Origin of the sequence: Planomicrobium sp. YIM 101495 (genome assembly GCF_009707665.1) — a bacterium.
Classification (GTDB): Bacteria; Bacillota; Bacilli; order Bacillales_A; family Planococcaceae; genus Planococcus.
The window spans coordinates 1-111,056 of record NZ_WLZW01000002.1; the positions used below are offsets into that span (position 1 = coordinate 1).

General features: G+C 50.5%; 128 protein-coding genes, 7 tRNA genes, 1 rRNA gene, 4 pseudogenes and 1 other annotated feature (1 of these 141 running past the window's edge). Of the genes and pseudogenes, 99 read left to right on the forward strand and 41 right to left on the reverse strand.

Annotation, left to right across the window (positions count from 1 at the left end):
- From rrf to GIW82_RS09220, 8 genes are all read left to right on the forward strand, one after another.
- Window positions 1-102 (forward strand): 5S ribosomal RNA (gene rrf / locus GIW82_RS09185); the annotation flags it as partial.
- 40 nt (window positions 103-142) lie between these two features.
- A tRNA-Thr gene (locus tag GIW82_RS09190) sits at window positions 143-215 on the forward strand.
- 43 nt (window positions 216-258) lie between these two features.
- Window positions 259-330 (forward strand) — tRNA-Glu (locus tag GIW82_RS09195).
- A 7-nt stretch (window positions 331-337) separates the two neighbouring features.
- A tRNA-Val gene (locus GIW82_RS09200) sits at window positions 338-413 on the forward strand.
- 20 nt (window positions 414-433) lie between these two features.
- Window positions 434-517, forward strand: a tRNA-Tyr gene (locus GIW82_RS09205).
- Between the two features lie 10 nt (window positions 518-527).
- A tRNA-Gln gene (locus GIW82_RS09210) sits at window positions 528-602 on the forward strand.
- 12 nt (window positions 603-614) lie between these two features.
- A tRNA-Lys gene (locus tag GIW82_RS09215) sits at window positions 615-687 on the forward strand.
- 31 nt (window positions 688-718) lie between these two features.
- Window positions 719-791: transfer RNA gene (locus GIW82_RS09220), tRNA-Ala, on the forward strand.
- Here GIW82_RS09220 and GIW82_RS09225 read toward each other — a convergent pair.
- Window positions 782-1,138, reverse strand: a complete 357-nt coding sequence (locus tag GIW82_RS09225) for a citrate/2-methylcitrate synthase (RefSeq protein ID WP_154749678.1) — start codon at window positions 1,136-1,138, stop codon at window positions 782-784. The genes GIW82_RS09220 and GIW82_RS09225 overlap by 10 nt on opposite strands.
- A 286-nt stretch (window positions 1,139-1,424) precedes the next feature.
- On the opposite strand from GIW82_RS09225, the gene rocF reads away from it, so the two are divergent.
- From rocF to GIW82_RS09265, 8 genes are all read left to right on the forward strand, one after another.
- Window positions 1,425-2,333 (forward strand): arginase, encoded by a 909-nt coding sequence (gene rocF, locus GIW82_RS09230; RefSeq protein ID WP_154749679.1) that lies wholly within the window; start codon window positions 1,425-1,427, stop codon window positions 2,331-2,333.
- Window positions 2,334-2,547: 214 nt separating this feature from the next.
- A complete protein-coding gene (gene sigW / locus GIW82_RS09235; RefSeq protein WP_154749680.1) occupies window positions 2,548-3,111 on the forward strand; it encodes an RNA polymerase sigma factor SigW in 564 nt (187 codons plus the stop codon).
- 12 nt (window positions 3,112-3,123) lie between these two features.
- Entirely contained in the window at window positions 3,124-3,765 is a 642-nt protein-coding gene (locus GIW82_RS09240; RefSeq protein WP_154749681.1) for a zf-HC2 domain-containing protein, read from the forward strand.
- Window positions 3,766-3,910: 145 nt separating this feature from the next.
- Window positions 3,911-4,747: a diadenylate cyclase CdaA gene (cdaA, locus tag GIW82_RS09245; protein ID WP_154749682.1), complete on the forward strand. Its 837-nt coding sequence runs from the start codon at window positions 3,911-3,913 to the stop codon at window positions 4,745-4,747.
- The gene (locus GIW82_RS09250) at window positions 4,740-5,744 is read left to right on the forward strand and encodes a CdaR family protein (RefSeq protein WP_154749683.1); all 1,005 of its coding nucleotides are present in this window, start codon (window positions 4,740-4,742) and stop codon (window positions 5,742-5,744) included. The genes cdaA and GIW82_RS09250 overlap by 8 nt, the downstream gene beginning before the upstream one ends.
- Before the next feature lie 31 nt (window positions 5,745-5,775).
- On the forward strand, window positions 5,776-7,128 hold the full coding sequence (glmM, locus tag GIW82_RS09255) for a phosphoglucosamine mutase (protein ID WP_154749684.1): 1,353 nt from the start codon (window positions 5,776-5,778) through the stop codon (window positions 7,126-7,128).
- A gap of 434 nt (window positions 7,129-7,562) precedes the next feature.
- Window positions 7,563-9,365: a glutamine--fructose-6-phosphate transaminase (isomerizing) gene (gene glmS / locus GIW82_RS09260; protein ID WP_154749685.1), complete on the forward strand. Its 1,803-nt coding sequence runs from the start codon at window positions 7,563-7,565 to the stop codon at window positions 9,363-9,365.
- 182 nt (window positions 9,366-9,547) lie between these two features.
- A complete protein-coding gene (locus GIW82_RS09265) occupies window positions 9,548-9,922 on the forward strand; it encodes a hypothetical protein (RefSeq protein ID WP_154749686.1) in 375 nt (124 codons plus the stop codon).
- Between the two features lie 71 nt (window positions 9,923-9,993).
- On the opposite strand, the gene GIW82_RS09270 is transcribed toward GIW82_RS09265, so the two are convergent.
- Window positions 9,994-10,644, reverse strand: a complete 651-nt coding sequence (locus GIW82_RS09270) for a flavodoxin family protein (RefSeq protein WP_304608894.1) — start codon at window positions 10,642-10,644, stop codon at window positions 9,994-9,996.
- Window positions 10,645-10,734: 90 nt separating this feature from the next.
- On the opposite strand from GIW82_RS09270, the gene GIW82_RS09275 reads away from it, so the two are divergent.
- On the forward strand, window positions 10,735-11,328 hold the full coding sequence (locus GIW82_RS09275; RefSeq protein ID WP_154749688.1) for a tetratricopeptide repeat protein: 594 nt from the start codon (window positions 10,735-10,737) through the stop codon (window positions 11,326-11,328).
- Window positions 11,329-11,387: 59 nt separating this feature from the next.
- Here GIW82_RS09275 and GIW82_RS09280 read toward each other — a convergent pair whose 3' ends face one another.
- A complete protein-coding gene (locus tag GIW82_RS09280) occupies window positions 11,388-12,260 on the reverse strand; it encodes a YitT family protein (protein WP_154749689.1) in 873 nt (290 codons plus the stop codon).
- A 204-nt stretch (window positions 12,261-12,464) separates the two neighbouring features.
- Here GIW82_RS09280 and GIW82_RS09285 point away from each other — a divergent pair, with 204 nt between their 5' ends.
- Window positions 12,465-13,010 carry an NADPH-dependent FMN reductase gene (locus GIW82_RS09285; protein ID WP_154749690.1) on the forward strand — a complete coding sequence of 182 codons (546 nt, stop codon included), beginning with the start codon at window positions 12,465-12,467 and terminating at the stop codon, window positions 13,008-13,010.
- Between the two features lie 57 nt (window positions 13,011-13,067).
- On the opposite strand, the pseudogene GIW82_RS09290 reads toward GIW82_RS09285, so the two are convergent.
- A pseudogene (locus GIW82_RS09290) lies at window positions 13,068-13,826 on the reverse strand (DsbA family oxidoreductase); the annotation flags it as partial.
- Window positions 13,827-13,922: 96 nt separating this feature from the next.
- Here GIW82_RS09290 and GIW82_RS14895 point away from each other — a divergent pair.
- The 7 genes from GIW82_RS14895 (at window position 13,923) to GIW82_RS09325 (ending at window position 16,496) form a co-directional block, all read left to right on the forward strand.
- Entirely contained in the window at window positions 13,923-14,096 is a 174-nt protein-coding gene (locus tag GIW82_RS14895; protein ID WP_154749691.1) for a hypothetical protein, read from the forward strand.
- A 35-nt stretch (window positions 14,097-14,131) separates the two neighbouring features.
- Window positions 14,132-14,350 (forward strand): hypothetical protein, encoded by a 219-nt coding sequence (locus GIW82_RS09300; protein WP_154749692.1) that lies wholly within the window; start codon window positions 14,132-14,134, stop codon window positions 14,348-14,350.
- A gap of 18 nt (window positions 14,351-14,368) precedes the next feature.
- The gene (locus GIW82_RS09305) at window positions 14,369-14,755 is read left to right on the forward strand and encodes a phosphotransferase family protein (protein WP_195914014.1); all 387 of its coding nucleotides are present in this window, start codon (window positions 14,369-14,371) and stop codon (window positions 14,753-14,755) included.
- Window positions 14,752-14,934, forward strand: coding sequence for a hypothetical protein (locus GIW82_RS09310; protein WP_154749694.1), 183 nt, complete (start codon window positions 14,752-14,754; stop codon window positions 14,932-14,934). The genes GIW82_RS09305 and GIW82_RS09310 overlap by 4 nt, the downstream gene beginning before the upstream one ends.
- 25 nt (window positions 14,935-14,959) lie before the next feature.
- Window positions 14,960-15,223, forward strand: a complete 264-nt coding sequence (locus GIW82_RS09315; protein WP_154749695.1) for a hypothetical protein — start codon at window positions 14,960-14,962, stop codon at window positions 15,221-15,223.
- 158 nt (window positions 15,224-15,381) lie between these two features.
- Window positions 15,382-15,924: a GNAT family N-acetyltransferase gene (locus tag GIW82_RS09320; protein WP_154749696.1), complete on the forward strand. Its 543-nt coding sequence runs from the start codon at window positions 15,382-15,384 to the stop codon at window positions 15,922-15,924.
- 62 nt (window positions 15,925-15,986) lie between these two features.
- Entirely contained in the window at window positions 15,987-16,496 is a 510-nt protein-coding gene (locus tag GIW82_RS09325) for a YfiT family bacillithiol transferase (protein WP_154749697.1), read from the forward strand.
- Between the two features lie 793 nt (window positions 16,497-17,289).
- Here GIW82_RS09325 and GIW82_RS09330 read toward each other — a convergent pair.
- Window positions 17,290-17,877 (reverse strand): TetR/AcrR family transcriptional regulator, encoded by a 588-nt coding sequence (locus tag GIW82_RS09330; protein WP_154749698.1) that lies wholly within the window; start codon window positions 17,875-17,877, stop codon window positions 17,290-17,292.
- Between the two features lie 142 nt (window positions 17,878-18,019).
- Between GIW82_RS09330 and GIW82_RS09335 the strand changes: the two genes are divergently transcribed.
- From GIW82_RS09335 to GIW82_RS09375, 9 genes are all read left to right on the forward strand, one after another.
- The gene (locus GIW82_RS09335) at window positions 18,020-18,934 is read left to right on the forward strand and encodes an ABC transporter ATP-binding protein (protein ID WP_154749699.1); all 915 of its coding nucleotides are present in this window, start codon (window positions 18,020-18,022) and stop codon (window positions 18,932-18,934) included.
- Window positions 18,934-20,544, forward strand: a complete 1,611-nt coding sequence (locus GIW82_RS09340; protein WP_154749700.1) for an ABC transporter permease — start codon at window positions 18,934-18,936, stop codon at window positions 20,542-20,544. Before GIW82_RS09335 ends, GIW82_RS09340 begins: the two co-directional genes overlap by 1 nt.
- A 166-nt stretch (window positions 20,545-20,710) precedes the next feature.
- Window positions 20,711-21,613, forward strand: a complete 903-nt coding sequence (locus tag GIW82_RS09345; RefSeq protein ID WP_154749701.1) for an S-layer homology domain-containing protein — start codon at window positions 20,711-20,713, stop codon at window positions 21,611-21,613.
- Window positions 21,614-21,966: 353 nt separating this feature from the next.
- Complete coding sequence (gene rsgA, locus GIW82_RS09350; RefSeq protein WP_230309351.1) at window positions 21,967-23,007, forward strand: ribosome small subunit-dependent GTPase A; 1,041 nt, start codon at window positions 21,967-21,969, stop codon at window positions 23,005-23,007.
- 24 nt (window positions 23,008-23,031) lie between these two features.
- Window positions 23,032-23,898, forward strand: coding sequence for a phosphotransferase family protein (locus tag GIW82_RS09355; RefSeq protein ID WP_370456183.1), 867 nt, complete (start codon window positions 23,032-23,034; stop codon window positions 23,896-23,898).
- Window positions 23,899-23,900: 2 nt separating this feature from the next.
- Window positions 23,901-24,716 (forward strand): SMI1/KNR4 family protein, encoded by an 816-nt coding sequence (locus tag GIW82_RS09360; protein WP_154749704.1) that lies wholly within the window; start codon window positions 23,901-23,903, stop codon window positions 24,714-24,716.
- 18 nt (window positions 24,717-24,734) lie between these two features.
- Window positions 24,735-25,982, forward strand: a complete 1,248-nt coding sequence (locus tag GIW82_RS09365) for a GNAT family N-acetyltransferase (protein ID WP_195914015.1) — start codon at window positions 24,735-24,737, stop codon at window positions 25,980-25,982.
- Window positions 25,983-26,011: 29 nt separating this feature from the next.
- Window positions 26,012-26,779, forward strand: coding sequence for a class I SAM-dependent methyltransferase (locus tag GIW82_RS09370; RefSeq protein WP_154749705.1), 768 nt, complete (start codon window positions 26,012-26,014; stop codon window positions 26,777-26,779).
- A 16-nt stretch (window positions 26,780-26,795) separates the two neighbouring features.
- Window positions 26,796-27,203 (forward strand): DUF4275 family protein, encoded by a 408-nt coding sequence (locus tag GIW82_RS09375; RefSeq protein WP_154749706.1) that lies wholly within the window; start codon window positions 26,796-26,798, stop codon window positions 27,201-27,203.
- A gap of 52 nt (window positions 27,204-27,255) precedes the next feature.
- Here GIW82_RS09375 and GIW82_RS09380 read toward each other — a convergent pair whose 3' ends face one another.
- Both GIW82_RS09380 and GIW82_RS09385 read right to left on the reverse strand, forming a co-directional pair.
- Entirely contained in the window at window positions 27,256-27,528 is a 273-nt protein-coding gene (locus GIW82_RS09380) for a hypothetical protein (protein WP_154749707.1), read from the reverse strand.
- 39 nt (window positions 27,529-27,567) lie between these two features.
- Window positions 27,568-28,731 carry a PstS family phosphate ABC transporter substrate-binding protein gene (locus GIW82_RS09385; RefSeq protein WP_154749708.1) on the reverse strand — a complete coding sequence of 388 codons (1,164 nt, stop codon included), beginning with the start codon at window positions 28,729-28,731 and terminating at the stop codon, window positions 27,568-27,570.
- Window positions 28,732-28,893: 162 nt separating this feature from the next.
- Here GIW82_RS09385 and GIW82_RS09390 point away from each other — a divergent pair, with 162 nt between their 5' ends.
- The 4 genes from GIW82_RS09390 (at window position 28,894) to GIW82_RS09405 (ending at window position 32,880) form a co-directional block, all read left to right on the forward strand.
- Complete coding sequence (locus tag GIW82_RS09390; RefSeq protein ID WP_154749709.1) at window positions 28,894-29,784, forward strand: DMT family transporter; 891 nt, start codon at window positions 28,894-28,896, stop codon at window positions 29,782-29,784.
- 133 nt (window positions 29,785-29,917) lie between these two features.
- Window positions 29,918-31,066, forward strand: coding sequence for a thiolase family protein (locus GIW82_RS09395; RefSeq protein WP_154749710.1), 1,149 nt, complete (start codon window positions 29,918-29,920; stop codon window positions 31,064-31,066).
- Between the two features lie 16 nt (window positions 31,067-31,082).
- Complete coding sequence (locus tag GIW82_RS09400) at window positions 31,083-31,853, forward strand: 3-hydroxyacyl-CoA dehydrogenase (RefSeq protein ID WP_154749711.1); 771 nt, start codon at window positions 31,083-31,085, stop codon at window positions 31,851-31,853.
- Window positions 31,854-31,881: 28 nt separating this feature from the next.
- The gene (locus GIW82_RS09405) at window positions 31,882-32,880 is read left to right on the forward strand and encodes a CaiB/BaiF CoA transferase family protein (protein WP_230309352.1); all 999 of its coding nucleotides are present in this window, start codon (window positions 31,882-31,884) and stop codon (window positions 32,878-32,880) included.
- A gap of 73 nt (window positions 32,881-32,953) precedes the next feature.
- Here GIW82_RS09405 and GIW82_RS09410 read toward each other — a convergent pair whose 3' ends face one another.
- On the reverse strand, window positions 32,954-33,655 hold the full coding sequence (locus tag GIW82_RS09410) for a hypothetical protein (protein WP_154749712.1): 702 nt from the start codon (window positions 33,653-33,655) through the stop codon (window positions 32,954-32,956).
- 14 nt (window positions 33,656-33,669) lie between these two features.
- Window positions 33,670-34,164, reverse strand: coding sequence for a hypothetical protein (locus GIW82_RS09415; protein WP_154749713.1), 495 nt, complete (start codon window positions 34,162-34,164; stop codon window positions 33,670-33,672).
- A 151-nt stretch (window positions 34,165-34,315) separates the two neighbouring features.
- Between GIW82_RS09415 and GIW82_RS09420 the strand changes: the two genes are divergently transcribed.
- The 4 genes from GIW82_RS09420 (at window position 34,316) to GIW82_RS09435 (ending at window position 37,888) form a co-directional block, all read left to right on the forward strand.
- Window positions 34,316-35,176, forward strand: a complete 861-nt coding sequence (locus GIW82_RS09420) for an SDR family NAD(P)-dependent oxidoreductase (RefSeq protein ID WP_154749714.1) — start codon at window positions 34,316-34,318, stop codon at window positions 35,174-35,176.
- Window positions 35,169-36,671, forward strand: coding sequence for an AMP-binding protein (locus GIW82_RS09425; RefSeq protein ID WP_154749715.1), 1,503 nt, complete (start codon window positions 35,169-35,171; stop codon window positions 36,669-36,671). The genes GIW82_RS09420 and GIW82_RS09425 overlap by 8 nt, the downstream gene beginning before the upstream one ends.
- An 11-nt stretch (window positions 36,672-36,682) precedes the next feature.
- Window positions 36,683-36,868, forward strand: a complete 186-nt coding sequence (locus GIW82_RS09430) for a Fe3+ hydroxamate ABC transporter substrate-binding protein (RefSeq protein WP_154749716.1) — start codon at window positions 36,683-36,685, stop codon at window positions 36,866-36,868.
- Window positions 36,869-36,985: 117 nt separating this feature from the next.
- Window positions 36,986-37,888 (forward strand): DMT family transporter, encoded by a 903-nt coding sequence (locus GIW82_RS09435; RefSeq protein WP_154749717.1) that lies wholly within the window; start codon window positions 36,986-36,988, stop codon window positions 37,886-37,888.
- A 267-nt stretch (window positions 37,889-38,155) separates the two neighbouring features.
- Here GIW82_RS09435 and GIW82_RS09440 read toward each other — a convergent pair whose 3' ends face one another.
- The 3 genes from GIW82_RS09440 to mug all read right to left on the reverse strand — a co-directional run bounded on the left by GIW82_RS09440 (window position 38,156) and on the right by mug (window position 39,854).
- A complete protein-coding gene (locus GIW82_RS09440) occupies window positions 38,156-38,689 on the reverse strand; it encodes an ECF transporter S component (protein ID WP_154749718.1) in 534 nt (177 codons plus the stop codon).
- Between the two features lie 164 nt (window positions 38,690-38,853).
- Window positions 38,854-39,300 carry a DUF4385 domain-containing protein gene (locus GIW82_RS09445; RefSeq protein WP_154750006.1) on the reverse strand — a complete coding sequence of 149 codons (447 nt, stop codon included), beginning with the start codon at window positions 39,298-39,300 and terminating at the stop codon, window positions 38,854-38,856.
- A 44-nt stretch (window positions 39,301-39,344) separates the two neighbouring features.
- Complete coding sequence (gene mug / locus GIW82_RS09450; protein WP_154750007.1) at window positions 39,345-39,854, reverse strand: G/U mismatch-specific DNA glycosylase; 510 nt, start codon at window positions 39,852-39,854, stop codon at window positions 39,345-39,347.
- Window positions 39,855-40,066: 212 nt separating this feature from the next.
- On the opposite strand from mug, the gene GIW82_RS09455 reads away from it, so the two are divergent.
- The 12 genes from GIW82_RS09455 to GIW82_RS09505 all read left to right on the forward strand — a co-directional run bounded on the left by GIW82_RS09455 (window position 40,067) and on the right by GIW82_RS09505 (window position 52,325).
- Complete coding sequence (locus GIW82_RS09455; RefSeq protein WP_370456184.1) at window positions 40,067-40,471, forward strand: DUF485 domain-containing protein; 405 nt, start codon at window positions 40,067-40,069, stop codon at window positions 40,469-40,471.
- Window positions 40,468-42,003: a solute symporter family protein gene (locus tag GIW82_RS09460; protein WP_154749719.1), complete on the forward strand. Its 1,536-nt coding sequence runs from the start codon at window positions 40,468-40,470 to the stop codon at window positions 42,001-42,003. The genes GIW82_RS09455 and GIW82_RS09460 overlap by 4 nt, the downstream gene beginning before the upstream one ends.
- A gap of 48 nt (window positions 42,004-42,051) precedes the next feature.
- Window positions 42,052-42,219: an N-acetyltransferase gene (locus GIW82_RS14730; protein WP_195914016.1), complete on the forward strand. Its 168-nt coding sequence runs from the start codon at window positions 42,052-42,054 to the stop codon at window positions 42,217-42,219.
- A 28-nt stretch (window positions 42,220-42,247) separates the two neighbouring features.
- Window positions 42,248-42,949 carry a DUF4085 family protein gene (locus GIW82_RS09465; protein ID WP_154749720.1) on the forward strand — a complete coding sequence of 234 codons (702 nt, stop codon included), beginning with the start codon at window positions 42,248-42,250 and terminating at the stop codon, window positions 42,947-42,949.
- A gap of 249 nt (window positions 42,950-43,198) precedes the next feature.
- Entirely contained in the window at window positions 43,199-44,827 is a 1,629-nt protein-coding gene (abc-f, locus tag GIW82_RS09470) for a ribosomal protection-like ABC-F family protein (RefSeq protein ID WP_154749721.1), read from the forward strand.
- A 92-nt stretch (window positions 44,828-44,919) separates the two neighbouring features.
- Complete coding sequence (locus GIW82_RS09475; protein ID WP_154749722.1) at window positions 44,920-45,978, forward strand: LLM class flavin-dependent oxidoreductase; 1,059 nt, start codon at window positions 44,920-44,922, stop codon at window positions 45,976-45,978.
- Between the two features lie 12 nt (window positions 45,979-45,990).
- A complete protein-coding gene (locus GIW82_RS09480; protein WP_154749723.1) occupies window positions 45,991-46,557 on the forward strand; it encodes an NADPH-dependent FMN reductase in 567 nt (188 codons plus the stop codon).
- Window positions 46,558-46,827: 270 nt separating this feature from the next.
- A complete protein-coding gene (locus GIW82_RS09485) occupies window positions 46,828-48,258 on the forward strand; it encodes a sodium:solute symporter family protein (RefSeq protein WP_154749724.1) in 1,431 nt (476 codons plus the stop codon).
- A gap of 35 nt (window positions 48,259-48,293) precedes the next feature.
- Window positions 48,294-49,220, forward strand: coding sequence for a ketopantoate reductase family protein (locus tag GIW82_RS09490; RefSeq protein WP_154749725.1), 927 nt, complete (start codon window positions 48,294-48,296; stop codon window positions 49,218-49,220).
- A 102-nt stretch (window positions 49,221-49,322) separates the two neighbouring features.
- Window positions 49,323-51,059: a carbon starvation CstA family protein gene (locus tag GIW82_RS09495; protein WP_370456185.1), complete on the forward strand. Its 1,737-nt coding sequence runs from the start codon at window positions 49,323-49,325 to the stop codon at window positions 51,057-51,059.
- Window positions 51,060-51,116: 57 nt separating this feature from the next.
- Window positions 51,117-51,374, forward strand: a complete 258-nt coding sequence (locus tag GIW82_RS09500) for a cory-CC-star protein (protein WP_154749726.1) — start codon at window positions 51,117-51,119, stop codon at window positions 51,372-51,374.
- Window positions 51,375-51,398: 24 nt separating this feature from the next.
- Complete coding sequence (locus GIW82_RS09505) at window positions 51,399-52,325, forward strand: ArsA family ATPase (RefSeq protein WP_154749727.1); 927 nt, start codon at window positions 51,399-51,401, stop codon at window positions 52,323-52,325.
- Window positions 52,326-52,381: 56 nt separating this feature from the next.
- On the opposite strand, the gene GIW82_RS09510 is transcribed toward GIW82_RS09505, so the two are convergent.
- Window positions 52,382-52,825 carry a BsuPI-related putative proteinase inhibitor gene (locus GIW82_RS09510; RefSeq protein ID WP_154749728.1) on the reverse strand — a complete coding sequence of 148 codons (444 nt, stop codon included), beginning with the start codon at window positions 52,823-52,825 and terminating at the stop codon, window positions 52,382-52,384.
- Between the two features lie 136 nt (window positions 52,826-52,961).
- Here GIW82_RS09510 and GIW82_RS09515 point away from each other — a divergent pair, with 136 nt between their 5' ends.
- The 6 genes from GIW82_RS09515 to GIW82_RS09540 all read left to right on the forward strand — a co-directional run bounded on the left by GIW82_RS09515 (window position 52,962) and on the right by GIW82_RS09540 (window position 59,286).
- Entirely contained in the window at window positions 52,962-53,711 is a 750-nt protein-coding gene (locus tag GIW82_RS09515) for an SDR family NAD(P)-dependent oxidoreductase (RefSeq protein ID WP_154749729.1), read from the forward strand.
- 381 nt (window positions 53,712-54,092) lie between these two features.
- Window positions 54,093-55,283 carry a sensor histidine kinase gene (locus GIW82_RS09520; RefSeq protein ID WP_154749730.1) on the forward strand — a complete coding sequence of 397 codons (1,191 nt, stop codon included), beginning with the start codon at window positions 54,093-54,095 and terminating at the stop codon, window positions 55,281-55,283.
- Window positions 55,219-55,851 carry a response regulator transcription factor gene (locus GIW82_RS09525; protein WP_154749731.1) on the forward strand — a complete coding sequence of 211 codons (633 nt, stop codon included), beginning with the start codon at window positions 55,219-55,221 and terminating at the stop codon, window positions 55,849-55,851. Before GIW82_RS09520 ends, GIW82_RS09525 begins: the two co-directional genes overlap by 65 nt.
- A gap of 115 nt (window positions 55,852-55,966) precedes the next feature.
- On the forward strand, window positions 55,967-56,899 hold the full coding sequence (locus GIW82_RS09530; protein ID WP_154749732.1) for an ABC transporter ATP-binding protein: 933 nt from the start codon (window positions 55,967-55,969) through the stop codon (window positions 56,897-56,899).
- Window positions 56,900-56,911: 12 nt separating this feature from the next.
- Window positions 56,912-58,189 (forward strand): ABC transporter permease, encoded by a 1,278-nt coding sequence (locus GIW82_RS09535; RefSeq protein ID WP_154749733.1) that lies wholly within the window; start codon window positions 56,912-56,914, stop codon window positions 58,187-58,189.
- Window positions 58,186-59,286, forward strand: coding sequence for an ABC transporter permease (locus GIW82_RS09540; protein WP_154749734.1), 1,101 nt, complete (start codon window positions 58,186-58,188; stop codon window positions 59,284-59,286). Before GIW82_RS09535 ends, GIW82_RS09540 begins: the two co-directional genes overlap by 4 nt.
- Window positions 59,287-59,530: 244 nt before the next feature.
- Here GIW82_RS09540 and GIW82_RS09545 read toward each other — a convergent pair whose 3' ends face one another.
- From GIW82_RS09545 to GIW82_RS09565, 5 genes are all read right to left on the reverse strand, one after another.
- Window positions 59,531-60,124 carry an anthranilate synthase component II gene (locus GIW82_RS09545; protein ID WP_154749735.1) on the reverse strand — a complete coding sequence of 198 codons (594 nt, stop codon included), beginning with the start codon at window positions 60,122-60,124 and terminating at the stop codon, window positions 59,531-59,533.
- Window positions 60,121-61,473: an anthranilate synthase component I gene (gene trpE / locus GIW82_RS09550; RefSeq protein ID WP_154749736.1), complete on the reverse strand. Its 1,353-nt coding sequence runs from the start codon at window positions 61,471-61,473 to the stop codon at window positions 60,121-60,123. Before trpE ends, GIW82_RS09545 begins: the two co-directional genes overlap by 4 nt.
- Window positions 61,474-61,552: 79 nt before the next feature.
- Window positions 61,553-61,767 (reverse strand) — a binding site (T-box leader).
- A gap of 209 nt (window positions 61,768-61,976) precedes the next feature.
- The gene (locus tag GIW82_RS09555; RefSeq protein WP_154749737.1) at window positions 61,977-62,831 is read right to left on the reverse strand and encodes a transporter substrate-binding domain-containing protein; all 855 of its coding nucleotides are present in this window, start codon (window positions 62,829-62,831) and stop codon (window positions 61,977-61,979) included.
- Between the two features lie 105 nt (window positions 62,832-62,936).
- Window positions 62,937-63,632: an LrgB family protein gene (locus GIW82_RS09560; protein WP_154749738.1), complete on the reverse strand. Its 696-nt coding sequence runs from the start codon at window positions 63,630-63,632 to the stop codon at window positions 62,937-62,939.
- A complete protein-coding gene (locus tag GIW82_RS09565) occupies window positions 63,629-64,003 on the reverse strand; it encodes a CidA/LrgA family protein (RefSeq protein ID WP_370456186.1) in 375 nt (124 codons plus the stop codon). The genes GIW82_RS09560 and GIW82_RS09565 overlap by 4 nt, the downstream gene beginning before the upstream one ends.
- A gap of 132 nt (window positions 64,004-64,135) precedes the next feature.
- On the opposite strand from GIW82_RS09565, the gene GIW82_RS09570 reads away from it, so the two are divergent.
- Both GIW82_RS09570 and brnQ read left to right on the forward strand, forming a co-directional pair.
- Window positions 64,136-64,834: an AIM24 family protein gene (locus tag GIW82_RS09570; protein ID WP_370456187.1), complete on the forward strand. Its 699-nt coding sequence runs from the start codon at window positions 64,136-64,138 to the stop codon at window positions 64,832-64,834.
- A 308-nt stretch (window positions 64,835-65,142) separates the two neighbouring features.
- On the forward strand, window positions 65,143-66,510 hold the full coding sequence (brnQ, locus tag GIW82_RS09575) for a branched-chain amino acid transport system II carrier protein (protein ID WP_154749740.1): 1,368 nt from the start codon (window positions 65,143-65,145) through the stop codon (window positions 66,508-66,510).
- A 78-nt stretch (window positions 66,511-66,588) separates the two neighbouring features.
- On the opposite strand, the gene GIW82_RS09580 is transcribed toward brnQ, so the two are convergent.
- On the reverse strand, window positions 66,589-67,254 hold the full coding sequence (locus tag GIW82_RS09580; protein WP_154749741.1) for a GntR family transcriptional regulator: 666 nt from the start codon (window positions 67,252-67,254) through the stop codon (window positions 66,589-66,591).
- A 219-nt stretch (window positions 67,255-67,473) separates the two neighbouring features.
- Between GIW82_RS09580 and GIW82_RS09585 the strand changes: the two genes are divergently transcribed.
- From GIW82_RS09585 to GIW82_RS09610, 6 genes are all read left to right on the forward strand, one after another.
- Complete coding sequence (locus GIW82_RS09585; RefSeq protein ID WP_154749742.1) at window positions 67,474-68,667, forward strand: class I SAM-dependent rRNA methyltransferase; 1,194 nt, start codon at window positions 67,474-67,476, stop codon at window positions 68,665-68,667.
- Window positions 68,668-68,780: 113 nt separating this feature from the next.
- Window positions 68,781-69,086, forward strand: a complete 306-nt coding sequence (locus GIW82_RS09590) for a DUF3817 domain-containing protein (RefSeq protein WP_154749743.1) — start codon at window positions 68,781-68,783, stop codon at window positions 69,084-69,086.
- A 127-nt stretch (window positions 69,087-69,213) separates the two neighbouring features.
- Window positions 69,214-70,425 (forward strand): MFS transporter, encoded by a 1,212-nt coding sequence (locus tag GIW82_RS09595; protein WP_154750009.1) that lies wholly within the window; start codon window positions 69,214-69,216, stop codon window positions 70,423-70,425.
- A 17-nt stretch (window positions 70,426-70,442) separates the two neighbouring features.
- On the forward strand, window positions 70,443-72,176 hold the full coding sequence (locus GIW82_RS09600; protein ID WP_370456188.1) for an ABC transporter ATP-binding protein: 1,734 nt from the start codon (window positions 70,443-70,445) through the stop codon (window positions 72,174-72,176).
- 113 nt (window positions 72,177-72,289) lie between these two features.
- A complete protein-coding gene (locus tag GIW82_RS09605) occupies window positions 72,290-73,042 on the forward strand; it encodes an endonuclease/exonuclease/phosphatase family protein (protein WP_154749745.1) in 753 nt (250 codons plus the stop codon).
- Window positions 73,043-73,131: 89 nt separating this feature from the next.
- Window positions 73,132-73,962: an endonuclease/exonuclease/phosphatase family protein gene (locus tag GIW82_RS09610; protein ID WP_154749746.1), complete on the forward strand. Its 831-nt coding sequence runs from the start codon at window positions 73,132-73,134 to the stop codon at window positions 73,960-73,962.
- A gap of 92 nt (window positions 73,963-74,054) precedes the next feature.
- Here GIW82_RS09610 and GIW82_RS09615 read toward each other — a convergent pair whose 3' ends face one another.
- The 3 genes from GIW82_RS09615 to GIW82_RS09625 form a co-directional block, all read right to left on the reverse strand.
- Window positions 74,055-74,702: a queuosine precursor transporter gene (locus tag GIW82_RS09615; RefSeq protein ID WP_154749747.1), complete on the reverse strand. Its 648-nt coding sequence runs from the start codon at window positions 74,700-74,702 to the stop codon at window positions 74,055-74,057.
- Between the two features lie 12 nt (window positions 74,703-74,714).
- A complete protein-coding gene (gene queF / locus GIW82_RS09620; RefSeq protein ID WP_154749748.1) occupies window positions 74,715-75,209 on the reverse strand; it encodes a preQ(1) synthase in 495 nt (164 codons plus the stop codon).
- A gap of 204 nt (window positions 75,210-75,413) precedes the next feature.
- On the reverse strand, window positions 75,414-76,727 hold the full coding sequence (locus GIW82_RS09625; RefSeq protein WP_154749749.1) for a cytochrome P450: 1,314 nt from the start codon (window positions 76,725-76,727) through the stop codon (window positions 75,414-75,416).
- A gap of 157 nt (window positions 76,728-76,884) precedes the next feature.
- On the opposite strand from GIW82_RS09625, the gene GIW82_RS09630 reads away from it, so the two are divergent.
- Window positions 76,885-77,427: a TraR/DksA C4-type zinc finger protein gene (locus GIW82_RS09630; RefSeq protein WP_154749750.1), complete on the forward strand. Its 543-nt coding sequence runs from the start codon at window positions 76,885-76,887 to the stop codon at window positions 77,425-77,427.
- Window positions 77,428-77,481: 54 nt separating this feature from the next.
- Entirely contained in the window at window positions 77,482-77,880 is a 399-nt protein-coding gene (locus tag GIW82_RS09635; protein WP_154749751.1) for a thiol-disulfide oxidoreductase DCC family protein, read from the forward strand.
- 45 nt (window positions 77,881-77,925) lie between these two features.
- Here the strand turns inward: GIW82_RS09635 and GIW82_RS09640 are convergent, their stop codons facing one another.
- Window positions 77,926-79,134, reverse strand: coding sequence for a hypothetical protein (locus GIW82_RS09640; RefSeq protein ID WP_154749752.1), 1,209 nt, complete (start codon window positions 79,132-79,134; stop codon window positions 77,926-77,928).
- 158 nt (window positions 79,135-79,292) lie between these two features.
- On the opposite strand from GIW82_RS09640, the gene GIW82_RS09645 reads away from it, so the two are divergent.
- Window positions 79,293-79,664 (forward strand): hypothetical protein, encoded by a 372-nt coding sequence (locus GIW82_RS09645; RefSeq protein ID WP_154749753.1) that lies wholly within the window; start codon window positions 79,293-79,295, stop codon window positions 79,662-79,664.
- 45 nt (window positions 79,665-79,709) lie between these two features.
- Here the strand turns inward: GIW82_RS09645 and GIW82_RS09650 are convergent, their stop codons facing one another.
- A complete protein-coding gene (locus GIW82_RS09650; RefSeq protein ID WP_154749754.1) occupies window positions 79,710-80,210 on the reverse strand; it encodes a metallophosphoesterase family protein in 501 nt (166 codons plus the stop codon).
- Between the two features lie 129 nt (window positions 80,211-80,339).
- Between GIW82_RS09650 and GIW82_RS09655 the strand changes: the two genes are divergently transcribed.
- The 5 genes from GIW82_RS09655 to GIW82_RS09675 all read left to right on the forward strand — a co-directional run bounded on the left by GIW82_RS09655 (window position 80,340) and on the right by GIW82_RS09675 (window position 83,033).
- Window positions 80,340-80,624 (forward strand): hypothetical protein, encoded by a 285-nt coding sequence (locus GIW82_RS09655; RefSeq protein ID WP_154749755.1) that lies wholly within the window; start codon window positions 80,340-80,342, stop codon window positions 80,622-80,624.
- A gap of 33 nt (window positions 80,625-80,657) precedes the next feature.
- Window positions 80,658-81,113 carry an NUDIX domain-containing protein gene (locus GIW82_RS09660; RefSeq protein ID WP_154749756.1) on the forward strand — a complete coding sequence of 152 codons (456 nt, stop codon included), beginning with the start codon at window positions 80,658-80,660 and terminating at the stop codon, window positions 81,111-81,113.
- A 118-nt stretch (window positions 81,114-81,231) separates the two neighbouring features.
- Entirely contained in the window at window positions 81,232-81,852 is a 621-nt protein-coding gene (locus tag GIW82_RS09665) for a cell wall hydrolase (RefSeq protein ID WP_230309353.1), read from the forward strand.
- A gap of 122 nt (window positions 81,853-81,974) precedes the next feature.
- Window positions 81,975-82,406 (forward strand): DUF2269 family protein, encoded by a 432-nt coding sequence (locus tag GIW82_RS09670; RefSeq protein ID WP_154749757.1) that lies wholly within the window; start codon window positions 81,975-81,977, stop codon window positions 82,404-82,406.
- Between the two features lie 60 nt (window positions 82,407-82,466).
- Window positions 82,467-83,033, forward strand: a complete 567-nt coding sequence (locus tag GIW82_RS09675; RefSeq protein WP_195914017.1) for a GNAT family N-acetyltransferase — start codon at window positions 82,467-82,469, stop codon at window positions 83,031-83,033.
- Between the two features lie 51 nt (window positions 83,034-83,084).
- On the opposite strand, the gene GIW82_RS09680 is transcribed toward GIW82_RS09675, so the two are convergent.
- From GIW82_RS09680 to GIW82_RS09710, 7 genes are all read right to left on the reverse strand, one after another.
- Complete coding sequence (locus tag GIW82_RS09680; RefSeq protein WP_370456189.1) at window positions 83,085-83,891, reverse strand: carbohydrate ABC transporter permease; 807 nt, start codon at window positions 83,889-83,891, stop codon at window positions 83,085-83,087.
- 15 nt (window positions 83,892-83,906) lie between these two features.
- A complete protein-coding gene (locus GIW82_RS09685) occupies window positions 83,907-84,782 on the reverse strand; it encodes a carbohydrate ABC transporter permease (RefSeq protein ID WP_154749758.1) in 876 nt (291 codons plus the stop codon).
- A 4-nt stretch (window positions 84,783-84,786) separates the two neighbouring features.
- On the reverse strand, window positions 84,787-86,037 hold the full coding sequence (locus GIW82_RS09690; protein WP_154750013.1) for an ABC transporter substrate-binding protein: 1,251 nt from the start codon (window positions 86,035-86,037) through the stop codon (window positions 84,787-84,789).
- 138 nt (window positions 86,038-86,175) lie between these two features.
- Window positions 86,176-87,030, reverse strand: coding sequence for a dimethylarginine dimethylaminohydrolase family protein (locus GIW82_RS09695; RefSeq protein WP_154749759.1), 855 nt, complete (start codon window positions 87,028-87,030; stop codon window positions 86,176-86,178).
- A gap of 68 nt (window positions 87,031-87,098) precedes the next feature.
- Window positions 87,099-88,289: a cation:proton antiporter gene (locus GIW82_RS09700; RefSeq protein WP_370456190.1), complete on the reverse strand. Its 1,191-nt coding sequence runs from the start codon at window positions 88,287-88,289 to the stop codon at window positions 87,099-87,101.
- Between the two features lie 151 nt (window positions 88,290-88,440).
- Window positions 88,441-89,205, reverse strand: coding sequence for a MerR family transcriptional regulator (locus GIW82_RS09705; RefSeq protein ID WP_154749760.1), 765 nt, complete (start codon window positions 89,203-89,205; stop codon window positions 88,441-88,443).
- A gap of 123 nt (window positions 89,206-89,328) precedes the next feature.
- Window positions 89,329-89,709 (reverse strand): nucleotide excision repair endonuclease, encoded by a 381-nt coding sequence (locus GIW82_RS09710; RefSeq protein ID WP_154749761.1) that lies wholly within the window; start codon window positions 89,707-89,709, stop codon window positions 89,329-89,331.
- Window positions 89,710-89,827: 118 nt separating this feature from the next.
- Here GIW82_RS09710 and GIW82_RS09715 point away from each other — a divergent pair, with 118 nt between their 5' ends.
- A complete protein-coding gene (locus GIW82_RS09715; protein WP_154749762.1) occupies window positions 89,828-90,112 on the forward strand; it encodes a DUF6509 family protein in 285 nt (94 codons plus the stop codon).
- Window positions 90,113-90,148: 36 nt separating this feature from the next.
- Here GIW82_RS09715 and GIW82_RS09720 read toward each other — a convergent pair whose 3' ends face one another.
- Entirely contained in the window at window positions 90,149-90,868 is a 720-nt protein-coding gene (locus GIW82_RS09720) for a SurA N-terminal domain-containing protein (protein WP_154749763.1), read from the reverse strand.
- Between the two features lie 174 nt (window positions 90,869-91,042).
- On the opposite strand from GIW82_RS09720, the gene hisC reads away from it, so the two are divergent.
- On the forward strand, window positions 91,043-92,152 hold the full coding sequence (hisC, locus tag GIW82_RS09725) for a histidinol-phosphate transaminase (RefSeq protein ID WP_154749764.1): 1,110 nt from the start codon (window positions 91,043-91,045) through the stop codon (window positions 92,150-92,152).
- A 57-nt stretch (window positions 92,153-92,209) separates the two neighbouring features.
- Here the strand turns inward: hisC and GIW82_RS09730 are convergent, their stop codons facing one another.
- Window positions 92,210-92,632, reverse strand: a complete 423-nt coding sequence (locus tag GIW82_RS09730) for a YhfM domain-containing protein (protein WP_154749765.1) — start codon at window positions 92,630-92,632, stop codon at window positions 92,210-92,212.
- A gap of 105 nt (window positions 92,633-92,737) precedes the next feature.
- Here GIW82_RS09730 and GIW82_RS09735 point away from each other — a divergent pair, with 105 nt between their 5' ends.
- On the forward strand, window positions 92,738-93,655 hold the full coding sequence (locus GIW82_RS09735; RefSeq protein WP_370456191.1) for an NAD(P)/FAD-dependent oxidoreductase: 918 nt from the start codon (window positions 92,738-92,740) through the stop codon (window positions 93,653-93,655).
- Here GIW82_RS09735 and GIW82_RS09740 read toward each other — a convergent pair.
- Entirely contained in the window at window positions 93,615-94,355 is a 741-nt protein-coding gene (locus tag GIW82_RS09740; RefSeq protein ID WP_154749767.1) for a YwaF family protein, read from the reverse strand. The two genes, GIW82_RS09735 and GIW82_RS09740, sit on opposite strands and share 41 nt — an antisense overlap.
- 108 nt (window positions 94,356-94,463) lie before the next feature.
- Here GIW82_RS09740 and GIW82_RS09745 point away from each other — a divergent pair, with 108 nt between their 5' ends.
- Window positions 94,464-95,630: a DUF3221 domain-containing protein gene (locus GIW82_RS09745; protein WP_154749768.1), complete on the forward strand. Its 1,167-nt coding sequence runs from the start codon at window positions 94,464-94,466 to the stop codon at window positions 95,628-95,630.
- Between the two features lie 71 nt (window positions 95,631-95,701).
- Window positions 95,702-96,001 carry a hypothetical protein gene (locus GIW82_RS09750; RefSeq protein WP_370456192.1) on the forward strand — a complete coding sequence of 100 codons (300 nt, stop codon included), beginning with the start codon at window positions 95,702-95,704 and terminating at the stop codon, window positions 95,999-96,001.
- A 45-nt stretch (window positions 96,002-96,046) separates the two neighbouring features.
- Here GIW82_RS09750 and GIW82_RS09755 read toward each other — a convergent pair whose 3' ends face one another.
- Window positions 96,047-97,249 carry an MFS transporter gene (locus tag GIW82_RS09755; RefSeq protein WP_154749769.1) on the reverse strand — a complete coding sequence of 401 codons (1,203 nt, stop codon included), beginning with the start codon at window positions 97,247-97,249 and terminating at the stop codon, window positions 96,047-96,049.
- 200 nt (window positions 97,250-97,449) lie between these two features.
- Between GIW82_RS09755 and GIW82_RS09760 the strand changes: the two are divergent.
- From GIW82_RS09760 to GIW82_RS09805, 10 genes and pseudogenes are all read left to right on the forward strand, one after another.
- A pseudogene (locus tag GIW82_RS09760) lies at window positions 97,450-97,749 on the forward strand (low specificity L-threonine aldolase); the annotation flags it as partial.
- Between the two features lie 125 nt (window positions 97,750-97,874).
- Window positions 97,875-98,087: pseudogene (locus tag GIW82_RS09765) on the forward strand (MBL fold metallo-hydrolase); the annotation flags it as partial.
- A gap of 169 nt (window positions 98,088-98,256) precedes the next feature.
- Window positions 98,257-98,517, forward strand: coding sequence for a metal-sensitive transcriptional regulator (locus tag GIW82_RS09770; RefSeq protein WP_154749770.1), 261 nt, complete (start codon window positions 98,257-98,259; stop codon window positions 98,515-98,517).
- A gap of 151 nt (window positions 98,518-98,668) precedes the next feature.
- Window positions 98,669-99,148, forward strand: a complete 480-nt coding sequence (locus GIW82_RS09775) for a DsrE/DsrF/DrsH-like family protein (RefSeq protein ID WP_154749771.1) — start codon at window positions 98,669-98,671, stop codon at window positions 99,146-99,148.
- Between the two features lie 21 nt (window positions 99,149-99,169).
- Window positions 99,170-99,535 carry a rhodanese-like domain-containing protein gene (locus GIW82_RS09780; protein WP_154749772.1) on the forward strand — a complete coding sequence of 122 codons (366 nt, stop codon included), beginning with the start codon at window positions 99,170-99,172 and terminating at the stop codon, window positions 99,533-99,535.
- 19 nt (window positions 99,536-99,554) lie between these two features.
- Window positions 99,555-99,851, forward strand: coding sequence for a rhodanese-like domain-containing protein (locus GIW82_RS09785; protein WP_154749773.1), 297 nt, complete (start codon window positions 99,555-99,557; stop codon window positions 99,849-99,851).
- A 53-nt stretch (window positions 99,852-99,904) separates the two neighbouring features.
- A complete protein-coding gene (locus tag GIW82_RS09790; RefSeq protein ID WP_154749774.1) occupies window positions 99,905-100,477 on the forward strand; it encodes a sulfurtransferase TusA family protein in 573 nt (190 codons plus the stop codon).
- Window position 100,478: 1 nt separating this feature from the next.
- Window positions 100,479-101,606: an MBL fold metallo-hydrolase gene (locus GIW82_RS09795; protein WP_154749775.1), complete on the forward strand. Its 1,128-nt coding sequence runs from the start codon at window positions 100,479-100,481 to the stop codon at window positions 101,604-101,606.
- A gap of 41 nt (window positions 101,607-101,647) precedes the next feature.
- The gene (locus GIW82_RS09800) at window positions 101,648-101,875 is read left to right on the forward strand and encodes a sulfurtransferase TusA family protein (protein ID WP_154749776.1); all 228 of its coding nucleotides are present in this window, start codon (window positions 101,648-101,650) and stop codon (window positions 101,873-101,875) included.
- A 58-nt stretch (window positions 101,876-101,933) separates the two neighbouring features.
- Window positions 101,934-102,710, forward strand: coding sequence for a sulfite exporter TauE/SafE family protein (locus GIW82_RS09805; RefSeq protein WP_154749777.1), 777 nt, complete (start codon window positions 101,934-101,936; stop codon window positions 102,708-102,710).
- 50 nt (window positions 102,711-102,760) lie between these two features.
- On the opposite strand, the gene GIW82_RS09810 is transcribed toward GIW82_RS09805, so the two are convergent.
- Both GIW82_RS09810 and GIW82_RS09815 read right to left on the reverse strand, forming a co-directional pair.
- Window positions 102,761-104,629, reverse strand: coding sequence for a heavy metal translocating P-type ATPase (locus GIW82_RS09810; RefSeq protein WP_154749778.1), 1,869 nt, complete (start codon window positions 104,627-104,629; stop codon window positions 102,761-102,763).
- Between the two features lie 218 nt (window positions 104,630-104,847).
- Window positions 104,848-105,072, reverse strand: a complete 225-nt coding sequence (locus GIW82_RS09815) for a hypothetical protein (RefSeq protein ID WP_154749779.1) — start codon at window positions 105,070-105,072, stop codon at window positions 104,848-104,850.
- Window positions 105,073-105,352: 280 nt separating this feature from the next.
- Between GIW82_RS09815 and GIW82_RS09820 the strand changes: the two genes are divergently transcribed.
- The 6 genes from GIW82_RS09820 to GIW82_RS14740 all read left to right on the forward strand — a co-directional run bounded on the left by GIW82_RS09820 (window position 105,353) and on the right by GIW82_RS14740 (window position 108,016).
- Entirely contained in the window at window positions 105,353-105,634 is a 282-nt protein-coding gene (locus GIW82_RS09820) for a hypothetical protein (RefSeq protein WP_154749780.1), read from the forward strand.
- A gap of 81 nt (window positions 105,635-105,715) precedes the next feature.
- Window positions 105,716-106,249 carry a GNAT family N-acetyltransferase gene (locus tag GIW82_RS09825; protein WP_154749781.1) on the forward strand — a complete coding sequence of 178 codons (534 nt, stop codon included), beginning with the start codon at window positions 105,716-105,718 and terminating at the stop codon, window positions 106,247-106,249.
- Window positions 106,250-106,257: 8 nt separating this feature from the next.
- The gene (locus GIW82_RS09830) at window positions 106,258-106,686 is read left to right on the forward strand and encodes a GNAT family N-acetyltransferase (protein ID WP_370456193.1); all 429 of its coding nucleotides are present in this window, start codon (window positions 106,258-106,260) and stop codon (window positions 106,684-106,686) included.
- 112 nt (window positions 106,687-106,798) lie between these two features.
- Entirely contained in the window at window positions 106,799-107,284 is a 486-nt protein-coding gene (locus GIW82_RS09835; RefSeq protein WP_154749782.1) for a hypothetical protein, read from the forward strand.
- A gap of 340 nt (window positions 107,285-107,624) precedes the next feature.
- Entirely contained in the window at window positions 107,625-107,789 is a 165-nt protein-coding gene (locus GIW82_RS14735; RefSeq protein WP_195914019.1) for a hypothetical protein, read from the forward strand.
- Complete coding sequence (locus GIW82_RS14740; protein ID WP_195914020.1) at window positions 107,786-108,016, forward strand: hypothetical protein; 231 nt, start codon at window positions 107,786-107,788, stop codon at window positions 108,014-108,016. Before GIW82_RS14735 ends, GIW82_RS14740 begins: the two co-directional genes overlap by 4 nt.
- A 76-nt stretch (window positions 108,017-108,092) precedes the next feature.
- Here GIW82_RS14740 and pdxT read toward each other — a convergent pair whose 3' ends face one another.
- Both pdxT and pdxS read right to left on the reverse strand, forming a co-directional pair.
- A complete protein-coding gene (gene pdxT / locus GIW82_RS09840) occupies window positions 108,093-108,695 on the reverse strand; it encodes a pyridoxal 5'-phosphate synthase glutaminase subunit PdxT (protein WP_370456194.1) in 603 nt (200 codons plus the stop codon).
- Window position 108,696: 1 nt separating this feature from the next.
- Window positions 108,697-109,581 carry a pyridoxal 5'-phosphate synthase lyase subunit PdxS gene (gene pdxS, locus GIW82_RS09845; RefSeq protein ID WP_154749783.1) on the reverse strand — a complete coding sequence of 295 codons (885 nt, stop codon included), beginning with the start codon at window positions 109,579-109,581 and terminating at the stop codon, window positions 108,697-108,699.
- A 168-nt stretch (window positions 109,582-109,749) separates the two neighbouring features.
- Between pdxS and GIW82_RS09850 the strand changes: the two genes are divergently transcribed.
- Complete coding sequence (locus tag GIW82_RS09850) at window positions 109,750-109,926, forward strand: 7-cyano-7-deazaguanine synthase (protein WP_154749784.1); 177 nt, start codon at window positions 109,750-109,752, stop codon at window positions 109,924-109,926.
- A 79-nt stretch (window positions 109,927-110,005) separates the two neighbouring features.
- Window positions 110,006-110,112, forward strand: a pseudogene (locus GIW82_RS14900) (peptide-methionine (S)-S-oxide reductase); the annotation flags it as partial.
- A 161-nt stretch (window positions 110,113-110,273) separates the two neighbouring features.
- Here GIW82_RS14900 and GIW82_RS09860 read toward each other — a convergent pair.
- Together GIW82_RS09860 and bioB are read right to left on the reverse strand one after the other, a co-directional pair.
- Window positions 110,274-110,858, reverse strand: coding sequence for a biotin transporter BioY (locus GIW82_RS09860; protein WP_154749785.1), 585 nt, complete (start codon window positions 110,856-110,858; stop codon window positions 110,274-110,276).
- A gap of 140 nt (window positions 110,859-110,998) precedes the next feature.
- Window positions 110,999-111,056, reverse strand: partial view of a biotin synthase BioB gene (bioB, locus tag GIW82_RS09865; protein ID WP_154749786.1) — the 3' portion only. 941 nt of this gene lie beyond the right edge of the window; 58 of the gene's 999 nt are visible here — the last part of the coding sequence; its start codon lies off the right edge, out of view; the stop codon is at window positions 110,999-111,001.

Here is a 111,056-nt window from a genome sequence, read left to right on the forward strand (position 1 = left end):
CAAAGAGGCCACACCCGTTCCCATCTCGAACACGGAAGTTAAGCTCTTTTGCGCCGATGGTAGTTGGGGGTTTCCCCCTGTGAGAGTAGGACGTCGCTAGGCAATTTTTTTATTTCTTCTAAAATGGTTGAACTTTTATCTTGCTTCCATAGCTCAGTAGGTAGAGTGCTTCCATGGTAAGGAAGAGGTCACCGGTTCGAGCCCGGTTGGAAGCTTAGCTTTCTAAGTTTTCATTCAGTGCACGAATCATTATAACAAGGCCCCTTGGTCAAGCGGTTAAGACACCGCCCTTTCACGGCGGTAACACGGGTTCGAATCCCGTAGGGGTCACTTTTATGGAGGATTAGCTCAGCTGGGAGAGCATCTGCCTTACAAGCAGAGGGTCGGCGGTTCGATCCCGTCATCCTCCACCAGAAGGACTTTTTTTAATATCGGTGGGGTAGCGAAGTGGCTAAACGCGGCGGACTGTAAATCCGCTCCTTCGGGTTCGGCAGTTCGAATCTGCCCCCCACCACCAGTTATTTTATTGGGGTATAGCCAAGCGGTAAGGCAACGGGTTTTGATCCCGTCATGCCCTGGTTCGAATCCAGGTACCCCAGCCATTTTTTTAAGTTGAGCCATTAGCTCAGTTGGTAGAGCATCTGACTTTTAATCAGAGGGTCGCAGGTTCGAATCCTGCATGGCTCATCAACTTTTACTTCACGCATATTTTCAATAAGGGGCCTTAGCTCAGCTGGGAGAGCGCGTCGCTGGCAGTGACGAGGTCAGGGGTTCGAGCCCCCTAGGCTCCATAACGTTTATATGTCTGTACGAAAACTGCATCCGGAAAAGGATGCGGTTTTTTCGTTCTTCCGTTCTTTCCGCTGTCTTCCTGCTGTTCGATGAGGCGCGCAGTCCAGCCGCCGATATGGGCTGTACTAAATTTAGGCGTGAACAAGGCGACAGGCATTGCGATGGCGCGCATGATGACTGCCGCATGAAATTCTACGTTTACATACAGTGCTCTCCCGGACTTATGGGCATTGAGAAGATGCTTGTTCCGGAACAAATCCTCATATTTTCTGTCCTTTTGAGGTTGCGGCGGGAAGTGGCGGGAATCCGGACGATGAAAGTGACGTAGGCGCATTTCGCGAAACATTTCATCGAAGAAGGGCTTGGTGCATCTTTCCTGACTAAATAGATCGTGCGCCGGAAGCTGTTGAAAGGACGGCTAATGGACGTACCATTCGACCTACTGCCACTGCCTTCAGTATCGACATACTTTCTGGTTTATGAAATGGGCGGGATCAAACGTGAATTTCTTCAGCGGCTCCAATGTGTGTGCTTCAAATAATAAGTGAATAAATATTCAGTTTTTTGTTCGGTTGAGCCATAAACTTCCTAGCAGTTACAATGGGAGTAGCTTGAAAAGGGGGTATGAGATTATGAATAAATTAAACGTTTCTTTGATCGGGGTGCCGATGGATCATGGGCAGAACCGACGAGGTGTAGATATGGGACCGAGTGCGATCCGTTATGCGGGTGTGAAGGAGCGCATCGAGAGTCTTGGTCACAGTGTCGTTGATGAAGGGGATGTCCACGTAGGGAAAGCAGATGGCGAGCGTGATGAGGATTCGAACTTGCGTAACTTGGAAGTAATTACTGACGCGATGGAAGAGCTAGGGGCGCGCGTGCAGCAAGTGGCTGAAGCAGGGAAATTCCCGCTTGTCCTCGGGGGCGACCATAGTATCGCAATCGGAACGCTCGCAGGGATTTCACCGCAATATGAAAACTTGGGCGTCATTTGGTACGACGCCCATGCGGATATGAACACAAGCGAGACTTCACCATCGGGCAATATCCACGGGATGCCGCTTGCTGCAAGTTTCGGGCACGGACACGAGAAATTGACGCACATCCGTGGGTTCTCACCGAAAGTGAAGCCGGAGAATATCGTCATCATCGGCGCACGTTCAGTCGATCCAGGGGAACGCGAGCTGATCCGTGAGCGCGGAATCCGCGTCTACAGCATGCACGAAATCGACAAGCTCGGCATGAATGCAGTCATCGAGGACGCACTTCGTTATTTGAAGGAAGAGCGCGGTACGGACGGTATCCACCTGTCACTTGATCTGGACGGCATCGACCCGATGTACACGCCAGGTGTCGGCACGCCGGTTCCTGGGGGCATCTCGTATCGCGAGAGCCACTTGGCGATGGAGATGCTGTATGACGCTGGTGTCATTACATCAGCTGAGTTCGTGGAAGTTAATCCGATCTTGGATGAGAAAAACAAGACGGCGGACGTAGCGGTCGCTTTGATCGGTTCGCTTCTTGGCGAGAAATTATTGTGAATCGAGTTTCGATAAAAAGTAGAAATCATAGGAACGGGGCATTCCGCCCCGCTCCTATGATTTTTTTATGATAAAAATTTACAATGATTAGGGAGAAAATAAGCTCCCACCCAATTCTTTTCTTTGATACGATAAAGAAGTAGAAATAAATGAAACCTTTTACTTTGAAGTCCGTATATAAAGTACAGCCGCATGGGCGGAGGGAAATGAGATTATGCAGGCGTTAATTAATAAGAGAATCGGGAAAGTGCTTAAGGGAGATAAAGAGAGCTATGCAGAAATCGTAGAGCTGTATCAGCATCAGCTGTATCAGATCTGCTACCGAATGCTTGGCAACAAGCACGAGGCGGAAGACATCGCGCAAGAAGCGTTTACGCGTGCATATGTCAATTTGCATACATTCGACCAAAATCGGAAGTTTTCGACGTGGCTGTTCCGGATCGCAACGAATTTATGCATCGACAGGATACGTAAGAAGAAACCGTCACACTACCTCGACCAGGAAGTACGGGGAACGGAAAGCTTGGACATGTATTCGCAGATTGCGAACGATAATCCGTTGCCGGAAGAGGAATTGATGCAGATGGAAGTGCAGGAGCGGGTGCAGTATGAGATCAGCCGCTTGCCGGACAAGTACCGAGCCGCCATCGTGCTGAAGTATATCGAGGAATTGCCACTGGCAGAGATCAGTGAAATTCTCGATTTGCCGCTCGGCACCGTCAAGACGCGCATTCATCGGGGAAGAGAAGCATTGCGGAAGCAATTGAGCAATTTGTAGGAGGAGAGCGCCATGACAGCCTGTCCAGAGAATATTATCGAGCTCATGAACGACCATCTGGATGGCATGAGTACACCAGCCAGTGAGCAGGTGTTGAAAGAGCATCTGCATTCATGCGGAGATTGCCGGAAAGAGTATCAGGAGTTAAATAAAACGATCGCATTCATTCAAAGTGCATCCCATATACAAGCGCCACCCGATTTCGTCTCGAAGACGATGGCGGCGCTGCCGAAAGAACACCAGCGAGGCAATGTCCAGCGTTGGTTCAGGCGCCACCCTATGCTAGCCGCTGCAGCGGTATTCTGCATGCTTATGAGTGCAGCGCTGTTTTCGAATTTCAATGACGACCAGCAATTTGCCTTCACGAAACAGGAGAACCTTGTTGTAGAGGGGCAGACGGTCATTGTGCCTGAAGGTGAGAAAGTGGTCGGCAACATCACAGTGAAAAACGGTGATTTGCGTGTTGAAGGTGAACTCGAAGGAAACGTGACGATCGTCAACGGGCAGTATATGGCTTCGAGTGGCGTCATCACTGGAGAGATTGAGGAGATTGACCGGATGTTCGAGTGGCTTTGGTATAAGATCAAGAACGGTGTAAAAGATGCTGCTTCCGTATTTAGCGGCGGCGGGGATGAATCGGATACGGATGAATAAGTGAGCAACCGTCACAAAGAAGCCAGCTGGCCCTCAGCCGGCTTTTTTGCGTTGTGTGGGCGTGGGCGCCTGCTGTGAGAAGGCAAGACACCATGCAATATGATATACTTAGGCATATGCAGATGGAGAAAAGTGAGGGTTGCAGATGCCGTTTTTGGAGAGTATGACAGAATTGACACCATGGGAATTATTAATGAACGTCGTCGATATTTTATTAGTCTGGTTTGTTCTATATAAAGTGATCACCATCATCAAAGGGACGAAGGCGGTCCAATTGTTAAAAGGGATCATCTTCATCGTAATCGCACAATTGATTACACAGGCTCTGCAATTGGAGACGCTTGGATGGATCATGCAGCAAGTATTGAATTGGGGTTTCTTGGCGATCATCATCATCTTCCAGCCTGAGCTGAGACGCGCGCTCGAACAGCTCGGACGCGGGAAGCTGTTCTCAAGCTCGACGTTGAACGAAGAGTCAGAGCGGAATCGCCTGATTGAAGCACTGACCAAATCAGTCAGCTATATGGCCAAACGGCGGATCGGAGCGCTCATGTCCATCGAGCGGGAGACCGGGATGAGTGAATACATCGAGACGGGGATCCCGATGAACTCAGACATCACTTCCGAGCTGATCATCAATATGTTCATCCCGAATACGCCATTACATGACGGGGCGGTCATCATCCAAAAGAACAAGATCGCAGCTGCCGCCTGTTATTTGCCGCTATCGGAAAGTCCGTTCATCTCGAAGGAACTCGGGACGCGCCACCGTGCTGCTCTCGGAATCAGCGAAGTGACCGACGCCATTACGATTGTGGTATCGGAAGAGACGGGAGCGATCAGCCTGACAGCGAACGGGGACTTGCATCGCAATTTATCTTTGGAAGAATTCGAGGCGAAACTGCGCCGTATCTGGTTCGGTGAACAGCCAACAGAAAACACGTCTTCCTGGTGGAACCTGAGGGGGAAAAAGAATGGATAAAATGATGGACCACCGGTGGTCGCTGCGGATCATTGCCTTGCTTTTGGCCATCTTTCTTTTTTACACGGTCCAGCTAGAGAAAGAGAATGCGCAGACCGACGATAACGGGACCATGACGGAAACGCTCGAAAGCATACCACTGGAAGTGTATTACGATAATGAGAATTTGACAGTTACCGGTTTACCGGAGACGGTGGACCTTTATATCACAGGTCCGGCAAGCATTGTGCAACCGACACGCCAGATCAAGGATTTCACTTTATTCGTGGATTTGCGCAACTTGCCGATGGGCCAGCACCAAGTGCGTATCCAGACAGAGAACTTGTCTGAACGACTCGGTGTACGTATCGAACCTTCGATGCTCACGGTGTCGATCGAAGAGAAAGTAACAAAAGAATTCCGCATCGATCCGGAGTTGAATGAACAGCTTCTTGCTGAAGGGTACGTGCTGGAAGAGATTTCAGTCGATCCTGGGCAGGTAAAAGTGACTGGACCACGGAGCGTCATCGATTCGATCAGCTTCGTGAAGGCGACGGTGACTGGAGAAGCGGGAATCAATGAGTCCTTCACGGCCGAATCGACGGTCCGCGTTCTCGCGAATGATTTGACGAAGCTTGAGAACGTGACGATCGAGCCTGAGACGGTCCGTGTCGATGTAGGAATCGAAGCTTACAGCAAAGAGCTGCCGGTGACGATTGAGCAGACAGGGACGCTGGCAGATGGTATCACGGTGAACAGCCTGACGCCGTCGTTCGAGACTGTCACAGTCTATGGTCCACGCAGTGTGGTCGATCCGCTGACTGAATACGTACTGGAAGTGAATGTCGGCAGTATATCAGCTGCAGACACGGAGATTCAGATGGATGCGGTACTGCCTGAAGGGGTAGTTCGTATCGATCCGGAACAAATTGACGTGGAAGCGGAGATCGAAATTGACGAGGCAGTACTTCCTGAGGAGCCGAACAATCCCGAAGTGGAAGAAGATCTGGAAACTTAAACAAGCTTCAGAGATAGAAGGAGAGAACAGAATGGGAAAATATTTTGGAACAGATGGTGTGCGCGGTGTCGCCAATAGTGAATTGACACCCGAATTAGCATTTAAATTAGGTCGCTTCGGCGGATACATCCTGACGAAAAGCTCAAAAGATAAACCGAAAGTACTCATTGGCCGGGACACGCGCATTTCAGGGGAAATGCTGGAAGGCGCACTTGTAGCCGGCTTGCTTTCAGTCGGAGCGGAAGTGATGCGTCTCGGCGTCATCTCTACACCCGGCGTTTCTTACTTAACACGCGTCATGAGCGCGGAGGCAGGCGTCATGATCTCCGCTTCACATAACCCAGTGGCGGACAATGGCATCAAATTCTTCGGTTCGGACGGCTTCAAGTTGTCCGATGAGCAGGAGGCGGAGATCGAAGCGCTGCTTGACGAGGAAGAAGATCGTTTGCCAAGACCGACCGGCGGAGACATCGGCAGCATGACCGATTACTTCGAAGGCGGACAGAAATACTTGCAGTACTTGAAGCAGACTGTGGATGAAGACTTCACAGGGCTTCACGTAGCACTTGACTGTGCACACGGCGCGACGTCGACACTTGCGATGCATGTGTTCGCGGACTTGGATGCAGATCTGACGTCGATGGGTGCATCTCCGAACGGCTTGAACATCAACGACCATGTCGGTTCGACACATCCGGAAAAGCTTGCGGAGCTGGTGGTAGAGAAGCATGCGGACATTGGACTTGCGTTTGATGGCGATGGTGACCGTCTGATCGCAGTCGATGAGAATGGTACGATCGTCGATGGCGACAAGATCATGTATATTTGCGGAAAACACCTTCACAGTGAAGGCCGCTTGAAAAAAGGAACTGTCGTTTCTACAGTGATGAGTAACCTCGGTTTCTATAAAGCAATCGAAGAAAACGGCATGACGAGTGTCAAGACGGCAGTGGGTGACCGCTACGTCGTAGAGGAAATGAGAAAGAACGAATACAACCTAGGCGGAGAGCAGTCTGGCCATATCGTCTTCCTTGATTACAACACGACGGGTGACGGCTTGCTGACAGGTCTTCAGCTTGTCAATATCATGAAAGTGACGGGCAAGAAGTTATCTGAGCTCGCTGCTGAGATGACGATCTTCCCTCAAAAACTCGTCAACGTACGTGTGACGGACAAACATGCAGTAACGGACAACGCGAAAGTAGCGGAAGAAATCGCAGCGGTCGAGCAGGAAATGGCTGGCGAAGGACGCGTACTTGTACGTCCATCCGGAACGGAGCCGCTTGTTCGTGTGATGGTCGAAGCATCGACTGTTGAAGATTGCACGCGCTATGTCGACCGGATTGTTGAAGTCGTACAAGCTGAAATGGGCTTGGCGGAATAAGAGTCTTCCATTTTAATAAGAAGGGCGAGAGGGAATCTTGATTTCCTTTCGCTTTTTCTTTTTCCATATATTTGAAATTAATGGAATAAAACCTTTTAAATGGGCTTTCTCGCTTGCGTCTGCAAGCATGACAAGGTATGATAGTGTTGCCTGTTTAGGGCCACTGAAAAGGAGGATCGAAGTCGAAGTGTTAAGGAAGCCAATCATGAAGCGCCAGCGCTGGGAAAATCGGATGGACCAATCATTTTCCAGCAGACGAGGTGGAGGAGTATCGAACAGTCGGCGGATGCCTCCCGGCCGTGAAGCCCGGTCGTAACGTTCATCTGGAAATCAGCTGAGTGATCAGCTGGACAAAGGGATGGATGGGCTCACAAGTTTTTGCAGATTTCAGCAAAGGCTTATTTCTCATTTTCAAAAATTGGAGGATACATGATATGTGTGGAATTGTAGGATATATAGGGGAACAAGACGCGAAGGAAGTATTGTTGAAAGGGCTGGAGCGACTTGAGTACCGCGGCTATGACTCAGCCGGCATTGCAGTGCGGAATGATGAAGGGGTCACGGTCTTCAAGGAGAAGGGCCGGATTGCTGATTTGCGCGGTGCCGTAGATTACGCGGTGGAGGCGAGCACAGGCATCGGCCATACGCGCTGGGCAACGCACGGCAAACCGAACAAGGTGAATGCGCACCCGCATCAAAGCACAGCGGAACGCTTCACGCTTGTCCATAACGGCGTGATCGAAAACTATCATCATATCCAGCGCGATTACTTGGCGGATGTAGAGATGCAGTCGGATACGGACACGGAAATCATCGTGCAGCTGATCGCGAAATTTGCAGGCGAGGGCATGACGACGAAAGAAGCGTTCTGCAAATCGTTGACGCTCCTGGAAGGGTCGTATGCGATCGCACTTCTCGATGCAGAAGAAGCAGAGACGATCTATGTCGCGAAAAATAAGAGTCCATTGCTCGTCGGCTTAGGAGAGCGCTTCAATGTCATCGCTTCGGATGCGATGGCGATGCTGCAGCTGACGGATCAGTTCGTGGAATTGATGGACAAGGAAATCGTCATCGTCCGCAAAGACGGCGTGGAAATCGAGACGCTGGCAGGTGAAGGGATGCGCCGCGAGCCATTTACTGCCGAAATCGACATGAGCGATATCGAAAAAGGCACTTACCCGCATTACATGCTGAAAGAAATCGATGAGCAGCCGGCAGTCGTGCGCAAAATCGTCCAGGCTTATCAGGACGACAACGACCAACTGACCATCGATCCTGCTATTCTGGATGCATTGAACAGCGCAGACCGTCTGCACATCATCGCTGCAGGTACGAGCTACCATGCTGGCTTGATCGGCAAGGAATACCTCGAGAAAATGACAGGGATCCCGGTCGAAGTCCACATCTCGAGTGAATTCGGCTACAATATGCCGCTGCTGTCCGAAAAGCCGTTGTTCATTTTCATTTCCCAATCAGGGGAGACGGCGGACAGCCGGCAAGTATTGGTGAAGATCAAAGAACTCGGCCATGCCTCGCTGACCATCACGAACGTCGGCGGTTCAACGCTGTCACGCGAAGCTGACCATACGTTATTGTTGCATGCAGGACCGGAGATTGCGGTCGCATCGACGAAAGCTTACACGGCGCAATTGGCAGTACTCGCCATCCTTGCAGGTGTCGCAGCGAAAGCACGCGGCAAAGACATCGGCTTCGACCTTGTCCAGGAACTGGGCATCGTCGCCAATGCAATCCAGTCACAAGTGGATGCAAAAGAAGAGATGGAAGCGATAGCACATCAGTATTTGGCGACAACACGCAATTGCTTCTTCATCGGCCGTGTCTTCGATTACTTCGTTGGTCTGGAAGGCGCCTTGAAACTGAAGGAAATCTCGTACATCCAGGCGGAAGGCTTTGCCGGCGGTGAACTCAAGCACGGCACGATCGCCTTGATCGAAGAAGGCACACCGGTCATCGCGCTTGCGACACAGGAAGCCGTCAACCTGAACATCCGCGGCAACGTCAAAGAAGTCGCAGCCCGCGGCGCCAACCCATGTATCATCTCCATGGAAGGTCTGCAGGAACAAGGCGACGCGCACGTCCTGCCGAAAGTGAACGAAATGCTGTCGCCGCTCGTCTCGGTCATCCCGATGCAGCTGATCAGCTACTACGCTGCCCTGCACCGCGACTGTGACGTCGACAAGCCGCGCAACTTGGCGAAGTCGGTGACGGTGGAGTAGGAGTATTTGGAATTTCAAAGAGAAGTTAAGAGAACGTCCGCAGCGTGCTTTGGTACGGTTGCGGACGTTCTTTTTGTTTGGCAACATTAACGATGGAAGGCTATTTCTCCGGAAACAATGATGTTATAGTGGGAAGATAAATCTGTTTACATCATCCAAGGATCTCCGAGGAGGTAAATGAAATGGAGATGATCGTTCCAAAAGGATGCGACAATGCACCAAGGAAACAAATCGTCATTGATTTTGCGGCGGCTCTGTTGCAGAAGCGGGAAGATGTCATCGAGGAATATGCGGACGCATCGATCGTCTGGCATCGTTTGAAAGAAAACGAGACGGTGAATGGGCTGGACTTGTTATTTGCCGCTTCGCAGGCGGAAAAGGAACTGGGAGTTGCGTGCCTGGAAGTCGAAAGAGTGATCACTCACGGGAAATTCGCTTCGATAAATGGCGTACTCACATTAGCAGACGGCTCGGAAGTCGATTTCTGCGACGTTTACACATTCAGCAGCGCGGCAAAGTCTGGGAAGGTCAAGCGAGTGAAGTCTTATCGGCTGTAAAACACGAAGCGAATCCAAACAAAAGAGCCTTCATCAAAAGGCTCTTTTTACGTACTCGAAAATCATTCCCGTCATTCAGGCTTCTCGAGCCGCGTCCCTTTTTCCGGAATCGGATTCGTCTTAAGCATTCGTGCAAAATGCACCAGGTTATAAGCCATGATTTTTGCGTGCTGCATCGTGAAGTCGTTCTGCGTTCCGTCCGCGTCAATGAATGACGGTCCCGGCCCGGCCGTCCCCACCCAATACGTGTCGGCATTCGGCGGCACGGTGAATCCCATATGCGACAAGCTGTACAGAATCGACCGCGCACTGTTTTTGGCACCGTCTTCATTTCCTGTAACAACGACTCCGCCGACTCGGTTATAGTAAATATACTGGCCCTTTTCATTCGTCTCGCTGCTTCCGGCGTAGATCCGCTCGATTGCTTTGACTGCATAGCTGCTTTTTTCACCCATCCAGACAGGGGTTCCGATAATCAGAATATCCGAAGCCAGGATTTTTTCAGCGATTTGGGGCCATTCATCCCCGTCGCCCGCATCCATTTCCATCGCATGGGCGATATTGAAATCCGCCAACCGGAGCCGTTCTGTCGAGACGCCTTCCTGGTCGAAAAACTTCACCACTTCATCGAGGAGTGCGTCCGTGTTTGAGGTCTCAGGACTTTTCTTCAAGGAACAGTTCAAAATCAACGCTTTCAAAGATTCAGCTGCCATGTTCTTCATCCTTTCGTTTCCTGTTAGTTCCACATTTCCCTGATTGAAGTGGAAACAATCCTTTCTTAATAAATATCATCAATAAGGAGTGTTGATTTTATGACTGATGAATCTACGCGCATATGGATTGAAGTGAATGGGACGATTTATTTTGATGAGAACAATTATTTGCGGGAGACCGCATCGGACTTGCCGATGCTTGCGGAAAGCATCGAAGCGCTTGAGCGTTTGCTGTCAAAAGCAGAAGGTTCGGAGCGATATGCCATTTCCGGGGCGCTTGGGAATTTGTACCGGATTTACGGGAATGATGATGCCACGCAGCTTGCAAAAGCAAAGCAGTATTTGAATGAATGCCTAGCTTATGCAACTCATCAGGAAGATGCGATCAAGGAAATGGTAACGCTCATCCGGTCGGGGGAAGTGCTGAAGTATGGCGGGGAACATGGGGAAGCCCTCACGTTATTCGACAAAGCGCTAAGTCTCTGCAGGAGCGGCAATTTCCTTGTCTATCAAGATTTCGCCCTTCAGCATATCGGCAAATGCTATCTGGAAATGCATGAATTCGAATGTGCAGAAAAGAACTTGCAGGAAGCGTTAGCCTTGCGCCGGCAAAAAGGTGATGAAGTGCTGATTTCTTCGACAGAAAAAGCGTTGGAACTGGTCTCAAAATTAAAAAATAGAAGAAATCATTAAAAAGTGGTGGGAGGAAAATTCGATGAATTTTCCTCCCACCATTTTGGTTGTAATTTGGATCAGTGAATATCCCGCTTCTTAAAGTTGCCGCCTCTGACTTCGGCGACGTCGTATACTGCGACGAATGCGTTATTGTCGATTTCGTAGATGATTTCTTTCATCTTGCTGTCTTCCAGGCGGTTGATGATGCAAGTGATTTCCTTGTACTGCTCGTTTGAATACGCGCCTTGGACAAGATTGTATGTCGCGTTGCGGCCGAGGCGGTCATAGATGGTCTGGACGAGCAGGTCAGGCTGGCTCGTGATGATTTTATACGTTTTGGAGCCGCTCAATCCTTCTTCGACCATCTGGATCACTTTGGATGCGATGAAATAAGCGATCCCGGAAAGGAAAGCGCCTTTCAGTCCGAAAACAAATGAGACGATGATGAAGACGAACAAGTTGAGGAAGAGAATCAAGTCACTCGTGCCGAACGGCAATTTGCGCGCGAGTAGGACAGCCAGCATGTCGATGCCATCCAGTGCGCCACCATTCCGCAGCGCAAGTCCCATCCCGAAGCCGATGATGATTCCGCCAATGACGGTGATCAGCAGCGTATCTCCTTCGATGATCGTCGGAATATGGTGCATGAGCGTCGTTGCATAGGCGAGGGAAGCGATGCCGATCACGGAGTAGATGGCGAAACTTTTCCCGATCTGCTTATAGCCTAAATAGACGAACGGAATATTCAGGACAGCAATCAGTGCGCCGAGCGGCATGCCGGTCAATTGGGAGCTGACGATGCTGAGCCCGGTGACGCCGCCATCCGACACGTTGTTGGGGATGAGAACGGCTTCGAGGCCATAAGCGGTGATGAATGCGCCGATGATGATCGGAAGTGCGCGGGCGATCTGTTTGAATCTGTTTTTGCGTGCAGGGGATAGGGTACTCATATGCTTGCCTTCTTTCACATGAATTCGTGGAATTATTATATTCCATTTATTTACGATACCCTTTCGCCAGCGATTTGAATAGCGAAAAGATATCCTTTTATCAATTGTTTTTCTCTATGTGTCAAAAGTGCCAAAAGGGGTAAGTAGATAGAGAACCCGCTGCTTGGTCTTGGGAAAAATACGAACAGAAAAGGATGATTTAGTATGGCAAAAGTCGGTATTGTCGTTGGAAGCTTGAGAAAAGAAGCATTCTCGAAAAAGATTGCCGAAAACATTGCAGAGTTATTCCCGGATGGATATGAGACGGAATTTGTTGAGATCGGCAATTTGCCTTTGTATAATCAAGATTACGATGAAGACAGCCCGCAGGAGTACGTCACATTCCGTGACAAAGTCCGGGGGATGGATGCCATTCTCTTTGTGACACCGGAATACAACCGCAGTGTGCCAGGCGTACTGAAAAATGCGATCGACATCGGTTCGAGACCTTACGGCGAGAGCGTATGGGATTCGAAGCCGGCAGCCGTCGTCAGCCAGTCGATCAGTAATCTGAGTGGATTCGGGGCGAACCATCATTTGCGCCAATCACTCACGTTCCTGAACATGCCGGTCGTGCAGCAGCCGGAAGTGTATTTGGCGAATTCGCAGGATCTATTGGATGAAAGCGGCAAGTTCAATAACGAAGGAACGGTGGAGTTCCTGAAATCGTTCATCGATACATTCGTGGAACTGATCAAGAAATATCAATAACGCAAAAAAATGACGCTTCCATTATTGGAGGCGTCATTTACATCTTTGAGCAAGAATTCACTTCGTCGAGACGAGATAGGTCTCTCCGAGCAATTCTTTCGCTTCATATTCTTCGGATGTAAGCTGTTCTTCGACGAACGACTGGAAAGCCGCTTGATTCATATCGTACATCACTTCGATTTCCTTCGAAAACAGCATCTTCTCCTGTTGGAGCAATGCCGCAAGACTTGGCTGTTCAACGGACTGGAGCGTTTCCTCGTCCAGCACTTGCTTCAGCCCTTCGACGTAATATTCCATCGGACGGCTGCCGACGATTTTCACGCCTTTGTTTTCTTTATTGATCATGATGATCGTCGGGAATCCGCGTGCGCCGAGTTTCGCAGCCATGGCGATGTCTTCCTGCAATAATGCGTGGCCAGTCGGCGCGTCTGCTTGCTTGACGATTGCTTCGCCGTCGAGACCCATCGCGTTGATGATCTCCGTCAGAACATCCACTTCGCCGATGTTCCGGTTGAAGGCGAACAAATCTTCACGGGCACGGCGCAAATATTCATTCGCCTGTTCGTCACCGTGGAGCTGCTGGATGACCTTATAGACGCGCGATGGCGGGAACGACGACTGGACCGGATCATCGATCATGACACTGCCGTCGATTGGCATTCTTGTATATTCGCCGACTTCGCGCCAATGACCGGCTACATCGGCTGGTCCGTTGATGCCGTTTGCCGGGTCGATCGGACCGCCGTGTCATTTTTCCAAAAGTCCGCCCATGATGGTGTGGAAGTTGAAGTAGTGGCGGTACTGCTCCTGGAAGCGGGACGGGCAAGTATCGCCGGCGACATTTATCAGACCGGCGATTCCTTATATGCTGCGGGGGATTGGAAACGGTCAATAACTCAGGGGGGATTCGCAATGGACAACACCAATTGGTACATCGTGATTTTGACGGTCGTGACGATGACAGTCGTAGGATTCAGCACTTTTGACAGTACAACTTCCGCTTTGATTTTCGGAGTCGGGACGGGCGGGATATTCGGATGGGTCATCTCGTCCATCGTTTCTAAGAAATCGTCTGAAGAGGAATAGAAACAATTTAGATAAAGTGACAAGGAGATTCCAATATGAAAACGCACTTTGCAGAACACATCGAGTCGGCCTGTCCCGGCTTGGTTGTGGAAAAGATGGACGTAAATGAAATCGTTCAATTGAAAAGGGAAACGGAGATTTTGCAGTTTCTTAAGGACAGACTGCCCCTTCCGATTCCGGAGCCGGTGTATTGCTCACTTGAAAGGGTGGAGCCGGGAACAGTGTTTGCTGGATACCGGAGGATTGAAGGCTAACCTTTGTGGAGAGGAGGTTTGGCGCAAGTCCAAGATAAGGAAACAGTGGAGAGATTGGCAAAACGGCTCGGTACTTTTCTCGCGGAACTCCATGGATCCACTGAAGCAGAAGTGAAAGAAGCGTTGCAGTTGAAGGTTCGTAATCCATACGAGGACATACGGAAACTGTATGAAGGAGTCCGCACAAAACACTATCCGCATACCCGGACGAGCGCCCAGCAGGAAATCAGCCGGTCGTTCGAAAACTTTCTGGAAGGAGAGTCTGCTTCGCACACAAGAGCGGTTCTCATACATGGAGATTTTGGGGCTTCCAATATTCTATGGAATCCCAGAGTGGGTGAAATTTCTGGTATCATCGATTTTGGTGGTTCCGAGATGGGGATCCGGCTTATGATTTTGCAGTGATCCTTTCCAGTTACGGCGAAGCGTTTTTCGATTTGTGCCTGAATTTTTATCCGCACAAAGAGGGGACTGCAGGGCGTGTAGCATTTTACCGGAGCACATTCGCTTTGCAGGAAGCGCTCCACGGGATCGAGCATGGGGGTGAAGAAGCATTCGAGAGCGGGATTAGTGCGTATCGGTGAATGTTCGAATGGAAGGGGGGGTTAAATGAATGCCATGATGAAGCAATTTCTCGAATCAGAAATGATGGACGAAGAGACTTATCAAACCATCTACGATTTCGTGGCCTTGGACAATTTTCGGCACGGGGAGTATGAAGGGAATGAATACATAATCCGCAAGATCAACCGAGATCATATCCAAATCGAAAATGAGGTGGGGACGGAAAATACAGGAGTGCCTTATGTGGAGTCGTACCGGTGTGGGAAGTTTTTGCATTTGCTGGAGCAGTATAAAGAATCGAAGTTTTAAGGACGTAGCCTTAAAAGAGTGGTAATATTGAATCAATTCAAGAAAGGCGGCGATGAAAATGGAAAACACTTCTATCAAACAGGTGATTGAGAAGTAAAAGCGAATCGCTTCTTTTTTCAATCAGGCATCCGATTAATTTTTGAAAAGAGGATAACTGAATGTACAAAGACAAACAATTGGCGATCCGCCCGGTCGAGGAGCGGGATTTGCCAAGGTTATGGGAATTGATCTACAAGGATGAAGCGCCGGAGTGGAAGAAATGGGACGCGCCGTATTTTCCGCACAAGGCCATTCCGTACGAAACGTTTATGGAAACGCGGACAGACTGGATCGGCTGTGATGATTTCTGGGTGATTACGGTCGAAGACAAGGTGTGCGGCATCCTGTCGTATTATTACGAAGACGCCCAGCAGAAATGGCTTGAAGTGGGCATAGTGCTGCACGAAGCGGGCAATTGGAGCAAAGGACTCGGGACACGTGCATTGACGCTCTGGATCGAGCACCTTTTCCAAACGCTTCCGACTGTGCGCATCGGCCTGACAACTTGGTCCGGCAACGCACGGATGATCCGTGTCGCCGAGAAGCTCGGCATGCAGATGGAAGGACGCATGCGCAAAGTGCGCTTCCACGAAGGCGAGTATTACGATTCGATCCGGATGGGCATCCTGCGGGAAGAATGGGCAGCATTGCTGTCCGTTTAGAAAGTTGCTATATTGAGCGGGAAGGCAATCTAACTACGGGTCAGGGAAAGGATGTTGGAATAATGGATGTAAGATTTCCGATCGGAGAACTGGAAGTACCTGAAGACGCAACAACGGAGCATGTCCAGGAATGGCTGGGCAAAATCGAGACGTATACGGACCGCCTGCGGGAAACCGTCGATTCCTTGAGTGATGCGCAATTGGAAAAGAAATACCGGGAAGGCAGCTGGACCGTCCGGCAGCTCGTGCACCATATCGCCGATTCCCAGCTGAACATGTATCAGCGGCTGCGGCTGGCATTGACGGACGAAAACCCGACCGTTCCGGGATTCGACCAGGAGGGATGGGCGGCGCTGCCGGATAATGAGCTGCCGGTGGTAAGTTCGATCAAGATGCTGGAAGGGCTGAACGAACGCATCGTCGCACTCGGGAAGCATGTGACCGACGACCAATTGAAACGCGTCTTCACGCACGAGACGAACGGCGAAATCACCGTCGCAACAAAGCTGAAAAAATTGTCGTGGCACGAAGAGCATCATTTGGCGCATATCAAAATTGCGTTGGAAAATTGAGGTTCCCTGTGTCTGAAAGCAGCGGAATGACAAGATTGGAACAAACATTATTGGCGCTGGAACTGCGCCTCATGCATTACTGGAAGGCGGACTTCGAGAAGATTCTCGCAGAGGACTTCACGGATTTCGGCACATCCGGAACCGTCTACAGCAAAGCGTCCATGCTGGCTGGCTTAGTCAATGACGCGGGCGTGCCGGAGCCCCCCCGTCCATGTCACCAATTTCCGTGTGCGGGAACTCGCACCAGGCATCGCGCATGGCACCTACGTAACGGAAGGCCGTTCCGACGGTGCCAAATCGTTGCGGAGCTCGCTCTGGCGGCATGGAGAATCCGGGTGGCAGGTGTATTTCCACCAAGGCACGCGGACAAAATGAACATGCAAAAGAGGCTGGACCCGAAAGTCACTGACTTTCGGGCCCAGCCTCTTTCTGATCAGCGATCCGCTATTTTTGATACTCCCATTCATTGGAGATGAATAGCGGTAGAAATTCCCCTTATCGCAAAAATAAAAGGCGATTTCACTGAAATAGCGGTAGAAATTCCCTCTATTTCTCTTGAATGAAGATAAATGAGGGCGCAATCAAACAATAAAGGTAAAATTTACCCTTATTCGACCGCAGAAAGCGCAATATCCAAAAATAACAGGATATTTTACCCTTATTTCATGACACTTTTCACTTTCAGCGCCAAAGGCATAGCGAAGCGCGGCCCTAAACACCACCTAATACAGCGCACGCCAAAAATCCACTCACTCCTGCTTCACCTCAACTCCGGCACGGGAGCGACAAACGGTTACTCCCCGCTTTTCCCCGCAATCCCGTAAAAGAACAGCTTCGTCAGATCTTCCGCTATCGGCAGCACCGCCTGGGCGACGCCTTCACGCTGCAGATACTCCTGGAACATCTGCAGATAAAACAAGATGGCCTCATCCGATACCGCTGGATCAACATCCCCCTGCGTTCTTCCTTCTTCAAAAAGCTGCAGGATAAGCGGCAGTGCTTCTTTCATGTATAGTTCTTCTACATAACTTTGTCCACTCGCATAATCCTTCATAAAGTCTTGAAAAAACTTTTCGCTAATTTGATCCGCTTGAAAGCCTTTTCCAAAAGTGATTTTCTCTAATTTTTCATTGAATGGCAGATCGCTTTCCAAAAGATGCTTTTGTTCCTGCCATATTCGATCAACGTAAAATTTAAAAACAACACGCACGAGCTTGTCTTTGCTTTCAAAATAATTATAAATCGTCACTTGGGAGACTTTTGCTTTCCCGGCAATTTCCGAGATGGACACTTTTTGTATGCCGGACTTGATAAATAAGGCCAGTGCAGCGTCCATGATATCTTTTTTCTTTTGCTCCCTGCGTTTTTCGAAACCATCCATTGCATACACCTCTCCCTCAGTTTAATGAAATTTATGAAATAAAACAATGTAAGTAGTTCATAAAATATTGCGGATACTACTCATTTCCTATATTATGAACTTAAATAGTTAAAATATTTCATAACTAAAAGGAGGGGATAAGATGAGCATTTTAAAAATAGAAAATTTAACAAAGAAGTTCGGATCATTCACTGCACTGGACGGCGTGGATATGGAAGTGAACGAAGGGGAAGTGTACGGCTTTATCGGTCCGAACGGGGCAGGGAAATCGACGACCATCCGCATCCTGCTCGGCATGCTGAAAGCGACGCAAGGGGAAGCGGAGATTTTCGGGAAAGACGCCTGGTCCCATGCAGTGGATATCCACAAACGCGTTGCCTATGTGCCTGGGGATGTGAACCTGTGGCCGAACCTGACCGGCGGGGAAGTGATCGACCTTTTCATGAAGATGAATGGAAACGCCAACCACGAGAAGAGAGAACAGCTGATCAAGAAATTTGATTTCGATCCGACGAAGAAGAGCCGGACGTATTCGAAAGGGAACCGGCAGAAAGTTGCACTGATCGCTGCATTTGCGTCGGATGCCGATCTGTATATCCTGGACGAGCCGACGTCCGGACTTGATCCGCTGATGGAAAAAGTGTTCCAGGAATGCGTGCTCGATGCGAAGGCAGCGGGCAAAAGCGTCTTGCTGTCAAGCCATATTTTGTCGGAAGTAGAGAAGTTATGCGACCGGGTGGGGATTATCCGCCAGGGAAAAATGGTTGAAACAGGAACATTGGAAGAGCTGAGACATTTGACGCGCACTCATTTGACGGTTCAAACAAAGCAACCATTAACCGCTTTGAACGAGCTGAAAGGCATTCACAACTTGGAAGAGAAAGGTTCGGAATTCACGTTCCAAGTGGATACTGAAGAAATGGATGCCGTGATCCGTTACATTAGTAGGTTCGGTATTTTGAAGCTGGAAAGTGCTCCGCCGACACTGGAAGATTTGTTCATGCGCCATTACCAAAGCGAAGAGCGTGCCGGGACCGGAGCGGAGGGGATCCGGTGATGAGAGCGGGGAATTTCAAGGGTACAGGGGCATTAGCCAGGTTCGTCTTCAGGCAGCAGCGCTTTAAAATCCTTGTTTGGCTAGCTGGGCTGATCGGGATTACGTTATTGGTCGCTGCTGCTTATCCAAGTATTTACAAAGATGAGCATTCGAAACAGGCCGCTTTTTTCACGATGGAAAATCCGGCGATGGTGGCGATGCTTGGACCGGGTTATGAGATGGAGGATTATGTGCAGTCAGTTGGTGCCATGTTCGCCAATGAAATGCTGCTGTTTACGGTGATGGCAGTGGCGGCGATGAATATTCTGCTTGTCGGACGGGCTACCCGGGGCGATGAAGAAGACGGTCGCATCGAAATGATCCGTGCGCTGTCTGTCGGACGACTCTCTCATGCGAGTGCTGTGCTGATCGTGATGGTTTCTGCGAATCTGGTGCTGGCGATTCTGACAGCTGCAGGATTGGCTGTTCTCGGAATCGAAGGAATCGGTTTGGAAGGAGCCGCATTATACGGTGCTCTTCTGGGTGCATCCGGCCTTTTATTTGCGGCTGTCACGGCCTTATTCGCCCAGCTTGCAGAAACTTCGAGAGGAACAGCCATGTTTTCTTTTCTGTTTTTGATCATCGCCTATCTTGTGCGGGCGATCGGTGATGTAAGCAGTGATTCGCTGTCCTGGATATCGCCACTCGGCTGGGTGGTGCGGACAGAAGTGTTTGCGGCGAACAATTGGTGGCCGGTGTTGCTGTTGGCTGCAGCTGCTGTTCTTTCTGGACTGGCTGCGTTTTATCTGCATGCAGCCCGTGATCTGGGGTCCGGATTCATAGCGCCAAGAAGAGGGAAAATGCATGCATCGCCCTTTTTGCAGACGCCATTCGGGCTTGCTTTTCGGCTGCAGCGGACGAATACTGTCGTCTGGACAATCATTTTGTTTGCATTGAGCAGTTCTTTTGGCGCGATTTTGGGAGATCTCGAAAGCTATTTTGCTGACAATGAATTGATGCAGGCGTTCGTTGAGGCGGATTCTGCGTATACGCTGACGGAGCAGTTTATTACCTTATTGATGGCGATCATGTCGGTCATCAGTCTGATTCCTACCGTAATGGTCGTGTTGAAGCTGAAATCGGAAGAAACGAAGAACCTCACAGAAAACTTCTATAGCCGCGCGGTGTCGAGAAATTATGTACTGGGAAGTTATTGTCTGCTTTCAGTGCTGGTAAGTTTGACGATGCAGACAGCTGTTGCTTTCGGGCTGTGGTCAGTCGGCGGGGCAGTGATGGACGAAGGGCTATCCTTTACTACGACGTTCTCATCGGCTTATGTGTATTTGCCGGCGATGTGGGTGGTGATCGGTCTTGCCGCTGCCTTGCTCGGGGCAGCACCAAAACTGACGAGTCTCGTCTGGCTTTACATCATTTACTGCTTTGTCGTTGTTTACCTCAAGGATCTGCTCCGCTTTCCGGAGTGGATGAATCAATTGTCCGCCTTTGAACACGTTCCGCAAATCCCGGTGGATGAAATGAATTTCGTGATGTTGGCCGTGTTGACGGGAGGTGCGATTTTATTCCTGGTGGTTGGCTTCATTGGCTATAATAAGCGGGATCTGGCAGGCTGAAGCCTGGTAAGAAAAGGCGGATTTTTGGGAAGGGTTTTCTCACTTTTTCGGACATTTCCTGCTGCAAAAAAAATATATTTTCACTGCTCTGAAACCCTATATACACAACATAAGTCTGGTGATACAATCAATTTATTCCAATTCAGACAGGAGAAAAAGATCAACGATGAATAAACAGAAATTTTTCATGTCCGCTTCTGTAGCAGCGCTTGCAGCTGTCACTGTAGCAGCACCAATCCAGGCATCAAGCGTCCACTCTTTCACGGATGTCAGTGACCGTCACGATGAAGCAGTCAGCTTCTTGTACGAAATCGGGGTCATCAATGGATTTTCCGATACACGTTTCGGAACGAACCGGAGCCTGACGAGAGGCGATGCTGCGGTGATCTTGGCGAATATGCTCGGACTTGACGTCGACACGCGCTACTCAGCAGGTTTCACGGATGTCAACGAGCGTGTAGCTGGAGCTGTCAATGCACTCGCTGAAATGGACATCGTGGCAGGCGTCACGAAGACCCAGTTCAAGCCGAACGATCCATTAAGCCGCGGCGCGATGGCCAAAATGCTCGTCCTTGCATACGGGCTGGAAGGCTATGAAGAAGAAACGCCGTTCACGGATGCAGGAGGCGTCTTCCTTCCATATATCGAAGCGTTGTACGGCACAGGCATCACGAACGGAACTTCAGACACTTCTTACGGGACACATGCGAATATCACACGCGGTGATTTCTCGAACTTGCTTTATAATACATTCATGTTCATCATCGATCAGGAGTATATGTACGGACTTGAAAGTGCAGAAGTCCTTTCTCCGACTTCCCTCCAATTGACATTGACTGAAGCAGTGCCGGAAGAATACTCCGCCCTTGAAACAGCGGACTTCTTCTTTTACTCACTGATCTTCGAAGACGGCACGGAAGCTTGGCTGAGACTTGTCACTGCCAAATTGTCCGAAGACCGGATGACGCTCACGCTCACGTTTGAAAACACAGACCTGACAGATAAAAGCGGCATCATCCGTGTGACAGACTACGAGACGATCGTCGAAGCACCGTTTGATTTTCAGTAATCTTCATACAAAACACCCGAATCTTTGATGATCGGGTGTTTTTTTGTGTACAAGTAGCTTTCAAGGTCGTTGCCTATGAAGGAATCCAATGAGACTATTTACTTTTTTCAGAAAATGGTATTCCATCTCGCGACGAATCATGCTAAACTGAAGAAACTAAAAAGAAAGTGGGTGAGCACGATGAAAAGACTTCCAATTCAACCGAAGCTTCATAACCAGTCAATTTCATCTTGCCCGCCGTGCGCCCTTTCTATTTGAGCGTATGTTTTTTCCATTGTGCAAAATGAAACCTTATGGCTGCTTATGAAGCGGGCCATAAGGTTTTTATTATGCAAAAAAATGGAGGAATTGAATTGAATCAATGGAATGAGAAACTAAGCGCACCAGCAGCGTCTTTGGCAGAGAGACAGGCAGTCGGCCGTATCGCACTGGAGCATAAGCACACGTATCGCATTTTGACGGAGGGCGGCGAACTGCTGGGGAGAGTGTCCGGCAAATTCGCATTCGAGGCATTGGCGACAAGCGATTACCCGGCCGTCGGCGATTGGGTAATCGCCGACGTGCTCGAAGCGGAAGGAAAGGCCGTGATCCAGCGGGTGCTGCCGCGCACGTCGTCGTTTTCACGGAAAGCAGCGGGCTTCACTTCCGACGAACAGCTCATTGCGGCGAATGCCGATTATGTATTCGTCGTCTCGAGCCTCAACCGCGATTTCAATGTGAGGCGGATCGAGCGTTATTTGGTGGCGGTCGCCGACTCGGGCGCGGAACCGGTCATCGTGCTGACGAAGGCGGATGCCTGTTTGAATCCGGAACATTACATGGAACAGCTGAAAAGCCTCGGAGACTTGCCGGTCTTTGTCGTGAGCGCACTGGACGGGACGGGAATCGAAGAACTGCTCGCTTTGCTTGGGCCAGGAAAGACAGGAGTGTTCACAGGTTCATCCGGCGTCGGCAAATCCACACTCGTCAACCGGCTCATCGGAGACGCGCGCATGGACACGGGCGGCATCCGGGAGTCCGATGAGCGCGGCAAGCACACGACGACCCACCGGGAACTGATTCTTCTGCCGAATGGCGGAGCAATTATCGATACCCCGGGCATGCGGGAGCTTCAGCTTGCGGAAACGGAAGATCTGGATGCAAGTTTCCCCGACATCGAACGGCTTTCAGAAAGCTGCCGCTTCCGGGATTGCCGCCACCAGGCAGAAGCCGGCTGCGCGGCCCGGCAGGCTGTCGCAGAAGGTGAACTGGAAGAGGGGCGTCTGCGCAATTACATGAAAATGCAGCGGGAACTCGCCCACGTGGAACAGCGTGCCAAACAGCAGGAGAAGCTGCAGGAAAAACGCATGGAGAAAAGAACCCGGAAACGGCGTAAAGGCGAAAGGTACGACTAATCCGGATGAAAGGGGATGTATGCAGTGTCAGTGAATACAGAGAAGGCGATTGCCGCAATGGGACTCGACGTCCGGACAATCGAAGGCGTGCCCGAGTCGTTCAGCTCGGAAGTGTCCCGGCTGACACTTGCAGGCGGAGAACAGGTTTATCTGAAAATCCCTTATTCGAAAGTGAAATGGGAGCGGGAGGCGGAAGCGCTCCGGGTGCTGCAGGATCAAGTGCCTGTCCCGCAGCTGCTCGATGTGTGGCAAGGAGACACGGAAGTGACGGGCGCGCTTCTGCTGTCGGCGATCGAGGGAGAAGCGCTGAGCGGCGAAGTGACTGCGGAGACGGCGGCGGATATCGGCCGCTGCCACGCAGAACTGCACACTGTCGGGTCTGAGCGTGCCAGCAAGGCTCTGCCGGATCTGTACGACAACTGGGAGGAGTTTCGGGACAGGCAGTTCTACGGGTTCGCGGAGGATGTAAAAGGGGTGATTCCGGACGAATTGTTCGACTGGTCGCTGAAGCATTATGAAAGATTGAAACGGCAATTGCCGCCGGCGGATGGTCCGGCGTTCATCCATATGGACCTCCGTCCGGCCAATATCATCGTCAAGGACGGCCGCGTGAACGGTCTGATCGATTTTGAGAGTTCCCGTTTCGGTTCGACGGAAATGGACTTTACGAAGCTCGACCGGGACATCTTCTCCAAACACTTCGGGACGCGTGCTGCTTTCGAGGCGGGATACCGTTCTGTTCGCCCGCTCCCGGATCTTGATGCGATTCTTCCGTTCTACCGGTTTACGGATGCGTTCAACTCCATCGGTTGGTGCAAACGACGTGGAATCCAGAAGAATCAGCGATTTTTTGATGAGAGCCTGGAAATGTTGGCGAAGATTTTTGAGTAGAGATGGAGGAAATTCATGTGATCTGGGATGTTGAGACGGATGAATACAAATTACCGGAGTTGACTGATAGGATGCTGGCTGCAGCGGAGACGCGGTTGGGTGTGAAATTACCAGAGAGCTACGTCGAGTTGATGCGAGTACAGAATGGCGGTGTACCGGTCGATCAGGCTTTTTCTTGCGATATAAAGCCAGACTGGGCGGACGATCATGTACCGGTTCAGCAGATTTACGGTGTTGGAGAAGAGGGGATTTTGCAGAGTCCATATTTGATCAAGGAGTGGGGATTGCCGAAAGAAATCGTTGTGTTTTCAGGAGACGGCCATATGTGGCTCGCCATGGATTACCGCACAGTAAAAAGTGAACCGCCGATCATATTTGTCGATGCAGACAATGAGCGGATCGTGCCGGTTGCTTCTTCTTTTGCCGACTTTTTGACAGGCTTGTATACGGCCGAATTGTCAGAGGATGAGGAAGGAGACATCTATCCTGGTTTGTCCGCCGAACAAGCGTTAGAAGCGCTTGCGGGAGAAGACGAAGCGAATTGGATTTTGTCCTTCAATTACTTTTATGAAAATGCAGCGGGACAAGAGCGCTTAATTGAGCAGAAAATGCTGGAGCTTTTAGGGACTTCATCAAAGCAACTAAAAAATCTGGCTGCCCACTATATCATGATTTATCACGAAAAGTTTTCGTTCGGTGAACAAGTGATGCAGGAGATTTACAGCAAAATGGAGCAGGATGAGGTGCTGAAAGAAGCGGTCCCGGAATTGCGGGAGTATATACAGATCGTGCAGGACGCTTCTTACGGGGACAAGTAAGACTGCAGGGGGGCGAACATGGTGGAACTAAGAGTATTACAAAATGAAGATTTGCAAGAGGTTTCCAGATTCATTTCCCAATTAAACAATCATGAGGAAACACATATTGGATATTGCGGAGAAGACGAGAAAGAAATCGCGAAGAGTATGGAAGCTGATATCACAGATGTTAAATATGCCGAAAGTTTTGTGGGCGCGTACGAGCGGAATCAATTAATCGGCGTCTTAGGGTTTGACGCGGACTTGGAAGATGGAAGTGCTGAAATTTGGGGGCCTTTCCTCCTCGATTGGAAGCGGGATCTCGCTTTTGCGATGTGGGAGAAGACGATGGACTTACTGCCGGGAGAAATAAAGTCTTTGGAAATGTTTCCGAACCGGAGAAATGTTCAGGTTTGCCAACTGGCGAAGGATCTTTCTTTTGAAAAATATAGTGATGAAACAATCTTGCTCTTCACACGTGACAATAGCATGGAATTGGAGAGCGCTATTTTGGAAGAACTGACACCAACCTTTGAACTTGCTATGAAACGGGTGCACGACCAAGCATTTCACGGTGCTTATTATAACGCCCAGCAAATACTGGCTCGCTTGAATGAACATAGGAAAGTGTTCATCATGACCAGAGGAGATGTTTTTTGCGGCTATATTTATGTGGAGGCAGAACCAGAGTTTGGCGAAGCAAGCATTGAATTCTTTGCGGTCGAAGAATCTGAAAGAGGAAATGGCGTCGGCGCAACTCTACTTACGGGAGCCTTGCAGTGGCTATTTACATTCGAAAACATGGACTCCATCACTTTATGCGTCAACTCGAAGAATCGCAGTGCCATCAATCTGTATAAAAAAGTGGGCTTCCAACATTTGTATGATCTATGTGCATACACGAAAGACATAAGACAAGGGAGTATGGATGAAAAAGAGCGTGAAGCGGTATTGAAAAAAGAAGTCTTGGAACTGGAACAGCGCTTGATGCATTACCGGAAGGCGGACTTCGAAGCGCTTTTATCAGAGACATTCGTGGAATTCGGGTCGTCAGGGGCAGTCTATGACAAAGAAATGGCCATCGAACTATTAGGGATGCAAGCGCTCGAGGAAATTCCATTCATCCTAGCTGACTTTGAGCTGGTCGAACTGGCTCCGGGGCTTGTCCAGGCGCGCTACCGGACAACACACAATGTGACAGGAAGCCAATCGCTCAGAAGCTCCTTATGGAAGATGGAAGATAGCGTCTGGCGAATGGCGTTTCATCAAGGGACGATAACAGGGTGACGAGACCATTCAAGAAAGGGGAAATTGGCATGGGGAATACAGTAGAGGACAATCTGACTGCTTATGACCATCCGGATAAGTATGATGAGTTATACAGCGGCTACACGGAAGACTTACGTTATATCATGGAAGCGGCAAAGGGAGTGACTGCACCAATCGTCGAGCTCGCGTGCGGTACCGGCCGGCTGACGGTTCCGATGGCAATGCGCGGATGGCAGATGATCGGCGTCGATATCCATGCGGGCATGCTGGAGCTGGCGAAACGGAAGGCGGAGAAAGAAGTGCTGACGATCCGTTTCGAGCAGCAGGACTGCACCGAACTGAATCTCGGGCTTGTCACACCGCTCATTTTCATGACCGGCAACTCGTTCCAGCATTTCCTGACGAACGACAGTCAGGACCGCCTGTTCCAATCGGTGAAAGCGCATCTGGAGCCAGGCGGGGAGTTCGTTTTTGATACGCGAAATCCGTTGCTTGCTGAACTTGCTTCAGGCGAGAAGGCGGAAGAACGGAAAACGGATGCGCAAGGGAATACGATAGTAGAGCGGAATACGGAAGTGTATGATCATCTGGCACAGATCCTTCATTGCCAGATGGAGCAGGAGACGTGGAAAAGTGGGGAATGTATGTCGGAAGAAACCGAAGCCATCTCGCTCCGGTATACGTTCCCGATGGAGCTCGAGCGGCTTTTGCACACCCACGGCTTTGAAATGATTCATCTTTACGGTTCGTGGCGGAAGGACCTCTTTACAAAGGATAGCGTCTCGATAGTTGTGCATTGCCGGTCAATGGAATAAAGGGAAGTGACACGTCATGAAATTGGAAAAAAGACCGGGTGCCGGCAAAGCGCTTCGAAAACGATGGGAGAAGGCATTCGCCGGACATTTGACGCGCAGAGAGAAAAAGGGCATTCATTTGGATAGCTATCTCTGGCATTTGTGCAGCTGGGAAGCGACCGAGTTTGCAGAAGGGGAGGAAGCAGTCCGGCTTTTCGAACGGCGGAAAAAGCGGGGCTGCTTCATTTTCTTCGAAGGAGTTGCAGATGCATTTTGGCTGGCGGATGCCAAGGACTTGCGCGTTTCGGACTTGCCGCATGACCGAAAAGATCTGGATTCGAGTGACCTGTATGCAATGGACGAAACGGAGCGCTGGACGTTCATGATGACGCATGAGCGGGAGCATGGCCCTTATTGGATCGAAAATTCGGCTCCTGAAGAGTGATATTAAAAAGCTTTCATTCTCCTGAGAGAGTGAAAGCTTTTTGGTGTACTGGTCAGAAAACTTCCGAGAGATAACCCTGTACTTTTTTATTGAACGGAAGAACAGACAGCAGTAAGACAACAGCGCTTGCCGCGAAGAATATCCCCGCATAAAAAGGAATGTCTTGTGCTGCTGCACGGTCATTGATTTCAAAAAACAGGAAATAGACGCCGATTCCCGCCCCGTCCACGTAACTGCCCATCTGCCATAATCGGAATCCTTCTGCGCCCAGTAACACAGCACAAAGCAATGCCGAAAAGAAGAAGAGCCATTTGAATGTTTTCATTACGAACCTCCCGTTTCAACAAAGTTAGTTAGAGAGCATCTATTGAACCGAAACAAAACCGGTTTCTTCCACCAATCGCTGGCCTTCCTCGGACAGGATCCACTCGAGAAATGGCTCGATGTTCGGGTTGTCGGAGCCGGCAGTGATGGCATAGAATTCGGAAGCCATCGGATATTCGCCGGAGCGGATCGTGTCAATCGTTGGTTCGACGCCGTCGACGGCGATCAGCTTAATTTTGTCGTTCTGGACCATTTCATTGGCGTAGAAACGGAACGTGTAGCCGATCGCATTTTTGTGGTTGCGGTAGCTCGCCACTTCTTCGATGATGCCGCCCATGCCGGAAGCGACTTCTTCGATTTCGGGCTCCATGATCGGCACATCATTCATGAATTTGATGAATGTCGTCTGGCTGCCGCTGTCTTCCGGACGCTGGAACACGCGGATATCGTCATCCCTCCCGCCGACTTCCGACCAGTTCACGGTCTCGCCGGAATAGATGCTCCGGATTTCTTCGCTCGACAAATCTTCCACCGGGTTTTTAGTATTGACGAAAAAGACGAACGCTTCCCGGCCGATCGGCGTCAGCTGAAGTTCCACCCCGGCTTCTTCAGCCGCTTTCAGCTGGCCTTCGGACGGTCCGGCAGCGAAAATGATGTCGGCTGTGCCGTCGATGAGGTAGTCGTACGCGACCGGAGTAGTGGATGAAATGACTTTGCTGTATTCAGGGGAATGCGGTTCGTACACATCTTCCGGATAAACGGCTTCGGTGAAGGCGGCATAGAGTGGGTAAAGCGCTGTCGCACCGTCCAGTGACGGCAGCGGCTCCTCCATTTGGAAGCTTGCATCCCCGTCGAGGCGTGCCAGTTTTTCGCTGTCCGTGAACGGCTGGTACTTGTAATACAAATCTGTATCATCGGCGACTGTAGCGAAGCTCTCCTTATAAAAATGCGGGACGGCGAAAGAGAAACCGATGAGCAGGCAGAAGATGATCGCCGCACCGGCGATCATCCTGCTTTTCGGCCGGGCAAACATATTTGTGACGGAAAAGATGTACAGCAGCAGGAGCGAAACGGCGACAGCGATGATCGGGCCGTTCCAGTGGACAGAGCCGTTCAGGTTTACGATCAGGAGAACGGGGAGGGTCAATACGGCAATAAATGCGCCAATCAATAAGGTGATGAAAATGCGGCCAGCTAACTTCATGGGAAGCACTCCTTTTTTAGCGTCGAAATATGAAACGCTATGTACAGAAAAATCGAACTTGTCTATAGTTGAAGAAAGAAGATTCTTACAGAAGAGACGTTCAGGCAGACAGGGAAGTTTCAGAAAATTCCTGAGACCTGTAAATTAATCGGGGTGCGGTATATGAACAAATGGGCTTATGTGTCGGTCCTTCTGGCAGCGGTACTCTGGGGAACGACTGGCACGGCACAAAATTTCATCGAAGGGGAGGCGCACGCCCTGACAATCGGTGCGATCCGGCTTGCCATCGGCGGCTTTTCGCTGTTCGCGATTGCGCTGCTCATGAAGAAATTCGTCTGGCGGACGGTTCCATGGGAAGCGGTCGTTTTGTCTGCCATCAGCATGGCATTATTCCAGCCGCTCTTTTTCTCATCCGTCCAATTGACGGGCATCGCCGTCGGCACGGTCGTGGCGATCGGCAGTGCGCCGGTGCTCGCCGGAATGATCGAGTGGCTTGTGCTGAGAAAAACGCCGGGGCGGGTATGGGCGGCGGCAACAGCGATGGCAATCATCGGCTGTCTCCTGCTGTTTGCGAACAGCGAAGCGGGGGCAGTCCATGCGGGTGGCATCGCGATGGCGCTTGGAGCCGGGCTGGCGTTTGCGGTATATGCCATCGTCAGCAAACGCGTCCTGGAGGAAATGGAAAGTGTTCCGGCGGTCGCGCTCATCTTTTCGATGAGTGCTCTTTGCCTGCAGCCGTTCCTGTTCCTTTTTGATCTGAGTTATATAGGCGAATCGCGAAATCTGGCGCTTCTCGTCTATCTCGGCATCGGCGCAACGAGTTTGTCGTATTTACTGTTCTCAGGCGGTTTGCGTGCGATTCCGTCATCTTCAGCAGTGACGCTGTCGCTCGCTGAACCGCTGACGGCCGCGCTGCTTGGTGTCTTCGTTGTCGGCGAGCGGCTCGGCTGGATTTCGTGGGTCGGAGTGAGTTTGCTGCTTGGGGGCATTCTCGTGCTGACGCTCGGCAAGGGAAGCAAAAAGGGAGCAAGGGATGCACCCTTAACAGAATAAAAGGATTCAGAAGCGGAAGGCGTCCCAGCCTTCCGCTTTTCTCGTATAGAGTTTTCGGATAATTATCAGTATAATGGGAGTAGTGAGTGAATGTTCATTCAATTCAGCCGATAAATTACAAGGGGTGGGAGAAATGAGAGAAGTGGTCATCGTTGAAGGGGTACGGACGGCAGTCGGCAGAAGAAAAGGGATGTATGCCAACACGAGGCCGGACGAGTTGGCAGCGCTCCTATTGGCAGCGCTCGTCGCGCGCGCAGGAGTGGATAAAAGGGCAGTGGAAGACATCATTTTAGGCTGTGTTTCGCAGGTGGGTGAACAGGGAGGCAACGTGGCGCGAACTGCCGCCTTGATCGCCGGCTTCCCGGTCGAGGTGCCGGGTGTGACAATCGACCGCCAGTGCGGCTCGAGCCAGCAGGCCGTGCATTTCGGCGCACAGGCGATCCTGGCAGGGGACATGGACATCGTCATCGCGGGAGGCGTGGAAAGCATGACGCGCGTGCCGATGTTCTCGAACATGCAAGGCGCCAAACCGAGCCCGAAATTGACGGCGCAGTACGAGATCATCAACCAGGGCTTGTCGGCAGAGAGCATCGCGGAGAAATGGGGACTGTCGCGTGAACAGCTGGACGCGTTCTCGGTGCAGAGCCACGAGCGCGCACAGGAAGCGATCCGGAACGGCCGTTATAAAGACGAAATCGTGCCGGTCGAAGTGGAAGACGAAAACGGTGAGAAACGGACGGTGGATCAGGACGAAGGGCCGCGTCCGGGTACGACGATGGAAGTGCTCGGCGGCTTGAAAACGGTCTTCGACGAGAACGGCGTCATCACGGCCGGCAACGCCAGCCAGATGAGCGACGGCGCATCGGCTGTCCTGTTGATGTCGCGGGAAAAAGCGGAAGAGCTCGGGTTGAAGCCGCGGGCGCGGATTGTCGCACGGACCGTCGTCGGATCGGATCCGACCTTGATGCTGACGGGACCGATTGCCGCTACAAAAAAAGTGCTGAAAAAAGCAGGGCTCTCGATTTCGGACATGGACCGCTACGAAGTGAACGAAGCATTTGCGCCGGTGCCGCTCGCCTGGCTCGCGGAGACCGGAGCGGACCCTGAAAAATTGAACGTGAATGGCGGTGCCATTGCGCTCGGCCATCCGCTCGGTGCGACCGGCACGAAATTGATGGTGTCGCTTCTGCATGAGCTGGAACGCAGCGGCGGACGTTACGGTCTGCTCGCCATCTGCGAAGGCATGGGCATGGCGAATGCAACAATTATCGAGAGAATTTGAGTAAGGGGGAACCGGAATGAAATTGACGGAAGTGAAAGCGATTGTGACAGGCGGCGCGTCGGGGCTTGGTGAGGCGGCTGTCCGGCATATCGTCAGCAACGGGGGAAAAGCGTCGATTTTTGATTTGAACGAAGAACGCGGGCAAGAGCTGATTGAAGAACTCGGTGCGGAGTCGGTCTTTTTCCTGAAGACTGACGTTACGGACGGGATGCAGGTGGAACAGAATGTGGCTGCAGTTGTGGAGCGGTTCGGCGGAGTGAACATGCTCGTCAATTGCGCAGGCATCGCGACACCGGGCAAAGCGGTTTCCAAAGGGAAGCCGCTGCCGCTCGAACGCTTTGAAAAGGTCATCCAGATCAACTTGATCGGCACGTTCAATATGATCCGGGTCGCAGCGGCAGCGATGCAGCAGAACGAACCGAATGAAGACGGCGAGCGCGGCGTCATCGTCTCGACCGCTTCCGTGGCGGCATTCGAAGGGCAGGTCGGGCAGGCAGCCTACAGCGCTTCCAAAGGCGGAGTCGTCGCCATGACCTTGCCGCTCGCCCGGGAATTTGCTCGTGACGGCATCCGGGTCATGGCGATTGCGCCGGGGCTCATGGAGACGCCGATGTTCGATGGTCTGCCGGATGCGTCGGTCGCTTCCTTGTCGGCATCGGTCCCGTTCCCGGCGCGTCTCGGGAAACCGGCGGAATACGCACAGCTCGTCGCAAGCATCGCGGAAAACCCGATGCTCAACGGCGAAACGATCCGGCTGGACGGTGCGATCCGCATGCAGCCGAAATGATAGCGGTGGAAAGGAAGTGACGCCTGACATGATGAAAGATGCTTTGAACGGAATTCGTGTGTTGGACATCACATATTATCTCCCGGGTCCATACGCCGGGATGCGTCTTGCTGACATGGGAGCGGAAATCATCAAAGTGGAACCGCCGCAGGGTGACCCGGCGCGTTACATGAGTGGCGGCGTTGTCCATGAAGCGAACAACCGGGGCAAAACGATCGTTCATCTTGACTTGAAATCACCTGAAGGTCTCGCGGAAATGCTGGAATTGGTGAAAACAGCCGACGCGCTCATCGAAACATTCCGTCCCGGTGTCATGAAAAAGCTCGGTCTCGATTACGACAGCCTGAAAACGATCAAGCCCGATCTCGTTTACTGCTCGCTGTCAGGATATGGACAGAACGGGGATATGGCCGCGCTCGGCAGCCACGACCTGAATTACATGGCGCTGTCCGGGGCGCTGGATGTGCTCAAGGATGATTCCGGAAGGCCGGTCCATCCGACCAACACATTCGCCGATTTCACGGGCGGCTTACTGGCGGCGGAGCAGATCACTGCAGCTTTATTGAAGAAATTCCGGACCGGCGAAGGGCGATACCTGGACATCCCGTTGGTGGAAGTAATGGCGGAATTCCTGACGAATCATGACCTCTATCACGAAAGAGGGATTTCCGATCACGGTATTCCGGAAATCGCGGGCAGCCGCATCAGCTATGCCATTTATGGAACGGAAGATGGCCGCTACATGGCGCTCGGGGCGCTCGAAGACAAGTTCTGGCGGAATTTCTGTGCGTTTATCGGGAAGCCGGAGTGGCTCGAGTGGGGAGCGAAGGAAACAGGCAGCCCGAAACATCAGGAGGTTGCAAGCTTTTTCAAATCGAAGAGCTGGCGCGAATGGTACGGATTGTCCCTGCAGGTCGACGCCTGCCTGACGCCGGTACTGAAAGCACACGAACGGCATGAACATCCGTATTTTCTTCAGAAGAAAAGACTGGAACAACAGGTTGCCGGGAGAACTCCCCGGGATTGAAAGGTCTGTATGATTAATGAAAAAGAAGCTTCCGGCAGCAGGAGAAATCCTTTGCTGGAAGCTTTATACTCTCTTACTGCATATCCGCTTTGTAGTCAATGCGCGTTTCAGCTTCGGCTTCGATACACTCCAAATAAGAATGCGCGAGCAATGTCTTTACCAGTTCGTGGCTGCCACCGAACAGTGAGAAATTCAGATCATAGTCCGTATAGATACACCAGCTCCGGTCATCAGGCCACCAATAGCTGGGCGAACCGTATAGACCTTCCTGCAGCGTGAGAGTTCTGGCATCCTGCAGATTTCCGTGGAACAAGGTATGGACGTAATCCGAAGTTTTCAGCAAATCATAGTAAAAATAGCAGTTTTGATTTGCTGTATAAGGCTGCAGAACATCTACTAATGCATTCACTTCTTCTATCTCCATCTCTCCTTCAGCGCCGCCGATTAAATAGCGGGGGATCCCGCCAAGTTTATGGGAAATGGACGACAGAGAGAGCTCTTTTGTTAGTGGCAGGTCATATTTCTCAGCCAAATCTTTCAGGCGAATGCGTTCGCCAAGGACAAGTTCATAGTTTACAGGATCAATCTCGTGCCACATTATCTGTTCATCTTCTACCGTCGGATCAATCCGGATCGGGTGAATGATTTTGCAGAAGTGGCGAAAGCGGTCCGGGATGAGATTCAAGATGCGACTGCCTGTCCAATGATCGAAATCGATCGGCACTGTTTCATCCTTGATCCATTGGAATTTCTGCAGATCTGCCAGTCTCTCCATAAGAATGCCTCCCTCTATAAATCCTTCAAATCCGGATGGTTCTCAATTTCTTTCTGGGAAAGGATCTCCGGCTTGAAGCCGTTCATGTCGACGATGTCCCGTTTGCCGAACCGGTGGACAAAGATGTAGCCTTCATAAGGAGTGGCTTCCATTTCTTCCACGACAAGTCCTTTCTTAAGGTAGAAATTCTCCACTTTCTTACGGAGCTCCCCGTGGATTTCTTGCTCATCGGTTTCCTGCAATACCCGGTAGCCTCCTGCCATGACCGTCTTAACCGCTTCCGGCGGCAGTTCCGGCTCGCGCTGGTTGAACATCCCCTGCAGCAGCCGGAGCAACTCACCGAAGCCGATGAACAGCACACCGACAATCACGCCTTGCAGGAATACTTCAAAAGCTGCCTGCCCGCCGACCCAGTCAATCAGACTGAATGCGCGGAACAGATTGATGATAATGATCAAAACACCGACTCCGTACAAACTGTATGCGACTACGTTTCTTGTTTCTGTCATTCTCAAATCCCCCATTTTTTTCTGTCTGGTTGATTAACTTCCATTCAGCGGGGGTGTTCTCCTTCCAATTTTAAAAATATATGTACTATTCCATGGCCAATTGGAGTGGTAACATCGAATAAACAAAGTGTTGGGGAAGAGGAATGGTAAAATGCAACGGTATCGTTTGTTGGAAAGTATCCTGTTTGTGCCGGCGCCTTTCAGTGCTGCCAAACTGGCACAGGAATTACGCGGGAAAACCATCCTCATCACAGGTGCAAGCTCGGGGATCGGAAAGGAATTGGCGTATTTATTGAAAGACGCAGAAGTGCATTTAATTCTTGTAGCCAGACGAGCGGGATTGCTGGAAGAAATCAAGGTGAATCTTGAACTGGGGAGCGCGTCTGTCAGCATCATTCCGGCAGACTTACGGAATGAAGAGGAGCGGGCTGGGCTGTTCGAATTTCTGCATGCGCTGCCGGATGGATTGGACATCCTCATCAACAATGCCGGCCTGTCGATCAACCGGCCGGTCATGCAGTCGCTCGACCGGTTCCACGACGTCACCCGCACAGCTGCAATCAATTATTTCGCGCCTGTCGACCTCGTGCTGTCGCTCGCACCGCTTCTTGAACAAAAGGGCGGTCACATTGTCAATGTCTCGACGGTCAACGCAGTGCTCGTACCCGTGCCGCACTGGGCGGCTTACGAGGCATCCAAAGGAGCATTCGACACGTGGTTGCGCGCTGCTCTGCCGGAACTGCATGCACGCGGAATCGCGGTCAGTACGCTTTATTTGCCGCTTGTGCGGACACCGATGATCGAGCCGACCGCTGCGTACCGGGAAGTGCCTGCGATGTCGCCGGTGCATGTGGCCGAACTCATCGGCAAACTGTTCGTTACGCGAAAGAAAACGTACAAGCCATGGTGGCTATTCCCAGGGGAAGTGGGGTCTGTCCTGTTCCGCGGGCCGATTGAAACGGTTCTGACAAGACGATTGATGAAACAGGAAAGGCGGCGGAAGGATGGCTGATCTATGGCTGATTCTCAAGCAAATGCAATTGCTGTCACCGGGAAAGAGCTTCCGTCTGCTCCGTGGAATCGCGGGCGGTGGCATGAATCTGACTCTGCTGTTCGAGTTGGCAGGGAAAGACGCGAAGAGGAAAACAGCGTTAGTGGATGACTACGGGACCTATACATATGAAGAACTCCAAGAGAGTTGTGAGAACCTTGCTTATCACTTCCGTGAAGAGATTGGATTGAAGCGGGGACAGAAAGTGGCGTTCATCTGCCGGAACCATGCGGCTTTTGTGCAGTCGATTTTCGCGGTCTCCCGTCTCGGAGCGGATGTGTATTTACTCAATTGTGCGATGAGCCAGCCGCAATTCGATCGGCTGATCGGAAAGCAATCGTTTGATTTCATTGTCCATGACCACGAATTCGCGGAGCTGCTCGAAGCTTCTCCTTACAATGGCGCTTGCATGTGTACGGAAGAAATCCGGTCGAACCTGATTGGAAAAGTAAACAAACTGAAAGCTGCTTCCGGCGGCAGATTGGTGCTGTTGACGGGAGGGACGACCGGGGAGGCGAAGCAGATCGCTCATCGTCCGTCCCTGTTCAATTTCCTGGCTCCTTTCGCGGCGCTTCTTGACCGGCTCGAATTGCCGCGTTACAGGACCGCTTATATCGCCACGCCGATTTACCACGGATACGGCATCGCCGTCTTATTGGCATTTTTCGCCCTCGGAAAGAAGGTCGTTCTCCAAGATCGGTTTCATCCGGAACGTGCTTGCGCATTGATTCGCCGACACGAAGTGGAAGTCGTCACGGTCGTTCCGCTCATGGTCCACAAAATGCTCCGGACAGATACTGACGCACTCGGCACACTTACCTGCATCGCTTCAGGAGGAGCCAAATTGGATCCCTCTCTTGTGAAAGAGGTGGAGGAGCAGCTGGGCCCGGTGCTGTACAACCTGTATGGCACATCGGAGGCCGGCCTCAATATGATTGCGAGGCCGGAAGATCTCGCATACGATCCGACCACAATCGGTCGTCCGATTGGAAGAGGGAAGCTGAAAGTGATGAAGAATGGGAGAGAAGTGGAGACGCAGGCAATCGGCCAGTTTTGTTTTCACAATAGCTGGTCGATGACAAATAAAGAGGCCCCCTGGATTGAATCCGGCGACCTCGGCTACCGGGACGCGAACGGCTATTATTTTCTGAGCGGCCGGAAAGATGATCTCATCGTTTCCGCCGGCAATAATATTTATCCTGCAGAAGTTGAAGCAGCTGTCATGTGTCACGCGGCTGTAGCAGATGCAGCAGTCATCGGCGTGGAGGATGAAGTGCGTGGGCAAGTGCTGAAGGCGTTCGTCCAGTTGCGTTCCGGCGCAGTACTGGCGGAGGAAGGGCTGGGCACTTGGCTGTACGGACAATTGGCAGAATTCCAAGTGCCGCGCGAGTTTGTGTTTGTGGAGGAATTGCCGTATACCGCGGTCGGGAAATTAGACCGGAAACAACTGAAATGAGGAGGGAAAACATGTCACTTATCACACCAACGTGCATGTATTGCAGAAAAGAAATTGGAAAAGACGAAGAGGCATTGGTAGTAGTGCCGTATCCGAAGCGGAAAGGCTTCACGGAAATCAAAGCGTATTTGGATCTTGAAGGGAAATTTATTTGTATGGATTGTACGAAGAGAGAAGACTTGGCGGGCTTCCAGTGAACGGAGCATCAGCAATAGACGTTTTTCTGAAATTTTGAAAAGACTTTCCCCCCTCCAGTGAATATAATAGGAGAGGACTGTTTTTTTAGAGTTCCCGTTCGTTTGGAGGAGAAAAGATTGAATTCAAAAGCTTTTTTACTGGCCTTATTTTCTGTTGTGATTTGGGGATCGTCGTTCGCGGCGATCCGGGCGAGTCTGCAGGGAGGGTACGAAGCGGGGGAGAATGTGCTAGCGCGCTTTCTTGTCGCGTCGCTGTTGTTTCTCGGTTATGCCCTGTGGCCAGGGACGAAATTCCGGCTGCCTGAAAAAGGGGATATTGTGCGTATTGCAGTGCTCGGGTGGCTCGGTATTTCACTTTATCATCTGTTTGTGACGTTTGGAATGGAGACGATCTCGGCTGGAACTGCCGGGATGCTTGTCGGCTCCGGTCCGATTTTCACCGCACTCATTGCCTTTTTCGTATTGAGGGAACGGCTCACGAAGCTCGGGTGGTTCGGACTGGTAATCGGCTTTATCGGGATCACGTTGATTGCGTTCGGTTCAGGCGGGGAGACGCTGACCTTGACGCCGGGCGCGTTGCTCGTCATCATCGCGGCATTTGCATCTGCGGTCTTCTTCGTTTATCAGAAGCCGCTCCTCACGCGTTACAGCGCAGTGGAGCTGACAGCTTATTTTACGTGGTTCGGCACACTGCCGTTCTTGTATTTCGCACCGAATCTGTTGGAGACTGTTCAACTGGCGACGTTGGAAGCGAACCTCGCCGTCATTTATGTCGGAATTTTCCCGGCCGCTATCGCCTACGTCACCTGGGCGACGGCGCTTTCGCTCGCGCAGGCGAGTTCCGTCTCGAGTCTCATCTATTTGGAGCCGGCAGTCGCCATCGCCGTTGCGTGGATCTGGATCCAGGAATTGCCGACGGGACTGGCCCTCACCGGCGGGATCATTGCCATCGGTGGTGTTCTGATCGTTAACATGCTTGGCCGCCAGCGGAATATGGTGAAACAGAGGGAAGCGTTGTAGAATGAGCAAGCCGTCTCGATTAACCGTCTGCCAGCGGCTCCGTCAAAGCGACTTTTTCTGTATTCTGCAACCAAACCATGGAATACTGCAACCAAATTTATTAATCTGCAACCAAACAGTATAATACTGCAACCAAATCGGATATACTGCAATCAACTGCTCAACTGCTGATAAAATTAAGAAGCAGATGATTTCCGCAAAAAAGAAATTGACCTGAATTACGCGAATAGAGAAAAAGGAGCCGCAAACAGCGGCTCCTTTTCTCCATTATTTGAACAATGGTGTTTTCTTCAAAGCGACTGCGACCGGGATGGCGACGATGAGTCCGACGACATTCTGGACGAGATTGCCCGGGATGGAAGCTGCAGGGATGATCCAGCTGCTGAAGAGAATCGCTTCACAAATATAATAGCCGCCGAGCATGAATGGAATCGACAATGCCGCTCCCATGATGTTGAAGACGATGCTATCGCCGTTGCGGCCGTTCGCCCAGGCGACTTTCCCGACAATGTATCCTTGCACACTGCGTGTAATCAAGGTAAACGGCGCCCATAGCGTCCAGCCGGAAATCAAGTCGAACAAGCCCATCCCTACACCGCCGGCAATTGCGCCTTTTTTCGGGCCGAACAGGATTGCGATGATGAAGAGCATAGCAGTGCCGAGGTGGACAAGGCCACCGTTCGCTGCGATTGGCAGCCGGATATTCAAGAGAAGAGTTGCGACGAAGACGAGGGCAATGGCCATTGAAGTCCAAATAAGGTCCAGTGTACGTGCTTGCGGATAATGTGTCGTTTTTTGCATGATTAGATTCCTTCCTTCTGTTTCTTCAGGGGAGACAGCTGCGCAGCATTTATCTCCTGTGACTGAATGATAGCAAAGGAATGAACCGCTTGAAAGTGTCAATATCGTGTAAAGTTTAGAGGTCAGTTTAGAAGGAGAGAAAAAAGAGTTTGGCGGGATTTCCTTCAGCCATACTCTTTCTGATGTGCTTTTTTTCTTTTCAAATAATCTTCGTCTTCACGGATTTCATCCCATTTCTTTTTGAAAATCGCAGCGGATTCCGCCTTCACTGGGTCGATCTGCCGCTCCTTGATGGAGCCGTCCTCGTTGTATTTCCGGCCGCCTTTGTAATTCGTGTAGCGCCGCGCACGCGTGTAACCCATCTGGATGAACTTGCGCGCCATATCCATCCCGACAAAATCATCCTCTTTGCGGTATTCCTCGAACATCACGGAAATCTTGTCGCATGATTCCTGTGCAATCTCCGGCGTTTTAAACCGCCAGTGCGGCAGAATTTCACCTTTGTAGGGCTCCACCAGCAATACGCCTTGTTCGCCCTTGCCGACACGGTAAAGTTCTGGGTTCTTGCGGAAGTCGATCGTATCGAAGTCGAGGTCGTAATTAAACGCCATCATGCATCACTCCTTTTCCCGTCTTTACCCATTGCCGACTGGAATTATGCTTTCAGGAGTAGTTCGTGCAGCTCGCGGTAAATCACGGCGATGTCTTCCATTTTGATTCGCACAAGTCCGCTTGAAGAAGGAGCGACAAAGTCGATCGTTCCCGCAACGATCGGGTCCTCCTGCAGACCCCACGGAGCTGCACGTTTACCGCTGTATTGGAGGTAAACGCCTTTTCCGACAAAGCAGGCGATTTTCGGCTTGTACTTCTCTATTTTCTCCTTCAGCATTTTTGCCCCCATGTAATACTCCTCTTTCGTAATCGCCGCCGCGTCTTTCGTCGGGCGCGGGACGATATTTGTCAGGCCATAGCCGAGACCGAGAAGAGTGGCATTTTCCTCCGCCTTGAATTTCCGCGGCGTCAGTCCGGCTTCGTGGAGAATCTTCCAGAACCGGTTGGTCGGATTGGCGTAATGAAAGCCGGTTTCGGAGGAGCGGATGCTCGGGTTGAAGCCGACGAATAAAATATCGAGATTTTTCTTTAGATAATCGGGAATTGGTTCCAGTATCATGTATCTTCATTCCTTTCGTAAGAATCTCTTTATTTATCTTAACAAAGAGTGATTCTTCAGAGCATAAGAACTGCTTCTATGATACAGAACTAGTACAGGATAATCATCTTTGTTTATTTTATTGCATTTATTTACAATAGCCTATAATATTATTTTAATTATTTTTATATTTGCAATGTTAAGTATTTATAGGGGGAGGGAAAGATGTGGCGAAGAGTATTACGGGAGAAGTAATCAAAGGGGCAGCGGGAAGCGAAAGGGCGACGGTGAACAATCCCGCCCGCACAACAAGTGGAGAGATCGATTTTGAACGGATCGAGCAATCCTCCAGTTTCAAAAACCTGATGGATGCGAAAAAGAAATTCCTCATTCCGGTTACGATTCTGTTTTTGGGTCTGTACGTATTATTCAACATCATCATTTCGTATACGACGTGGCTGGAAGGTTCGTTTATGGGGGATATTTCCTGGGTGTGGGTATTTGCATTCGGCCTGTTCGTCATGACGTGGACACTTGTAACCGTGTACATGAAACGTGCGGCGAAATTCGATGAATTGGCGAATAAGACATTGGTTGAATTCGGTTACGAAGACAAGGAGGAGACGCGATGAACGCTACGGTCATTATCATTTTTGTGACGATCGTCGCCATGACGCTGGTCATTACATACTTCGCAGCAAAACGCACAAAGTCGGCAAGTGATTTCTATACGGCAGGCGGTGGCCTGACCGGCTGGCAGAACGGAATGGCGATTGCAGGGGATTATTTATCAGCGGCTTCTTTTCTCGGCATCGCCGGAGCTATCGCCTTGTTCGGCTTTGATGGCTTCCTCTTTTCGATCGGTTACCTTGTGGCGTATCTCGTCGTCTTGTTCATCGTAGCGGAACCACTCCGGAACCTCGGGAAATACACGCTGGCAGACATGATCAACGCCCGGTTCGATGCGAAGAAAGTACGCGGGGCAGCAGCTCTCAGTTCAATCACCATCGTCATCTTCTATATGATTGCCCAGCTCGTCGGTGCGGGAGCACTTATTCAACTGCTGTTCGGCATCGATTATTTGTGGGCAGTTATTCTTGTAGGCGTCATGATGACCATCTATGTGCTGTTCGGAGGAATGACCGCGACCAGCTGGGTCCAGATCATCAAAGCAATTCTCTTGATGCTTGGGACGGTCATTTTGTCATTCCTCGTCCTGAAGAATTTCAACTTCAACATCCTTGAGATGTTCGCGCAGATGAAAACAGCGACGCCTCACGGAGAAGCGTACTTGAATCCAGGCGTCCGTTACACGATTCCGCTGGATACGATTTCCCTGATGCTCGCACTTGTTCTCGGGACGGCCGGTTTGCCGCACATTCTGATGCGCTTCTTCACAGTGCGTGATGCAAAAACGGCACGAAGCTCCGTCATGTGGGCAACTTGGATTGTCGGCCTGTTCTATGTCATGACCATCTTCCTTGGGTTCGGCGCAGCAGCATTCGTCGGGTCGACAGATATCATCGCGACAAATGCCGCAGGAAATATGGCGGCACCGCTTCTTGCGCAGGCGCTTGGCGGAGACATTCTCATGTCATTCATCTCGGCTGTCGCATTTGCGACAATTCTCGCTGTTGTAGCGGGACTTGTCCTGAGCGGTGCTTCTGCATTCGCGCATGATATTTACGGCCAGATCATCAAAAAAGGGAACGTATCCGAACGCGAGCAAATGCTGGCAGCGCGTTATGCGTCACTTGGGGTAGCGATTTTCTCGATCCTTTTGGCAGTTTTCGCCCAAAGTCTGAACGTAGCGTTTCTTGTATCTCTCGCATTTTGTATCGCGGCAAGCGCGAACTTGCCGGTCATCATCTACACGATTTTCTGGAAACGGTTCAACACGAGCGGGGCGGTTACAGCCATTTTGACAGGTCTGATCTCAGCACTCGTCCTCGTCACCCTGAGCCCGAGTGTCATGAGTCCGGAAGTGGGAGCGGCGATTCTTGTCGGCGATCCGATCTTCCCGCTCACGAACCCGGCCATCGTCTCGATTCCACTCGGATTCCTTGGTGGTGTGGCCGGTACATTGCTGTCGAAGGAGAGCGACGCCAAAAAGTACGCGGAAGTCAAAGTACGCGCTAATACAGGCGGTTTCCGCCAGCTTTAATTCTGATAAAATGGAAGGAGCCATCCTGGGTGGCTTCTTTTCTATGTATTGGATGAACCAGGATTTCTGGCGCTGGCGGAAGTAGAGCGGATTGCTGCGGAGCAGTCGTGCAGCCAGATAGAATTGGATTATTGGTGCGAAAACGAAGACGCCGCGATTTTTTACAAAAAGCTCGGCTTTGCCGTTGCGAGGGAAGTTACGTGGAAGCCGCTTTGAAGAGGCAATCAGGCAGGAGGAACGATTGATGAAGTATTTCACGAAGGACTGGTATGACGAAATGCAGGTTTCGGGTTTTCTTGTATTGCCTGACTCCGAAGAAGAATGGGAAGAGGAAATGGAGCATTACCGCAAGGAAGGAAAGGATTTGCGCGAATTGAACTTGCGCAACTTGAATGATATGCGCGAGAGTTTGCTGCATTATTTGCCGGAACCTTTTCATCCGTATATCCAAGACGGCACACTGGTGACGGAATATCCGATGCCCGAGCTGCGCATGCTCGTCAATCGGTGGGGGCGGGATTACAAAGAGCGGATGGAAGAGCTGGATCAACGGTACATGCAGCATTTCGAATCGATCAAAGGAAAACTTCCGCCGAACGCAGTCGAGCTGGTGGAGAACGGGCTGCACGATGCGGTCGTCCGTTCTGTGGAGCGGCCATCCGAAGATCGGCTCGTCCTGACGCTCGACTGCAGCGGCGGGTTCAGCTACTTCACCGACGTCCGTTTTACATTCGAAGGCGTTACGTATTCGGATATCCCGACGGATTTCAAAGGAGCTTGGTGGCTGTACGATGAGATTTATGGAACGGAAGATGGTTTCGAATTGCATACCTTATTCGATTCGCCGATGGTCGAGACCGTCATCCGGGCACGTGACGTGAAAATCGAACCGCTGAAACTGCCCTTGTTTCGCCGGCTGAAGAAATGGTATAGTGGGGCTAACTGATACAGAAGGGAATGTGTGTGGCCAATGAAAAACTGATCTTATTTTTTCGCTTATCGATAAACAGGACGGCAGGCGTATTTGCGCTGCTGTTGGATCGATCAACGGACAATAGGATCAGTCTGCACACTTTTCAATATTGAACGAGCCGGCCGTTAACGGGACCGGTTTGTTTTCGCAACGGTTTTGCAGCTGATCCTGCCATTAATTTGGGAGGTTTTTTTTGCGTTCTCCCGGAAACGAGGGATATATATGCGGGAATATTTAGTGATGCACGAAGTGGAGAAAAAGATAGAGGAAGAGCTGCTTTTTGGGACCGGTCATCTGCAGGTCAAGGAAGGGGAAGTCATCGGGATCATCGGCAAGAACGGCGCGGGCAAATCATTGCTACTTCAAATGATCGGGGGGCGGATCGCACCGGACGCTGGAGAGTTGGACTGGAAGCAGGAGATGAAGTTGGAATTCGTGGAGCAGGAGCGGGAACATTACGAAAGCACGGAGACGACGGACAAGGAACGGGAATTGCTGGCGAAATTTGGTGTACCGATGAAGAAGTACCGGCAGCTGAGCGGCGGCGAGAAATTGAAGATGCGGCTTGCGAGAGGATTTGCCTCGCGCGCACCGCTGCTCCTTTTGGATGAACCGTCCAATCACCTGGATGACCGTTCGCTGGACTTATTGATTGAATTGCTGCGGGGGTACGAGGGCAGTATCCTTCTCGTTTCGCACGACCGCTCTTTGCTGGACCGGGCCGCCACAAAAATCTGGGCGTTCGAAGACGGGGCAGTTTCCCAATTGGAGGGTAATTATTCCGCTTACATCGCCCACCGGGAAGCCGAGCGGAAAGCACAACAGCATGCTTACGAGCAGCAGCAGAAAAAGATCAAACGCGTGGAAGGACAGCTGGCGAATTTGACGGCGTGGTCGGAGAAAGGCCATCGTGATTCGACGAAGCAGGAAGGCGCGAAGGAATACCACCGGAAAAAGTTGAAGCGGCTCGACAAGCAAGTGAAGTCGAAGCGGAAAAAGCTGGAACAGGAGTTGGAAGCGGCGCGCGTCGATGCAGTGAAGCCGGAATACGAAGTCGAATTCTCCCTGCCGGAGAGCGGTAAGCGCGGGAAACGGCTACTGGAAGTGAAAGGCGTAAAAAAATCGTTCGCTAGCGAAACGCTGTTCGAAGGAGTCAATGTGACGATGCAAACAGGCGAGAAAGTGGCGCTTCTTGGACCGAATGGCAGCGGAAAGACAACATTTTTGAAGATGCTGCTTGGATTGGAAGCTCCTGAAGCAGGCGAGATCTGGATTTCCCCGTCTGCAAGCATCGGCTATTTGACGCAGGAAGTGTTCGATTTGCCGCTCGATCAGACGCTGGCGCAGTTTTTCTACCGCGAAACGTACGAACAACGGGCGGAAGTGCAGAACTTGATGCACCACCTCGGATTTCATGCGGGCCAATGGGAAGAAGCACTGATGCACTTAAGCATGGGAGAGCGCGTGAAGTGCAAGCTCATGCAGTATATTTTGGAAGCAAAAGATTTGCTGATTCTGGATGAGCCGACCAATCACCTTGATCTGCCGTCGCGCGAACAACTGGAAGAAACGCTCGCGCAGTACAGCGGAGCGGTGCTTGTGGTGTCGCATGACCGTTATTTCGTTGACAAGACGACGGAGAAAGTATGGATGATTGAAAACCGGGAGATCCGGGAACCGTTTAAGGAAAGTGCTGTCGATGAAAGTGGAATGAGGCGGATGCAGCTCGAACGGGAACAGCAGGAAGTGCTTGGAAAACTGAGCCTGCTGAAGCCGGGGGACGCGGCCTATGCAGAGCTGGATCAGCGTTTTTTGGAGATTCTGGCAGAGCTCCGTCATTCAAAAGGCTGAAATCCGCTTCACCTGAGCCGTTCGTTTATGTTCCATTCGAGATAAACAGTATAATGGCAACAAGAATCAGCGTGAAGAAAGGTGGAGCAGGAATGGAGAAGTACGGAATTGATGAAAGTAAAGGACTGGAGTTCGGGATCTATACATTGGGAGATCATTTGCCGAACCCGCTGACAGGTGAGAGAGTGTCGGCGCAAGAACGCGTTAAGGAAATCATTGAATATGCGAAAATTGCGGAGCAGGCGGGAATCGACTTTTTCTCAGTAGGGGAAAGCCATCAGGAATACTTTGCGACACAGGCGCATACGGTCGTGCTTGCAGCGATCGCACAGGCGACGGAAAAGATCAAAATCGCTTCCTCATCCACGATCATCAGTACGTCCGATCCGGTAAGGGTCTATGAAGATTTCTCGACGATCGACTTGATTTCAGGAGGACGTGCAGAGATTGTCGCCGGTCGTGCATCGCGCGTCGGCCTGTTTGACTTGCTCGGCTATAATATCCGTGATTACGAAGAGTTGTTCGAAGAGAAATTCGAGCTGCTGCTGAAGCTGAATCAGGAAGAGGAAGTGAATTGGAGCGGGGAATTCCGTGCGCCGCTCAGAAATGCGAAACTATTCCCGCGTCCATTGAACGGTTCCTTGCCGATCTGGCGGGCAGTTGGCGGAACTCCTGCGAGTGCGATGAAAGCGGGCTATGCAGGTGTCCCGATGTTCATGGCGCATCTCGGAGGTTCGACTGCTGCCTTTACACGGACGGTCGGGGCTTACCGGGAAGCGGCGAGCGCAGCAGGGCACAACCCGGCGGAATTACCGATTGCGACGGCTGGGTTCTTTTATGCGGCAGAAACATCCCAGCAGGCATTGCGTGAACTGTATCCGCATATTAACGAAGGCATGAAACTGACGAACGGCCGTGGATTCCCGAAGCAATTGTTCGCACAAGGCGTCGATCCGCATAACATCATGAACATCGGCAGCCCGCAGCAGATCATCGAGAAAATCCTGCATCAGCACGAAGTGTTCGGACACCAGCGCTACATCGCGCAAATCGATTTCGGCGGGATGCCGTTTGAAAACATCCGGAAGAACGTCGAGCTGATCGGTACGGAAATCCTGCCGGCGATCAAAAAATACACAGCGAAGAAATAAGGAGTGTTTTCAATGAAAGTCATCGGATTATCAGGTTCACGTGTCGGTTCCAAAACAAGGGTTGCGATGGACGCTGCGATTTCCTTGTTTGCGGAGAAGTATCCGGATGTGGAAACTGAGCTCATCGACCTTGCAGAATATAACGTCGAATTCAGCGATGGGCGCAATTATTTGGATTATACAGGCGACACAGGGTATGTGACGCAGGCGATTATGGAAGCGGACGCCCTCGTCATTGGCACGCCGATTTTTCAGGCATCCATCCCGGCGACACTGAAGAATATTTTCGATCTGCTGCCGGTCGATGCGTTACGCGACAAGGTGGTGAGCATCATCGTTACGGCGGGATCCGCCAAGCATTACTTGATTCCTGAAGTTCAGCTGAAGCCGATTCTCGCTTATATGAAAGCGCAGATCGTGCAGACATACGTATTCATCGAAGAACAGGATTTCCGCCGCAAGGAAATCACGAATCATGATGTCCACTTGCGCCTTGAGCGGCTCGTGGAAGATACGGTCGTCTTGACCGATACATTCACGCAGACCCGCGAAGCGAAAGAGGCCGAATATGATTTCTGACCGGTCATCCGGAAAGTCCCGAAGTTTTGTTTCGGGGCTTTTTTGTATTCCGATTTCTGGGGAGAAGTCGCGACTCAGCACCTCGATATCGCGTCTCAGGTGTTCCATATCGCACTTCATCGCTTCGATATCGCATCTCACGCGTTTGAAGTCGCATTTCGGCTTTTGAAGATCCGTTTCCCTTTTCCGCAGGACAGAAAGAAGGGATTCCTGCCGCTTTTCACGAAAAGGGAAGGATGCACGAACGGGTAGACAAAAAGGAGGGGTCGGATGGGATTAACATTTTGGACATGGACTGTGATGATTGTTGCGTGTCTTTTTTTCATCGCCATGTCGATGATGTTCAGGAAAAAAGCCAGCATCAGTTTCACACACTATGCCATTGCTGGAGGGACATTGCCGTTCTTTTTGATTTTGTTCACGGATATCGCAACGATCATGGGGGTCGGCAATTTTATCGGCCACTCTGCTGAAGGGTACAAGATCGGTTTTGCCAATATCCCATTTGTGATCGGCGAGCAAGGTGCCAAAGTGTTGTTTGCACTTGTGTTCGCAGGATTTGCGGCACGTTTTACATACCACACACTCGCGGAATTGATGCACGATCTTATTTTGCGGGACCGGGTCTCACGGATCTTCATCGCCATTCTGACGTCCTCGATCATGCTTGCATGGGTGAGTGGTCAGGCGATGGGGCTGGGGGCGCTGTTTGCCACGTTCACAGGCGCTGATCCGCTGTTCATGATCATCTTTTTTTCCGTCGTATTTATCATCTACACAACCGTCGGTGGCATCTATTCGGTCGTCTGGACAGACCTTATCCAAGGGGCGCTTCTTGTCGGGCTGGCGATTTGGTTTTATCTGCAAGTATTCAGCGAAATCGATTTCAGCTTCGCGGTTTTGCAGACGGGTCTGGCTGATGTCGGAGCGGCAGGTCTGATGGAATTCAATTTGTCCGTCATGGAAGTGCTGACGCTTTTCGTGACGGGGACGTTCGGTGTGCTGGCCGCCCAAATGTACTGGCAGCGCTGTTTTGCGGCGAAAAGTCCGAAAACAGCGAGTCGGGCCATGCTATATAGCGGGATTATCGCCATCGTCTTCACGATTTTGGCAACGATCGGTGGCATGGTCGTCAAAATGAAAAACCCGGACCTTGATCCGAACAATGCAGTTTCCTGGTTGATCCTCGAAGAAATGACCATGATGGCAGCGCTGGCATTTTTTACGCTTATTTTCATGGCGGCGATTTCCAGTGCTTCCTCACTCCTTCACTCGGCTTCGGTCGTCATCGTCAACGACTTGATAATTCCGAATATGGAGAAGAAGCCGGATGCCTATTACGTCAAATTAACACGTTATTGTGTCGCGCTCGTCGGTATTTTTTCCATCGGTGCAGCGCTGCTGTCAGATTCGATCATCGGGCTGTTTTCTCTAGCGTATTCGATGACTGGGGGAGGGGTCATCCCGGTATTGATCGTCGGTCTCCTTTGGAAGGAAAAGCGCAGTGCGCGGTTTGAAATGGGGACGAGGAACAGCCGTGTCTCCGTCTGGGGTGGCCGTATCGGCATCTTGGCAGGAGCGGTTGTGTCCCTTGTCTTCGGTATCCTATGGGGCGTGCTCGTGTCCGTCGTCCTGACCATCGCGGTCTCACTTGTGCTGCCGAAGGACCCACGAAGCACATTGGCAGTTGAAACGAATTGAATGAAGTTAATCGAAACAAGAGAGGGGAGAAGAACATGCGTATTTTAGTTGTAGGAGCCGGCGCCATCGGAGGGTATTTCGGAGGCAGGCTGCAGGAAAAAGGGGAAGACGTCACGTTCCTGGTGAGGGCAAGACGGAAAGCGCAGCTGGAAGCGACTGGGTTGAACATCAAAAGCGAACACGGCGATATCGAGCTGAAGCCGAAGTTGATCACAGCGGAAGAGTCTGCAGAGGCGTACGATGTGATTTTGCTGTCGACGAAATCGTACCATTTGGAAGGTGCAATCCGGGATCTTCGCAGCTTCACCGGAGAAGGTACGATGATTGTTCCGCTGCTGAACGGAGTGGCGCACATTGAAACGTTGACCGAGGCGTTCGGGGAAGATGCGGTGCTCGGAGGCTTATGCTTTGTCGAGACGACGCTCGATGGGGCAGGCACGATCATCCAAACGAGCCCTGCCCATCAGTTGGTGTACGGCGAACGGGACGGCACCATGAGTGAGCGGATGACTGTGCTGCAGAAGATATTCGGCGGGACAAAAGCTGACTTCAAAGCAAGTGGTCAAATTTCCCGGGAAATGTGGCACAAATACATGTTCATCACCGCAATGTCGGGCATTACGACGGCAATGGAATCGCCGATCGGACCGGTCATGGAGACGAAGTCGGGCCGGAATACGGTTGAAGCGTTGCTGAAGGAAATTGGCGCGGTCATGAACGCGATGAAAGCACAGATTTCAGCGGACGCTTCTGGTGAACAGTTTGCGCGGATCAGTGGGCTGAAGCCTGAGATGAAATCCTCGATGCAGCGGGACGCTGAGAAAGCAATGCCGCTGGAGTCGGGGCACTTGCAAGGATACTTGCTTGAAAAAGCGTATGCGTATCAAATTACGGTTCCTGTCCTCGAAACGATCTATACGAGACTCGTGCTGGCTGAACTGCGAATGAATAATAGAATTTAAATTTAATTGAATATTTACATTATTCTAACACTCCTCTATCATTGAATTACAAGTGTTTCTATTAAAAAGAATCATTTGAAAAAAATAGAAGGAGTTGGTTAAGTGGAAGCAATCGCGCTCGCTGCTGCTGGAATTTTCATATTCATCTTAGGTTACCGCTTTTATTCCAAATTTGTAGCAGAAAAAATCTTCAGGCTTGATCCGAATTACGTCACACCGGCCCATCGTTTTAAAGATGGGGTGGATTTTGTTCCAACGAATAAGTTTGTCCTATGGGGGCATCATTTTACGTCAGTTGCAGGAGCCGCCCCGATCCTCGGACCAGCCATTGCGGTTTATTGGGGCTGGCTGCCGGCCGTTCTATGGGTCGTGCTCGGAACGGTGTTCGCGGCCGGTGTCCATGACTTCGGCACATTGGTGCTGTCTGTCCGCAATAAAGGGCAATCAATCGGGACATTGGCGCACCGCTTGATCGGACAGCGCGGAAAAGTGCTGTTCCTGTTCATCATCTTGATCCTCGTACTTATGGTCAACGCTGTGTTTGCCTGGGTCATCGCGAACTTGTTCATCTCTTATCCTGCGAGTGTCCTGCCGGTATTCATCCAAATTCCGCTGGCGATCTGGATCGGCTACGCTGTTTATAAGAGAAACAAGAAAATGCTTGTACCTTCTTTGGTGGCGCTTGCTGTCATGTACATCACAGCAGTCGTCGCCAGCCAAGTGGACTTTCTGCAAATTGACCTTGTCCGGTATATGGGAGGCGCGGAAGGAGCGGGGTTATTCGGTCTCGGATCCATTTCGACAGCGTTCTTCATCTGGATTATTGTTCTGATGGTCTATGTATATATCGCCTCCACGTTGCCGGTCTGGAAATTATTGCAGCCACGCGATTTCATTAACTCACACCAGCTAATTGTAGGGCTGGGCATCCTTTATCTGGGATTATTGTTCACACAGCCGGAGATTACCGCGCCGATGACCAATCCTGATGCGGATATTTCCTGGTTCCCGCTCTTATTCATTACAATCGCTTGTGGAGCCATTTCAGGTTTCCATGGTCTCGTTTCTTCGGGAACTTCATCCAAACAGCTTGATAAAGAGACAGATGCACGCTTTGTCGGCTATCTAGGAGCTGTTGGGGAAGGGATTTTGGCTCTTGTTTCAATTATTGCGGTCATCACTTTGTTCCCGAATAGAGATGCGTTTTTCGCAACATATAGCAGTTTCACTGCTGCAAATGGCGCAGGACTCGGATCCTTCATCGAAGGCGCGACCGTGCTTGCATCAGGCTTGATGATTCCGACGGGTGTCGCATCGACAATCGTTTCCATCATCGTAGTTTCATTTGCTGCAACAACGCTTGATACATCTGTCAGATTGATGCGCTACATTATCTCTGAACTTGGTGTGGAATACAAAATGCCGGCACTTGAGAAAAAGCACGTCGCAACAACTTTGGCAGTCGTTTCGAGTGCAGCATTGGTTCTTTTGCCTGAAGGGCCGAATGGCTTCGGTTCCGGCGGTTACTTATTGTGGCCGCTGTTCGGGACATCCAATCAGCTTTTAGCAGGAATCAGCTTACTGCTCATTTCCATTTGGCTGAGAAAGCTCGGTCGGAATTATGCCATAACGATTATTCCGATGTTCTTCCTCATGATCATGACGCTGTGGGCCATGTTCCAGCAAGTGTTCCTTCAATGGGCATGGTATGCAGATCAATCGAATACGCTATTGTTTGTTTTCGGTTCAATCATTTTCGTTTTCGCATTATGGATTTCGTTAACGGCGTTCCAAGTGCTGTTCGGCAAAAATCAAATGAATCTGCCGGATCAAGATTGAGCGGATGCAGAGAGGGAGGGCCATCCCTCCCTCATACATATGTAAGGAGGTGCTGCCATGCTTGAAAAACTGAAGAAGCTGATCGCTTTTTACGAAGAAGTATTGGAATTGCCGCACAGGACTGAAATTGCGAGGGAATTGCGTGATGAGGATGACTTGTTTTTGCTCATGCTTTATTCGGAAATGATCGGCATTCCGAATCCCGTTTACTATTACACATTAGAATTATATCCATACATGATTGAGGAGTTCCACGACTGGCATTTGCGCATGGGGATGGAGAAATCACCATTGACGGGTATTCGATGCTGTTGAGGTCTGGAGAAGAGAGGGAATGGAATGGATGTTTTGAAGAAGAGCATTATTTTTGTCGGTGGAAAAGGAGGCGTCGGGAAATCAACATCTGCAGCAGCAATCGCATGGAAGGCGGCAGCTGCCGGTTTTAAGACGCTACTTATCTCGACGGATCCAGCTCATAATGTAGGGGATATTTTCAGCCGGAAAATCGGTGGTGAAATAAAGGAAATCGCTAAAAACTTGCATGCCCTGGAAATCGATCCGGCGGTTGAAACAGACAAATACATCAGAAGTGTCAAAGCCAATATTAAAGGAGCGGTTCATTCGCATATGATGGAAGAAGTGCACCGTCAATTGGACACGGCAAAAGCATCGCCTGGAGCGGACGAGGCCGCGCTATTCGATAAATTGATCCACATCATTCTGGAAGAACGGCAGCACTTCGACAAATTGGTTTTCGATACGGCTCCGACCGGTCACACGATCCGCCTTTTGACGCTACCTGAACTGATGGGCGTCTGGATCGAAGGGCTGCTTGAGAAGCGCCGGAAAACGAATGCCAATTACACGCAACTCCTGAATGACGGAGAACCGCGCGAAGATCCGATTTACGATGTGCTCCGGGAGCGGCAGGAGCGTTTTTCGAAAGCGCGTGAAGTGCTGCTGGATGACGAGTTGACGGGCTTTATTTTCGTCTTGAATCCGGAGCGGCTGCCGATTTTGGAAACGCAGAAAGCGCTTGAGCTGCTGCATAAATACCAATTGCATGTAAATACGCTGATCGTCAATAAAGTCTTGCCTGAAGAAGCGGATGGAGCGTTTTTGAAGGAGCGGAAAAAGCACGAAAAGCAGTACGTCAAACAGATCGAGGAAACGTTCCCGAAGCAACAGCTGATCTACGTTCCATTATTCTCGCGGGACATTGTCGATAAGCAGCACTTAACATTATACAGTGAATTTTTGCAGTGAAGCAGACGCTTCCGATCCGAATTGCTCGGGTTGGAAGCGTCTGTTTTTTAAAATGGTTATTCGATTTCATACGTCGTCTCGGCTTCGAATGACGGCCCTTCTTCAGGCGTCAGCCAAGCGGTAAGCATGTAAGTGCCCGGTTCCAGTTCAAGCGGTGGGACCTCGAAGTCATAAGTGAGCACTTCCCCAGCTCCAACGGTCTGTTCGCTGAGCGCTTGAGTGAACATCGCGGTCGAGGAGAAGAGATACACTTCTTCACCGGCTTCATTCGTCAAGGAATAATCGAACAGCTGACCGCTCGTAAACTGGAACGTCAATGTTTCGGCTGTCCCGTTTTCCACGGTGTATCGGTACAAGCTTCCTTCAATTTGCTCTACGGTCGCATTCATCTCACCATCTCCTCCGCTTACGGCATCATCCGTCTCTGTATTGTCTGTTCCGCAGGCGGCGAGGACGAGACACCCCGCCACAATCAAGAGAATGAACAGGATTTTTTTCATGTTCCAGACCTCCTTTTTTCCATTGTACTTTAGTAGACCGAGGAAGGCGCGGAAAAGTTACAAGGGCGAGGAGATCATTTTGGTCACAGGTGTTCAGGGAAAACAGGGAGTGAAGAAGAGAAATGGAGGAGTTCAAATGAGTAAAACAGCAATCATCACAGGCGGCGGGAGTGGTCTTGGCCAATCGACCGCGGTACGTATGGCACAGGATGGCATCAATATCGCAGTAGTGGATGTCAGTGAAAAAGGCGGCAACGAAACCGTCGAGCTTGTGAAAGCAGCCGGTGCAGACGCGATTTTCATCGAAGCGGATGTATCGAAGGCGGAAGAAGTGAAGAACTACGTCGACAAGACGGTCGAACATTTCGGCTCAATCGATTATTTCTTCAATAACGCAGGCATTTCCGGCAGCGGCAAATACTTCCTCGAGACAGAAATCAAAGAAATCGAACAGATCGTCGGGATCAACTTGCTCGGTGCACTGTATGGCCTCCGTTATGTAGCGGAAGTGATGCTGAAAAACGGCGGCGGCTCGATCGTCAATACAGCATCCAGCGCCGGTGTCATCGGACAGGATGCCGTGGTCACATATTCAGCGACAAAACACGGTATCGTCGGCATGACGAAAAGTCTGGTCGCGGAATATGCGAAAGACGGCCTGCGTGTGAACGCGGTCGCACCAGGACCGACAGAAACGCCGATGGTCAAGAAATTCTTCGCGGACAATCCGGAGATGAAAGAAAACGCAACGGGCGGCATCCCGCAAAAACGTCTCGGAACACCAGAGGAAGTGGCGGAGCTCGTGACATTCCTCTTGACGTCGAAAGCCCAGTACATCAACGGCGAAGTAATCCGGATCGACGGCGGCTTTACGAGTACGAAGTAAGGGGGCATTTTGTTATTCGTCTACGAGATTTAACGGTAAAAATTCCTGTTATTCGAGGCGGAGGGGCGAAATTAGCTCCAATAAGGGTAAAATCTACCCTTATCGGCCTCAGAAGTGGGAAAATGATCGACTTTTCATGAAATAGCGGTAAAAATTCCTGCTATTTCAGTCTGAAATAGCGCACATTGCAAAATAAGGGTAAAATCTACCCCTATTTCACAACACACAGAACAAAAAGTAGCCGCTCGATTATTGAGGGGCTGCTTTTCTAATGGCTTTCATAAAAAGTGCGCGCGGAATAAATCGTTTCATAGGCGGCTTGTCATTCTTCCAGTTTCCTTTAGAATTAATAGAAAAGTGTGAACGGGGAGGAAACGGAAGATGCACACATACTGGAAGTGGCTTTTGCTTTTGGCTGTCTCCTGGGTCATGGCATCGGTACATGACGATTTCGGTGCACTTGAGCTGGCCGGCTCTGCTTTGTTTTTCGGCTTGTTCTTCCTGATGCCGCTTCTTGCGAAGAAGCCATTACAGGCAGTACTCACCCTTTCTTTTGCGTCGGTCATCGCACTCGCCGTTTTTTGGCCGGAAGCAGGAGCGGAACCGAATCCATATCCGCTTCTCATCTTTTCCATTTTGGCAGGGAAAGCGGTGTACCGGCTTCCTCCGAAGTATGCCATCACAATCGGTGCTTTATTGTTCATCGGCACAGGGGTTCCGGCGGTGCAGGGGGATTCTGTGTTCCCACCGATTTTCCTTGCCCTGTATGCAAGTCTGCTTGCGGCTGTTTTCACACTTTATAAGCGCCAGCAAATGAAGACAGAGGCAGACGAGCAGCGGACAGAAGCGCTGCTTGTCGAATACCGGAAGATGAAGCGGCGTATCCGGACAGACGAGCAAGCGGCGAGGCAGCAAGAGCGTACGCAGATCGCCCGCGATATCCATGATTCGGTGGGCCATAAGCTGACGGCCCTCCTGATGCAGCTCGAGATGTTCCGGATGCAGGCGGAAGGTGAGACGGCTGAACAGCTGAAGCAGCTGAAAGCATTGACGAAAGAAAGCCTTGAAGAGACGCGGAGTGCCGTGAAGACGCTGAAGCAGGATGAAGAAGGCGGTGTGGCAGCGATCATCAGCCTGATCCGCCAACTGGAGGCGGAAAGCTTCCTGCGCATCCAATTTTCCGTGAAGTCCGGCGCACTGTCTGCGCAACTCGGGAATCAGGAATTGATCATCGTCTACCGGATGGTCCAGGAAGCGCTGACGAACGTCATGCGTCACAGCAAAGTCAAAGAAGCGGAAATCATTTTCGAATCGCCGGGCGGCACTGTATTCCGGTTCACCGTGCGCAACCCGTTGAGAGAGCCGATCGAGTTCTGTGAAGGGTTCGGCTTGGGGGCGATGCGTGAGCGGATCGAGCAGGCGGGCGGACGGTTCGAGGCAGGGCCACGCGGCAAAGAGTTTGTGGTTGAAGGCACACTGCCGTTACTCGTGAAGAGGGGGGAACAGGATGATTCGGATTTTACTGGCGGAAGATCAGGCGATGGTCCGGCAAGGATTGAAGATGATGATTGAAGCGGAAGCGGATATGCAAGTGACCGGCGAAGCGGCGAACGGACTGCAAGCGATCACCTTGTGTGAAAGGCAGAAGTTCGATGTCGTGCTGATGGACATCCGGATGCCGGTCATGGACGGGTTGCAAGCAGCAAGAATCGCTCTGTCACGCTGGCCGGCACTGAAAGTGCTCATTTTGACGACGTTCAATGACGACGAATATGCACTGGCTGCACTGCAGGGAGGCGCAAGCGGCTATTTGCTGAAAGATGCGGATGCCGAAGAGCTGACGCGCGCCATCCGCAGCTGCCTGGCTGGCGGACTTGTGCTCGAGGACCATGTCGCTGCGAATATTTTGCCGAAGCTGATCCGGGGAAAGACGGAGCAGGCGGTGGATGAAAATTTGACCGGGCGGGAACTTGATATCATCAGGCGGATCGGCGAAGGGCGGAGCAACCGGGAGATAGCGGCAGAGCTTGCCTTGTCGGTCGGCACGGTGAAGAATCACATCAGTGTCATTTTGGATAAACTGGAGCTGCGTGACCGGACGCAAGTCGCCATTTATGCGATCCGGAGCGGCATCGTCTGAAGGCATGTGACGGAAGTCATGCCAATTCGATAAAGTGATGACTGAAGGCAGTGTGCACCCTGCCTTCTTTTTTATACATTGGAATCACAAAGCAGGACGGAAGGAATGAGCGAGCATGCTGGAAACAGAAGAAATCGGCAAAGTGTTCAAAGGAAAGGCAGCGGTGGAAGGGGTCAATCTGTATATGGAGGCGGGGGAAGCAGTGGGGCTGCTTGGGCCGAACGGAGCCGGCAAGTCGACCACGATCTCGATGATTTCGACGCTCTTGAAACCGACTTCAGGTGATGTGCGGCTGAACGGCAAAAGTGTCACCAAAGATCCGGGAAGCATCAGACGGGTACTCGGCATGGTGCCGCAGGAAATCGCCTTGTACGAAGAATTATCCGCTTATGAGAATCTGAAATTTTTCGGGCGCATCTACGGGTTGTCCGGAAGAGCGCTCGAACAGTCGATCGGACAGGTGCTGGAGATGGTGGGGCTCACGGACCGGCAGAAAGAAGTGGTCAAAACCTATTCCGGCGGGATGAAGCGGCGCGTCAATATTGCGGCTGCCATGCTGCACGAGCCGGAAATCCTCATCATGGATGAACCGACCGTCGGCATCGATCCGCAATCAAGGAGCCATATCCTCGAGATGGTGCGCAAGCTGAACAAGGAAAAAGGGGTGGCCGTCCTCTACACGAGCCACTACATGGAAGAAGTGGAGCGGTTATGCGACCGTGTCTACATCATGGACCATGGCAAAGTGATTGCAGCCGGTACTGCGGAAGAGCTGAAAAGCATTCTTTCGAGCGAAGAGACGATTCTGATCGAATTGGACCGGGCATACCCGGACTTTACAAAAGAACTGCAGGCAATGGAAGCGATCAAACAAGCCACCGAAACCGAAAATGGTATAAAGCTGATTGTTCCAAAAGGCAGCCGGGTGCTTGGAAGCATCTTTCAGATATCTGAGCGGCATCAGGCGCAGGTGCTGAATGTAGCTGTGCAGACACCTTCTCTTGAAGATGTCTTCCTGCATTTAACTGGCCGAAAACTAAGGGATTGAGGAGGAACGGGCATGGGCGCTTTTTTGAAAAAAGATATTATTGTCCTGCTCCGCGACCGGACGGAACTGCTGGTCCTGCTTGTGATGCCCTTCATCCTGACGGTCATCCTGGGATTTGCCTTGAGCGGACTGCTCGGCGGGAATGCAGCAGTGCTGGAAATGGAAGTGGCAATCGTCGATGAAGACGACCGCGAAGCAGGAGCGGCACAAATAGAGGCTGCGATTGCAGACCGGGAAATACCGGAGCAGGCGAAGCGGGAACTGCTTGCGGCAGTGCAGGCAATGATGCCGTCTGTGCTGCTTGACGGTTTACTCGAAAGCGGAGAAGTGGCAGCACTTGTAACGACTGTGGAGATGGAGGCGGAAGATGCACAGCAAGCGCTTCGGGATGAACAAATTGCAGCCGTTCTGACCATTCCGCAACACTTCACGGAAGAGTTTCTTCGAAAGGCTTTATTGGACGAAGGAAGCGGAAGCGAATTGCAAGTAACGATTTCCGACTTTGCTTCCACACAGGCTGACGTATTCTATACCATCCTGGATGAATTCGCTTGGACATTAAATTACGAAACGGCTCTGGCACAGGCTGCAGCAGAATCCGGGCTTGCTCCAGGAGCACCGATGGAACGGGTGGGCGGCACTGAATCGATCACAGCGGCCAAGCCACTCTCAGCCCTTCAATATTATTCGATCGGCATGGCCGCCATGTTTTCGCTGTTTGTCGCCTCCACGATTGCCTCCAAAGCATATGTGGAAAGCTATCAGCATGTGTTTGACCGGATCCTTCTGTCGAACCGGCATCCGTTTCTTTATTTGGGCGGCAAAGCGGTATCCGCAGCGATCATCACATTTGGCCAATTGTTTCTTCTATTCGGGCTCGGTGCTTTGCTGTTCGGGACGATCGACTTCTTGGATATTCGCATGTGGATAGGGATAGCACTTGTTTCTGCAATGCTCTCCATCTGTATCGGTGCGATTGCAACCGTTCTGACTTCATTGACGCTCCGCTATAATAATGAAACCATCACAACCATCTTTGCCGGAGGGCTTGTCTCAGTTTTCGCCTTTTTGGGCGGCAGCTTCATCCCGGTTGACGGCATGCCTGAAATCATCCCGCTGCTGGGCGGATGGACACCGAATGGGGCGGCATTGACTGCATACTTGTCATGGATGCAGCATTTGGAATTTGGTTTATTGGTGGAGCCGCTTGTACGAATCGGAATCATCGCTGTCCTAGCGGCAGCAGCAGGTTTCCTTTTATTTCCGCGGAAGAGGGGGAGTCTGTCATGAAATCAGTGTTTGCACTGCAATGGGTGAGGTTCCGCCGTTCACCTTTCACAGTCATCTCTTTCTTGGTCCTGACAATTGTTTTTGTCTCTTTGATGGCCGGAAACAATCCGGGTTCAATCGGGACAATCCAGGCTTTTACGGATCCATCGATGACTGATGAAGAAGCGGCAAATTGGATTGCACTTCTTAATGAATCGGGTGAAGTAGCGTTCGAACTTGCGGATGAAGAGGAAATAAGAAAGGAGGTATCAGAGGGGGATGTCCCACTCGCGGTCCGGCTGTTGAAAGATGATTACCGCATCGTCATCGCAGCAGATGATGCAAGCCGTTTTGCCGTCGATTCCTATATGAGCCGAATATACCAGGAGGAGCTCGGGATACGTGCTTTGGAAGAGGGGCGGGCCGAAGAATTGCGTGAAAAGGTCCAGGAAGGGATGGAAGAACCTGCTCTCGGGCTGAAACGCTCTGTCTTGGGTGAAGAGAAAGATTTCCAGTACGACAACCAATTGCAGCTATTATTCGGTATGAGCCTGTTTTTCTCGGTTTATACAATCATGTTCAGCATCATGAAATTGGTCGAAGAGAAAAGGAATGGGACATGGGATCGCCTTATCCTGTCGCCGCTGCGCAAATGGCAGATCTACCTTGGCCATATGGCATACAGTTTCCTGATCGGCTATGTCCAGATCGTCCTTGTCTTCCTGCTGTTCAAATTCGTCTTCAATTTTGAGGTGGGTGACCGTTTCGGAGTATTGCTGATCATCACTGCATGTTATACGCTCGCAATCGTTGCCATGTCGATGCTTGTCATGGGTCTTGTGACAAGGCCGCAGCAATTGCAGGCGGTCGTACCGATCATCGCGACAGGCATGGCGATGATCGGTGGAGCCTTCTGGCCGATCGAACTCGTCGAAAATGATTTTCTGATTGCGATCTCCAAATTCTTGCCGATCACTTATGGGTTGGAAGCACTGAAAGGCGTAGCCATCTATAATCATAGCTGGTCTGAACTGCTGGAGCCGCTGGCGTTCCTCCTGTTGATTGCAGTCGTCTGTATGGGCATCGGCATCAACTTGATGGAGCGGCGGAAAGCGTGAGATGAAGGTTGTTCGTTTCGGTTTTCGGCTCCGGGATTTAACGGTAAAAATTCCTGCTATTTCAGTCTGAAATAGCGCACATTGCAAAATAAGGGTAAAATCTACCCCTATTTTCTACAGCGCCCAAAATGAAAAGCAGCCGCTCCATCATCAAACGACTGCTTTTCTAATAGTTTCAAAAAATACCAAATGAAAAAAGTCGGCCAGAGCGCTCCCCGGCGTCTTCTGGTCGACTTTTTGGATTTTACACGTTTGCCGCATGAGTCCGGATCACCGTCGACACGAAACGGGCGAGCAGCCCGTCTCCGTCCGGCGTACCAATAGATTCCGGATGGAACTGCAAGCCGAAAACAGGGAAGTCCCGGTGCCGGATTGCCATGAGCGCGCCGTCATCGAGCGCTTCCGCCTGGATTTCCAGACAGTCGGGCAGCGACGCTTTATCGACCGTCAGAGAATGGTAGCGCATGACAGGGAGCGGATCAGTTATCCCTTCGAACAAGTCCGTCCCGCGATGCGAAATACCGGAAACTTTGCCGTGGCGGATTGCAGGCGCTTCGATGACGTGCCCGCCGAAGGCTTGAGCGAGCAGCTGCTGGCCGAGACAGATGCCGAGTAGTGGGAGCTCCCCGTGGAATTCCCGGATCAGCTCGAGCGATTCCGGATAAGCGGAAGGGCGACCGGGACCGGGTGACAGGATGATCGCTTGCGGGTCTTTCCGCCGGATGTCGTCCAGTGTCAAATCACCGTAGCGGCACACTTCGACTCGTTCACCGAGCGAAGCGACAGACTGATAAATGTTATATGTGAATGAATCGTAATGGTCGATGATGAGAATCATCCGAACACCTCCGTCAATGAGCGGGCTTTGTGGAGCGTTTCGGCAAACTCCATTGCCGGCTCCGAATCATGGACGATGCCGGCGCCTGCTTGCACATGGACGCGGCTGTCTTTGACGACAAACGTCCGGATCGCCAGTGCCATATCGAGATTGCCGTTGAAACCGAGGTAGCCGATTGCGCCGCCGTAAACGCCGCGCCGTTCTTCTTCGAATTGCTGGATCAGCTGCATGGCCCGGACTTTCGGGGCACCGGAGACCGTTCCAGCGGGTAGGCAAGACGCGAGTGCATCCAGCACATGGAGGTCCGCATTCAGCTCTCCAGTCACTTCGGAAACGAGGTGCATGACGTGCTGATATTTTTCCAGCGCCATATATTTCGGCACTTCGACAGAGCCGATCTGGGCGACACGTCCGACGTCGTTTCGGCTCAGGTCGACGAGCATCTGGTGTTCCGCGCGTTCTTTTTCGTCTTGCATCAATTCGATGCCGAGCGCATCATCTTCTTCAGCCGTCTTGCCGCGTCTCCGGGTTCCGGCGATCGGATTGCTGAGGATAGTGCGTTCCCGGATGGTCAGCAGACTCTCCGGAGAAGCGCCGACGACCGCATAGTCACCGAAATCGATGAAGAATTGATACGGAGACGGGTTTTGTTTCCGCAGTTTCCGGTATAACGTGAAGGCATCGCCCGCATAGTCCGCTGATAAGCGCTGGGACAGGACGAGCTGGAACACTTCGCCTTTCCGGATTTCTTCCTTCGCCTGCTCGACGTGTGCGCAAAAAGATGCTTCCGTCGTCTCCGAAGAAAAACGGAGCGCTGCAGCTTCGTCTTCCACGAACTGGACAGCAGGATTCCGAATTTGTGCAACGACTTCATCCGCACGGTCTTCGAAAGATATGACCGTCACTTCATGGATGACGTGATCGAAAACGACAATCGTTTCGTACAATTGCAGATGGATGTCAGGCATGCGGAGAGTATCTTTCCGCGCTGCGGGCACCGGTTCGTATAACCGGATGGCGTCGTAGCCGATGTAGCCGACAGCTCCGCCCGTGAAGGGGAGATGGTCCATCGCGGCATAAGGCTTCGGCATCAATTCCTTCAACAAGTCGAATGGCCGTCCTGTGGCGGTCCGTCGTTCGCCGGTGCGGCAATCAAGAATCGTCAGTTCTTCATCTTGCCCGACATAGCTTGTGGACGGATCCGCGCCAATGAAGGAATAGCGTCCACTCGTGCTCGTCTTGAGCGAACTTTCCAAAAGGCATTTATAGCTGCCTTCCAAGCCATTGAAGATAGCGATGGGGGTCAACGTATCTCCTTCGATTTTTCTGATCTGCATTTCTCTGCTCATCTCTGCTCCACTCCTCTAATTTGGACACTCGCGCTCGACCACGCAAAAAAATCCTCTGCAAGGAACAGGAAAGTCCCTTGCAGAGGACGGATCGCCCGCGGTGCCACCTCTACTTGAAGCCCGTAAGCTTCCACTTGCACCCCGGTAACGGAAGGCGGCCGTATTCCCCTACTTTTGGTTCAAGGAATCTCTCGTAAGTCCATTCACACGCATTGCTCCGCCGGTCTTTCAGCTAACGACCGGCTCTCTGGGGAAGCATCTTGCCCGCTACTCTTCTCACGTCTTCGATTTGCTCATCTATTCTCATCTCAGCTCTTCCCGTCAGGTCTGAAGCGGCATCGCTCCCGGCACCGCTTTTTGATTCCCGTCCATTCGAAAGCTTGTGAACATCGTATGTAATTCACGTTGAAAAGTCAAGTGTTTTCTGACTATTCTGTAGCACCGACTCGAAACAAACGAAAAAGCTGCCGGGAATCCCAGCAGCTTCGTTTCACGCGTCTTGCTTATTCTTCGATTTCGACTTCTTCCGTTACGTCTGCACCGTTGAAGAATTCACCGGAAATTTCTGCAATCGTGCCGTCTTCAAGCATTTCACTAAGCACACGGTTGACGTTGTCAGCGAGTTCCGTGTTGTCCTGGTTCATCACGACGCCAACTTTTGACGGACTGTACTTCAATGTCGGATGAACAACGATGTCAAGGTCCGGGAATGCCGCAATCGCAAGCGTTTGCAAGTAGTAATCATTCAATACGACATCCGTCCGGCCGATGGATACGTCACGCAAGTATGTTTCGTTCGTTGCGTTATCGTAAACGACTTCTTCCGCGCCGTATTCACGGGCGATGTCCATGTAGATGGAAGTGGAAGCGCCTGCAGCTTTTTTGCCTGCAAGGTCTTCGAGTGTTTCAATGCCGGAATGGTCGCCTGAACGGACGATCGCAGTCCCGTGCGAGAATTTGAATGGTTCCGAGAACAGGAAATGATCTTCCCGGTCTGGAGAGATTTCGATATCGTTGGAAGCCATGTCGACTTGTCCTGTCTGGACGGATGTCAGCATTTCATCAAAGCCGAGCTCTGTGAATTCGACTTCCAGCTCCAGGCGTTCTGCCATTTCACGGACGACTTCGACTTCGAAGCCTGTCAGTTCGTCTGTTCCTTCTGCCCGGAAGGAAGTTGGGTAAAGTGTTCCGGAAGTTGCAACGGTCAGCGTGCCTTCTTCGACAATCGCATCCCATGCAGTTGCTTCATCTTCTGTTTTCTCTGTTGCTTCTTCCTCGCCACCACATGCTGCTAAGAACAATGCAGTCAGGATCGTGAGCAGGAAGAAAGAATTCTTCTTGTTCCAAAGCTGTTTCAATTTTTTTGCCTCCTTAAGATCTTGTAAGTCCTTTAACAAGATAGCATGCAAATCGAGAGCTAGCAAAGTTTTCTGCTTAATTTTCAGATGCTGGACACCCGGCTCTTATAAACCGAACCATAAGGCGACGACCGGGGCGAGAAAAGCGCCTGCGACGGCGCTTAGCGTCATCGCGACAGAGGCCATGGAACCTGCCTCCGGACCGTCTTCGAACGCTTTCGAAGTGCCTATCCCGTGGGCGGCCGTCCCGAATGCGATGCCTTTGCCGATCGGGGAATCGATTCGGAGCCATTTCATCATGAGCGGTCCGGCGAGTGCAGCGGAAAATCCTGCGAGCATGACGAAGACGGCAGCGAGCGGAGCGGAGCCGCCAAGACTCTCGGAAATCTGCATCGCGACCGGTGAGGTGATGGACTTCGGAAGCAGGGCAGAGATGATTTCCGTCGGGAAGTCGAGCAGGGCGGCAAGTAAGACGCCGCTGACCATCCCGACCGAAGCCCCGACCAAAATCCCGAGCGTAATCGCGAGAAAATGGCGCTTCAGCAACTCACGCTGTTTGTAGAGCGGGATGGCGAGTGCGACGACAGCTGGGCCGAGTGGGAACATGACGACGCTACCGCCGTACATATATGTATCGTACGTAAAGTCGAATAATAGAAGGAACAGGACGAGCAGCGTGGTGGTCGTCAGTACCGGATTCAGTGCATTCCAGCGGTATTTGAGGTAAATCACGTTCATCGCGAAATACAAACCGACTGTGAGTGCCATGAAGAACAGGGCCGATAAGAGAATCTGGATCATTTCGCCTGCCTCCTTTTATCGACGGTGCCAGCAACCGACTGGCTGACCAAACCGGAGACGATGATGGTCAGGAACGTGCTGACGACGATGATGACGATGAGCCAAACGCCGCTGCCTGCGAACAAATCGAAATAGCTCATGATGCCGACGGTTGCGGGAACAAAGAAGAGTGGCAGAAATGCGAGTATGCCTTGTGCGCCGGCTTCGATGGCCCGGAGCGGCACAAGCTTGAGGCAAAGTGCTGCAAACAGCAGCAAAAAGCCGATAATGCTGCCGGGAAACGGGATATTGAACAAATTGACAAGCCATTCCCCGGCAAGGTAGAACCCATAGACGAGTAAAAATTGAAGGGTAAGCCATAGGAATTTCACCGGACCGCCTCCTTTCTGTTTTTCGTGAAACGGTTGATCGTGCAGCTAACGGTAATTCTATCCTATCATGAATGTTTCTGAAACTTATCCCGCTGGCTTTCGTAAAAGTAAATATAGAAAGGGGATGGGAACGTGAGCAGCTACAGCATTTCAGAATTCATCCAGAAAACACAGCAGGACGAACGGGAGAATGACTACTTCGAGCTTGAGACGGAACGGATCCTCGAAGTGAACTTGAACGGTCTTGTCTGGGCGAAAGTCGGTTCGATGATTTCTTATACGGGAAGCATCAAATTCGAACGGGAGCGCGTCCTGGAACATGGTCTTGGCAAGATGTTCAAGAAAGCACTGACTGGGGAAGGCACGGCATTGATGAAGGCGCAAGGGGAAGGACGGCTTTATCTTGCGGACCAAGGAAAGAAAATCACGATCTTCGAGTTGGACAATGACACCATTACAGTCAATGGCAACGATCTATTGGCATTCGAGCCTGGCATCGAATGGGAAATCAATTTGATGCGCAAGATGGCAGGCATGATGGCTGGAGGACTGTTTAACGTTACTTTATCCGGTAAAGGGCGTGTGGCGATCACTTCCCACTACGAACCGTTGACGTTGCTCGTCCGTCCTGGCGAGTCGGTCATCACGGATCCGAATGCGACGGTCGCTTGGTCCGGGAACTTGACGCCGGAATTCCGGACGGACGTCTCATTCCGTACGTTCATCGGACGGGGGAGCGGCGAATCGATCCAGATGGAATTCAAGGGCGAAGGCTTCGTTATCGTCCAGCCATTCGAGGAAGTATATGCAGCAACGACTCCAACCTCGTAAAGCGAGAGGTTAAACAAAAAATCGTATAAATGAACTTCATCTGACGGGGAGTGGAAGGGAAAGGCCTTTTCACTGCTCGTTTTTTGCGTTTTTCTGTCAGTTATTGTAGGAAAACGTTTTAAAATTTAATACAATAGCAAAAATAGACAGACTTTTTGAAAAAGTGCACAAAATGACTTGTTTTTTCCGTAGAATAAGGTATTATTTCTTTATGCAATATATTGCGTTTCTTTGTTAGAAAAACAATATATTATCTTACTATTACTATTCACTCGCTTTATGGTAAGCAATTCAAGGAGGAATTTCAATTGGATAAAAAATTATCGTTTCAATCCCACGTCGTCATCGGGCTTATGCTATTCGCTTTGTTCTTCGGTGCAGGGAACCTGATCTTCCCGGCGCAGCTTGGACAACAAGCCGGATCGACTGTCTGGATCGCAACGCTTGGTTTCTTAATGACAGGTGTCGGCTTGCCGCTGCTTGGAATCTTGGCAATCGGTTATTCGAAGAGCCGCGACTTGCAGGACTTGTCCAGCCGTGTCCATCCGATTTACGGCATCATCTTCACATCATTGCTGTACTTGACGATCGGGCCGTTCTTCGCGCTTCCGCGTACTGGAGCTGTCTCGTTCGAAGTCGGGATCGCGCCTTTCGTAAATGAAGGCTCCATCGGTACCGCACTTCTTGTTTTCTCGATTATCTTCTTCGCCATCGCGCTTGTGCTGTCACTGAATCCGAGCAGAATGGTTAATAGTATCGGGAAGTTTTTGTCTCCAGCAATTGTCGTAACGATTGGTGTTTTATTGGTAGCTGCTTTGTTCGCTCCGATGGGCGGCTTTGGAGAACCACAAGGGAATTACGTTGAGTCTTCATTCCTGACAGGATTCCTTGAAGGGTATAACACGATGGATGCACTTGCTTCCCTCGTCTTCGGGATCATCGTCATCTCAGCTGTACGGAGCATGGGCGTCACTTCACCTAAAGGCGTCTTGCGAGCGACACTTAAGAGTGGTCTTGTCGCTGCATTCCTGCTGGCTGTCGTCTATGCAGGCATCGCTTATCTCGGTGCGACAAGCACGGGCGTTCTTGGATTCATGGATAACGGTGGCCCGGTATTGAGTGGAGCTTCTGCTCATTACTTCGGAACATTCGGCTCGTTGTTGCTTGCCGTGATCATCACGCTTGCATGTTTGACGACAGCGGTCGGCCTGATCGTAGCTAATGCTGAATTCTTCCATAAGCTAATTCCATCAATCGGATACAAAACGTTCGTTGCAATCTTCGCGATCTTCTCGCTTGTCGTAACGAATGCCGGCCTATCGAACATCATCACATATTCGATTCCGGTCTTGATGTTCTTGTATCCACTTGCGATCGTCATGATCATCCTTGCATTCGCTTCACCGTTGTTCAAGCATGCTCGCTTCGTCTACGTTTCCGTGACGGTTGTGACATTCTTAATCGCGATCATCGATGGCCTGAAGACGTTGACAGGTTCACTTGAAGTCGCAAATCCTGCGCCGCTTCAAGGAATCATCGACTTCTACACAGCGTATCTTCCATTGTATGAAGCGGGGCTTGGCTGGTTATTGCCGGCATTGATCGTCCTTATCATCACTGGTGTGATTGCACAAACGAAAAAGACTGCACATGTACCAGCTGTGTCGAAGTCATAATTTGAATGAAAAGAACCGGAAGATCCATCAGGCAGATAATCTGCTTCATAGGATCTTCCGGTTTTTGGATGCAGGAATTTAGTTGTTCTGTCCGATCAAGGTGAGGTCGTCGATCGTCCGAACCCAGTTGGTCCGCATCATTTCTGCTGCGCGTTCTGGATTTTTCTGCTTGAATGCCTTGATGATTTCCTCGTGCTCTTCGCTGGAGCGTTCGCCGAGGATGATGGCGTTGTGGAAAAACAGCCGGCGGACGTGCGCTTGCAGGCGGTCGAGCATCGTATGAATATAAGGGTTGTCTGCTGCGTCGACGATGATCTGATGAAATTCTTCATCGATCTTCAATGCGTTGAAATCATCTTTTTCCTCGATTGCTTGGATGAAGCGTCCATTCGTTTCGCTGAGAGAAGCCAGATCTTCGGCAGTGAATTTTGGAGTGGCGAGCTGTGCTGCGAGCGATTGCAGTGCTGCGAGAGGCGGCAGCAAATTCTCGACATCGTCTTTCACGACCTTCGTCACACGCGTCGCCTTCCCTGGGAACATCTCGACGAACCCTTGTACTTCCAAAAGCTGCAACGCTTCCCGAATCGGCGTTCGGCTTAAGTTCAAAGCTTGTGCGAGATCGGTATCGACTAACTTTTCTTCCGGCTGGAGTGTGCCATCGATGATCCATTGCTGTAATTGCTGAAAAGCACTTTCTTTTGCAGTCAACCGGACCGGTTTTGCGTGATTCGTTGGAATTGGCAAGTGTGACATCCCCTTTATTCATAAAGTTCTTTCTATTATACAAGACATTGCATGAATAAACTATATCGAATATGCAATATATTGGAATACTTTATTCCCTTTCCCTTTGAAAAAGGGGATTCGGTGGTTGGGCAGGCATCGGATCGTTGGCGGTATCTTCGCATGCCCTGCTGAAGCGTGGTATGATTACGGCATACTGCAACAGTGAGGATGAGGAAGATGCAAAAAGAGATAATGGTCCAAGTGAAAGAGCCATTTGCCGGGGAGTTCCGGAAAGGCTATCCGCTCGTAGCGAAAGAAGCGGTCGCAGATCAGGAATTACTGAAGATAGAAGGACAAGTGATGAAGCTCACGGACGTTCACGGACGGTTTATCGCAAAAGCTTACTACGGTGAGCAAAACAAAGGGCTGGGCTGGGTACTGACACGCGATGAAGAAGAAATCATCGATCAGGCATTCTTCGAACGGAAGCTGGCGACATCTTTCGAGCGGCGCGCAGACTTCTTCGAAGACACAGAGACGACAGCATTCCGCGTCTTCCACGGTGAAGGAGACGGCATCGGTGGTTTGACGATCGATTACTACGACGGCTTTTATTTGCTGAGCTGGTACAGTGCGGGAATTTACGCATTCAAGAAAATGATCGTCGCAGCACTTAAGAATACAGCGGAATTCAAAGGCGTCTATGAGAAGAAACGCTTTGATACGAAAGGGCAATACATGGAGGACGATGACTTCGTCACGGGCGAGCGCGGGGAGTTCCCGATCATCGTGAAAGAAAACAGCATGAATTTTGCGGTGTATTTGAATGACGGCGCAATGACAGGGATTTTCCTGGATCAGCGTGAAGTGCGTCGACAAATCCGTGATCACTACGCCTATGAGAAGACGGTTTTGAACACCTTCTCTTATACCGGTGCGTTCTCGGTAGCGGCAGCTCTAGGCGGCGCGATGAAGACGACGAGTGTGGACTTGGCGAAACGCAGCTCTGCGAAGACGATTGAACAGTTCAGCGTCAACGCGTTGGACTACGAAAACCAAGAGATCCGCGTCATGGACGTCTTCAATTACTTTGATTATGCGAAGAAAAATGAATTGAAATTCGATATGGTCATTCTTGACCCGCCGAGCTTTGCGCGTTCGAAGAAATACACGTTCAGTGCGGCGAAGGATTATACGAAGCTTATGAAAGACGCGATTGCGATCACTTCGAACAAAGGGATGATCGTCGCTTCGACGAATAACGGTTCATTCGGGATGAAGAAATTCAAGGAAATGATCGACAAAGCATTCCAAGAACACGGGAAGCGTTACATGATCGTGGAAGAATACCGCTTGCCGCGCGATTTCCATATCAACCGGATGTTCAAGGAAGGCGATTATTTGAAAGTTTTGTTCATCCGATTGAAATGATGGCTATGGCGAATGTGTGAAAATGTGCCGAACAACCTGCTTTTTTGCGAGTGTCGGACTTGTCCCGAAGCGGTTCCGCTTCTATAATGGAAGAGGAATGTGAGGGGAAACGAATGTTTAAGCATGCATTGAAACAGTTTCGGTTTATGGGCATCCTGGAAGGAAGTTCGCTTTTGCTTCTTCTTTTTGTCGCGATGCCGTTGAAATACTTTTTTGATATGCCGGAAGTGGTCAGTGTTGTCGGCGCGATCCACGGCGGTTTGTTTACAGTTTATGTATTGATGATTATCTATGCGATGATCGCAGTCAGATGGCCATTCCGTTTTACGGTCGGTGCGCTGGCGGTCGCGTTCATCCCGTTCGGCAACTTTGTTTTGGATAAACGACTTAACCGCTGGGAACAATTGAAGACAGCTTAAGACATTCGCGGGAGGAAATCCGCGGATGTCTTTTTTTAGATGGACAGGGAAGGGATGATGGGAGCTAACTGTGGACAATTTCGTTTATAATGGGAAAGACAATAAAGAAGAAACGGAAGTGAAGGGAATGGCGGCAAAAGGGGGTTCGGTATTCGGTTCGCATCCGGTATACCCGGTGATGTTTGCAATTGGCGCATGCCATTTGCTGAATGACACGCTACAGGCGGTGATCCCGGCGATGTTCCCGATTCTCGAGACGGAGCTCGGCTTGACGTTCACGCAATTGGGCTTGATCGCCTTCGTCTTGAATATGGTGGCTTCGGTTCTGCAGCCGGTGGTCGGATTCATCAGTGACAAGAAGCCGATGCCTTTTGCATTGCCGCTCGGGATGGCAAGTTCGATGGTCGGCCTCGGCCTATTGGCATTCGCACCGAACTATTGGACAATTTTACTCGCGGTTGCACTGCTCGGACTCGGCTCGGCAGTGTTCCACCCGGAAGGTTCGCGCGTATCGTATATGGCGGCAGGGCCGAGACGCGGACTGTCGCAATCGATTTATCAGGTCGGAGGGAACTCAGGGCAGGCGCTTGCACCATTGATTAGTGCCTTTATCCTTGTGCCACTCGGCCAGCGAGGCGCTGCGCTGTTCATGCTCGTGGCGGCGCTCGGTATTTTCATTCTGGCGAAAATTTCGGTTTGGTATAAAAAGCAATTGGAAGAGGAGAAGTTGCAGAAGGTGAAGCGGGCAGTATTGACATCACTGCCAGGCTTGACGAGGAAGCAAGTAGGGGCAGCGCTGACGATGCTGCTAGTCATCATTTTCGCGCGCTCGTTCTACATGACATCGATTACGAGTTTCTTCATCTTCCATTTGATGAATGCATATGAGCTGACAATCCAGCAGGGGCAGGTCTATATTTTCGTGTTTCTGGCAGTCGGCGCAGTCGGTACGTTTTTCGGCGGACCGCTTGCGGATAAAATTGGAAGGAAGCGCGTCATCATGCTGTCTTTGTCAGTTCCGATTCCGCTTGCACTGGTCTTGCCGCACGTACCACTTGCTGTCGCAGCGGTACTGCTTGCCATCATCGGCTTTGTCTTGATGCTGAGCTTCTCGGTGATGGTCGTCTATGCGCAGGAACTCGTGCCGAGTAAGATCGGGACGATGGCTGGGCTGACAGTCGGCCTTGCCTTCGGGATGGGCGCGGTCGGCAGTGTGCTGATCGGGATGCTGATGGACTCGATCGGCATCGCCGAAACGATGATTGTCGTATCGTTCCTTCCGATTTTAGGACTTGTCGGCATTTGGTTGCCCCGTGACCGGAAAGTGGTGAGGTTATGAGGAAAGGGGAAAAGGACATGGCACAACAACCGATGGGAATGAAACCTTTTTTATCGCTGATTACATCATTGAAAATACCGAAGGCGGCACTCGTCTTCGGTTTGTCGGCGAGTCTTGTGACAACGCTTGTCGCGCTCGTCGTCCCACTTTTGACGAGAAGCCTCGTGGACGGTTTTTCGGTCGAGTCCCTCAGTTGGGTGCTCATTGCGGGAATCGCCGTAGCGTTTATTTTGCAAGCGGTCATTAACGGAATTTCGATTTATCTACTGAGCATGGTCGGCCAGCGCATCGTTGCCGAACTGCGTGAGAAGATGTGGAAGCGGCTGATCCGTTTGCGCGTCAGTTATTTTGACCAGCATCCGAGCGGGGAAACGGTGAGCCGCGTCGTCAACGACACAGGAATCGTCCGGAACTTGATCACGGATCACTTCCCGAATTTCGTCACGGGCATCATTTCGATCATCGGGGCCGTCATCATCCTTCTGCTGCTCGACTGGAAGATGACATTGATCATGCTGTTGGCTGTGCCGGTGACGATTGCGATCATGATTCCACTCGGCCGGCAAATGGCGAAGATTTCGCGGAATCTGCAAGATGAGACAGCGAACTTTACCGGGAATGTCCAACAGACGTTGAGCGAAATCCGCTTGATGAAAGCATCGACTGCAGAAGACGCGGAAGAAGCGAGAGGTATCGGTGGCATCAATCGCCTGTTCGGAATCGGGATGAAAGAAGCGCGAATCTACGCGCTAATTGCACCGCTCATGTACGTCGTCGTGATGGCCGTCATTGTTGCGATCATCGGCTACGGCGGTATTCGTGTAGCTGAAGGAACGATGTCGACGGGTTCGCTTGTCGCGTTTCTTCTGTATCTGTTCCAGATCATCATGCCGATTACGACGTTTGCGATGTTCTTTACAGAGCTGCAAAAAGCGAAAGGAGCTACCGAGCGGATCATCGGTATTTTGGAATTGCCGCTTGAAGAGGTGGAGCAAGGAATACACGTGGACATTGCAGGGAAAGCACTACATGTGGACGGAGTCACCTTTTCTTATGAAAAAGGAGAGCCGGTGCTGGCAGACGTCTCCTTCACGGCACAGCCAGGCGAGATGATTGCCTTCGCAGGACCGAGCGGCGGCGGGAAGACGACGGTCTTCGGGCTGATCGAACGGTATTACGAAGCGCAGTCTGGCCGCATCACCATCGGCGGTCAGCCAATCAATGAAATCTCGATCAAGTCTTGGCGCGATCAAATCGGATACGTGCCACAGGAAAGTGCCATGATGGGAGGCACGATCCGTGCGAACTTGACGTATGGATTGACGGACGCCGAGACCATTCCGGATGAGCGATTATGGGACGTGGCACAGATGGCGTATGCCGAGGCATTCATCCGGGAGCTGCCGGATGGACTGGACACGGAAGTCGGGGAACGCGGTGTCAAATTGTCGGGCGGCCAGCGTCAGCGCATCGCGATTGCGCGTGCCTTCCTGCGTGACCCGAAACTTCTGATGATGGACGAAGCGACAGCGAGTCTCGATAGCCAGTCAGAGGGCATCGTGCAGCAGGCATTGAGCCGGCTTATGAGAGGGCGCACCACGTTCGTCATCGCGCACAGGCTGTCGACAATCGTCGATGCGGACCAGATCATCTTTATCGAGAAAGGGCGCGTCACAGGCAGAGGAACGCATGAGGAACTTGTCGGTACCCATGCGCTATACCGTGAATTCGCTGAACAGCAATTAACATGAGTCACGTCGGAGCATGGCGAGGAGAAGTGCAACTGTTTCTCCCCGCCATTTTTCTATCCACTGTTTCACGAATGGAGGATAGGGAAAATCTTTAGCAAGAAGGGGCTGTTCATATGGAGGAATCCGGAAGAATTTTGAAGATCATGACGTTCAATATCGGCAGTGGCCGTGATATTGACGAGCATATCGATTTGACGGAAACGCTGGAACTGCTCCGATACGGTGAAGCGGATGTCATCGGTCTGCAGGAAGTGGACCGCCATTTTTCAAAACGCAGCTTGTTCCAGGATCAGGCCATCCTTCTTTCAGAAAGCCTGGGGATGTATCTCGCGTACGGACCGGCAATTGATGACCCGGCAACAGAAGAAGGGCATCCGAACAGGCAGTATGGCAATGCCGTGTTCAGCAAATTCCCGATTCTGTCAGTCACAAACCACCGGCTGCGCAGTGCTGATTCTCAGGAAGAGCCACGTTGTCTACTTGAAGTGAAGATCGATCTGGACGGCATCCCTGTCGTTGTTTTAAATACTCACCTGGCACTAATGAAAGGAGCGCAGCAGCTGGGGGTGGAGGATATTCTAAAACGGACCGCCGAATTGGAGGAACCGCACATCGTTGTAGGAGATTTCAATATGACGCCGGATGATGACACGATGCAGCCGTTGTTCGACCGTTTCGAGCCGGCCATCGACCAGGAGCTGCATTATCCGACCACTTATAGTCGGGACAAGATAGCTGGCAACCGTCTTGATTATATTCTCGTGGACCATCATTGGAAGATCATCCGGGCGTTCATCATCCCGACTGCCGTTTCGGATCATTTTCCTGTGGCAGCCAGACTGGAATTCTTTACAAAAACAACATAAAGCTTTACAGAAATGAAACAGCTTCTCTTCTCTGGATTTGTTAGCATGTGAATAAACGCATAAGTTCAACAATCAAAGGAGAGGTCGAAATGCTTGAGCAACTCCCGTCTGAACTCCCGGTGAAGGTAATGTCATTCAATATCGCACATGGAAGAGGAATGAACGGACGAACGGATTTGGAAGCGACAGCACAAACGATTGAAGAAGCAGGAGCAGAATTGATCGGACTGCAGGAAGTGGACCGCTTTTTTTCAGATCGCAGTTTTTTCGAAGACCAGGTCGCCTGGCTTTCGGAACGTCTCGGCATGTACGCCGCTTATGGCGCAAATTTGGATTTGGATCCTGAAGAAGCAGAACGTCCGCGCCGGCAATATGGCAATGCAGTTCTCAGCAAATACCCGATCCGTTTCAGCAGAAATCATCTATTGACGCAAGTGATGGAAGATTTCGGGAACGATGAACAGCGTGGTGTGCTGGAAACGGTGATCGACCTCGATGGAATATATATCAGCTTCTTCTGCACGCATCTCGCCTTGAAAGACGCTGAACTGGCAGTAAGTATTGATGAATTAGTGGCAATCGCCGGAAAAACAAATTTCCCGCGCATTATTATAGGTGACTTCAATGCGCCGCCAAGTCATATCCAGATGAAGAAACTGACACGCCATTTTGCAGATGTCTACAGTCAATTAAACAAATCAGACGCTTATACGTATCCAGCGCCTTTTATGAATGCAATAACCGGTGAACAATCGGTCCCGGTGACACGGATCGATTATATCTTTATAGACCCAGCTTTCGAAGCTGCCGGAGGATTCGTCATCGAAACGGCCGTCTCCGATCATCTGCCGATCGTGGCGCAACTTACCGTCAAAGGAGCACGCAGCCGGAAGGCGCAAGTACAAGTGCAGGGAATCTAAAAAGCTGCTTCCGAAAGCCGTAGTGCCAGGCTTTTGGAAGCAGCTTTTTCATTTTGTCGAATGAACGTCTGCGAATGCTGCTCTCAGCTGCTTTATGCGCGTTCTTCTTTTAATGCAACCAGCTTGTCTTCTGCCCGCTGCTCGCGGCGGCACAGTGCCACCAGCAAATAGACGAGCGGTGTATCGAGCGCGGCTGCCAGCCATTTGAACACATACTGAGAAATGATCATTGCGATAAGTGCGCCCATCGGCATGGTGCCGTAAAAAGCGATTGTAATGAAAATGGACGTATCGGCGAGCTGGCTTGTCATGGTCGATGCGTTATTCCGCAGCCACAATTTGCTCGTACCGTGACGTTCTTTCAGTTTGTGGAAAATCGTCACATCGAGGTTTTGGCTGATGAAGTAAGACACCAGGCTTGCCAGGGTGACGCGGAAACCGGCAGAGAAAATCTCTTCGAATGCCTGCTGGTTTTCGAAAAACGGTGCAGCCGGCAAATAGATGGCGATCGAAATGAAGAGGAGCGCCGCCAATTGCGTAATGAATCCGGCAAATACCGTTTGCCGCGCTGCCCGTTTGCCATACACTTCCGCAATCGTATCAGTGATCGGGAACGTGAAGACATAGACGATGACAGCTGCCGGGAGCACGAGCCATTCGTTAATACTGACGAGCTTCACCGCCAGGATATTGGAGAGAATCAAAAGTCCGACGAATGCACCATTCAAATACATGAGCATGGGGGCGCCTCCTTAGCGGTTGGTGATCGTCTCCGGATTCATGTCATGGTTCATCATCCGGTACGCTGCCATTTCTTCGTATTTTGTTCCAGGTTTGCCGTAGTTTGTGTAAGGGTCGATCGACAAGCCGCCGCGCGGTGTGAATTTCCCCCACACTTCGATATAACGCGGATCCAGCAGCTTGATGAGATCGTTCATGATGATGTTGATGACATCTTCGTGGAAGTCACCGTGGTTCCGGAACGAGAACAAGTAAAGCTTCAAGGACTTGCTTTCCACTAATTTCTTATCCGGAATAAAGCTCAAGTAAATCGTCGCAAAGTCCGGCTGGCCTGTCTGCGGGCAGAGAGACGTGAACTCCGGGCAATTGAATTTCACGAAATAATCACGTGTGTGGAGGTTATCGATCGCCTCTAGGATGTCCGGGGCGTACTCGAATGTATATTTTGTATTTTGGTTGCCAAGCAATTCCAGATGTGCCAATGTGTCTTCGTTTCTTCCAGCCATTAAAAAAATCCCCTTTCAAATTTCGGGAAAGGAGAGGGTTCTAAAAAAACTGGAATGAAAAAAGCCGAATCGCGGGAGGATTCGGCTGAGATTCGACAATCCATAGTTTTTTATAGAGGGTTACGCGCTATGAACCTCTCCCGTCACCGGGTTATGCAATTCTTCATTATCTTAAGGGGAATTCAGGCGGATGTCAACCGGCGTTCATGTTTGAATGACGGAGTAAGGCTGACGATGCCTGATGAGCCGTTCCGGTGTTACTTGGAGCTTCTGCACATTCCGGATCCGGAAGCGGCTTTTCGGGAATGTCGGCATGCGCGCCATGTCCAGGGAAAGATCCTGTTCAGGCACGGTGTAACGAATATTCTCCGCGAAATACTTGAAGAACGTCTGCATAATCGTCACAGTCATCCATTCACCGGCACAGCGGTGACCGGCATGATGGTCGCCGCCTCCTTGTGGTACGAAGGCGAAGGGACTTTCTTTCCAGGAAGCAAAGCGCTCCGGCTTGAACGAATCGGCGTCTTCCCAGCTATCCGGATGGCGGTTGATTCCGTACAGATCAAGGACGACCAGCATGTTTTCTTTGAAATGATAGCCATGCCAGACGAAGTCTTTTTTCACTTTCGCTGCCATCGCGGGAGCGAACGGATAAAATCTCCGGACTTCCTGGGAGAATAAGAAACTGTAGTTTTGCTCATCCGCCTGGATCTTGTAGCGCGTCTCCGGGAATTGATGCATTGCGAGTGCACCGAAAATGATGAAATGGACCGTCGCAAGCATCGGGCGGTAAGCATTGTTCAGATTGACTGCGGCTGTATGAAGATCGAGCAGCTTGCCATTTTTATCTGTGTGGTGCGAGACGATATAGACCGGTGTGCTCGGCGGAGGATTGTACACGCCCTTCCGTGTCTGGCGGATAATGTCTTTCAGCCACGCCTCCTGGCTTTCGCGGGCTGTCCGTCCATCTTTGTAGCGGGGGAGGGAGCCGCCGATGGAATCGACCATGGCCACGAGTTCCTGCGTGCGCTGCTTCACCTCTTCTTCCTTCAATGGAAGACCAGCCCAATGGCAGACGGCACGCGTTAGGATCTCCTCGATTTCATCCATTAACACGACTTCGTCCATCTTTTCCCATTGATCAGCCTTTTTATCAAGCTCCTCGATTGCCATCCGTCGTACAACTTCAAGGCGTTCAGGCGTCATCATGGATAGGAACATCCGCTTCAAATCATGATGCTCCTCACCGTCCGTACCGTGGATGCCGCCTACACCAAGCAGCGTCTTCTGGATCGGCTTCGGCATGGCGCCTGTACGTTTGAAATAATCGTTATCATAAAAAAGCGCTGCCGCTTCTTCGCCTGACATGCAAATCGCTTTTTGCCCGATCAGACGGGTTTCGAAAATATCCGATTGCAGCGCTTTTCGGCGGCTTGAGATGAATTCATACCCTTCGTTGATCAAGGATAGCGTGCTGTCCAATTCTTCTGCACGTGGAATGGGTCTTCTTATTTTCATGACAATCAGCTCCTTCAAGGAATGTTCCGGGACATGTTCTGACCTTCTCTTCCATTACCCTTGCTGAAAAGCCGATAAACTGTACTTCCCTTGGCAGGTTTGATTTCTGGGGGAAAGGAAATATAAAGGACAAGCAGTTTTTGGAGGAGGAGACACGATGACAGATCAACAATTGAACAAACTGAAGCAGGAATTAGAAACACAACTGGCGTCGCTGGAAGAGCGCGTCGGACATGATGAAGAATTCCAAACGAGTGAACTTTCCAATTATGATAACCACCCGGCCGATAATGCGACGGATCTGTTCGATCAAGAGCGGGGCATGGCTTTGAACGAATTCAAGGAAGAGGAGCTGGCGGATGTCAAGGCAGCACTCGCAGCGATAGAAGACGGGACGTATGGCGAGTGTACCGTGTGCGGCAAAGAGATTCCTTACGCACGCTTGGAAGCCATCCCGACTGCCTTGACGTGTATCGATCATGCAGAATCCTCACTGGACCTGGAGACGCGTCCTTCAGAGGAAGATGTGTTGCTCGGCTCGACAGACCAGCCGGTACGGAGGGAAGACAATGCCGTCCGCGATTACGAGAACAGCTTCGAAGATGTGGAAAGTTCCGGATCCTCGGACGGTCCGCAAGATCAACCCGGGAAAGACAAAGACATGAAAGAGTTCTTCGACTATGATGGAGATAGTGATTGACCGATTCACCTGCTTTTTTTTGAAGACGAATGGAGCTAGTAAGGAGTGAAGAAGATGGAACATCCGATCATCCTGTTCGACGGAGACTGCAATTTCTGCGATTCGAGCGTGCAATTCATTATTCAGCACGACCCCGCCGGCTATTATCAATTCGCTTCTCTGCAAAGTGACATCGGCAGGGAATTGAGAGCGAAGCATAGCATCCCCGAAGACGTCGACAGTCTCGTCCTGGTCGATCAGAAGCGTGCGTACGTCAAGTCGGATGCTGCACTGCGCGTGGCGAATCATCTGACGGGTTTATGGAAATTGGCTTATTACTTGAAGTCGTTCCCACGTCCGCTCCGTGATGGTGCCTATGACCTGGTTGCCAAAAATCGCTACAAAGTGTTCGGTAAGCTGGATCAATGCCAGCTTCCGCCCCCACACATCCGGAAGCGGTTTTTGGACAAGTAAGAAGAGCCTCCTGGCGACAGGGGCTCTTTTTTGGCGCTTATCCGCTTAGGTGAAGTTCGAGACGCGCCAGTACTGGCAGGCGATAACGTCGGACATCCACGCGAGGCCTTTGCTGTCTGCTTGGTGGATCGGCATCCATTCATCCGTCAAACTGTTCTTCAAATACACTTCATGATTCGGAGATTGGTCATGAATCCCGGAAATGTCGTAATGGCCATTACGGTAGAAGGATGCAGAAACACGATAGCCGATTTCAGGCGAGGTAGTCAATGGATTGCCGACGCGGTGGTCGATGGAAATGACTTCTTTCCGTTCGTCCGCTTCCGTCCGTTCAATGGTGATGCCTGCAGAAGAAGCGATTCTTGCTTTTCGGAATTTCTTTCGCCAGTCATAGGCGATGCTTGTACCGACACTTGCAGAATGGTCGAATTGTGTACCACCTTCGGTCAGATGAAGGGAGAAGCCGGTGCGCGTGCGGTAACTTTTAGCCTCCGGATCAAAACTCCTGTCATCTCCAGCGAAATAGCGGTTAGGCGAGAGCGGGTTCGGGCTGTGGATATATTTTTCATCCAGGAAAGTCGAGTAACGGAATTGCCAATCGAAGTATGGTTTTTCATCACCCGACTTATCATTCCCAGCGAGAAGACGATTCACTTCCCCGATTTTCTTCGTGATCCAGAAATCTTCGTCCGTTGGTTCAACATATGTGACGTTCGGGGTTAAGATGGAGAATACCTTGGCAGCCATGAATTTGGGAGCACCCATCCGCTCTTCGGAACGAATGAGCGGGCGTCTGCCGCGGATTAAGTACGTATAGCTTTTATCGCGTTCAATCCGTTGATCGCAAAATTGTGTTTGCTGGGTCTCCTGAATCAACTCTCCGTCCCGGTATATTTTATATTTCTCGATACCTTTGATTTCGCCCCATGCAAGTGCGATCCGGTCCTTGGCTACAATCGCAGTGACCGCGATTTCCTGCAGGCGGTGCATGACATTACTGCCATGGTTTTCGGTCATCGTCTGCATGGCCAGCCGCTCGCTGATTTCGCCTTCTTCCCCTATCTCTTCCAGCAAGTACGTATAGATTTCCCCGCGTGCCAAATCAACATCTTTGAACGAATTGGAAGTTCCTTCATAAACGAGCTGTCCATCCCGGTAAAGTTTGTACGGGCGGCCGGTTTTGGACCACATGAAATAGATGAGTGAATCACTTTGTTTCAACAAGTCGATTTCCAATCTCTTCGTCCTTTTCACAACGTTCACCTCCATTAAGCGATTAGTTTACTGTACCCATTTAAGCGTAAATGAAATCCGGCCCGTTCCAAGTTGCAACAATTGTCATACAAATTAAACACTAAAATTGGAAATGGTAGAGTATACTAGAGAGGAGCAAAGAACGGAGGGATTCACGAATGGGGCATCCTACACAATTAGCAAAAGAATTACCGGATATGTTGCCAGGAATCATTGTTCACGAATGGGTCTATGGGCTTTTCAATACATCCCTTGCCGGTCAGCCATCCGGTATTAAAGGATTGTTGGCTGCTACTGAAAAAGAAATTGTCTTTTACGCAAAGAATGGCTCAGAGCCGATCATCTCATTTTCCTGCAAGTATAAAGAAATCCTCTCGATTGATGCGGACCTTGAAACGCCTGCGCGAATTACGTGTTTCGTGGATGGCGACAGTCATTTCGAGCTGTCGCTCATTTCGCGGGGAGATGCGCAAGCATTCATGCGCCATGTCACAGTGCACGGGTATATCCCGCAAAAGCACACAAGCTGAAAGAGCAAAGCACACACCCAACATCACATGGGTGCGTGCTTTTTTTCATTCTTCTTTATCAAAAAACACATGCTCGAGCTGCCACGTCTCTCCGACTTCGAGAATGCCGAATGAATACTGGGCTTGCCGTCTTTTGTCTGTCGGAGAGCCAGGATTGAAAAGCACGCGGCCATCGACTTCTTTCTTGAGCGAGATGTGCGAATGACCGAATACGATGAGGTCGACATCATCTTCTGCAAACGCCTGCAAAGCGCGTTGCTCCGTCGTTTTTCCCGTCCCGTCCCCGTGTACGATCCCGATTTTCAAAGAATCGATGGTGAGGATCTTTTTCCGGCCGAAACGGTCCAGGAGTTCCCATGGATCGACGTTGCCGGTGACACCGACGGTCTCTGCGTATGCGGATAACTCGAAGAAGACGTCCAGCGTTTGCCAGTCTCCGGCATGGATGATCAAGTCGGCATCTGCGCATTCTTTCGTTAACGTGCGGGGCAAGGCTTTCGCGCGGGATGGAATATGTGTGTCCGAAACGATGATGATCTTTGTCATATGTACTCCTCCTCGTGGTGATGATTATCGTTCCATTTTACGGGAAGCGGTATCATCATTCCAGAGAGTGGGGTTAGTTTCCTTGAAAGCAGGGAAAAGAGAGGTAAAACAAATCAGGAGGTCGGAAAAATGGAAAAAGCTACGTTGAAGAAATTTGTTTACGCGGGAACAGCTGCAGCGAGCGGAATGCTGCTACTGACGGTCTTCAAGAAAAACAAAGCAAAGAAAGTCTGGATCTATGAAGACAATGATATGCGTAATAGTGAAACGGTGGACAGGGAAGAAAGTGTCAAAGCGGCGTATGATGATGCCGAGATCGGCTTGACGCAGCTGGATTCTGCGTACCGTTCGGAGTGGCAGGCGAATGGATTCCCCCAGACCCATCGCAGACTGGCTGAACTGGAAGGTCGATAAATAAGGAACGACAAAGAAGAAGGGGATGATCAATTGTCTTACCGCGAACAATTGCGCCAACGTGTCGGGCAAGCTCCGCTGCTGCTCGTCAAAGCGACGGTCGCTGTCTTGGACAAACGGCACCGCATCCTACTGGTGAAACGTGAACAGGACGCGGAGTGGAATATCCCGGAAGGCTTCATGGAGCTGAAGGAAACGGCGGAAGAGACGGGGCAGCGCATAGTCTTCACATTGGCAGGCTTGAAGCTTGGGGAGCTTGGTCTTTTAGGTGTGTATTCCGGCGAACAGTATTATACTGTTTCAGAACAAGGTGAGGCGACGTACCCAGTCATCCTTAACTTCGTCTCGAAAGACATTAAAGAAATTCCAAACGAACCGCAGCATACGGAAGCGATCGAAGCAAGATTCTTCCCGCTCGATCAGCTGCCGGCAGAAACCGCGCAGCTGGCGAACGAAGTCATCCAGCAATACGGCCCAGCATTCTTCTGAACGGGAGACGGTGCGAAGTTACATGTATGTTTAAAGAATCCGTGTATCGGGTAAAGAATGTCCATACAGATCTTGTCTGCCAAATGCGGCGGGCAAGTTTTTTGATTGGAGAGAGTGGATGACTACAAAACAATTCATTGCAGGGGCGATTATGGCGCTTCTATTTCTTTGCCTGCCATTCGTGGAAGCGAATGCAAATGGGCCGACCCCGATCCTTCCAGAAGCGATGGAGCATGGAAATATTCGGGACCAGTTGAATCAAATGGGTTACTACGATATGGCACGGCATGAATACTTCAGCATGATCACAAGCAATGCCGTGACGCGTTTTCAGCGAAACTTCGGCTTGCCGACTACAGGGATTGCCGGACCACGGACATTGGCGATGTTCGAGAATGTTGAGATGATGGCACGTATCGTGCACGGTGAAGCACGTGGCGAACATTATTTAGGACAAGTGGCAGTCGCTGCGGTCGTCTTGAACCGTGTCGAAGCGGAAGGCTTCCCCGACACGATCCAGCAAGTGATCCTTCAGCGCAACGCCTTCACGGCTGTGCATGACGGCCAGTTTTCACTGTTGCCGACTAAAGGATCCTACGAAGCAGTGCGGGAAGCATGGGGTGGAGCTGACCCGACAGGCGGAGCCGTCTACTATTACAATCCGGCAGGTGTCACCGATTCGTGGATCTATTCCCGGACGGTACTGACGAAGATCGGCCGACATTATTTCGCAGAATGAACGAAGAGTGGCTTGGGGAGAGTTCTTGCCCCAAGCCACTTTTTTGCCACTTTCTACTGTCCGTTGCCCGTCTGTTTCGGCGTATAATGTGGGTATAGGCGAAAGGGCGGTCAGGTATTCTTATGTATACGATTCTTATCTTTATTCATATATTAAGTGCGGTTTCTTCCATCGGTCCATTCTTTGTACTGCTGCCACTTGTTGAGCGGATGAAAGAGGCGGAAAGACCGGTGCTTGCAGCGCACATTGCAACGTTCAAGTCGGCGATCCGGATCGTTAAGCATGCAGGGCATGTGCTGGTCCTATCCGGTGCCTTATTGATTTGGCAAGGGCCGTGGGGCTGGACGACATCGTGGATCGTCCTGACCATCGCGATCATGGTCGGCTCGGTCGTATTTTTAGCGAGCGCATTCTCGCCGGTGCTCAGACAATTCAAGAAGCCGGGAGCGGATCAGCAAGCCACTTGCCGGAAGCTCCGTACATCTCTTTGGCTCTACATCCTCATCCTGCTGACGATGCTCTGGCTGATGGTCGACAAGCCGATACTCTGGTGAAAAATCTGCTGGAATTTCTTCTTATTTCGTGTAAAGTAAAAGGACAAAGGAGGGATGCTGATGGAAGTGGAAGATATATTCGGGGAGTTTCCTGTACTGGAAACGGAGCGGCTGCTGCTCCGGAAAGTGACGGAAGAGGATGCGGCAGCTGTCTTCAAATATGGCGCCAATCCGAACGTCACAAAGTATGTCACGTGGGATACGCATCGGACGTTGGCAGATGCGAAAGACTTTGTCGGCTTTGCACTGAGGCGTTACGAAAGCCAGCAAATCGCTCCGTGGGGAATCGTCTTGAAGAAGACCGAAGAATTGATCGGCACCATCGATTTTGTCGTATGGAGAGTGCCGCATAAGTCGGCTGAGATCGGATACGTGCTTGCTGAGGAATATTGGGGCAAAGGCATCGTGACGGAAGCGGCTGCGGAAGTGGCCCGCTTCGGCTTTGCCGTGATGGACCTCGTCCGCATCGAAGCGCGTTGCTTCCCTGAGAATATCGGGTCATCGCGTGTCATGGAAAAGATCGGCATGCAGTTCGAAGGTGTGTTACGCAAGTCGATGTACATGAAAGGCGAACATCGAGATTTAAGCGTCTATTCCCTCCTAAAAGAAGAGTGGGAAACAAGATAATAGGAAAAGCTGTACCAGGAGCCATCGAACGGGCTTCGGGTACAGCTTTTTTCAGCCTTTGACGGCACCAGCAGTAATTCCGGCGACGAAAAAGCGCTGAAGGAATAAATAGGCGATGACCATGGGAATGGACGCGAGCACCACTCCGGTGAAGAGCATCGGATAGTTGGTAGAATATTCGCCTTGAAATTCCAGCAGGGCGAGCGGTAAGGTTTTATAGGCATTGTCGGTGATAAAGAGCAACGGATACAGCAGGTCATTCCAGTGCATCACGAACAGGAAGATGGCCGTGGCTGACAAAGACGGGAGCGACAGCGGCACAGCAATCCGGGTGAAGATGCGCCATTCTCCCGCACCATCGATTGTCGACGCTTCGAATAATTCCTTCGGCAATGTTTTCATGAAGCCGGTCAGGATGAAGACGGCGATCGGAATGGTCACGGCGATATTGACGATGATGAGACCGAGCAGGCTGTTCGTCAATTGGAAGTCGAGCATGAGTGCATAGAGCGGCACCATATTCACTTGAGCTGGAATCATCATCCCAAGCGTAAACAGTCCGAACAGCACATTGCCGAGCCAATTATTGAGCCGCGTGATGCCGTAAGCGATCATCGCCGCGAACAGTAACGTAAGTGTTACAGAGAAGAGCGTGACGATCGCGCTGTTAATGAAATACCCACTCATGGTCTGTTCCTGGAAAATCCGGCTATAGTTCTCGAACTGGAGCCCATTTTCCGGCAGGCCAAGGGGATTACGGAACGTTTCTTGCAGCGTCTTGATCGAAGTCAGGACGACAATTGTCAGTGGCACGAGAATGATCAATGCATAGACAGCAAGCGGAAATTTACGGAACACATCTTAGCCTCCTTCTTAATAAGAAATGCGGTCGGACCGCAGTGCCTTGAACTGGATGAACGTAATCAACGCGATCAGCGCCATGAAGATGACGGAAATGGCGCTAGCGTAGCCGAACTGGTAATTGCTGAAGGCAACATCGAAAATATAGGTCGCAATGATTTCGGTCGAGCGGTTCGGACCACCGCCAGTCATGGCGAATACGAGGTCGAACGCCTTGAACGATTGGATGGTCGTGTAGGCGATGACGATCGTCGCAGAAGGGGCAAGGAGCGGCCACGTGACTTTCCGGAACGTCTGCCATTTGCTGGCCCCTTCGATTTCGGCGACTTCATACAGCTCTTTCGGAATCGCCTGCAGGCCTGCAACAAAAATGATCAGCATCTGTCCGGCATGGAACCAAACTTGTGTCGCGGCCAGTGAGAAAATCGCGATGTTCGCATTACCGAGCCAGTTTTGCTGGAGAAAGTCGAGTCCTGCAAGGCCTAGCAGCTGGTTCAGGATACCGAGCGATGGATCGTAAATGAATGACCAGATAAATGCGACAGAGACAGAAGACAGGATCGTCGGGAAGAAATAAAGTGCCCGGAGAAACACTGTCGTCTTCGTGTTTTTGACAAGGATCAAAGCAAAGGCGAGCGCGATGACCGTCTGGAAGACGACAACAGCCAGCATGAACTTCAAGTTGTTGCCGATGGTCTTCCGAAAGACGGTGTCGCCAGTGAAAGCCCGTTCATAGTTGGACGTCCCGACGAATTGGAAAGCCTCGCTCAGTCCATCCCAATCAGTGAACGAATAAAAGATGGCGCTGATCGTCGGGTACAGGAAGAAGACAGCGTACAAGGCGAGCCCGGGAATGAAAAACAGCAACAGACTTTTGGAGGCTTTCATCGTGTCACTTCCTGTTTTCTTCGACAAGTTGTTGAGCTTCTTCCGCAGCTTCCATCGGGTCGCCGCCGCCAAGCACATTCTCGATCGAGCTAAGAACCGCCGCTTCGATCTGTGCATTGGTAATCAGGAAGCGCGGCTGGAAGCGTGTCGTGCGCTCATCAATCCAATACGCCGTGTTTTGCAGCACGTCCGATTCATATTCCACGCCGTTGACGGTCAAGTGCTGTCCGGTTTCGTTGGCGTACTGCGAAGCGACTTCTGGCCGTGATAAGAATGCCACGAACTCCTTCGCTTGTTCTTTCTTCTCGGAATTGCTGTTGATGGCGAGCATGAACGTCGCCGTATTGATGCCTTCATACTGCGCCTCACTCTCTTCGACTGTGATCGGCGCCAGTAAATCAAGCTGCAGATCGGGGTTCAGATCGAGCAGGGAAGCCATGTGGTAAGAACCTGTCGCGAGCATGGCAGCTTCTTCGTTGGCAACCATCGCCATGGCCGAATCCTGACTTGTGCCGAGGGAGTCCGGCTGGATATAGCCTTTCTCTTCAAGCAGCTGGAAATCCTCAAGTGTCTTGACCCACCATTCGTTCGTCAGCGATTCCTCTCCGCTTTGTAGTTTCACGAACACATCCTCATCCGGGGCGTTGTTCATCATCATGCTGTTCATGAACTGGTTCGGCCCGATATCAGCCCCAGGAAAAGCAATCGGGGTGATGCCATTTTCAAGCAGTGTATCGCCCATTTCCTGGAATTCGGTCCAACTCTTTGGCACTTCCAGTCCAAGCTCATCGAACATGCCTTTGTTGTAGACCGGCATATTGAAGACGAGCTGATACGGCAGCGCCAGTTGCTTACCGTCTTTTTCACCGACCGAAATCAAGCCTTCATCGAAATTCGACACGAACTCTTCACCGGTCAGATCTTCGAAGAACCCGGCTCCAGCAATCGCTTCAAATTGCGCGCCCGGGAAGGAAGTGAACACATCTCCGGTCGAGCCGTCCGTCAGCATTCGTTGACCGGTCGCCTGATATTGCTCGGAAGGATAAATGTTCATTTCTACGTTGATTTCCGGAAATTCGTCTTCGAATTGAGCGATTAAATCATCGAAGACTGCTTTGTCTTCGCCGCGCCAATGAATAAAGCTGATGGTAGTCCCATCTTCTGAAGCACCATCACCATCCGGACTTTCACCCGCACACCCCGCAAGGACCAGCACCAGTACAAATAAAAAAGAAAAGAATGGCTTCTTCCACATCGACATGACAACTTCCTCCTTTGGAATCAAAATTTGTTAATATATGCTTTCGTGATGGGAGCTGAAAAACCCTTTCGTCAAAAGGGGGAATTATCCGAAAAAGAAAGCCGTACCTGGAATGGGTACGGCTCGTCTCGTTCAGACGCGTTCAAGCGGCATCGTGCAGCAACGGAAAGCGCCGCCTGACTTGATGATCTCTGAAAAATCGCATTCAATTACATGGAACCCATGTTTCTTAAGCTGTTCGTTGACCTCTATGTTCTGTGGTTGGCTGAAGACGCGCCGGTCGCCGATCGATAGGACATTCGTGCCGAGCTTGAATTGTTCTTCCGCATTGACAGTAATCAATTCGTAGCGCCTCCCGAGAATTGCGACCGTTTCTTCAGACAGAGCTTCCGGGAAAATAAGCGCTTCTGTCGGAGAGAGAATGTTGAAGACGCAGTCCAAATGCAAATACTTTTCATCGAAATCGACTGGGATGACTTCGAAGTCAGGCAGTTTCGCCTGAAGTTGTTTGACGACATTCCCGGATGTGCGGCTGCTGATACCGACATACAACCGGTCGCCGTCCAGCATGACATCGCCCCCTTCTACACGGCTGCCATCTAGTCGCTTGGAAGCGATGCCTTGCGCCGACAGCCACTTCTGCAGCTCCGTCTCTTCACCTTGGCGGATATCGGCCGCCATTTCCCCGATGAAGACTTGTTCCCCGACCGTGAAGCCGATGTCTCGTGTAAACACTTGCTCAGGGTATTCCTGCGAAGGGGTGAGGAATTCAGTGGTAATTCCATTTTCTCTTAATGCCTTGATGAATGCATTATGCTGTTCAGTCGCTTTGTCTGTATCGATGTTTTCTTCTTTGTATCTCTTTTGCACGTCATTGATCACGTCTTTTATTTCCATAAAATGCGGTGGGCATAACAAAACGCGCTGCAGACGATCGTATTCGCTGCGGCAACGGGCAGATGATGATTCTTTTGCATGAGTAGACATAGTGGTTCCTCCTGATGATTCCTCTTTTCCTATTCCATTTCCTCTTTCACCCTGTTTTGAAACATCATTTAGTCAGAGTCTGCTATACGTTTCGAAATCGGGTGGATAAGTAAGCTTTGAATGAGGATCGATAGGAAAATCACACCGAATGTCAATGACAGGACAGCATCGGCTGCATCTGTTTCAGCAGAAGTGGCAAGACTCAGCAACAGTGCGACAGAGACACTTCCTTTGATTCCTGAAAAGGTGACAAGTAACTTTTCGCTGAACTTCAATTGCTTCCGGTAGCGTGGAAGAATCGACGATGCCGCCCAAACGATGACGAAACGGCAGAGCAGCATCAAAAGGAACGTAAGGGCGACGGCCCAACTATGTTCCCAATGGAAAAAGCCGAGGAATTCCGTCCCGATCAACAAGAACAAAATGGACAGAATCGCGGGCTCGACGACTTCCCAGAACCCGTTCAAATAAGAACGATAATCCTCTTCATGCCGCGAACGTTCCATTGCACGGGAAAGGAATAGACCAGCGGAAATTGTCGCAAGCAGCCCAGCCATGTGCAAGGATTCTGCGAGGTAAAAGCTGCCATATGCCAGAATGATGCTCAGCATCACTTGGTATTGGTGATGGCGGATCAAGTGCAGCACGCGGCTGAAAAGAAAGCCGAAGATCGCACCGATGACGAGACCGCCACCTGCTTTGACAATGAAATCCATCAAGAACGTCCCGATCTGGAACGACTGATCCATCAGAAACATGGCAGAAACCGTCGTGAACACGACTGTGCTCATGCCATCGCTTGCCAAAGATTCACCTTCGACGATCTCCTCGACCTTCTTGTCACGTTCACTTTCCTGCTGGATGGCGATGACTGAAACGGAATCGCTCGGCATAAGAATGGTCGCAACGACAAGTGCTCCTGCGAACGAAAGCGAAGCAAAGCTCAGCAAGTAAATCGAAGAGCCGAGGAGAAAAACCGCCGCCAATAGCCCGACAGTCGAAATCAAAACGATGACGCCGGCATTCTTCTTCAGCCAAGCTGTATCGAATTGATAAGCTGCGGTAAATAACACAGCCGGTAAGAACCAGTCGTGGATCAATTCATGTGTCGGTCGGATGTCCGAAAAGAACGTGAAAAAAGACAGCCCGAAGCCGACCAGCAGCAAAGCTACAGGCACCGGGAAATTTTCCTGTTTCTTATCGATTGTAAAGACGAGAAATCCGATGAACAAAAAGACGATTACATGCAGCAAGCTCACATGGTCACCTCCAGCATCTCATTACCTTTGCTTGTTCCCATTCGGGTGGTCGGTTAAACAAAGGGGAAAGTATTTACGAAAACCTCATACCTGCGATAAAGCCCCATAAAAAAAGAACTGGCAGCTAAACCGGCTCTTCTTTCTCATGCAATTACTGGTCCTGCTCTGTGTAAATCAATACCGCGTCCCGCAGGAATTCTGCTGCGCCCGGATACGCGCGTTCATAATAGGCAGCAAAACGTTCATCACCCACGTACATTTGCGCGAGTCCTGCGTGTGCTTCCTTGCTGTAGCTCGGCCAGGTGAAGGAGAGCCAGCGCTTGTGAAGTTCCGCAACTTTTTGAGCAACTGGACTTGCCGGGTCGCCGGTTTTGCAGGCATCTGCCAATGTATCCAGCACTTCCTGTTCGAGTTGCTTGAATGCCTTGTACTGTGCTTCGCTCATGTTCAGCAATTTGGCGTTGGATTTATCGACCGGTTCGTCCCTATACTTGCTGCGGATCTCGCTGCCGTACTGTTGCTCATTGTCTGCCACAAGTTGTTTCTTGAAGCCTTCAAACTTTTCGTCATCAGCCATTTCAATCATTCCTTCCGCTGTGGAAATGGTGGCTTCCACATTACTGATCAGGAGATCCAGCTGTTTCCGTTTAGCAAGAAGCTGCTGCCGGTGCGAATACAGAGCGGCCGTACGATCGAACTCCGGGTTGTTGACGATGTCCTGGATACTGCCGAGGTCCAGTCCGAGTTCACGGTAGAAGAGAATCTGCTGCAGTTTATCCACTTCCATCTCGCCGTAAATCCGGTAGCCGGAAGCGCTTTTCCGCGCAGGCTTCAATAAGCCGATCTCATCGTAATAACGGAGCGTCCGCGAGCTGATTCCTGCCAGTTTCCCAAGTTTCTGGATGGTATATTCCATGTTGCCACCTCCTGATAAGTTGACTTTACACCTTGACGTAACGGCAAGGTCAAGCGGTGTACATAAAGATTCCTGGTAAAAGTTCAAAAAAACCCGCAATGGAATATCCATTGCGGGAGTTGATCAATCTTCTTTGTAGAAGACTTTGTCTACGTTGTATTTTGCTTTGTGTGCGTTGATCAAATATGTTTCGTAAATCTCGCGCTCCATCGGGTCTTCAACGATCGAGACCGTGATGCGATGCACTTCGTCGCGGTGATTCTTCAACGGTGACACGCTGTCATCGAAATGCTTCTTCACGCGCTGGCGCAATTTACGTGCCTTGCCGACAAATAGTAATTCTCCGCTATGATTGAAGAATTGGATGATGCCGCCTTTGTCACGAGGGATTTCGTGCAAGTCGATGAAACCATAGATCGGCTTGATGACTGCCTCGTCGCCAGTGATTTCCTGTTTGCGCTGAGTGATGGTGATATCTGCTTTTGGTGGTGTAATGTTAATCATGTTATCACGTCCTTTTTATATCGCTCATTATAGCATAAAAGTGCAAAAAGATGAATGATGGCAATGACGCTACACAAATTTCGGTTTGACGGGTAAAATGGGGGATGGAGGTGGCAATATGGACATTACAAATTATGAATATCATATCATTAACGACCCGACTGGCATCATGGCCGGACAGCGTTATGAATTTTTGATCGATATCGAAGTGGAAGAAGACGATGAACTGTACCAGGAAGGCGGCGTGGAACTGCGTCTGATCTTTGCGATTGATGGAGAAAAGGCGTGGGTCGCTCAGCATCACTTCGTCGGAAAACTGACAGAGAAAGTTTTGGAATTCGGTCTGGAAGAAGACGAAGAAGCGGAAGTTGCGGCATTTTGCCGTTCGAAAATCGGGAACTAAAAAATCCGTGCGGAATGTCCGCACGGATTTTTCTCTTTAGATGTGTGTTTCGATGTCAGCTTCCGCTTTTAATTCATCGATGCGATCATACACGGCATCCGAAACGTTTTGCTGCTCGAGTGATTGGCGGATGATCGGTGCCATTTCTTCGAACGCAGGTGTTTCTTCTTCCGTGCTCGCTTCAGCGAATCCATCATATGCTTCTTGTACTTCTTCGTCTGTCACTTCCGCGGCTTCGATGTTTTCCGCGACATAGCTTTCATATAGCAACTGCTCGCGGATCTGTACGCGCATATCGTCGAGCGTGAAGTCGGCTTTCTCGAGCGAAGCGTTCATTGCTTCCTCATCTTCGAAACTGCCTTTGAGCTCTTCAATGCGGGATTCGACTATTTCTTCATCTGCTTCGTGCCCATTGGCAAGAGCATCTTGGATGATCAGTTTGTTGCCGACGATGACGGCAAGTGCTTGTTCTTTGATCAAGGTGATGTTCTCAGTGCTGTCGGCTTTTTGGCCTTTCGTCTCGAGTGAAGCTGTCAGCTGACGCGCAACACTGTTGAAGACGTTGCCATTGATCTCTTCTCCGTTTACTGTCACGACGACAGCATCGGTCGGTTGTTCCACAGAGTCGGTAACTGCTTTCTGTTCTGTCGCTTCTTCAGTTCCAGGATCTTCAGCAGGTGTTTCTTCATTATCTGAGCAAGCTCCCAAGACGAAAGCCAGGAAGAAAGGTGTTAAAACGAATGACCATTTTTTCATGAATGTAAGGCTCCTTTAGATGTTTTCTCGTTAAAGTAAACCATATTTATTGTAAGGATACAATGGTTTATCACTACTTATGAGTGCAAGGTCCGTTGCTTTGCGTGCACGGACTGTTATAATAGTAGAAATATTGAACTTTCACCAGAGAGTCTAACAGATGGAGGGAATCACATGGAAAACAATCACATCAACCCGCGTAAAACATTGGAAACGATTCAGCCATATTCGCCAGGAAAACCGATTTGGGAAGTACAGGAAGAACTCGGACTCGACCGCGTCATCAAATTGGCTTCCAATGAGAACCCGCTCGGCCCATCACCGAAAGCTGTCGCAGCAATCCAGGATGGGTTGGCTGACTTGAACCGTTACCCGGATGCGGATGCAAGTCATCTGAAGACTGCAATCGCTGCGCAATACGGTGTCACGAAAGAGCAAGTCATTACGACGAACGGAGCGGATGAGCTCATTACGCTCATTTCCGAAACGTTCCTCGACCCGGGCGATGAAATTGTCGTACCTTCTCCATCTTTCAGTGAATATGATTTCGGTGCACATATCATGGGCGCTGCAGTCGTGCCTGTCCCGTTCAGTACAGACTTCGAATACGATATCGACGCGTTAATCGCAGCGGTCACGGGCAACACGAAGATCGTCTACTTGTGCTCACCGAACAACCCGACTGGCACGTACTTGAAGAAAGCGGAAGTTGCACGTCTCCTCGACGCGTTGCCAGCGCATGTACTTGTCGTCTTTGACGGCGCCTACAGCCAGTATGCCGATGCCGAGGACTACACGAACGGTGTGGAATTTGTCCAAGCAGGCTATCCGGTTGTCGCGCTTCAGACGTTCTCGAAAATTTACGGAATCGCAGGCGTGCGTGTCGGCTACGGCCTTGCATCCAAGTCGATCATCTCCTCGATCCTGAAAGTGAAAGAGCCTTTCAACGTCAACAGTCTTGCGCAGATCGCTGCCGCTGCAGCTATCGAAGATACGGAGCACGTCCAAAATTCGTATACAGCTAACCGCGACGGGCGCGAATGGTTCTACAGTAAATTCGAAGAGCTCGGACTGTCATACACGAAGACGATGGCCAACTTCATTCTGGTGGAAGTCGGATCGGACGGTGAACGGATTTACGACGAATTGATGAAAAAAGGCATCATCGTCCGCTACGGTAAAACATGGGGCTTACCGCAGCATGTACGTGTAACGATCGGGACGCCGGAAGAAAATGCATACTTCATCGAGGTGTTAGGGAGTCTGCTTGCATCACGTGTGTAAAATGAGATAGAGAGGCTGCAGGAAAACGATTCGTTTTCCTGCAGCCTCTCTTTTTTATTATCGCTCGGCAAGAAGATTGCCGAGTTTTGCCGCATCTTCATCCGTCAAGATATAGACGCCCGTCAATGAAGCGGGTACTGTCTGATAACGTCCGCCGGGACTGCCGTGGCGCACCCACAGCAAATACTCTTCCGTCGAACCGCCATCATGCGTGAGCGTCACGCGGTAGTTCGGTGCTTCAGCGGTTGTCGGGCCTTCGTGGAATTCGCCCCGCTCGAAAGCAGTCAGGAAAGCTTCGATGTCTTCTTGTTTCTCGAATGTCTTATCCGTTGAACCAAGGTTGCTTGCGTCAGTTACAAAAATGGAAGTCACGTTCTGCTCATCTCCTTTATCGCTGGAATCTGACGTATCGGCGTTATCTGTGCCGCAAGCGGCCAGTAACAAGATCGAAAGTGAAATGAAAGTGAGGAATTTTTTCATTGATGAAACCCTCCTTTCTTCTATCTAAACAGACGTGCGTGTGAATGGAAAGTTCCAAGCCTTTTGTTTACGAGCGGGGTGAAGGGGAAAACCGAGAGAAAAAGGATGAATGCGATGATATACGAATGTGCCATCATCGGAGGCGGCCCTGCTGGACTGAATGCGGCGCTTGTGCTCGGTAGATCGCGGCGCCGGACGATTGTATTCGATGATGATCATGGACGCAATCTCGTGACGCGGGAGTCACACGGTTTTTTGACGCGGGACGGGATCAGACCGGAAGAATTGAAACGGCTCGGACGTGAAGATGTAGCGAAATACGATTGTGTGGACATCGAGCCGAAACGGATTATCAGAATCAATCGCGTGACTGAGACGCATTATGAACTGACGACAGCGGATGGCAGTGTTTACCACAGCATCAAGATCATCATTGCGGTCGGGCTGAAGGAAAAGCTGCCGAACATTCCCGATATCGAAAAATTTTACGGGACGAGCCTGTTCAGCTGTCCTTATTGTGATGGGTGGGAGTTGCAGGAGCAGCCGCTTGCTGTCATCGCGGACAAGATGGTCTTTGACCTTGCGAAGAAAGTGTACAATTGGAGCAAGGATCTCGTCGTGTTCACGAACGGCGAAGGACGCTTGGAAGAGTCGGAGAAATCCAGGCTCGAAGCGAAAGGCATCATCGTAAGGGAAGAGCGCATCGATGGACTGGAAGGCAAAAACGGGCAGTTGAGTAATGTCAGGCTTGAAGACGGAACGTTGATTGAACGGTCTGGCGGCTTCACGACACCGCTCTGGACGCACGCTGCAGACTTTGCGAAGGAGCTCGGCTGCAAGCAAAACGAATACGGCGGCATTACGACGGACGAATACGGCCGGACCAATGTATGGAACGTCTATGCTGCTGGAGATGCAGCGCAAATCGTCCCAGCCCAGCTGATTATCGCCGCCGGCAACGGAAGCGCGGCCGCAATCGGCGTCAACGGTGATTTGACGAACGAATATTTCGATCGTGAATGAAGCGCCAGACGCCGTACTGCAACAAGAAGACGCCGAGTGCAGTGAGCGACAGGTTGATGTAATAGAACCATCCTTCCCCGAAGACGTTCAGCAAAGTGTCAGCTGTAGGCGTCTGCTCCAAATATAAATAATTGGCATCGATCAGCGGATTGACGAAGACGCCGATCACGAAGGCGTAGGCAAGCAATAAACCATAGACGAAGAACACCGAACGGAACGTGATGAAAGGCGGCTTCGTGAGCGCAAGAAACAAGCATGCCCACGGGATGGTGGTGTGATGGACAAAGAATTTCCAAAACCGGTAATGCTCATAATCGTAGGGCACGTCAGGTGTCACAAGTGCCAGGAACGCCGGCGCGATACCGATGAAAAAAGAAATCTGGATCCACCGTTTGTTCAGCGTGACGAGCGCGATGGCCGCTGTGATGGAAGCGACACCACATAAGTGAAGCGGAACATGGGCGGCAAAACTCCAGATGCCGTTGGAGATGGTCCATATTTGGTAGGAAACTTCCGACAGTACGAGTAGCGTAAATAAAAGCCAGCGCAGCCATTGGAAGGATTCCGGGGAATGCTGCAATGGCTTTTTCGCGCTGACAAGAATGAACAGTCCAGCAGTCGCTATCAAAAGCACGAGCCAGTGACTCAATCCAAACGGCTCGAACATGGAAGTAGAGGTCAAACCGAACCAATCGCTCATCTCAATGCCCCTTTCGGAGGAAAGACAGAATTATTTGGCTAAATTGTAACATTGGAAGCATCGCTCCGTCTAATTGGATATCAAGTGAAAAATGGGGGCTGGATCCAGATGAAAAGAGTGATGATGACAATCGGATTGGCAAGTATGTTGGCAGCTTGTGGAACTGCAGAGCAGCCGTCTGATCCACCAGCATCAGGGGGCGAAGAATCAGTGGAGAAGAATATCGTCAGCGGCCGGGAAATCATCGCTTCGCTCGAACAGACGGCGACGGATACGACGAAGCGCGATGAACAGGCAACCGCGGTGAAGGAAGACGAAACGTTTAAGGACGGCTATATGGGTGAACCGACAGAGGAGCTTGCAGAAGATATCGCTGTCCAAAACATCGAAGGCTTTGCGGCGACGACTGCGCTGGAAGAAGTATACGGTGGCTACGAGGGAGTCAATGAAGCAGGCATCGTCTTCTATGAAAATCAGGCGAGCGGGGCGGATCAGTCCGGTATCTGGTTCGGTGTGAAAGAGCTGGATGAGCGGTTGGATGAATGGCTCGCGATTTTACAGAAAAAAGTGGATGCAGGCGAGATATTGGCAGAGCCGATCTATGTTTTTCAGAGTGAGCATTCCCAGAAGGACTTGGAAGATTGGAGCTACAGAGCAAGTAAGAAGCTGCGTCCGATGCAGGAAGCGAATCACCGGCCGGACATTGCGAATTACGGGATTGCTGCAGACACGATCACGGGAGCGCTGAGAATCGAGCATAATTTCATGAGCGAGGAGCAGCAAGAAGAATTCAAAGCAGCGTTTCCAGATCAGGAGGTGACATTTGAAGTATACGGCGAAATGGTACCAGCTCCGGGTGAACCGGATGTCCATTACCCAGAACCAGCGATTGTAGCGGAATTGCCAGAGGAAGGCCTGTATATTACGGAAATGCAGGAAGAAGGAATCCTTGTCGGCAGCACCAATTTCTACTTTGCGGATGCGGATGAGAAATTGGAAGTCGGCCAGCGTGTCAACGTAGAATCGACAGGAATGATCGCTACGTCCGATCCAGGGCAAGGCACGGCAATTGTCGTACGGGTGCTGCCGGCTTATCAGCCTGAAGGAGCTGAGCGGACAGATGCTGAAGTGATTCGCCAGGCACTTGAAACATCCCCTGGGGAAGAGATGCGCTATTATACGATCAACCGTGTTGAATACGATGCGGCGAGCGGGGAATGGCTCATCGAATTGAATCAGGACGGGGAATCGTTCGAAGTCGTGCTCCCGGATTGAACGCCTATCAGTTGCGCATGTTTGGCGAGCTGGGGTAAACTGCTCACAAAGGGATACGGGGGGCGGAATAGGTGGACGATCTGAATATGCTGTCGATGCTTCCATGTGTGGATACGGAGCGGTCCATCGAAGCCGGCCAAATCAAGATGGTGCAGAAGGAATACGAACTGCGCCTTTACAAAGACACGCTCATCGCTTCGACGACCGAATACGCACTTGCCAATGTTTGGGACGTTTCCTACAAATCGTTTTCGGAACAAACGAGTCTGCTGTATTTGCACACGCACCGCGGTGTTCATGCGTATAAGACGCATGTGGATCCGGATCATTTCGTCACGACGTTCAAGCGGATCAAAAATGATCATTACTAAAAAAAACAGCTGCGTACTCCCAGAAATAGGGGGTGCGCAGCTGTTTCAGTTTTCGTCCAAAGAAGCACTTGCAAGAGCGCGTTCTTTTCTGCCATACAGGAAGTAGTAAAGGGCGGCGACTGCCAAAATGAAGCCGCTCAGGATGGCATAGAGCTGACTGTAGCCAGTCGAAGCGATGAGAAAGCCGAGCAAGTAAGGACCGAAGCCGAGCCCCGCGTCCATAAAGATGAAGAATGTCGAAGTCGCGAGTCCCATCCGGTGCGGTGGGGTCAGCTTGATTGCCACTGCTTGAGTGGTCGACTGCATATTTCCGAAGCCGAGACCGATCAAGGCAGCCGCAATCAACAAGTCCACGCCACTATCCGCTGTGCTGAGAAAAAATAATCCGGCAGCGAAAATCAGGAAAGCCGGATACATGATGAAGTTTGCCCCTTTCAAATCCATCAGGCGCCCGGTGAACGGACGCGACACGAGGATCGAGATGGCATACACCAGGAAGAAGAAGCTGGCAGTTTCGACAAGGTCAATTTCGAGCGCATAGAAGTTGATGAACGATAGGACGCTAGCATAGCCGAGCGATACCGCGAAGGTAATGAAGGCGATCGGCACCGCTTTTGGTTCGATGTAATTGGAAATCCGGAATCCTTTCTTTGCGTCAAGATTAGGCGGCTGTTCCATTGGTGGGACAGTAACGAACAGCGAGACGATAAGAGTGAACACACCAAGCAGCATGCAGAGCGTGAAAATCAGTGAGTAGCTGGAGTACTGGCTCATCATCAGTCCGATGAAAGGCCCGACTGCAGCAGCGAGCGTTGCGCTCATGCTGAAATAACCGATGCCTTCGCCTTTTCTGGAAATCGGGATGATTTGTGCAGCGATGGTGCCGGCTGCGGTGCTCGCGATACCAAGTGCGATGCCGTGAAGGAAACGAGTAACCACCAGGAATGATAAGCCGATTTCCACGAAATACAGCGAGGCGGTCAAGGTGAATAATGCGAGTCCAATGATGAGTGTGCGTTTGCGTCCGATTTGATCAAGGATACGTCCGATGAACAGGCGCCCGATCAAGACACCGATGATGAAGAGCCCTGTCACAAGCCCGGCTTCGCTGGTCGAAGCATCGTATTGCGCCACCGCGTAGACGGCGATGGTCACGACAAGGAGATAGAACACGAGGGTGAGCAGAAAATTGATCGCCGCCGCGGTGATGAAATCTTTTGTCCATAGTTTTGGTTTGTTTTTAGTCAAGGTGTCTGTGTCACTCCCAGGAAAGAAAGGTGTAGTTTTGTTCCAATGATAAGCCTGCTTATGATTCCTCTTTAGCATAACAAACTTTGTCCATGTAAAACCCCTGAATCGGCTGAAATGGAGGTGTTTTTCCTGAAAATTGAAGTGCAGCCGAAGTTTTTTGTTGACAGAGCCCCAAAAAAGGAGAAAGCAGAAACACTTCGAAGCGCGAGATGGAAGAGCCGCGGCGCGCCTGCACAGATTGCGGAATACTGCTCATACTGGACGGTGCACGTCTCGGCTACGGGCCCTCCGAAGGCAATGACCTGCTGCTTCCGGACATTGCGGCGCTCTGCGACGTGTTCTACATCGGCGGGACGAAAGTCGGTGCGTTGTTCGGTGAAGCGGTCGTCATCACGAACCCTGCGCTGAAGAAGGATTTCCGCTGCATCATCAAACAGCGCGGGGGTATGCTTGCGAAAGGGCGGGTGCTCGGCATCCCGTTCGAGACGCTGTTCGAACAGAGAGAAGCACGATCATGTTCGACTACACAGTGGAAACGAATAAAAGCTGGGATGAAGCGGTTCGGGATCTGGAAACGAATCTGAAGGACGAGAAATTCGGGGTGCTTTGGAATTTTGATTTCGGAAGTGTTTCGGAAAAATTATCTGTCTTATATAAAAAGAACGAAGGGCTGCAAATAGACGATGAAGGAAAGTTCATCAAACGGGTGACGGAAGGGTTGAAAGAGCAGCCGAATGCCTATGAGGATATCCGGCAGACGAATATGGGCAAAATCAATCCGCCGGCAGATGAAGCAAAAGAAATGGAGACAGGTCCGAACAATTGCGCAGTATAATAGAGAAGGAACGGATAATTCTTGACGCCGGCAAGTTGGAGTTTTAAACTGACTGCAGGCGAATGAATGATCCATTTTTAGTGCATGAGCCAAATACTTGATTGTATACCCTTATGGGTATACGATCAGGGTATAAAGTTAAGAGATTCAATACAGGGAGGCAAGAATGATGGAGTACGATAAACAAATCCAAAATAGATTGAAGCGGATCGAAGGCCAGTTGAAAGGCGTACTGCGCATGGTAGAAGAAAACGATGACTGCCGCGATGTTGTTACGCAATTGTCTGCTGTCCGTAGTGCAGTTGACCGCGCGATCGGGGTCATTGTCAGTGAAAACCTGGAACAATGTGTACGCGACAGTGTCAGCAAAGGCGAAAGCACGGATCAGCTGGTAAAAGATGCAGTGAGTCTGCTTGTCAAAAGCAGATAAGAAAGTTCGTCAAACTTTCGGGTTGAGGAACTTTCATTTCGGATGTTAATATACCCCATGAGGTATTTGACTTCCTTGTTGCTGGAGCCGGTAAGCTTTTTTTATTTAATGATTTTTATACCCCGTGGGGTAAAAAGAGGAGAGAAATAGATTGGAACAGAAAAAATCAACGAACATCATTTTATTCAGTGGAGATTACGACAAGGCGATGGCGGCCTACATTATTGCAAACGGGGCAGCAGCCTACGATCACGAAGTAACGATCTTCCATACATTCTGGGGATTGAACGCACTTCGGAAAGACAATCCGCCGGCAGTGAAGAAGAATATGCTGGAAAAAATGTTCGCTAAGATGATGCCGCGCGGTGCGGATAAACTTGGGCTTTCCAACATGAATATGGCAGGCATGGGGCCGAAGATGATCAAGCACGTCATCAAAGAGCATAATGCGATGACGATGCCGCAGCTGATCGAAATGGCGCAGGAACAGGACATCAACCTGGTGGCATGCACGATGACAATGGATCTTCTTGGATTGAAACAGAAAGAATTGCTGGATGACGTCACTTACGCCGGCGTAGCCGCTTATCTTGCAGATGCAGAAGACGGCCAAGTGAATCTATTCATCTAATAGAAGGAAAAGAGGGAAACCATGGATACCTGGTTAATGATTTTAATCGGTGCAGTCATCGTCTTTATCGCTTACCGCGCCATGTCACCGGCAAAAGGCGTCAAAACGATATCGACGGATGAACTGAAACCCGAACTGAAGAAAAAGGGAATTCAATTCATCGATGTGCGGACGCCGGCTGAATTCAAGGCGAACCGCATCAAGGAATTCAAGAACATTCCGCTTAACGAATTGCCTGGAAGGGTCGGTGAACTTGATAAGAATAAAGAAACGGTTGTCATCTGCCAAAGTGGCATGCGAAGCAGTAAGGCAGCAGCAATCCTGAAGAGAAACAGTTTTGAAAATGTCATCAATGTCCGAGGCGGCATGGGAAGCTACCGCCCGTAATTCATAGGAGGATTTACTAATGAAAACAATGACTGTAAAAGAAGTACAAGATTATATGAATACGAATAAAGAAGTTTCAATTATCGATGTAAGAGAAGCAGAAGAAGTGAAGGCCGGCAAGATTCCAGGTGCCGTGAACATTCCGCTTGGTCTATTGGAATTTCGCCTGCAGGATATCGACAAATCGAAAGAACACATCATGGTATGCCGCTCAGGAGGACGTAGTGGAATGGCCTCAGAACTGCTGGAAAGCCGCGGCTACAAGGTCGTCAATATGGAAGGCGGTATGCTGGACTGGGATGGGCCGACTGAATAAGTAAATTTTTTTAAATGAAGATATACCCCCGAGGGTAAAAAGGAGGAATTGGCATGATTCAAACAGATAAATTATTGGATGCAAAAGGACTTGCATGCCCAATGCCGATCGTGCGCACAAAAAAAGCGATGAACGAAATGGCACCAGGCGAGGTCATCGAAGTACAGGCAACAGATAAAGGTTCATTGGCTGATATGAAAGCCTGGGCGAAAAGCAGCGGCAATCAATATCTTGGTTCATCTGAAGACGGAGACGTGCTGAAGCATTATTTGCGTAAAGCAGACCAGTCCGAAGAAAAAGAGGAAATCCGTTTCCCGCATACTGTGACTAACGCTGAATTGCAGCAAGAGTTAAATCGTGATGATGTCATCGTACTGGACGTCCGCGAACCGGCAGAATATGCATTTGGCCATATCGAAGGTGCAGTTTCCATTCCGCTTGGCGAGTTGGAAAACCGCACTGCAGAATTGGACGCTGAAAAAGAAGTGATCGTCATCTGCCGTACAGGCAACCGCAGTGATTTCGCAGCTAAACAACTGGCGGACAAAGGATTCACTCGTGTGAAAAATGCTGTCGAAGGCATGACGCAGTGGGACGGCGCAACTGAACAAACAGGAGGTTTTTAAATTGACTGTAACAGCAATGACAGCAAAACAAGTAGCACGAAAAGTGATTGATAACGAACCTTTATTCATCCTGGACGTGCGAAACGGAGATGCTTTCGCCGATTGGAAAATCGAGGGCGGTAATATCCAATATTTGAACACACCTTATTTTGATTTGTTGGACGGAGTCGGGGAAATGGTTTCAGACCTTCCGAAAGACAGAGACATCCTCGTCGTTTGTGCGAAAGAAGGATCGTCTGTGATGGTGGCGGAAATGCTTTCTGAAGAAGGGATCGATGCAGCCTATCTTGAAGGTGGCATGAAAGCGTGGAGTGAACACCTGGAACCAGTGAAAGTCGGCGATTTGAAGGGTGGCGGGGAATTGTACCAATTCGTCCGCATCGGCAAAGGCTGCCTGTCTTATATGGCAATCTCTGACGGCGAAGCCGCCATAATCGATGCCACGCGCATGACCGATATCTTCCTGGATTTCGCGCAGGAAAAAGGTGCAAAGATCAAGCACGTATTCGATACGCACTTGCACGCAGACCACATTTCCGGTGGACGCAGCATCGCGGAAGCAACTGGGGCAACATACTACCTGCCGCCGGCTGACGCTGAAGACGTGGTATTCGACTATGCGGAATTGGTGAATGGACTGGAAGTGGCTATCGGCGACGCAAAAATTGAAATTGAAGCATTATACTCACCAGGCCACACAATCGGTTCAACCTCATTCATCGTTGAGGATCAATACTTGATGACAGGCGACATTCTGTTCATCGATTCCATCGGACGCCCGGACCTTGCCGGCCTTGCGGAAGACTGGGTAGGCGACCTGCGTGAATCGCTTTACAGCCGCTATGCGGAACTCGCTGAAGAAGTGATCGTCTTGCCGGCTCACTTCATGATCATGGAGGAGTTGAATAAAGACGGAAGCGTCGCGAAAAAACTGGGTGACCTGTTCAAAGAAAACCACGGTTTGAATATCGAAAACGAGCAGGAGTTCCGCGACATGGTAACGAAAAACCTGCCGCCGCAGCCGAATGCTTATCAAGATATCCGCAAAACGAATATGGGCAAAATCACACCGGACGAAGAAGTCCAGCGTGAAATGGAAATCGGGCCAAACCGTTGTGCGGTACGGTAATAAAGCTTTTATTAAACACAAACCCAAAAGGAGAGATTTTGATGACCGCAGATAAAGTATTAGATGCAAAAGGCCTGGCTTGTCCAATGCCGATCGTGAAAACAAGAAAAGAAATGAAAGACCTGGAAACCGGCCAAATCCTCGAGATTCTTGCTACAGACAAAGGCGCGAAAGCCGACATGACAGCCTGGGCGAAATCAGGCGGCCACGAATTGTTGGATACACAAGAAGAAGACGGCGTCCTTAAATTCTGGATCAAGAAAGGCTAAGAGTTGGTAAAGGGTATCGCGATGATGCCCTTTTCACTTTTGGAAGAGGTGACAAAGGATGAGTTTTGAGTTTATTATCGTCATTTTCCTGATCGGCTTCATCGGTTCCTTCATCTCCGGTATGGTCGGAATCGGCGGCTCAATCATCAAATATCCAATGCTGCTGTATATTCCAGTCATGCTCGGTTATACAGCGTTCAGCGCACACGAGGTCTCCGGCATCAGCGCCATCCAGGTGTTTTTCGCCACCATCGCGGGCGTCTGGGCATACCGGGGCAGCGGTTATTTGAATAAAACATTGATCGCCTATATGGGCGGCGCCATCCTGGTCGGCAGTTTCATCGGCGGTTATGGCTCGACGCTTTTGTCAGAAGGCGCCATCAATTTCGTCTATGCCATTCTGGCGACGATTGCCGTTGTCATGATGTTCCTGCCGAAACGAGGAGTGGATGACATTCCTTTAGACCAGGTGACATTTAATAAATGGCTGGCAGCCGCATTGGCATTCATTGTCGGAATTGCCGCCGGCATCGTTGGAGCGGCGGGTGCTTTCATCCTCGTGCCGATCATGCTGGTCGTCCTGAAGATCCCGACGCGGATGACGATCGCCACGTCGCTTGCCATCACGTTCATTTCGTCCATTGGGTCGACTTTCGGTAAGATTGTAACAGATCAGATTTTGTATGGTCCCGCGGCAGTCATGATTGTGGCAAGCATCATCGCAGCACCGCTTGGGGCGAAAATTGGCCAGAAGATGAACACGAAATACCTCCAATGGATCCTGGCATTGCTGATTCTCGGCACAGCCATTAAAATTTGGATGGATATTCTGTAAAAATGAAAGCTGAAAAACCGTGAAGAAAATTGCTTCACGGTTTTTTGCATTCAGATTTTCCGGTTCAGCATGCGCAGTCCGTTCAGGATAACGAGAATGGTGCTGCCTTCATGGCCGACAACGCCGATCGGGATCGTGATCGACTGCATGAAGTTCAGGATCAGCAGCACGATGATGACGCTGACTGAAAAGAAGATGTTCTGTTTGATGATGCGCTGCATTTTCCGCGCCAGCCGGATGGAGTAGGAGATGCGTGAAAGGTCGTTCTTCATCAGGATGACGTCCGCCGTTTCGAGCGCGACATCGGTGCCTTCGCCCATCGCGATGCCGGTGGTGGCAATGGCAAGGGCGGGTGCGTCGTTGATCCCGTCACCGATCATGGCCACATACTCATATTCATCAATCAGCTTTTTCAGTTCTTCCACTTTATCGCCGGGCATGCAGCTGCCGATGTAAGCGTCCATGCCGCTTTCTTCGGCAATGGCTTTGGCGGTTTTCTTGTTGTCGCCCGTCAGCATGATGCAGTAGATGCCGGATTTCTGCAATTTCTCAATCGTTTCTTTCGCATCATCCCGTACGGTATCCTTTAACGATATGGCGGCAGCGATTCCTTTGCTGTCGCGGACGAAGGTCACGGTTTTCCCTTCATTGGCCCAAGTATTCAAGACGCCGCCCTGAAACTCTTCCGCATCGTCAAGGTTGACGAAATCGGGCTTTCCGATGCGGATTTCTTCACCGTCGATGACTGACTTCAGTCCGTTGCCGGGGACGTCGGTGATCTGCAGATTACGTAAAGGCTCGATGCCTTTTGAATTGATGAATTCGGCAATCGCCTTGGCGAGCGGATGATTCGACTGCATCTCGATGCCAGCGATGATGGCCATCATGCGGTCAGCGTCGATGCCTTCGCGCATGGAAAAGTCGGTCACTTCCGGACGACCGCGGGTGATGGTGCCGGTTTTATCGAAAGCGATGGCCCGAATTTCTCCGAGGTTCTGAAGGTGGACGCCGCCTTTGAAGATGATGCCGCTCTTTGCGCCGTTCGAAATCGCGGCGAGTGTCGCAGGCATGATCGATGCGACCAGTGCACAAGGGGAAGCCACTACCAGGAATAAAATCGCGCGGTAAATCGTCGTCTCCCAATCCCAGCCCACAAGATAATGCGGAACGAACAGCAGCAATACAAAAACGATCAGTGCGATATTTACATAACGACCTTCAAAACGTTCGACGAATTGCTGGGAAGGCGGCTTTTCACTATGTGCCGACTGCACAAGGTCGATGATTTTCTGGACCAGCGAATCTGAATTCGGCTTGGTCATCTCCATTGTGATGGCGCCGCTCATATTGACGGTCGATGAGAATAACTCGTCATTAATGTCTTTAGACACCGGCACCGATTCCCCGCTGATGGCGGATTCATCAACTACCGTATGGCCGATCAGCAAACGCCCATCCGCAGGAATGCGTTCGCCTGGCTTGACGACGAGTTGATCGCCGGGCTTCAGGGAAGACACGGACACGCGGGTCGTATCGCCATCTTTCAACAGCCATGCTTCTTCCGGCTGGATCTGCATCAATGCGGAAACTTCTTTACGGCTTTTATTCATGGTATACGTTTCAAGCGCGCCGCTGAGCGAGAAGATGAAAATCAGGATGGCGGCTTCCGTCCAGTAGCCGATAAGGGATGCGCCGATTGCGGCGAGCACCATCAATAATTCGACATTCGGTTTCCGGTGTTCGATCGTTTTGCGGATGCCATATACCGCCTTGGCATAACCGCCGATCACAAAAGCGGCCAGGTAAGTGACGACCGACCATACTTCGATGGACCGGACTTCGAGAATATAGGCGATGACGATCAGTATTCCCGATAGACTTGCAGCAATCAGTTCGATATGCGTTCTCCAGTTCTTCATGCACTCATCTCCCTATGTATTTTATTGTTGATTAAAAATAATACTAAATAGTTTATTCAACTAAATTTGCACAATTTGAGTTGTAACGCCGAAATTTATTCATCCCTTCATAAACATATAAACCTGTAGAAGATTAGGCTTCTGCGGGCCGATTGTGTAGGTCATTCCGCTGCGATAAGGAATGACCGTAACTTATTTTTTGATTGGAAGGAGCGCTGTCAAGGCGAATCATGAAGCTCAAGAAAATAATCCCTTATTTCTTCCGGCAGCTCTTTTACTTTCAGCACATGCAACTTTTCAGTTCCCGGTGAAGTCATGATGACAAAGCTCCTGTCGTTGTATTGGAGCAGAGTGAACTGGCTCACTGTTTCAGCGGAAGTCTCCAGGTCATTGATGTAATTGAAATCCTCTTCGCTGAAATTCTCTTCATAGCCGTCCAGCATCAACTTTTGCGCATCTTCGAAATCATCCGCGAACGAAATGTCCTGTTACAATTCCAGCGAGTTTCTTGGGGTCTGAAAGATATCATAATAGATGAATCCACCAACCACTATGGCAACGAGCAGTATAAGTGAAATCCGTTCTCTTCGGGGACGTTTCTCGGAATCTTTCATTGTTGACCGCACCTCTCTGGTGGTTATTTTTTCATTGCTTCAGTAACCTTCATTATAGCTTCAAATATTTAAGGATGGTTGGCTTTTCAAAAATAAAGGGGGCGTCAAAATGTGGATTGTATTCGGGCTGATCGCCATCGCAGCCACTTGTTTCAACCTGTACCAGTTTGCAACGGGCAAAGACTATAAATTGGCCATGGCACTGGGCCTGTCATTCACCGCGCTGACAGTCGTCGCAGACTACAGCATGGTAAGCGATTGGGTGAAGGCGGAAGATTGGTCTGCGCTGATGGATGTAGTGCCCACAATGGCTGCGGCATTATGGGTACTGACGATTGCATCGATCCTATTGAATATCACGCCGATATTGTTGGAGCGGAGAAATAAATAAAAGGGCCGTTCTTTAGGGGGCAGTTTTGTTCTGAAATAACACAAGAAGCACTTGATACGATGCTGTGAAAGGAAAGAGAGTATGACTATCCGAAAAATGGTCCACAAGGATTTGGATATCATGACGAAATGGCTGAACACGGAAGAAGTGCTCGAATTCTTCGGCGACCCGGCCGCCCCGCCGAGCGCTGCACAAGTGCGCGCGAAATATGGCCCGCGGATTGACGGAGCCGTTGCAGTGGAGCCCTACATCGTGGAAGCGGAGGGCCGGCCGTTCGCGTTCATGCAATGTTACCGGCTGACGGAAGAAGACTACGCACGTTATGGTTATTCGAGCGATGAACTGATTTACGGAATGGACCAGTTCATCGGGGAGCCTGACGTCTTGAACCGGGGGTACGGCACCCGGATGGTCAAGGCGTTTGCGGAACTCATCTTTACGGAGAAGCGGGCGGATGCCATCGTCATGGATCCGGAAGTGCGGAATCTCCGTGCGATCCGCTGTTATGAAAAATGCGGTTTCCGCAAGCTGAAGGAAATCGACGAGGGAACGAAGTGGCTGATGGAGCTGCGGAGGGAAAAATTTAGCGGAAAGGAGGCAGCACCTCGGAGTTAAGAATTTATGTGGAAAATGATTTGGTTCAATGCATCGAAACATTCATGGAAGTGTTCAATGCTGAGCCGTGGAACGACCAATGGACGTTTGAGAAGGCAGGGAAGTATTTAACGGCCTTCTCCGAAACACCAGGATTTACGGGGATTTTAGCATGGGAGAACGAGGAAGTGATCGGTTTCGTCTTCGGCGTACAGCGAACATGGTGGAGCGGCGATGAATTCTATATCCATGAAATGTGCGTGGATTCACGTCATCAAAACACAGGAATCGGCAAAGCGCTGCTGGATTTCCTGGCGGAGTCACTCGGAGAGGAGATAGACAATATCGCACTCCTGACAGAAAGAGGCATTCCGGCAGAAGCATTTTATAAGAGAAATGGGTTCGAAGAAATTGAACGGCTCGTCTTCCTCAGTAAAAACATCGAATGGGGAAAGTAATGTGGAGGATCGCTGCAGCGCGCCATGGTTTATATGAAGGAGCATAAGGAAGTTCTGAGTAGATTACAAATACAAAGTAACAGGATTTTTATAAAAATAAAGGTGTGTAAAAATGAAAAAAGAAGACAAAGACTTTGCAGAACGCGCGTTGAAGCGATTGCTTGTTGGAAGCCAGCTCGATGGTCTTCAATTCGGTGTTGGTCCAGGGGGATTGGGCATCTCTTTTACTCATTACTCAATGAAGGAGCCCGATACTTTGTGGTTGACGATTGAAGTGAGAGAAATCGCTGTTGCTTCAACGCTTGAACAATTAAATTTGCTGACAAGAGAAGACATGAACGAACTGGATGATGAAGATTCGCTCCAATTATTGCTGAGCAGCCGGAGAGAAAAGGTGAAGGATGTGTGGCTCGGGGATGAGTCGCCACATCTGTCTATTTCATTTGATTCTGGAAAGTTCTTGTATGTAAATGGGTTTGATGAACACTATGAATGCTGGCAGGTTGGAGATCAACCAGGTTTTGGAGGCGGGGAATGGTTAATTGTTGCCGCTCCAGGAAACAAAATTGCTACTTGGAGTCTAGAAGAATGCGTGTGAGGTTGTAGGAAAAGAGGAAAAGTTTGTATAGAAAAAAAGATGACGATTATCTAAATAGTTTGAGATAATCTGTAAAAGAAAAATACCTACTATTCGATGTATAGTTTAGAAAGCACGAACGAGGGGGACAGCAGCTGATAAAAGACAGGCAGATGACAGCTAGAGCGGCTATATACGGCACGGCAAACGGCTTATTTTTCATGGCGATCTTCGGTACATTGTGGGCTTACACAGGCATCATAGGATTGCGCAAAGAGCGGCAGGCACACAAACGGCTCTACTCATTGCTGCCGTTTTATTGGGCGCGGCTTTGTGCACAGCGGGCTTTCTGTTGCTGTGCTTGGCAAAGAAGTTTTCTTCATCGAATGCTGGTACGAAGCTAGGCGAAAATCAGCGCATCAGATTCAACCATATTTTCGCAGCTGAAGGAGTTGCAATCGCAATTGTCATCTTGTCTGCAACGCGACGCAAAACACGCAACTTATTTCGATTATCGTTGCGTTGATTGTCGGTGTGCACTTCTTTCCGTTGGCATCCCTTTTCGGCGTACGTATTTACCATCTGACGGGTGGGCTGATTTGTGCCCTTGCGCTCGTCACCTGGATTTTTATTCCGGTGCGTATTTCTATTGATAGATATGAAGCGAATGCATACATGACGGTCGTCGGTTTGGGATCTGCACAGGAATTGTACAAAATGCAGAAGCACATTAATGCGTATGAAAATAAGTGAGAAGATGCTGATTCAACAGCGTCTTCTCTTTTTCAAAAAGGATCCTTAGAGAAGTTTCTCCAAGGATCTCTAAAAGTTAAAACATGGCGGCCGATGTTTGATTTTCTGCATTACTGTTCAACATAGCGATGAAATATTCAGTAATCCGGTGGTCGCTGGTCAATTCCGGATGGAACGAACAGCCGAGAAACGGGCCGCTTCTGGCCATGACGATCTTCCCTTCATGTTCGCATAATATCTCTACACCCGGACCCGTGCTGACAATATGCGGCGCCCGGATAAAGACTGCTTCAAATGGACCGTCCAAGCCTTTAATGGATAAAGGTGCTTCAAAACTGTCGGCTTGGCGGCCGAACGAATTGCGCTCCACGATGACATCCATAACACCCAGATGAGATTCGTCATAGCCAACGACCTTGCCGGCTAGCAAAATCAATCCTGCGCAAGTGCCGAACATCGGCTTGCCGGAAGCCGCAAATTCGTGTAACGGCTCCATCAAACTATAGCGGTCAATCAAGCGGCGCATCGTCGTACTTTCTCCGCCTGGCAAAATCAAAGCATCCAAGCCTTCTAAATCCCTCGGCCATTTCACCAGTACAGCTTCTGCCCCGCATGTTTCAATTGACTGGACATGTTCTCGTACAGCCCCTTGCAAAGCCAGTACTCCGACTCTTTTCACCTTACCAGCCCCGTTCCTGCATGCGGTCTCCAGATGCAATCGTGGAAATTTCAAGCCCTTTCATGGCAGTCCCAAGATCTTTCGACAGTTCAGCGATTAATTTGTAATCCTGATAATGGGTCGTTGCTTCTACAATCGCACGGGCGAAGCGTTCCGGGTTTTCCGATTTGAAAATACCAGATCCCACAAATACACCGTCCGCTCCGAGTTCCATCATCAATGCCGCATCCGCTGGCGTTGCTATGCCGCCCGCTGCAAAGTTGACGACCGGCAAACGGCCCAGGCGCTTTACTTCTTTCAGGAATTCATACGATGCGCCTAAATTGCGTGCTTCTGTCATCAATTCATCGTCGCTGAGCGTAACGACTTTGCGCACTTCCGCATTAACTTGGCGCAGATGGCGGACCGCTTCGACGATATTGCCGGTTCCCGGTTCTCCTTTTGTCCGCAGCATCGAAGCCCCTTCACCGATGCGGCGTGCTGCTTCCCCTAAATTTCGGCATCCGCAGACAAATGGTACGGTATATGTATCTTTCAACAAGTGAAATTCTTCGTCTGCCGGTGTCAGCACTTCACTTTCATCAATGTAATCAACGCCCATCGCTTCTAGTACACGCGCTTCCACAATATGGCCAATGCGCGCTTTGGCCATTACCGGGATCGAAACAGCATTCATCACTTCTTCCGTGATGAGCGGGTCTGCCATACGCGCTACACCGCCATCTCTCCGAATATCCGAAGGCACACGCTCAAGTGCCATAACGGCCGTTGCGCCAGCAGCTTCCGCAATACGGGCTTGTTCCGCATTGACCACATCCATAATAACGCCGCCTTTTTGCATTTCTGCCATACCTCTTTTGACACGATTCGTTCCTCGTTGGTTCATCTTATGACCTCCTTGAGTGTTAATAACTTGAGTATAAAGAAAATTGACCATAAAGAAATATCCAGTTTTGATGATTTTATAAAGGTCAGATTAAAGGGTAGAAAAATAGATTTACAGAAAAGTAAGTAGTGACAAGCCTTCTCTATAAATCCGGAAAAATTATTCAACATGGAAATAAATCATTTATTTCTGTCGTTTATGGCTATTTATGAACAGGCGAATAGAGCGCAATATATTTTAACTGCAGTGAGCGGAACGGATTTCAGCGGCTATCCTGGTTGCAGAGAAACTTCAATAAAATTGCCGCATGTGATGCTGTATTTAGCCATGAACCTCAATCTGTAGTTCGTACTCTGCTTTTGTGCAGGATCAAAAAGCAGACTTGAGAACTTTTGAACAGGTTTGGACTACTTGATCCCATCCAGTAGTACCTCTTACAAATAGGTGAAAAGTGCAGAAGAACATCAAGAGAGGTTAGCGAGATACCCAAATGATTATTGTCATATACCAGAAGGAATATTAAGTAAGTAATAAGTAAGAGAGAATATGCAAAGCAGCCATCGAGTTTACATATCCTTGATGGCTGCTTAATACGGAGGGAGAGAAGAGGCTGATTCAAGCCCAACTCCTCTCCCTGCAGTATGAAATTTTTTGCGAATGAATACGTAGGAACTCGCGTATATGGTTTGTTTTCACAGCAGGTACTTGCGGATTATCGGTAGTAGGCGATACCCAAACAGACCGCTAAGAACAGCGAGGAGGATGTCTTTTGGCAGAGGAACCATCATCCAAGCCCAGACCATGCCGTAAGTGAGGCCTTCGGGTGCAGCAAACCATAATTTATAGGCCATATACATCCAGTTTGTGCCGTAGAGGTAATTAATTGCTGTTCCGATAAGTGCTGCGAGAATGAACCCTTTTTTTGAGGGGATTTTTGAAGCAATCCACCCAGCCGCGTAAGCAGTAAAGACAAATGAGATGATAAAGCCGAATGTCGGCGAAATTATAGCATCCATCCCGCCTGAAAATCTGGCGAAGACTGGAGCGCCGGCAAGTCCGATGAAGCCATAAACAATCATCGAAGCAGCGCCGAGCCGTTTGCCGAGTAGAAGGCCGGCTGTGATCGCAAAGAATGTCTGTAACGTAATCGGTACGCCACCAATGATGAGGAATGAGGAAATATTGGCGCCGATTGCCATGAGGGCTGAGAACATGGCGATATGAACAAGTATTAATGTTCGTGAATGATTGCTGGATCTTGTCGCTGAAGTTGTCATGTATGAACCTCCACTTACTTGTGCTTAAGAATGAGGATGAAAATCTATCGTTTTTTAGTAAACTTACTTCAAGAAAAACTAAATCTAAAATCTTGGAAGCACGGTCATCGTTAATAAGTTCTTTACGGATATAACGACTTCTATGATTTCACTAAATGTTTTTGTTTTTCGGCAAGCTCTATTTCAAATCCAAGATCT

Bases quoted from the DNA above. Each gene is read 5' to 3' on its own strand.
- GIW82_RS09370 (WP_154749705.1), top strand. From the start codon at position 26,012: ATGGGGAATACAGTAGAGGACAATCTGACTGCTTATGACCATCCGGAT.
- GIW82_RS09610 (WP_154749746.1), top strand. From the start codon at position 73,132: ATGCTTGAGCAACTCCCGTCTGAACTCCCGGTGAAGGTAATGTCATTC.
- GIW82_RS09405 (WP_230309352.1), top strand. From the start codon at position 31,882: ATGATGAAAGATGCTTTGAACGGAATTCGTGTGTTGGACATCACATAT.
- GIW82_RS09590 (WP_154749743.1), top strand. From the start codon at position 68,781: ATGTTTAAGCATGCATTGAAACAGTTTCGGTTTATGGGCATCCTGGAA.
- GIW82_RS09815 (WP_154749779.1), bottom strand. From the start codon at position 105,072: ATGCTGGACGGCTATGAAGAGAATTTCAGCGAAGAGGATTTCAATTAC.
- glmS (WP_154749685.1), top strand. From the start codon at position 7,563: ATGTGTGGAATTGTAGGATATATAGGGGAACAAGACGCGAAGGAAGTA.
- GIW82_RS09465 (WP_154749720.1), top strand. From the start codon at position 42,248: ATGAAGTATTTCACGAAGGACTGGTATGACGAAATGCAGGTTTCGGGT.
- GIW82_RS09850 (WP_154749784.1), top strand. From the start codon at position 109,750: ATGGAAATAAATCATTTATTTCTGTCGTTTATGGCTATTTATGAACAG.
- GIW82_RS09340 (WP_154749700.1), top strand. From the start codon at position 18,934: ATGAGAGCGGGGAATTTCAAGGGTACAGGGGCATTAGCCAGGTTCGTC.
- GIW82_RS09810 (WP_154749778.1), bottom strand. From the start codon at position 104,629: ATGAAGAACTGGAGAACGCATATCGAACTGATTGCTGCAAGTCTATCG.
- GIW82_RS09500 (WP_154749726.1), top strand. From the start codon at position 51,117: ATGCTTGAAAAACTGAAGAAGCTGATCGCTTTTTACGAAGAAGTATTG.
- GIW82_RS09425 (WP_154749715.1), top strand. From the start codon at position 35,169: ATGGCTGATCTATGGCTGATTCTCAAGCAAATGCAATTGCTGTCACCG.
- GIW82_RS09390 (WP_154749709.1), top strand. From the start codon at position 28,894: ATGAACAAATGGGCTTATGTGTCGGTCCTTCTGGCAGCGGTACTCTGG.
- GIW82_RS09510 (WP_154749728.1), bottom strand. From the start codon at position 52,825: ATGAAAAAAATCCTGTTCATTCTCTTGATTGTGGCGGGGTGTCTCGTC.
- queF (WP_154749748.1), bottom strand. From the start codon at position 75,209: ATGGCTGGAAGAAACGAAGACACATTGGCACATCTGGAATTGCTTGGC.
- GIW82_RS09600 (WP_370456188.1), top strand. From the start codon at position 70,443: ATGGCACAACAACCGATGGGAATGAAACCTTTTTTATCGCTGATTACA.
- GIW82_RS09720 (WP_154749763.1), bottom strand. From the start codon at position 90,868: ATGAAAAAATGGTCATTCGTTTTAACACCTTTCTTCCTGGCTTTCGTC.
- GIW82_RS09480 (WP_154749723.1), top strand. From the start codon at position 45,991: ATGAAAGTCATCGGATTATCAGGTTCACGTGTCGGTTCCAAAACAAGG.
- GIW82_RS09690 (WP_154750013.1), bottom strand. From the start codon at position 86,037: ATGTGGAAGAAGCCATTCTTTTCTTTTTTATTTGTACTGGTGCTGGTC.
- GIW82_RS09625 (WP_154749749.1), bottom strand. From the start codon at position 76,727: ATGAAAATAAGAAGACCCATTCCACGTGCAGAAGAATTGGACAGCACG.
- GIW82_RS09670 (WP_154749757.1), top strand. From the start codon at position 81,975: ATGTATACGATTCTTATCTTTATTCATATATTAAGTGCGGTTTCTTCC.
- GIW82_RS09360 (WP_154749704.1), top strand. From the start codon at position 23,901: ATGGAGGAAATTCATGTGATCTGGGATGTTGAGACGGATGAATACAAA.
- GIW82_RS09395 (WP_154749710.1), top strand. From the start codon at position 29,918: ATGAGAGAAGTGGTCATCGTTGAAGGGGTACGGACGGCAGTCGGCAGA.
- GIW82_RS09585 (WP_154749742.1), top strand. From the start codon at position 67,474: ATGCAAAAAGAGATAATGGTCCAAGTGAAAGAGCCATTTGCCGGGGAG.
- GIW82_RS09520 (WP_154749730.1), top strand. From the start codon at position 54,093: ATGCACACATACTGGAAGTGGCTTTTGCTTTTGGCTGTCTCCTGGGTC.
- pdxS (WP_154749783.1), bottom strand. From the start codon at position 109,581: ATGAACCAACGAGGAACGAATCGTGTCAAAAGAGGTATGGCAGAAATG.
- hisC (WP_154749764.1), top strand. From the start codon at position 91,043: ATGGAAAACAATCACATCAACCCGCGTAAAACATTGGAAACGATTCAG.
- GIW82_RS09745 (WP_154749768.1), top strand. From the start codon at position 94,464: ATGAAAAGAGTGATGATGACAATCGGATTGGCAAGTATGTTGGCAGCT.
- GIW82_RS09485 (WP_154749724.1), top strand. From the start codon at position 46,828: ATGGGATTAACATTTTGGACATGGACTGTGATGATTGTTGCGTGTCTT.
- GIW82_RS09710 (WP_154749761.1), bottom strand. From the start codon at position 89,709: ATGATTAACATTACACCACCAAAAGCAGATATCACCATCACTCAGCGC.
- GIW82_RS14895 (WP_154749691.1), top strand. From the start codon at position 13,923: ATGGACAACACCAATTGGTACATCGTGATTTTGACGGTCGTGACGATG.
- GIW82_RS09695 (WP_154749759.1), bottom strand. From the start codon at position 87,030: ATGTCTACTCATGCAAAAGAATCATCATCTGCCCGTTGCCGCAGCGAA.
- GIW82_RS09285 (WP_154749690.1), top strand. From the start codon at position 12,465: ATGGCAAAAGTCGGTATTGTCGTTGGAAGCTTGAGAAAAGAAGCATTC.
- GIW82_RS09320 (WP_154749696.1), top strand. From the start codon at position 15,382: ATGTACAAAGACAAACAATTGGCGATCCGCCCGGTCGAGGAGCGGGAT.
- GIW82_RS09490 (WP_154749725.1), top strand. From the start codon at position 48,294: ATGCGTATTTTAGTTGTAGGAGCCGGCGCCATCGGAGGGTATTTCGGA.
- GIW82_RS09545 (WP_154749735.1), bottom strand. From the start codon at position 60,124: ATGATTCTCATCATCGACCATTACGATTCATTCACATATAACATTTAT.
- glmM (WP_154749684.1), top strand. From the start codon at position 5,776: ATGGGAAAATATTTTGGAACAGATGGTGTGCGCGGTGTCGCCAATAGT.
- GIW82_RS09650 (WP_154749754.1), bottom strand. From the start codon at position 80,210: ATGACAAAGATCATCATCGTTTCGGACACACATATTCCATCCCGCGCG.
- GIW82_RS09685 (WP_154749758.1), bottom strand. From the start codon at position 84,782: ATGAAAGCCTCCAAAAGTCTGTTGCTGTTTTTCATTCCCGGGCTCGCC.
- GIW82_RS09800 (WP_154749776.1), top strand. From the start codon at position 101,648: ATGACCGCAGATAAAGTATTAGATGCAAAAGGCCTGGCTTGTCCAATG.
- trpE (WP_154749736.1), bottom strand. From the start codon at position 61,473: ATGAGCAGAGAAATGCAGATCAGAAAAATCGAAGGAGATACGTTGACC.
- GIW82_RS09380 (WP_154749707.1), bottom strand. From the start codon at position 27,528: ATGAAAACATTCAAATGGCTCTTCTTCTTTTCGGCATTGCTTTGTGCT.
- GIW82_RS09740 (WP_154749767.1), bottom strand. From the start codon at position 94,355: ATGAGCGATTGGTTCGGTTTGACCTCTACTTCCATGTTCGAGCCGTTT.
- GIW82_RS09835 (WP_154749782.1), top strand. From the start codon at position 106,799: ATGAAAAAAGAAGACAAAGACTTTGCAGAACGCGCGTTGAAGCGATTG.
- GIW82_RS09820 (WP_154749780.1), top strand. From the start codon at position 105,353: ATGTGGATTGTATTCGGGCTGATCGCCATCGCAGCCACTTGTTTCAAC.
- GIW82_RS09645 (WP_154749753.1), top strand. From the start codon at position 79,293: ATGGGGCATCCTACACAATTAGCAAAAGAATTACCGGATATGTTGCCA.
- GIW82_RS09335 (WP_154749699.1), top strand. From the start codon at position 18,020: ATGAGCATTTTAAAAATAGAAAATTTAACAAAGAAGTTCGGATCATTC.
- GIW82_RS09505 (WP_154749727.1), top strand. From the start codon at position 51,399: ATGGATGTTTTGAAGAAGAGCATTATTTTTGTCGGTGGAAAAGGAGGC.
- GIW82_RS09540 (WP_154749734.1), top strand. From the start codon at position 58,186: ATGAAATCAGTGTTTGCACTGCAATGGGTGAGGTTCCGCCGTTCACCT.
- GIW82_RS09735 (WP_370456191.1), top strand. From the start codon at position 92,738: ATGAATGCGATGATATACGAATGTGCCATCATCGGAGGCGGCCCTGCT.
- sigW (WP_154749680.1), top strand. From the start codon at position 2,548: ATGCAGGCGTTAATTAATAAGAGAATCGGGAAAGTGCTTAAGGGAGAT.
- GIW82_RS09535 (WP_154749733.1), top strand. From the start codon at position 56,912: ATGGGCGCTTTTTTGAAAAAAGATATTATTGTCCTGCTCCGCGACCGG.
- GIW82_RS09410 (WP_154749712.1), bottom strand. From the start codon at position 33,655: ATGGAGAGACTGGCAGATCTGCAGAAATTCCAATGGATCAAGGATGAA.
- GIW82_RS09400 (WP_154749711.1), top strand. From the start codon at position 31,083: ATGAAATTGACGGAAGTGAAAGCGATTGTGACAGGCGGCGCGTCGGGG.
- rocF (WP_154749679.1), top strand. From the start codon at position 1,425: ATGAATAAATTAAACGTTTCTTTGATCGGGGTGCCGATGGATCATGGG.
- GIW82_RS09375 (WP_154749706.1), top strand. From the start codon at position 26,796: ATGAAATTGGAAAAAAGACCGGGTGCCGGCAAAGCGCTTCGAAAACGA.
- GIW82_RS09805 (WP_154749777.1), top strand. From the start codon at position 101,934: ATGAGTTTTGAGTTTATTATCGTCATTTTCCTGATCGGCTTCATCGGT.
- GIW82_RS09715 (WP_154749762.1), top strand. From the start codon at position 89,828: ATGGACATTACAAATTATGAATATCATATCATTAACGACCCGACTGGC.
- GIW82_RS09445 (WP_154750006.1), bottom strand. From the start codon at position 39,300: ATGGCGTTTAATTACGACCTCGACTTCGATACGATCGACTTCCGCAAG.
- GIW82_RS09595 (WP_154750009.1), top strand. From the start codon at position 69,214: ATGGCGGCAAAAGGGGGTTCGGTATTCGGTTCGCATCCGGTATACCCG.
- GIW82_RS09825 (WP_154749781.1), top strand. From the start codon at position 105,716: ATGACTATCCGAAAAATGGTCCACAAGGATTTGGATATCATGACGAAA.
- GIW82_RS09730 (WP_154749765.1), bottom strand. From the start codon at position 92,632: ATGAAAAAATTCCTCACTTTCATTTCACTTTCGATCTTGTTACTGGCC.
- GIW82_RS09515 (WP_154749729.1), top strand. From the start codon at position 52,962: ATGAGTAAAACAGCAATCATCACAGGCGGCGGGAGTGGTCTTGGCCAA.
- GIW82_RS09345 (WP_154749701.1), top strand. From the start codon at position 20,711: ATGAATAAACAGAAATTTTTCATGTCCGCTTCTGTAGCAGCGCTTGCA.
- GIW82_RS09630 (WP_154749750.1), top strand. From the start codon at position 76,885: ATGACAGATCAACAATTGAACAAACTGAAGCAGGAATTAGAAACACAA.
- GIW82_RS09250 (WP_154749683.1), top strand. From the start codon at position 4,740: ATGGATAAAATGATGGACCACCGGTGGTCGCTGCGGATCATTGCCTTG.
- GIW82_RS09780 (WP_154749772.1), top strand. From the start codon at position 99,170: ATGGATACCTGGTTAATGATTTTAATCGGTGCAGTCATCGTCTTTATC.
- GIW82_RS09460 (WP_154749719.1), top strand. From the start codon at position 40,468: ATGAACGCTACGGTCATTATCATTTTTGTGACGATCGTCGCCATGACG.
- GIW82_RS09315 (WP_154749695.1), top strand. From the start codon at position 14,960: ATGAATGCCATGATGAAGCAATTTCTCGAATCAGAAATGATGGACGAA.
- GIW82_RS09270 (WP_304608894.1), bottom strand. From the start codon at position 10,644: ATGAAGAACATGGCAGCTGAATCTTTGAAAGCGTTGATTTTGAACTGT.
- GIW82_RS09560 (WP_154749738.1), bottom strand. From the start codon at position 63,632: ATGATCCAGATTCTCTTATCGGCCCTGTTCTTCATGGCACTCACAGTC.
- GIW82_RS09275 (WP_154749688.1), top strand. From the start codon at position 10,735: ATGACTGATGAATCTACGCGCATATGGATTGAAGTGAATGGGACGATT.
- cdaA (WP_154749682.1), top strand. From the start codon at position 3,911: ATGCCGTTTTTGGAGAGTATGACAGAATTGACACCATGGGAATTATTA.
- GIW82_RS09530 (WP_154749732.1), top strand. From the start codon at position 55,967: ATGCTGGAAACAGAAGAAATCGGCAAAGTGTTCAAAGGAAAGGCAGCG.
- GIW82_RS09525 (WP_154749731.1), top strand. From the start codon at position 55,219: ATGATTCGGATTTTACTGGCGGAAGATCAGGCGATGGTCCGGCAAGGA.
- GIW82_RS09300 (WP_154749692.1), top strand. From the start codon at position 14,132: ATGAAAACGCACTTTGCAGAACACATCGAGTCGGCCTGTCCCGGCTTG.
- GIW82_RS09675 (WP_195914017.1), top strand. From the start codon at position 82,467: ATGGAAGTGGAAGATATATTCGGGGAGTTTCCTGTACTGGAAACGGAG.
- GIW82_RS09860 (WP_154749785.1), bottom strand. From the start codon at position 110,858: ATGACAACTTCAGCGACAAGATCCAGCAATCATTCACGAACATTAATA.
- GIW82_RS09385 (WP_154749708.1), bottom strand. From the start codon at position 28,731: ATGAAGTTAGCTGGCCGCATTTTCATCACCTTATTGATTGGCGCATTT.
- GIW82_RS09420 (WP_154749714.1), top strand. From the start codon at position 34,316: ATGCAACGGTATCGTTTGTTGGAAAGTATCCTGTTTGTGCCGGCGCCT.
- GIW82_RS09225 (WP_154749678.1), bottom strand. From the start codon at position 1,138: ATGTTTCGCGAAATGCGCCTACGTCACTTTCATCGTCCGGATTCCCGC.
- GIW82_RS09475 (WP_154749722.1), top strand. From the start codon at position 44,920: ATGGAGAAGTACGGAATTGATGAAAGTAAAGGACTGGAGTTCGGGATC.
- GIW82_RS09615 (WP_154749747.1), bottom strand. From the start codon at position 74,702: ATGCTCATGTATTTGAATGGTGCATTCGTCGGACTTTTGATTCTCTCC.
- GIW82_RS09330 (WP_154749698.1), bottom strand. From the start codon at position 17,877: ATGGATGGTTTCGAAAAACGCAGGGAGCAAAAGAAAAAAGATATCATG.
- GIW82_RS09365 (WP_195914015.1), top strand. From the start codon at position 24,735: ATGGTGGAACTAAGAGTATTACAAAATGAAGATTTGCAAGAGGTTTCC.
- GIW82_RS09705 (WP_154749760.1), bottom strand. From the start codon at position 89,205: ATGGAATATACCATCCAGAAACTTGGGAAACTGGCAGGAATCAGCTCG.
- GIW82_RS09770 (WP_154749770.1), top strand. From the start codon at position 98,257: ATGGAGTACGATAAACAAATCCAAAATAGATTGAAGCGGATCGAAGGC.
- abc-f (WP_154749721.1), top strand. From the start codon at position 43,199: ATGCGGGAATATTTAGTGATGCACGAAGTGGAGAAAAAGATAGAGGAA.
- GIW82_RS09240 (WP_154749681.1), top strand. From the start codon at position 3,124: ATGACAGCCTGTCCAGAGAATATTATCGAGCTCATGAACGACCATCTG.
- GIW82_RS09635 (WP_154749751.1), top strand. From the start codon at position 77,482: ATGGAACATCCGATCATCCTGTTCGACGGAGACTGCAATTTCTGCGAT.
- GIW82_RS09785 (WP_154749773.1), top strand. From the start codon at position 99,555: ATGAAAACAATGACTGTAAAAGAAGTACAAGATTATATGAATACGAAT.
- GIW82_RS09430 (WP_154749716.1), top strand. From the start codon at position 36,683: ATGTCACTTATCACACCAACGTGCATGTATTGCAGAAAAGAAATTGGA.
- GIW82_RS09415 (WP_154749713.1), bottom strand. From the start codon at position 34,164: ATGACAGAAACAAGAAACGTAGTCGCATACAGTTTGTACGGAGTCGGT.
- GIW82_RS09440 (WP_154749718.1), bottom strand. From the start codon at position 38,689: ATGCAAAAAACGACACATTATCCGCAAGCACGTACACTGGACCTTATT.
- GIW82_RS09665 (WP_230309353.1), top strand. From the start codon at position 81,232: ATGACTACAAAACAATTCATTGCAGGGGCGATTATGGCGCTTCTATTT.
- GIW82_RS09790 (WP_154749774.1), top strand. From the start codon at position 99,905: ATGATTCAAACAGATAAATTATTGGATGCAAAAGGACTTGCATGCCCA.
- GIW82_RS09265 (WP_154749686.1), top strand. From the start codon at position 9,548: ATGGAGATGATCGTTCCAAAAGGATGCGACAATGCACCAAGGAAACAA.
- GIW82_RS09605 (WP_154749745.1), top strand. From the start codon at position 72,290: ATGGAGGAATCCGGAAGAATTTTGAAGATCATGACGTTCAATATCGGC.
- GIW82_RS09655 (WP_154749755.1), top strand. From the start codon at position 80,340: ATGGAAAAAGCTACGTTGAAGAAATTTGTTTACGCGGGAACAGCTGCA.
- GIW82_RS09325 (WP_154749697.1), top strand. From the start codon at position 15,987: ATGGATGTAAGATTTCCGATCGGAGAACTGGAAGTACCTGAAGACGCA.
- GIW82_RS09280 (WP_154749689.1), bottom strand. From the start codon at position 12,260: ATGAGTACCCTATCCCCTGCACGCAAAAACAGATTCAAACAGATCGCC.